The organism is Plantactinospora sp. B24E8 (assembly GCF_039871735.1).
Taxonomy (GTDB): Bacteria; Actinomycetota; Actinomycetes; order Mycobacteriales; family Micromonosporaceae; genus Plantactinospora.
The window spans coordinates 1-90,896 of the sequence record NZ_JBDPMH010000030.1 but is presented as its reverse complement, the minus strand read 5'-3'; the positions used below and the strand labels follow the sequence as shown (position 1 = coordinate 90,896).

Annotated in this window: 79 protein-coding genes, 5 tRNA genes and 1 pseudogene; 45 read left to right on the top strand and 40 right to left on the bottom strand. The window is 72.5% G+C overall.

What is annotated here, in order from left to right; translation table 11 throughout:
* Window positions 1–136 precede the first annotated feature (136 nt).
* Complete coding sequence (locus ABGB21_RS29215; RefSeq protein ID WP_347680501.1) at window positions 137–1,423, top strand: glycoside hydrolase domain-containing protein; 1,287 nt, start codon at window positions 137–139, stop codon at window positions 1,421–1,423.
* Window positions 1,424–1,508: 85 nt separating this feature from the next.
* On the opposite strand, the gene ABGB21_RS29210 is transcribed toward ABGB21_RS29215, so the two are convergent.
* Window positions 1,509–2,615 carry a citrate synthase 2 gene (locus ABGB21_RS29210; protein WP_347657534.1) on the bottom strand — a complete coding sequence of 369 codons (1,107 nt, stop codon included), beginning with the start codon at window positions 2,613–2,615 and terminating at the stop codon, window positions 1,509–1,511.
* 68 nt (window positions 2,616–2,683) lie between these two features.
* Between ABGB21_RS29210 and ABGB21_RS29205 the strand changes: the two genes are divergently transcribed.
* The 7 genes from ABGB21_RS29205 (at window position 2,684) to ABGB21_RS29175 (ending at window position 10,067) form a co-directional block, all read left to right on the top strand.
* Window positions 2,684–3,955 (top strand): citrate synthase, encoded by a 1,272-nt coding sequence (locus ABGB21_RS29205; RefSeq protein ID WP_347657535.1) that lies wholly within the window; start codon window positions 2,684–2,686, stop codon window positions 3,953–3,955.
* A 290-nt stretch (window positions 3,956–4,245) separates the two neighbouring features.
* Window positions 4,246–4,950 carry a glycerophosphodiester phosphodiesterase family protein gene (locus tag ABGB21_RS29200; protein WP_347680497.1) on the top strand — a complete coding sequence of 235 codons (705 nt, stop codon included), beginning with the start codon at window positions 4,246–4,248 and terminating at the stop codon, window positions 4,948–4,950.
* Window positions 4,951–4,969: 19 nt separating this feature from the next.
* On the top strand, window positions 4,970–6,037 hold the full coding sequence (locus tag ABGB21_RS29195; protein ID WP_347680495.1) for a sugar ABC transporter permease: 1,068 nt from the start codon (window positions 4,970–4,972) through the stop codon (window positions 6,035–6,037).
* Window positions 6,034–6,858, top strand: coding sequence for a carbohydrate ABC transporter permease (locus ABGB21_RS29190; RefSeq protein ID WP_347680493.1), 825 nt, complete (start codon window positions 6,034–6,036; stop codon window positions 6,856–6,858). Before ABGB21_RS29195 ends, ABGB21_RS29190 begins: the two co-directional genes overlap by 4 nt.
* Window positions 6,859–6,893: 35 nt before the next feature.
* Window positions 6,894–8,231 carry an ABC transporter substrate-binding protein gene (locus tag ABGB21_RS29185; RefSeq protein WP_347657539.1) on the top strand — a complete coding sequence of 446 codons (1,338 nt, stop codon included), beginning with the start codon at window positions 6,894–6,896 and terminating at the stop codon, window positions 8,229–8,231.
* Between the two features lie 31 nt (window positions 8,232–8,262).
* Window positions 8,263–8,901, top strand: a complete 639-nt coding sequence (locus ABGB21_RS29180) for a GNAT family N-acetyltransferase (RefSeq protein WP_347680491.1) — start codon at window positions 8,263–8,265, stop codon at window positions 8,899–8,901.
* 83 nt (window positions 8,902–8,984) lie between these two features.
* The gene (locus ABGB21_RS29175; protein ID WP_347680489.1) at window positions 8,985–10,067 is read left to right on the top strand and encodes a hypothetical protein; all 1,083 of its coding nucleotides are present in this window, start codon (window positions 8,985–8,987) and stop codon (window positions 10,065–10,067) included.
* Here ABGB21_RS29175 and ABGB21_RS29170 read toward each other — a convergent pair.
* Window positions 10,033–10,686: a M23 family metallopeptidase gene (locus tag ABGB21_RS29170; protein WP_347657542.1), complete on the bottom strand. Its 654-nt coding sequence runs from the start codon at window positions 10,684–10,686 to the stop codon at window positions 10,033–10,035. The genes ABGB21_RS29175 and ABGB21_RS29170 overlap by 35 nt on opposite strands.
* A gap of 72 nt (window positions 10,687–10,758) precedes the next feature.
* Window positions 10,759–11,220 (bottom strand): hypothetical protein, encoded by a 462-nt coding sequence (locus ABGB21_RS29165; RefSeq protein WP_347657543.1) that lies wholly within the window; start codon window positions 11,218–11,220, stop codon window positions 10,759–10,761.
* A 285-nt stretch (window positions 11,221–11,505) separates the two neighbouring features.
* Between ABGB21_RS29165 and ABGB21_RS29160 the strand changes: the two genes are divergently transcribed.
* Entirely contained in the window at window positions 11,506–12,420 is a 915-nt protein-coding gene (locus ABGB21_RS29160; protein ID WP_347657544.1) for a hypothetical protein, read from the top strand.
* A 421-nt stretch (window positions 12,421–12,841) separates the two neighbouring features.
* On the opposite strand, the gene ABGB21_RS29155 is transcribed toward ABGB21_RS29160, so the two are convergent.
* The gene (locus tag ABGB21_RS29155) at window positions 12,842–13,087 is read right to left on the bottom strand and encodes a hypothetical protein (protein WP_347657545.1); all 246 of its coding nucleotides are present in this window, start codon (window positions 13,085–13,087) and stop codon (window positions 12,842–12,844) included.
* Window positions 13,087–13,407, bottom strand: coding sequence for a DivIVA domain-containing protein (locus ABGB21_RS29150; RefSeq protein ID WP_347657546.1), 321 nt, complete (start codon window positions 13,405–13,407; stop codon window positions 13,087–13,089). The genes ABGB21_RS29155 and ABGB21_RS29150 overlap by 1 nt, the downstream gene beginning before the upstream one ends.
* 306 nt (window positions 13,408–13,713) lie before the next feature.
* Here ABGB21_RS29150 and ABGB21_RS29145 point away from each other — a divergent pair, with 306 nt between their 5' ends.
* On the top strand, window positions 13,714–14,604 hold the full coding sequence (locus ABGB21_RS29145; protein WP_347657547.1) for a helix-turn-helix transcriptional regulator: 891 nt from the start codon (window positions 13,714–13,716) through the stop codon (window positions 14,602–14,604).
* Window positions 14,597–14,800 (top strand): DUF397 domain-containing protein, encoded by a 204-nt coding sequence (locus tag ABGB21_RS29140; protein WP_347657548.1) that lies wholly within the window; start codon window positions 14,597–14,599, stop codon window positions 14,798–14,800. The genes ABGB21_RS29145 and ABGB21_RS29140 overlap by 8 nt, the downstream gene beginning before the upstream one ends.
* Window positions 14,801–14,893: 93 nt before the next feature.
* Here ABGB21_RS29140 and ABGB21_RS29135 read toward each other — a convergent pair whose 3' ends face one another.
* The 14 genes from ABGB21_RS29135 to ABGB21_RS29070 all read right to left on the bottom strand — a co-directional run bounded on the left by ABGB21_RS29135 (window position 14,894) and on the right by ABGB21_RS29070 (window position 34,544).
* Entirely contained in the window at window positions 14,894–16,456 is a 1,563-nt protein-coding gene (locus tag ABGB21_RS29135) for a glycosyltransferase family 39 protein (protein WP_347657549.1), read from the bottom strand.
* A gap of 282 nt (window positions 16,457–16,738) precedes the next feature.
* Window positions 16,739–19,084 (bottom strand): DUF6351 family protein, encoded by a 2,346-nt coding sequence (locus ABGB21_RS29130; protein WP_347657550.1) that lies wholly within the window; start codon window positions 19,082–19,084, stop codon window positions 16,739–16,741.
* A 296-nt stretch (window positions 19,085–19,380) separates the two neighbouring features.
* A complete protein-coding gene (locus tag ABGB21_RS29125; protein WP_347657553.1) occupies window positions 19,381–20,781 on the bottom strand; it encodes an FAD-dependent oxidoreductase in 1,401 nt (466 codons plus the stop codon).
* Window positions 20,782–20,895: 114 nt separating this feature from the next.
* Complete coding sequence (locus ABGB21_RS29120) at window positions 20,896–23,790, bottom strand: DUF5682 family protein (RefSeq protein WP_347680487.1); 2,895 nt, start codon at window positions 23,788–23,790, stop codon at window positions 20,896–20,898.
* Window positions 23,787–24,902 carry an AAA family ATPase gene (locus tag ABGB21_RS29115; RefSeq protein ID WP_347657555.1) on the bottom strand — a complete coding sequence of 372 codons (1,116 nt, stop codon included), beginning with the start codon at window positions 24,900–24,902 and terminating at the stop codon, window positions 23,787–23,789. Before ABGB21_RS29115 ends, ABGB21_RS29120 begins: the two co-directional genes overlap by 4 nt.
* A gap of 13 nt (window positions 24,903–24,915) precedes the next feature.
* The gene (locus ABGB21_RS29110; protein ID WP_347680485.1) at window positions 24,916–26,370 is read right to left on the bottom strand and encodes a VWA domain-containing protein; all 1,455 of its coding nucleotides are present in this window, start codon (window positions 26,368–26,370) and stop codon (window positions 24,916–24,918) included.
* Entirely contained in the window at window positions 26,367–27,776 is a 1,410-nt protein-coding gene (locus ABGB21_RS29105; RefSeq protein WP_347680483.1) for a hypothetical protein, read from the bottom strand. Before ABGB21_RS29105 ends, ABGB21_RS29110 begins: the two co-directional genes overlap by 4 nt.
* Window positions 27,776–28,243: a hypothetical protein gene (locus ABGB21_RS29100; protein WP_347657583.1), complete on the bottom strand. Its 468-nt coding sequence runs from the start codon at window positions 28,241–28,243 to the stop codon at window positions 27,776–27,778. The genes ABGB21_RS29105 and ABGB21_RS29100 overlap by 1 nt, the downstream gene beginning before the upstream one ends.
* Before the next feature lie 133 nt (window positions 28,244–28,376).
* Window positions 28,377–29,357 (bottom strand): nitroreductase, encoded by a 981-nt coding sequence (locus ABGB21_RS29095; RefSeq protein WP_347680481.1) that lies wholly within the window; start codon window positions 29,355–29,357, stop codon window positions 28,377–28,379.
* Window positions 29,358–30,431, bottom strand: a complete 1,074-nt coding sequence (locus ABGB21_RS29090; RefSeq protein WP_347680479.1) for a hypothetical protein — start codon at window positions 30,429–30,431, stop codon at window positions 29,358–29,360.
* Window positions 30,428–30,868 carry a DUF4188 domain-containing protein gene (locus ABGB21_RS29085; protein ID WP_347657560.1) on the bottom strand — a complete coding sequence of 147 codons (441 nt, stop codon included), beginning with the start codon at window positions 30,866–30,868 and terminating at the stop codon, window positions 30,428–30,430. The genes ABGB21_RS29090 and ABGB21_RS29085 overlap by 4 nt, the downstream gene beginning before the upstream one ends.
* Window positions 30,869–30,871: 3 nt before the next feature.
* Complete coding sequence (locus ABGB21_RS29080; protein WP_347657561.1) at window positions 30,872–32,458, bottom strand: phenylacetate--CoA ligase family protein; 1,587 nt, start codon at window positions 32,456–32,458, stop codon at window positions 30,872–30,874.
* A 197-nt stretch (window positions 32,459–32,655) separates the two neighbouring features.
* The gene (locus ABGB21_RS29075) at window positions 32,656–33,489 is read right to left on the bottom strand and encodes an ABC transporter permease (protein WP_347657562.1); all 834 of its coding nucleotides are present in this window, start codon (window positions 33,487–33,489) and stop codon (window positions 32,656–32,658) included.
* Entirely contained in the window at window positions 33,486–34,544 is a 1,059-nt protein-coding gene (locus ABGB21_RS29070) for an ATP-binding cassette domain-containing protein (RefSeq protein ID WP_347680477.1), read from the bottom strand. Before ABGB21_RS29070 ends, ABGB21_RS29075 begins: the two co-directional genes overlap by 4 nt.
* Window positions 34,545–34,643: 99 nt before the next feature.
* On the opposite strand from ABGB21_RS29070, the gene ABGB21_RS29065 reads away from it, so the two are divergent.
* The 4 genes from ABGB21_RS29065 to ABGB21_RS29050 all read left to right on the top strand — a co-directional run bounded on the left by ABGB21_RS29065 (window position 34,644) and on the right by ABGB21_RS29050 (window position 38,615).
* Entirely contained in the window at window positions 34,644–35,648 is a 1,005-nt protein-coding gene (locus ABGB21_RS29065; protein WP_347680475.1) for a YafY family protein, read from the top strand.
* Between the two features lie 104 nt (window positions 35,649–35,752).
* Window positions 35,753–36,184, top strand: a complete 432-nt coding sequence (locus tag ABGB21_RS29060) for a hypothetical protein (RefSeq protein WP_347657565.1) — start codon at window positions 35,753–35,755, stop codon at window positions 36,182–36,184.
* Between the two features lie 430 nt (window positions 36,185–36,614).
* Window positions 36,615–37,454, top strand: a complete 840-nt coding sequence (locus ABGB21_RS29055) for a class I SAM-dependent methyltransferase (RefSeq protein WP_347657566.1) — start codon at window positions 36,615–36,617, stop codon at window positions 37,452–37,454.
* Window positions 37,455–37,559: 105 nt separating this feature from the next.
* The gene (locus tag ABGB21_RS29050) at window positions 37,560–38,615 is read left to right on the top strand and encodes a hypothetical protein (RefSeq protein WP_347680473.1); all 1,056 of its coding nucleotides are present in this window, start codon (window positions 37,560–37,562) and stop codon (window positions 38,613–38,615) included.
* 76 nt (window positions 38,616–38,691) lie between these two features.
* Here the strand turns inward: ABGB21_RS29050 and ABGB21_RS29045 are convergent, their stop codons facing one another.
* From ABGB21_RS29045 to ABGB21_RS29030, 4 genes are all read right to left on the bottom strand, one after another.
* Window positions 38,692–39,642 (bottom strand): iron-siderophore ABC transporter substrate-binding protein, encoded by a 951-nt coding sequence (locus ABGB21_RS29045; protein WP_347657568.1) that lies wholly within the window; start codon window positions 39,640–39,642, stop codon window positions 38,692–38,694.
* Window positions 39,585–40,439: an ABC transporter ATP-binding protein gene (locus ABGB21_RS29040; RefSeq protein WP_347657569.1), complete on the bottom strand. Its 855-nt coding sequence runs from the start codon at window positions 40,437–40,439 to the stop codon at window positions 39,585–39,587. The genes ABGB21_RS29045 and ABGB21_RS29040 overlap by 58 nt, the downstream gene beginning before the upstream one ends.
* The gene (locus ABGB21_RS29035) at window positions 40,439–41,476 is read right to left on the bottom strand and encodes an iron ABC transporter permease (RefSeq protein WP_347657570.1); all 1,038 of its coding nucleotides are present in this window, start codon (window positions 41,474–41,476) and stop codon (window positions 40,439–40,441) included. The genes ABGB21_RS29040 and ABGB21_RS29035 overlap by 1 nt, the downstream gene beginning before the upstream one ends.
* Window positions 41,477–41,549: 73 nt before the next feature.
* Window positions 41,550–42,596, bottom strand: a complete 1,047-nt coding sequence (locus ABGB21_RS29030; RefSeq protein ID WP_347680471.1) for an iron ABC transporter permease — start codon at window positions 42,594–42,596, stop codon at window positions 41,550–41,552.
* 262 nt (window positions 42,597–42,858) lie between these two features.
* Between ABGB21_RS29030 and ABGB21_RS29025 the strand changes: the two genes are divergently transcribed.
* From ABGB21_RS29025 to eccCb, 5 genes are read left to right on the top strand one after another with little or no spacing between them, the layout of a single operon-like run.
* The gene (locus ABGB21_RS29025) at window positions 42,859–43,170 is read left to right on the top strand and encodes a CU044_2847 family protein (protein WP_347657572.1); all 312 of its coding nucleotides are present in this window, start codon (window positions 42,859–42,861) and stop codon (window positions 43,168–43,170) included.
* Entirely contained in the window at window positions 43,167–44,429 is a 1,263-nt protein-coding gene (locus ABGB21_RS29020; protein WP_347680469.1) for a serine protease, read from the top strand. The genes ABGB21_RS29025 and ABGB21_RS29020 overlap by 4 nt, the downstream gene beginning before the upstream one ends.
* Window positions 44,423–45,385 carry a MoxR family ATPase gene (locus tag ABGB21_RS29015; RefSeq protein WP_347680467.1) on the top strand — a complete coding sequence of 321 codons (963 nt, stop codon included), beginning with the start codon at window positions 44,423–44,425 and terminating at the stop codon, window positions 45,383–45,385. The genes ABGB21_RS29020 and ABGB21_RS29015 overlap by 7 nt, the downstream gene beginning before the upstream one ends.
* 56 nt (window positions 45,386–45,441) lie before the next feature.
* Window positions 45,442–46,599 carry a hypothetical protein gene (locus tag ABGB21_RS29010; RefSeq protein ID WP_347680465.1) on the top strand — a complete coding sequence of 386 codons (1,158 nt, stop codon included), beginning with the start codon at window positions 45,442–45,444 and terminating at the stop codon, window positions 46,597–46,599.
* Window positions 46,596–50,036, top strand: a complete 3,441-nt coding sequence (gene eccCb, locus ABGB21_RS29005) for a type VII secretion protein EccCb (RefSeq protein ID WP_347680463.1) — start codon at window positions 46,596–46,598, stop codon at window positions 50,034–50,036. Before ABGB21_RS29010 ends, eccCb begins: the two co-directional genes overlap by 4 nt.
* A 60-nt stretch (window positions 50,037–50,096) precedes the next feature.
* On the opposite strand, the gene ABGB21_RS29000 is transcribed toward eccCb, so the two are convergent.
* The 4 genes from ABGB21_RS29000 to ABGB21_RS28985 all read right to left on the bottom strand — a co-directional run bounded on the left by ABGB21_RS29000 (window position 50,097) and on the right by ABGB21_RS28985 (window position 55,973).
* Complete coding sequence (locus ABGB21_RS29000; protein WP_347657577.1) at window positions 50,097–52,007, bottom strand: glycerophosphodiester phosphodiesterase family protein; 1,911 nt, start codon at window positions 52,005–52,007, stop codon at window positions 50,097–50,099.
* A gap of 140 nt (window positions 52,008–52,147) precedes the next feature.
* Entirely contained in the window at window positions 52,148–53,254 is a 1,107-nt protein-coding gene (locus ABGB21_RS28995; RefSeq protein WP_347680461.1) for a hypothetical protein, read from the bottom strand.
* 247 nt (window positions 53,255–53,501) lie between these two features.
* Window positions 53,502–53,777, bottom strand: coding sequence for a DUF2625 family protein (locus ABGB21_RS28990; RefSeq protein ID WP_347657579.1), 276 nt, complete (start codon window positions 53,775–53,777; stop codon window positions 53,502–53,504).
* Window positions 53,778–53,885: 108 nt separating this feature from the next.
* A complete protein-coding gene (locus tag ABGB21_RS28985; protein ID WP_347657580.1) occupies window positions 53,886–55,973 on the bottom strand; it encodes a hypothetical protein in 2,088 nt (695 codons plus the stop codon).
* 298 nt (window positions 55,974–56,271) lie between these two features.
* Here ABGB21_RS28985 and ABGB21_RS28980 point away from each other — a divergent pair, with 298 nt between their 5' ends.
* Window positions 56,272–57,153 (top strand): helix-turn-helix transcriptional regulator, encoded by an 882-nt coding sequence (locus tag ABGB21_RS28980; RefSeq protein ID WP_347680459.1) that lies wholly within the window; start codon window positions 56,272–56,274, stop codon window positions 57,151–57,153.
* A complete protein-coding gene (locus tag ABGB21_RS28975; protein ID WP_347658174.1) occupies window positions 57,146–57,349 on the top strand; it encodes a DUF397 domain-containing protein in 204 nt (67 codons plus the stop codon). Before ABGB21_RS28980 ends, ABGB21_RS28975 begins: the two co-directional genes overlap by 8 nt.
* Before the next feature lie 330 nt (window positions 57,350–57,679).
* On the opposite strand, the gene ABGB21_RS28970 is transcribed toward ABGB21_RS28975, so the two are convergent.
* The 3 genes from ABGB21_RS28970 to ABGB21_RS28960 all read right to left on the bottom strand — a co-directional run bounded on the left by ABGB21_RS28970 (window position 57,680) and on the right by ABGB21_RS28960 (window position 60,746).
* Window positions 57,680–58,189: a hypothetical protein gene (locus tag ABGB21_RS28970; protein ID WP_347680457.1), complete on the bottom strand. Its 510-nt coding sequence runs from the start codon at window positions 58,187–58,189 to the stop codon at window positions 57,680–57,682.
* A 128-nt stretch (window positions 58,190–58,317) separates the two neighbouring features.
* Complete coding sequence (locus ABGB21_RS28965) at window positions 58,318–59,835, bottom strand: ABC transporter permease (protein WP_347680455.1); 1,518 nt, start codon at window positions 59,833–59,835, stop codon at window positions 58,318–58,320.
* The gene (locus ABGB21_RS28960) at window positions 59,832–60,746 is read right to left on the bottom strand and encodes an ATP-binding cassette domain-containing protein (protein WP_347658171.1); all 915 of its coding nucleotides are present in this window, start codon (window positions 60,744–60,746) and stop codon (window positions 59,832–59,834) included. The genes ABGB21_RS28965 and ABGB21_RS28960 overlap by 4 nt, the downstream gene beginning before the upstream one ends.
* A 110-nt stretch (window positions 60,747–60,856) precedes the next feature.
* Here ABGB21_RS28960 and ABGB21_RS28955 point away from each other — a divergent pair, with 110 nt between their 5' ends.
* Both ABGB21_RS28955 and ABGB21_RS28950 read left to right on the top strand, forming a co-directional pair.
* Window positions 60,857–62,179 (top strand): sensor domain-containing protein, encoded by a 1,323-nt coding sequence (locus ABGB21_RS28955; protein ID WP_347680453.1) that lies wholly within the window; start codon window positions 60,857–60,859, stop codon window positions 62,177–62,179.
* Entirely contained in the window at window positions 62,164–62,820 is a 657-nt protein-coding gene (locus ABGB21_RS28950) for a response regulator transcription factor (protein ID WP_347680452.1), read from the top strand. The genes ABGB21_RS28955 and ABGB21_RS28950 overlap by 16 nt, the downstream gene beginning before the upstream one ends.
* Window positions 62,821–62,831: 11 nt before the next feature.
* Here ABGB21_RS28950 and ABGB21_RS28945 read toward each other — a convergent pair whose 3' ends face one another.
* From ABGB21_RS28945 to ABGB21_RS28935, 3 genes are all read right to left on the bottom strand, one after another.
* Window positions 62,832–63,551 (bottom strand): hypothetical protein, encoded by a 720-nt coding sequence (locus tag ABGB21_RS28945; protein ID WP_347680450.1) that lies wholly within the window; start codon window positions 63,549–63,551, stop codon window positions 62,832–62,834.
* A gap of 182 nt (window positions 63,552–63,733) precedes the next feature.
* The gene (locus ABGB21_RS28940) at window positions 63,734–64,756 is read right to left on the bottom strand and encodes an ATP-binding protein (protein ID WP_347658166.1); all 1,023 of its coding nucleotides are present in this window, start codon (window positions 64,754–64,756) and stop codon (window positions 63,734–63,736) included.
* Window positions 64,749–65,492, bottom strand: coding sequence for a response regulator transcription factor (locus tag ABGB21_RS28935; protein ID WP_347658165.1), 744 nt, complete (start codon window positions 65,490–65,492; stop codon window positions 64,749–64,751). Before ABGB21_RS28935 ends, ABGB21_RS28940 begins: the two co-directional genes overlap by 8 nt.
* A 112-nt stretch (window positions 65,493–65,604) precedes the next feature.
* Here ABGB21_RS28935 and ABGB21_RS28930 point away from each other — a divergent pair, with 112 nt between their 5' ends.
* A complete protein-coding gene (locus tag ABGB21_RS28930) occupies window positions 65,605–66,678 on the top strand; it encodes an NAD-dependent epimerase/dehydratase family protein (RefSeq protein ID WP_347658164.1) in 1,074 nt (357 codons plus the stop codon).
* On the opposite strand, the gene ABGB21_RS28925 is transcribed toward ABGB21_RS28930, so the two are convergent.
* The gene (locus tag ABGB21_RS28925; RefSeq protein WP_347658163.1) at window positions 66,661–68,145 is read right to left on the bottom strand and encodes a hypothetical protein; all 1,485 of its coding nucleotides are present in this window, start codon (window positions 68,143–68,145) and stop codon (window positions 66,661–66,663) included. The genes ABGB21_RS28930 and ABGB21_RS28925 overlap by 18 nt on opposite strands.
* A gap of 149 nt (window positions 68,146–68,294) precedes the next feature.
* Here ABGB21_RS28925 and ABGB21_RS28920 point away from each other — a divergent pair, with 149 nt between their 5' ends.
* The 6 genes from ABGB21_RS28920 to ABGB21_RS28895 are packed head-to-tail and all read left to right on the top strand — an operon-like array spanning window position 68,295 to window position 72,881.
* Window positions 68,295–68,972, top strand: a complete 678-nt coding sequence (locus tag ABGB21_RS28920; RefSeq protein ID WP_347658162.1) for a glycosyltransferase family 2 protein — start codon at window positions 68,295–68,297, stop codon at window positions 68,970–68,972.
* Window positions 68,969–69,649: a DUF2064 domain-containing protein gene (locus ABGB21_RS28915; protein WP_347658161.1), complete on the top strand. Its 681-nt coding sequence runs from the start codon at window positions 68,969–68,971 to the stop codon at window positions 69,647–69,649. Before ABGB21_RS28920 ends, ABGB21_RS28915 begins: the two co-directional genes overlap by 4 nt.
* Entirely contained in the window at window positions 69,649–70,365 is a 717-nt protein-coding gene (locus ABGB21_RS28910; protein ID WP_347680499.1) for a methyltransferase domain-containing protein, read from the top strand. The genes ABGB21_RS28915 and ABGB21_RS28910 overlap by 1 nt, the downstream gene beginning before the upstream one ends.
* Window positions 70,362–71,543 carry a molybdopterin-dependent oxidoreductase gene (locus tag ABGB21_RS28905; protein ID WP_347680448.1) on the top strand — a complete coding sequence of 394 codons (1,182 nt, stop codon included), beginning with the start codon at window positions 70,362–70,364 and terminating at the stop codon, window positions 71,541–71,543. Before ABGB21_RS28910 ends, ABGB21_RS28905 begins: the two co-directional genes overlap by 4 nt.
* Entirely contained in the window at window positions 71,540–72,010 is a 471-nt protein-coding gene (locus ABGB21_RS28900) for a hypothetical protein (RefSeq protein WP_347680446.1), read from the top strand. Before ABGB21_RS28905 ends, ABGB21_RS28900 begins: the two co-directional genes overlap by 4 nt.
* 37 nt (window positions 72,011–72,047) lie before the next feature.
* Window positions 72,048–72,881: an S-methyl-5'-thioadenosine phosphorylase gene (locus ABGB21_RS28895; RefSeq protein WP_347680444.1), complete on the top strand. Its 834-nt coding sequence runs from the start codon at window positions 72,048–72,050 to the stop codon at window positions 72,879–72,881.
* 116 nt (window positions 72,882–72,997) lie between these two features.
* Here the strand turns inward: ABGB21_RS28895 and ABGB21_RS28890 are convergent, their stop codons facing one another.
* A complete protein-coding gene (locus tag ABGB21_RS28890; protein ID WP_347680442.1) occupies window positions 72,998–73,714 on the bottom strand; it encodes a TetR/AcrR family transcriptional regulator C-terminal domain-containing protein in 717 nt (238 codons plus the stop codon).
* Window positions 73,715–73,827: 113 nt separating this feature from the next.
* Here ABGB21_RS28890 and ABGB21_RS28885 point away from each other — a divergent pair, with 113 nt between their 5' ends.
* Together ABGB21_RS28885 and ABGB21_RS28880 are read left to right on the top strand one after the other, a co-directional pair.
* Entirely contained in the window at window positions 73,828–74,811 is a 984-nt protein-coding gene (locus ABGB21_RS28885) for an NAD(P)-dependent alcohol dehydrogenase (protein WP_347658156.1), read from the top strand.
* Window positions 74,812–75,351: 540 nt separating this feature from the next.
* Window positions 75,352–76,437: pseudogene (locus ABGB21_RS28880) on the top strand (ABC transporter ATP-binding protein); the annotation flags it as partial.
* A 329-nt stretch (window positions 76,438–76,766) separates the two neighbouring features.
* Here the strand turns inward: ABGB21_RS28880 and ABGB21_RS28875 are convergent.
* On the bottom strand, window positions 76,767–77,216 hold the full coding sequence (locus ABGB21_RS28875) for a S26 family signal peptidase (protein ID WP_347658155.1): 450 nt from the start codon (window positions 77,214–77,216) through the stop codon (window positions 76,767–76,769).
* Window positions 77,217–77,281: 65 nt separating this feature from the next.
* On the opposite strand from ABGB21_RS28875, the gene ABGB21_RS28870 reads away from it, so the two are divergent.
* Window positions 77,282–77,932: a MauE/DoxX family redox-associated membrane protein gene (locus ABGB21_RS28870; protein ID WP_347680440.1), complete on the top strand. Its 651-nt coding sequence runs from the start codon at window positions 77,282–77,284 to the stop codon at window positions 77,930–77,932.
* Window positions 77,933–78,002: 70 nt separating this feature from the next.
* On the opposite strand, the gene ABGB21_RS28865 is transcribed toward ABGB21_RS28870, so the two are convergent.
* Window positions 78,003–79,163 (bottom strand): alkaline phosphatase PhoX, encoded by a 1,161-nt coding sequence (locus tag ABGB21_RS28865; protein ID WP_347680438.1) that lies wholly within the window; start codon window positions 79,161–79,163, stop codon window positions 78,003–78,005.
* A 603-nt stretch (window positions 79,164–79,766) separates the two neighbouring features.
* Here ABGB21_RS28865 and ABGB21_RS28860 point away from each other — a divergent pair.
* From ABGB21_RS28860 to ABGB21_RS28830, 7 genes are all read left to right on the top strand, one after another.
* A tRNA-Met gene (locus tag ABGB21_RS28860) sits at window positions 79,767–79,838 on the top strand.
* Between the two features lies 1 nt (window position 79,839).
* Window positions 79,840–79,911 (top strand) — tRNA-Val (locus ABGB21_RS28855).
* Window positions 79,912–79,916: 5 nt separating this feature from the next.
* Window positions 79,917–79,990, top strand: a tRNA-Glu gene (locus ABGB21_RS28850).
* A 1-nt stretch (window position 79,991) separates the two neighbouring features.
* Window positions 79,992–80,064: transfer RNA gene (locus ABGB21_RS28845), tRNA-Asn, on the top strand.
* 45 nt (window positions 80,065–80,109) lie between these two features.
* Window positions 80,110–80,182: transfer RNA gene (locus tag ABGB21_RS28840), tRNA-Val, on the top strand.
* Window positions 80,183–80,517: 335 nt separating this feature from the next.
* On the top strand, window positions 80,518–81,399 hold the full coding sequence (locus ABGB21_RS28835) for a fructosamine kinase family protein (protein WP_347658152.1): 882 nt from the start codon (window positions 80,518–80,520) through the stop codon (window positions 81,397–81,399).
* Between the two features lie 128 nt (window positions 81,400–81,527).
* Window positions 81,528–83,492 (top strand): copper resistance CopC family protein, encoded by a 1,965-nt coding sequence (locus ABGB21_RS28830; protein WP_347658151.1) that lies wholly within the window; start codon window positions 81,528–81,530, stop codon window positions 83,490–83,492.
* A gap of 23 nt (window positions 83,493–83,515) precedes the next feature.
* Here the strand turns inward: ABGB21_RS28830 and ABGB21_RS28825 are convergent, their stop codons facing one another.
* Window positions 83,516–84,289 (bottom strand): STAS domain-containing protein, encoded by a 774-nt coding sequence (locus tag ABGB21_RS28825; RefSeq protein ID WP_347680436.1) that lies wholly within the window; start codon window positions 84,287–84,289, stop codon window positions 83,516–83,518.
* A gap of 113 nt (window positions 84,290–84,402) precedes the next feature.
* Complete coding sequence (locus ABGB21_RS28820; protein WP_347680434.1) at window positions 84,403–84,798, bottom strand: STAS domain-containing protein; 396 nt, start codon at window positions 84,796–84,798, stop codon at window positions 84,403–84,405.
* Window positions 84,799–84,967: 169 nt separating this feature from the next.
* On the opposite strand from ABGB21_RS28820, the gene ABGB21_RS28815 reads away from it, so the two are divergent.
* The 4 genes from ABGB21_RS28815 to ABGB21_RS28800 all read left to right on the top strand — a co-directional run bounded on the left by ABGB21_RS28815 (window position 84,968) and on the right by ABGB21_RS28800 (window position 89,731).
* Entirely contained in the window at window positions 84,968–85,642 is a 675-nt protein-coding gene (locus tag ABGB21_RS28815; RefSeq protein ID WP_347658148.1) for a response regulator transcription factor, read from the top strand.
* Entirely contained in the window at window positions 85,639–86,994 is a 1,356-nt protein-coding gene (locus ABGB21_RS28810; protein ID WP_347658147.1) for a HAMP domain-containing sensor histidine kinase, read from the top strand. The genes ABGB21_RS28815 and ABGB21_RS28810 overlap by 4 nt, the downstream gene beginning before the upstream one ends.
* On the top strand, window positions 86,991–87,650 hold the full coding sequence (locus tag ABGB21_RS28805; protein WP_347658146.1) for a GerMN domain-containing protein: 660 nt from the start codon (window positions 86,991–86,993) through the stop codon (window positions 87,648–87,650). Before ABGB21_RS28810 ends, ABGB21_RS28805 begins: the two co-directional genes overlap by 4 nt.
* 668 nt (window positions 87,651–88,318) lie before the next feature.
* Window positions 88,319–89,731 (top strand): MFS transporter, encoded by a 1,413-nt coding sequence (locus ABGB21_RS28800; RefSeq protein WP_347658145.1) that lies wholly within the window; start codon window positions 88,319–88,321, stop codon window positions 89,729–89,731.
* Between the two features lie 58 nt (window positions 89,732–89,789).
* Here ABGB21_RS28800 and ABGB21_RS28795 read toward each other — a convergent pair.
* On the bottom strand, window positions 89,790–90,896 hold a 1,107-nt coding region (locus tag ABGB21_RS28795; RefSeq protein ID WP_347658666.1), incomplete at its 5' end, for an alpha/beta fold hydrolase.

Genomic DNA, 90,896 nt, shown 5'->3' with positions numbered 1-90,896 from the left:
GACGCGGGCGGCGGCCGGGCCGTTTCCGTCCCCGTTGCCAACGACAGCTAGCGGCAACCGTCGATGCGTGATAGAAAGCTTCCAATCATCCGGTCCGTATGAAAATTACCTTCTGAGGGAGGCTCGGGTGAAAGGGATGATGGCAGCTCTGGCCGGCCTGGCGACCCTGCTCACCGGTTCGGCCGTGGCGACCGCCTCGCCGACGATCACCGACGGCACGCCCGCGACGCCGGTGGCCGCGACCGGCGTGGCAGCCGACGCATCCGGGGCGTCCGCCGCGGCGGTCGGCCCCCAGCCCGGCACCTTCGTCGGCCGGGGCTTCGACACCTGCGCCGCGCCCGCCCAGGCCACGATGAACGCCTGGCGGGCGAGTTCCCCGTACCGGGCGGTCGGCATCTACATCAGCGGTGCCAGCCGCTCGTGCGCCCAGCCGAACCTGACCGCGACCTGGGTCAGCAACCAGACCAGCAACGGCTGGCGCCTGATCCCGATCGAGCTCGACTACCAGGCCCCGTGCGGCACCCGGACACCGAAGATGTCCGGCGACCCGGCGGTGGCCCGCTCCCAGGGCACGAGCCGGGCGACCGCCGCGGTGAGTGCCGCCCAGGCGCTGGGCATTCCCGCCGGCAGCACGATCTACAACGACATCGAGCACTACCCGTCGAACGCGTCGTGTCGGGCCGCCGTGCTGTCGTACCTCTCCGGCTGGACGGAACGGCTGCACACCCTCGGCTACCTCTCGGGCATGTACTCCAGTGGCTCGTCCGGCGTGCAGGACCTGTGCGCCGCGTACCACGACCCGGCGTACACCCGGGTCGACCACCTCTGGTTCGCCTGGTGGAACGACGTGGCCGACCTGGACGCCGGCCCGTACTGCCCGGCGGAGTACTACGACGACCACCAGCGGCTGCACCAGTACGCCGGCGACGTCTACGAGACCTGGGGCGGGGTGCGGATGCGGATCGACCGCAACTACCTCGACGTCGCCCCCGGCACCGGCCAGCCACCGCCGACCTGGAGCAGCACCGTCGACAACACCACCGCCGGACGGTTCACCGCCAGTACGAACTGGGGTACCTCGACCTACTCCGACCAGCGCCACGGCGCCGACTACCGGTTCGCCGAGCCCGTCGCCGCCAGCGACGTCGCCTGGTTCCGGCTGGACATCCCGGAGACCGCCCGCTACGAGGTCTCGGTCTGGTACGCCGCGAACGCCGGCTACAACGACGCGACGCCGTACGTCGTCGCCACCACCACCGGCAACCAGACGGTACGGGTGGACCAGCGGACCGGTGGCGGACGCTGGGTCCCGCTCGGCGTCTTCACCCTGCCCGCCGGGGACGGTGACCGGGTCGGGGTGAGCCGGTGGACCACCGGCACCGGCTACGTCATCGCCGACGCGGTCCGGGTCACCCGGATCTGAGGCACCGGGGACGACCGCGGGTCCCGGCGACACCACGGCCGGCCGGGATCATCCGGGCCGGCCGTGGCGGCGGACCGGTGTCGGGTCAGCGGGCGGCCAGGACCCGGTCCCAGCCGGGCAGCTGCCCGGGCTCCCGGTCGGGCACCCCGACGTAGTCCGCCGACGGGCGGATGATCTTGCCAAGCCGCTTCTGTTCCAGGATGTGCGCGCTCCACCCGGCGGTCCGGGCGCAGGTGAACAGCGGGGTGAAGAGTTCCGCCGGCACCCCGGCGAAGTCCAGCACGACCGCGGCCCAGAACTCGACGTTGGTCTCCAGCACCCGGTCCGGCTTGCGCTCCCGCAGCTCGGCCAGCGCCGCCTCCTCCAAGGCGAGGGCCGCCTGGTAGCGGGGAGCGCCGAGCTCCCGGGCCGCCGTACGCAGGATGCGGGCCCGCGGATCCTCGGCGCGGTAGATCGGATGCCCGAAACCCATCAGCCGACGCCCGCTGTCCAGCACCTCCCGGACGTAACCGCGCGCGTCGCCACGCTTCTCCACCGCCTCGACCATGCCGAGCGCCCGGGCCGGGGCGCCGCCGTGCAGCGGGCCGGACATCGACGCGACGGCCGCGGAGAGGCAGGCCGCGACGTCCGCGCCGGTGCTGGCCACCACCCGGCCGGTGAACGTCGAGGCGTTCATCCCGTGCTCGGCCGCGCAGGTCCAGTACCGGTCGATCGCCTCGACCTGACGCGGGTCCGGTTCGCCCTGCCAACGAATCATGAAGCGTTCGGTGATGTTCCGGCCCTCGTCGATCAGCCGCTGCGGTACGGCGGGCAGCCGTGCCCCACGGGCGGCCTGGGCGACGAACGACAGCATCATCACCGAGGTCCGCGCCAGGTCCTCGCGGGCCTGCCCGTCACTGATGTCGATCAAGGGTCGCAGTCCCCAGTACGGCGACATCATCGCCGTCGCCGCCTGCACGTCCACCCGGATGTCACCGGAGTGCACCGGCACCGGGAACGGCTCGGCGGCGGGCAGGCCGTGGCGGAAGTCGCCGTCGACCAGCAGGCCCCACACGTCGGCGAAGCCGGCCCGGCCGATCAGGTCCTCCACGTTGACACCGCGGTAGCGCAGGAAGCCGCCGTCGCGGTCCGGTTCGGCGATCTCGGTGTCGAAGGCCACCACGCCGGCAAGTCCTGGGTTCACGTTCAGCATCGGCTCAATGTCCGGTCCCGGCGTCAACCCTGTCAACGTTGATTCAGTCAACATGGGATCATGGCCACATGACCGAGGACCGGCTGCTGACCACCGAGGAGGTCGCCCGCCGGCTGGGCGTGAAAAAGGAGACGGTGTACGCCTACGTCAGCCGTGGGCTGCTGGCCAGCCGACGCAACGGCGACGGCAAGGCGAGCCTCTTCGCCGAGTCGGACGTACTGGCCTTCGCGGCGGGGCGACGCCGGTCCCGGTCCGTTCCCGACGCCCCGGCGATCCACACCGGGATCACCCTGATCACCGACGACGCCCTGTTCTACCGGGGGCACGCCGTCGGAGTGCTGGCGCGTACCGAGTCGTTCGAGTCCGTCGTCACGCTGTTGTGGAGCGGCGAACTGCGACACGTTCCGCTGACCCCGGACGACGGGCTGCGCCGGCTCGCCACGGCGGTGACCGGGCCGCTGCCGCCGACCGCGCGGCTGGCCGACCGACTCCGACTCATCGTCGCGGCCGCCGGTGCGGCGGACCGGCTGCGGTTCGACACGACCGACGCGGCCGTCGTGTCGACCGGCCGGACGATGCTGGACACCATGGTCGCGGCCCTGCCGGTACGGGTGTCCGGGGCCGACCCGGCGACGCGGTTTCCGCTCGCCTGCGCGCTGTGGCGGCGGCTCAGCCCGGTCGAGCCGACCCCGGCGGGGGTCGCCGCGCTCAACGCCGCCCTTGTCGTGCTGGCCGACCACGACATCGCCGCCTCGACCCTCGCGGCGCGGGTGGCCGCGTCGACCCGGGCACACCCGTACGCGGTGGTCGGCGCCGGACTGGCCGCGATGGACGGGCCGCTGCACGGCGGGGCGAGCGGGCTGACCTACCGGATGCTGGCCGAGGCGGTCCGCTCCGGCGATCCGGTCGGCACGGTCTCCGACCGGCTGCGTGCCGAGGGCTGGGTCCCCGGCTTCGGGCATCCGCTGTATCCGGCGGGCGACCCCCGAGCGGCCATCCTGCTCGACCTTCTCCGGGCCACCCCGGACGTCGACAAGCATCGCGGGCCGACGCGGCCCCCGGGCGGGGATGACAGCGACCCGACCGGCGAGGTCGTCGCCGAGGTGGCCACGACGGTCACCCGTCGTTCCGGCAAGCTGCCCAACGTGGACTTCGCGGTCGCCGCGCTCGCGCTGCGGTACCGGATGGACCTGGACGCGGGCGAGGCGGTCTTCGCGGTCGCCCGGACGGCCGGTTGGCTCGCGCACGCCCTGGAGGAGTACACCGACCGCCCCAGCCGGTTCCGGCCCAGCGGTCGGTACGCCGGGCAGTTGCCGAGGGACGCCCGTCCGGGCGGATGACCGTGGCCCGGCCACCAGGGCCCGACGCGGCAGATTCTTAACGCCCGATGGCCGTTTCTTAACATCACGGTGCCATGACCGGTGGACCGCCCGCCGTCGCGTCGCACCCAGTGTCCGGCACACGCTCGGTACTCGCTCCACTTTCTCCTGCTCTACCGCCCGGCCGTAGCACTTGCCCCGTCAGTGTCGATCGTGTTAACTACCGGCTGTCTGTGTTAACTCCATCCGTGATAGCAACGGTTTCGGGCGTTAAAACGGCTCGACCGTCTCCGATCGCACGAGGAGGCGTTTTGTTCCTGACGATCGCGCACCGCGGGGACCCGCTCGCCCACCGCGAGAACACCATGCCCGCCTTCCGGTCGGCGGCGGCGAAGGGCGCGAACACCCTCGAGTTCGACCTGCGGCTCACCCGGGACGGACGGATCGCCCTACTGCACGACGCCCGGCTGGACCGGCTCTGGGGCGTACCGGCGGCGATCGCCGACCTGACCCTCGACGAGGTACGGGCCGCCGGCGCCGACGACCAGCAGGTGCCCACCCTGGACGAACTACTCGTCGCCTTTCCGGAGACGACGTTCCTGGTCGACCTGAAGACCGACGACGTGATCGAACCCGCGGTACGCGAACTACGCCGACACGGCGACGCCTTCGACCGGGCCATCTTCGTCGCGGCCCGGCAGGGCGGCCGGGAAGCCCTGGTCCGGCTGCGTACCGCCGAGCCCGACGCGCTGATCGGACTGGACTGGACCGAGCCGGTCCCGCCGTCGGAGGACCTGCTCGACGCGATGCGTCCGCAGTACTTCGGTCCGCGGTGGCGGGTCGCCGACGCCTGCGGGGTGCCCGCGATGCGGGAGCGCGGCTACCGGGTCTGGGTCGGCCCGCTCGCCGCCGAGGCGGACCTGGCCGCCGCGTACGCCTACGGCGTGGACGGCATCGTCAGCGACGACATCGACGCTCTGCTCCGGCTGGCCGCGCCCGTCGCGGCCGGCGAGTGAACCGACGGAGACCGGGGAGGTGACGGAGGTGCCAGCCAGCGAGGCGGTGCTGCCGGCCGACGACACCGCGCTGCCCCGCACCGGATCGGACAGTGCCGAATCGGACAGTGCCGGATCGGGCAGTGCCGGGACGGGCCGCGCCGGGACGGGCCGCGCCGGGACGGCGCCGGGCAACCCCCGCACCACACGCACCGGACGCCGCGCCCGACACCGTCGCCGGCTGCGGGAGTACGCCCTCTTCCTGGCCCTGGTGGCACCCAACTTCCTGCTGCTCGGCGTCTTCTCGTACTGGCCGGTCGTGTACAACGCCTACCTGAGCCTGACCGAGTGGGACATGATCGCGCCGGTCAAGCGCTTCGTCGGGCTGGACAACTACGTCGACCTCCTCACCGGCGGCGAGTTCCCCGGAGTGCTGCGCACCACGGCGTACTTCATGGTCGGGGTGGTCGGAGGCAGCCTGCTGCTCGGCCTGGCCGTGGCGGTCCTGCTCAACCAGCGGCTCCGCGGTCGGGGGCTGGTCCGGACGATGGTCTTCGCCCCGCACGTGCTCTCCGGCGCGGCGGTCGGACTCGCCTGGCTGTTCATCTTCGACCCCAACTACGGACTGTCCCGGTTCCTGTTCGAGCTGGTCGGGGCGGACTCACCCGCCTGGCTCACCGACTCGGACCGGGCCCTGCCGGCGATCATCGTCGTCTACCTGTGGAAGAATATCGGTTTCTGCGCCATCGTCTACCTCGCCGGTCTGCAGAACCTGCCGAAGGACCTGTACGAGTCGGCGGCGCTGGACGGTGCCGGCCCGTGGCGGGTGTTCCGCCGGATCACCCTGCCGCTGCTCTCCCCGGTGACGTTCTTCCTGACGGTGACCACGATCATCTCGTCGTTCCAGGCGTTCGACGTGATCGCGGTGATGACCGACGGTGGCCCGGGCGGGGCGACGACCATCCTCTCCTGGTACGTCTACGACAAGGGATTCAGCGACTTCCAGGCCGGCCCGGCCGCCTCCGGGGCGATGGTGATGTTCGCGATCCTGCTCGTGGTCACCCTGCTGCAGACCCGCTACCTCGAACGGAAGGTGCACTACCGGTGACCACTCGGCTGCGCCGGTTCGGCCTCCACCTCCTGCTCGCCCTGCTCGGCGTGCTCATGGTCGGGCCGCTGTACTGGCTGTTCACCTCCTCGTTGAAGCAGTCCGCCGACATCTACACGTTCCCGCCGGTCTGGTGGCCCGGCAGCCTGCGGTGGGACAACTATCCGGAGGCGTGGCGGGCCGCACCGTTCGCGGACTTCTTCGTCAACTCGGCGGTCACCACCGCCGCCGGCACCCTGCTCGAGGTGACCAACGCGGTCCTCACCGCGTACGCCTTCGTCTACCTGCGGTTCCCCGGCAAGCGGGTGCTGTTCGCGGTGCTGCTCAGCGCGCTGATGGTGCCCGGACACGTCACCCTGTTGGCCAACTACCTGACCGTCGCCGACCTGGGCTGGATCAACACCTACCAGGGCATCATCATCCCCGGCGCGGCCAGCGCGTTCGGTGCGTTCCTGCTGCGCCAGCACATGCTGACCATCCCCACCGAGATCGTCGAGGCGGCCCGGGCCGACGGCGCCGGCCACCTGCGGATCCTCTACCGGGTCGTCCTGCCGCTGTCCCGACCGATGCTGATCACCGTGACCATCGTGTCGCTGGTCGGCAAGTGGAACGACTTCATCTGGCCGCTCATCGTCACCAACACCGACACGATGCGGACCCTGCCGGTCGGCCTGCTGATGCTCAAACAGGCCGACGGGTACGTCAACTGGGGCGCGGTCATGGCCGCCACGGTGTTCGTCGTCCTACCCGTACTCGCCGTCTTCTTCGTCGCCCAACGACACATCGTCGCCGGCCTCACCCAGGGCGCGGTCAAGGGCTGACGTCCTGATCATGTCTTGAGCCCCCGGAGGAAACCATGTCCGTCCCCCTGTCCCGCCGTCGTCTGCTCGGCCTCGCCGGCGGCACCGCGCTCGCACTGACCCCGCTCGGCTGTGGCGGCGGTGGCGGCAGCGGCCAGTACAGCCAGCCGAAGGGCGACGTCCCGGCGCAGTACCGCAAACGGCAACGAGTGGTGATCTGGTACCCGTACACCGGTGTCACCGGCGAGGCGTTCAACCGACTCGTCGGCAGGTTCAACGAGTCCCAGCAGGACGTCTACCTGGAGGCACAGTTCCAGGGCACGTACGACGAGGTGGCCCAGAAGCTCGCCGCCGGTCTGCAGGCCCGACAGATCCCGGAACTGTGCATCTTCTCCGAGGTCTCCTGGCACCGGTTCCACCTCAACCAGACCCTGGAGCCGTTGACCGGCTACTTCACCGACGGTTTCTCCCCCACCGAGTACGTCGACTCGCTGATCAGCGAGGGCACGGTCCGGGGCGAGGTGTGGTGGGTGCCGTTCGGCCGCAGTACGCCGCTGTTCTACTACAACCGGGACATGTTCGCGAAGGCCGGACTGCCGGACCGGGGTCCGAAGACCTGGGACGAGCTGCGGGAGTGGGCGCCGGAGCTGCGGAAGCTGACCGTCGGGGGCCGGGCGCCCCGGCTGCACGCGTACCCCCGGGTCGACGGTGACTGGATGTTCCAGGGCGCGGTGTGGCAGTGGGGCGGCAACTACTCCCGGGGGATGGAGGTCGCGATCGACACCGGCGGGGCGGTCGAGGCCGGCGAGTGGCAGCGGCGGCTGATCCACCAGGACAGGCTCGCCTACCTGGCGGAGAGCCCCCGGGTCGACTTCACCAACCAGCTGATCGCGACGCTGCAGGAGTCCACCGGGGTGATGACGGCGCTGACCAGGGAGGCGAAGTTCTCCTTCGGCGCTGCGTTCCTGCCCGAGCAGAAGGCGTTCGGTTGCCCGACCGGTGGCGGCGGGCTGGCGATGCTGGCCGGCGCGCCGAAGGAGCGCAAGGAGGCCGCGTTCGCCTTCGTCCGGTTCGCCGCCCGACCGGAGAACGTCGCACAGTGGTCGATCGACACCGGCTACCTGCCGTCGACGAAGGCCGCCCAGCAGACTCCACAGCTACGGCAACTCTTCGCCGAACGGCCCGGCTACCGGGTCGCGGTGGAGCAGTTGCCGAAGACCCGGGCGCAGGACCAGGTACGACTGCTGGTGCCGAACGCGAACAAGGCGATCTACGGCGGGCTGCAGAAGATCTACGCCGACAACCAGCCGGCCCAGCAGGTCTTCACGGCGGTCGCCGAGGAGCTGCGCCGCAACGCCGAGAGTGTCCGGGACGCCGTCGCCCGGTACAGCTGACCGTCGTGTGTAGACGGTAAGCTGCCCGACCATGGGCGCCTCGGATCCGGGACCGACGCCACCCCCGGCACCCACCGCCGGGGCGGCCCCGCACGGCGCCGCCCCGCACGGCGCCGCGCCGGGCGGTCCGGGCACCCCGGCCGGCGCCGGGACCGGGGTACGGACCATCGACGGCGGGTCGGCGTGGGCGGTACGCGACCAGTTGGTCGAGACGTACCGGGCGGTGTTCTGCGCGCCGCCGTGGAACGAGCCGCCCGCCCGGGCCGTCCGGTTCGCCGAACTGCTGGCCCTCTGGGTGGAGCAGCCCGGCTTCACCGCCGTCCTGGCCGGGCAGGACAGCGCGCTCACCGGTTTCGCGCTCGGGCTCACCACGCCGGACCCGTTCCCCGACGACCGCGCCTACGGTCAGGTACGCCGCCTCCTGGGCCCGGCCGCCGAGGCGCTCTCCGGTGCACTCGAGGTCGCCGAACTGGCCGTACTCCCGTCGGCGCGGCGGGGCGGGCTCGGTCGCCGACTGCTCGACGCGTTGGTGGCGGACCACCCGGCCTGGCTGCTCACCGTCCCCGGGATCGCCGGCACCGCCGCGTTCTACGACGCCGTCGGCTGGTTGCGGCACGCCACCGGGTACGGCATCACCGTCTACACCAACCGTCCGCTGCCGGACCGGTGACGGCGACCCCGCGCGACCTTCCGCCGGGGTGGACGGCCGATTCCCGGTTGCCCCGGAGGTGACGCGGGTACCAGGCTGGACCGGTGGACCTTGCCTGCGACGAGTCCGGTTCGGAGGGCGAGCGGCTCGTCGGTGGCGTGACGGACGTGTTCGCGCACGCCAGCGTACGGCTGCCGACCGAGGTGGCGGCGGAGTGCGTTCAGGAACTGCGGCGACAGATCCGCTCCCCGGCGACCGAGTACAAGGCGAACCACCTGCTCCGGGAGAAGAACCGCCGAACCCTGGTCTGGCTGTTCGGGCCGTCGGGTCCGATCCTCGGGCAGGCCCGGGTCCACCTGACCGACAAGGAGTTCTTCGTCGTACGCCGGATTGTCGACCTGCTGGTCGACGACGCCGACCACGCCGCGAGCCTGGGGCTGTGCCAGGGCCGGGAGGCGTGGATCATGGCGGTGACGCTCTACCGGGAGGGCCGGCGCGGGTTCCCCCGCGACCGGTGGAACGGCTTCCTGGAGGCGTTCAACTATCTGCTGCGGCCGAGGAACCGTCGGGGCGTCTGGCTCTCGGTCGACGACTTCTACCAGGTGGTGAACGACCTGCGGGGCCGGTCGGCGGGGCCGGCCGAGGAGATCCTCGGGCTGCTGCCCAAGGCCCGGGCCCGGTTGGAGTCGGTGCTGGAGGGTCTGCTCGACCGACCGGGTAGCGCGCCGGCGCTGAACCCGATCATCCCGGCGATCGTGTCGGCCGTCGCCTACTGGGGTGCCGACGGTGTGCCGGTTTCGATCGTCCACGACATCCAGACGGCGTTGACCGCAGAGCACGTCGGGCAGCTCCGACAGCTGTTCGGCGGGCCGGGTTCCGGGCCGCTGACCGGCGGGCCGGGTCGGGCGCGGCTGTCCACCGTGCCCGGCCTGGCGCCGGCAGGTCGGCTGGCCGGGCTGACGTTTGTCGAGTCACACCTGGATCCCCGGGTGCAGGTCGCCGACTTCCTCGCCGGGACGGCCCGGCGGATCGCCTCGGACACGCTCAATCGTCGCGGCGATCCGGAGCTGGTCGGACTGCTGCGTCCGTACGTCGACCCGGCCTCGATCTGGGCGGACGAGCCGAGCTGGTCGGCGCTGGCGCCGGCCCCGGTCAGCCGGCCGGGCAGTTGTTGCTCTTGCGGGTGACCGTGTACTCACGGTCGTCGTGGGTGATACCGGACGGTTCGCCGTCGAAGTGGGCCTCCACCTTCTCCCAGCGCCGACGCTGCTCGTAGTGCAGGTGCGGAGCCCCGGAGTTGCCGGTGCTGCCGACCTTGCCGATCTGTTCGCCCTGCTCGACCCGCTGGCCGACCCGGACCAGCGGCGGTTCGAGCAGGTGCAGGTACTGCGTCTCCCACCGACCCCCGTGGTCGATCTTCACCCAGTAGCCACCGCCACGACCGCGCGGGCCCTCCGGGTTGTCGGGCGTACGGCCACCCAGCGAGCCGTTGATCCCCGCCACGGTGACCTCGCCGGCGTACGACGCGAGCACCGGCCGGCCCCACGCCTCGCCCCTGGTCGGGAACAGGTCGACGTCGTAGTCGTCGTGGCCCGGATAGGTGCCGAGCTGCCAGGTCTCACCGCAGGCGACGGGGAGTTGGAAGAGCGGACGTGGTCCGGCCGGGCGCAGCAGCTGCACCAGCACCACGGTGGCGGCGACAACCGCGAGCACGGCCACGGCCGCGACCACGACGAGCACGACGCGCACCGTACGGCTACGGACACGACGGCGGGGGCGGTGGCTGGTCGGGTGGCCGGTCGTCACCGCCCCGAGGATGGCAGACGAGCGCAAGATCCCCGCTGCCGGGTCCCACCCTGTCACCCGTCGTGGTGCCGACTACTCGCGTCGGGAGACGCCTTCGGACCGCATCCCGGTCTGCTCCTCCAGCGGGCTGCCCCGCAGGTCGTCGAGCCCGCTGTCGTCCGGGAACGGGTTACGGGCCGGCGCCGGGTCGGGCGGGGCGCCGCCAGGTCCGGCCTCCGGCACCCTGCTCGGTTCGACCGATCCGAAGCCGTGCCGACCGGACTCCGGTGACCACGGCAGCGGACCCTCCGGTGGCTCGCCGTCGACCCCCGGCATCCCGGCCCCCTCCGGTCCGGCCCGGCGTTCGCCGCGTCGGGCGGGCGGCAGGCCGGCCTGTTCGCTTCCCTCGTCCAGCGGCGAATCCTCACCGGCGCCCCAGGGCGGATCCCGGTCGACGGTTCCGCCGGTGGTCCCCCACGGGCGGACCGACTCCGGACCACGCTCCTGACCGACCGGGTTTCCCTCGCCGTCCATCCGACGTCCGCTCGCCCCCATCGCCCCCACCTCCGCGCCGAGTCGTCCGGGCCACCCGTCACCGGCCGCCCGGGTCGTCGGACGTCGTCCGTGATCCGTCCGTGCCGGTATCCGTTTCCCCCGCCATCCGCCGGCCATGCCCCGGCGGCGCGGCGAGGATCGGCCGGACGGACAGGGGGGCGTACGACCAAACGTCATGAGTCGGTTTCACGACAACACGTCGCGCAGGTTCCACCTACGCTTCGCCGGCCGGCGCACCCCGCGTCGGGAAACGACCAGAATCGGCCCGCCTCGGAGGTTCGACCCGTGTCCGTCCTGACCAGCGAGGTGAAGAACGCCCGGAGTCCGGTGACCCGGTGGCTACGGGCGACGTTCCCGCACCACCAGGACGTGCAGGCGGACTACCGGGAGGGGATCGGACCAGCCCGGGTGCTGCCGGCCTCGACGGTCGCGCTGGGCACGCAGGGCGCGGCCATCGACTGGTGGCTGCGGTTTCTGGTCGACCCGGCGCCGTCGGTGAGCCTGGCCGCGAAAGGCTTGCGGCTCCGCCGGGCACCCGGCCGCCGCGCCGGTGTCGAGCTGCTGCGGGAGTTGGGTGCGCTCGACGCGGCGGGCAATCCTGGCCCGGTCCAGCCGGCCTCGCTCGGCGACCGGTCCGACGAGTGGTGGGCCCGGGTGTCGTACGCGCTGGCGCTGCTGGTCGAGCTGTACCGGGCGGCCCGGATCGACGGCTCCCGATTGATGTCGCTCGACCCGGAGAGCCGGTCTGTGGATCTGCTCGCACTGGCCACCAACGACGAGGTCGCCGACCTGATCGCGATGCGGGACCTCGCGGTGGAGCGGCTGTTGCCGTCGTTGCCGGTCGGACAGGTGGTGACCGGGTCGACGTTCGACGGCAGTGCCGACCTCCACGCCGACGCCGACCTGATCGTCGGTGGCACGCTTGTGGACTTCAAGGCCACGCAGGGGAAGCGGCGTGCGGACGGCACCCGGTTCGCGGCCCTGGAGCGGCCGGAGCTGGACCAGTTGCTCGGGTACGTCCTGCTCGACTACTCCGATTCGTTCGCGTTGGACACGGTGGCGATCTACGCCGCCCGGTTCGGGGCGTACACGTCGTGGCCACTTGCCGACCTGTGCGCCGAGTTGGCCGGCCACCCGGTCGACCTGCCGACGCTGCGCAAGGAGTTCGCCGGGGTGCTCCGCGGTGGTTCAGGGACGTGACCCTTTGAGGCACCTGGTGTCGAGCGCATCGAAGAGGCGACGTGGAGTCATCTCGAACTCCCTCATCACGTCCTGAGTAACGCGAACCAATCCGGCGGCTGCGTGGTCCGGATCATTGACCAATTTTGAACCTCAACCGCGCGGCGCACCCGCCCCCACTTCCACCTCCGCCACCATGGACCAGAAGGGGAGGTGGAAAAGATCACGACCATCGGTTACGGCTGTTCCGCAGATACGGGTGCGGAACACGACCGCGACAGTCCGGGCATCGGAACCGGGCGCCGCACTGCGGACACCACCGCGACTTCACCTTGAACAGGAACAGACCGGCAGCGAAGCCGAACACCCCGACCACCACCAGCGTCAGCACCAGACGCACGGGCTCACTCCTCTGGTTTCACAGGCCAACAGGGGTGTCGGGTCAACGTCGGAGCCGGCGGGAACAGGGGCCGTCGTGGCCAACTCGCAGCAGACAGTCCCGACCGTCCGGCAGCGTCAGGTCGCAGAAGACCCGGTGTCGTACGCCGGGACCACCGTCCTCGGCGACGGTGGTGGCACGGGGGTCAACATGCGGCAGAAAACTCGTCGTCCGGGCGACCACTCGGGCCAACCGGATCGCGGTGTGCAGGTCGACGGCGGTGACCGGAAGCTGGATGACGTACCGCATCAGGGCCAGCCCCGCTCGCCGACCGTGCCGGCCTGCTCCGACTGCCACCGCCGCAACGCGTCCTTGATCCGCGCCGTCTCCTCCCGACTACGCGCCACCGCCTCGTACGCGGCGGCCAGGTCGTCGGCGACCTGGGCGAGGAAGGCCCGGACCTCGGCCTGGTCGAAGCCGCGCTGCCCGACCCGGGCGATCCGGAACCGTCGGTCCCGCACCTGCCACGGCCGCAGCGGCAGGTACGCCGCCGACCGGTAACGGCCACTGTCCCGCTGCTCTCTCGCCGGCCGCTTCGACCGACGGAAACCCGATAACCCGACCCGCACGACGAGCCCACCTCTCTTCGGGATTGGTAATGGCCGAGGCGACCCCACGGCGCGAATGGGGTATGCATCGGACACGACACAACGGACCAGAGCAGCGCGCTCCGGCCACTGAAAGACAACGCGTCAATTCGCCAAACACGCCCGTTCAGGGATCGACAACCGACTTCCTTCACGACATCCTGAGGGAGCCCCGAGCAAACCCGCAATGCCACGACGGAGAGAGCAGTTGACTTTCTTTCTCGCAACGGTCGCGTGTTGCAGGGGCAGGTCCCGGAGTGTTACCTGATGGAACTGGGGAGATCAAAAATGGCAGAAGAGATCGGCTCGACGGTGCCCCGGCGGCAGCTCGGCCGGCTGCTGCGGCAGTACCGCACCGAGGCCGGCGTCACGCTCGACGCCGCCGCCAACGCGCTCGAGTACAGCCGCCAGAAGGTGTGGCGGATCGAGAGTGGAGTGGGCGTGGTCCGGCTGCTCGACGTGAAGGCGATGTGCGAGCTGTACGGGGTCACCCCCGAGATGACCGAGGCGATCCGTGGCCTCGCCACCGAGACCAGGTCGAAGGGCTGGTGGCACGCGTACGGCGACGCCATCCCGAGCTGGTTCGAGATGTACGTCGGCCTGGAGACCACCGCCTCCCACCTGCGCCGATATGACGAGTCGCTGATTCCGGGCCTCTTCCAGACCTGGGATTACGCGCACGCGATCTACCGGCTCGACCGACCGTTCGCCAGCGAGGAGGAACTCGAACGCCTGGTCGAGGTCCGGATGCAGCGCCAGTCCCTGCTGACCCGCCGGCTGCCCAAGCCGCCGAGGCTGGACGCCGTCATCTCCGAGGCGGTCCTCCGCCGAACCCTCGGTGGATCGGATGTCATGACCGCCCAGCTCCAGCACCTGCGGGAGGTGGCCGAACTGCCGGACGTGTCGCTGCGGGTGTTGCCGCTGGCCGCCGGCCCGCATCCCGGGGCGGTGGCGGGGTCGTTTGTCATCCTCGACTTCCCGCCCGGCAACGGCGGCCGCAGCCTCCCGGAGCCGTCCGTCGCCTACACCGAATCACTCACCGGGGCCCTCTACCTCGACCGGCCGGAGGAACTGGCGGCCTACGTGAACGTGTGGAAGAGACTGACCGCGCTCGCGCTCGATGAGGGACAATCGACGAACTTGATCAGCACTATCATCAGTGAGGCCCGAGATGACTGACCTGACCGGCGCACGCTGGCGCACGAGCACACGCAGTGGCGGCAACGGCGGTGACTGCGTGGAGGTCGCCGACAACCTGTCCGGCGTCGTCGGGCTCCGCGACAGCAAGGACCCGACCGGTCCCGTCCTGCGTTTCGCCCCGGGCGCCTGGGCCGCCTTCGTGACCACCGTCAAGAGCAGCGCCCTTCGGCGTTGACCAACCGGGACCGGGTACGTCTCCCTGAACAGGAGGCGTACCCGGTCCCGGCCGGTCGGCGTGCTCTCACCACCCCGCCCCGGCACCAGCCGCTCAGTCGAAGTGTCGGATCCGGGGCCAGAGTTCGGCCCACGACATGGTCCGGTCCCGGCAGACGACGATCGGCACACCCTGCTCCTCGTTGTCGACGCCGACGCCGTTGTCGAGCCGTCCGGCCAACGCGCAGTCGCCGAAGAATCGGCCGAGCGCGGCCGCCTCCCCCACTCCGACGCCGATCAGCACCGTCGCGGACTCCGGCGGCGGCCCGTAACGCCCGAGTTCGTTGTGGCCGCTGAAGATCGGCGGCAGCCGGTCGGCACCGAGCCGGGTGAGCGCACCCGCCTCACCGTAGTTGGCGGTCAGCACCACCGCCCGGTCCCGCTCGGCGGGGGCGAGTCCGTCGTACGCCCGGACGACCTGGTCGACGTAGCGGGGCCAGCCGACGGAGTCGGCGGCGGTGATGTTCATGCCGGGGATCGGGGTCTCGCCCAGCGTGCCGACCGGCAGCAGCGGCAGGGCGATCACCGCACTCGCCACCGCGTTGAGGACGGCCGCCGTGGCGACCAGCCCGGTGCGCGCTCGACGCCGCCCCTGGGCACACCAGTCGACGGTGACCACGGATCCGGCCGCGAGCAGCGCCACCAGCAGCCCGTAGGTGTAGTACGGCTGGCCACCGGCGAGCAGCACGATGCCGCAGACCGTCAGGTAGGCGACGCCGACCGCCCGGACCCGACGCCACTGTGGGCGACGGAACAGGCCGACCAGTCCGGCGATCCAGATCGCGGCCAGCGGCGGGCCGACGAGGAGAAGCTGGAACGGCACGAAGCTGCTACGCGACTCGGCGCCCCGGTCGTCGGCGATCGCCCCGGCCATCTCCGCCTGGGGCAGGTCGTGACCGAGCTGGTAGACCAGGTTGGGCAGGCCGATGAGCAGGGCGATCCCCACCCCGGCCCAGAGTCGGCGGTCACGCAGCACCCGGCGCGGTCCGACGGTGAGCAGCCCGAGCCCGAGGCCGGCGAGCAGCAGCACCACCAGAAGTTTGTTGTAGAGGCTGACGCCGAGTACCGCGCCGGCGGCCAGCCACCAGCGTGGCTGGTCGCGTAGCAGTGCCCGGGTGACGCAGAGCAGCAGGGCGAGCCACACCACCAGGTCGAGGGTGGCGGTGAGCAGGACGTGCCCGAAGATGAGGGTGGCGGCGCCGGTGCCGGCACCGAACGCGGCCAGGGTCTGCGCGGCGGCCCGGCCGCCGAGTTCCCGGGCCAGGAGTGCGACGAGCAGCACCGCCGCCACCACGCAGAGGGTCGCCGGCAGCCGCAGCCCCCAGAGCGTCCCGCCGAACACGGTGTCGGCGAGCCGGGCCAGGGCCGGGGTCAGCGGCGGTTGGTCGGTGTAGCCCCAGGCCGGGCGGAGCATCAGGAAGTAGAGCTCGTCGCGGTGGTAGCCGTAGCCGCCGTTGGTGGCGAGCAGCAGCGCGGCGACGGCAACGGCTACGACACCGACCGGCCGCCAGGCGACCGGCGGCAACTCCGTTGCGGGGTTGTCGCCGGCTGGTGCTCCGGAACGAGTGGCTTCCGCTGTGGACGGTGGGCCGTCCGGGATGGTCTGTCGGGTCAGCATCGCGGAACTCCCTTCCCGGGGCGATGCGCCGGGCCTGGCGGATCCGACCGGCGGTGGACGCGACTGCTCCCGGACTACGGCCTCGTCGGATCGGTGTCCGGTCAGGACGGCCGTCGATACCTAACGGTTAGAGTTTAACCGTTAGGTATCGACTGTCAACGCACTCTTCGGGCGGACACGAACGCGCTGACGGCCACCGCGCGGCGACCGTCAGCGAGCCGCGACCGCCACCACGGCGGTGGCCGTCAGCCGACGGCGCTGCTCAGCACGGGCCGGCAGGGGTCAGCGGTAGTCGCAGACCCCGGTCGGGAAGATCCGCTCGAGACGCCGCCGCTCCGCGTCCGACGGCCGCCACGAGCCGTAGAGACCACGGGCGACCGCCGTCCGCACCGGCTGCCGGTCACAGGCGTAGACCCCGCCGGCGATCGGCCCGCCGGCAACCGTCCGGGACGTGCCGTGCAGCGGGAAGTACCGGGTGCAGGGACCGGCGGCACGCCGGTCGAGCACACCGTCCCAGACGTGGTCGCCCCGGGCGATCTCGGTGCCGTCGGTACGGAAACACCGGTCCACCGCGAGCGCCGGCTTGTTGCCGACCACCCCGAGCCACGGCCGGGTACGCAGGTTCGACATCCACTCGTCGATCACCGCCAACGCCTCCGGCGTCTGGTCGTACGCCTCGGTCGGGCGGGCGTCGGTGAACCAGATGACCTGGTTGCCGGCCCGCCCGTCGTGGTCGCGCATCCGCTGCCGGGAGACGAACGACTGGTGGGCGTTGTGCATGTCGAGCTGTCCCTCGAGGTAGTGCCGCCAGTCGACGATCGGGATGTCGATGTCACCGGTGAAGACGATCCCCGACTCGTACGCGGCCCGGATCGCCCGCCGGTCCCCGGTCGTACGCGGCGCCGGGGTGAGCCCGCCGTCCGGCGACAGCCGCATGTTCCGGGACGACCACGGGTCGAACTGGGCCGGATCGGCGCACGCCGTGGTCACGAACGGGCAGCCCTCCGACACCATCTCCGCCTGCGGGCGCCACGACCCGACCCGGGCGTTGAGGTCGAGGAACTCGGCCGGGGTGATCTTCCCCGAGGTCAGCGCCGAGAGGCCGTACTGGACGCCGACGTTGTCCCAGGTCGAGCGGGCGTACCCGGAGGCGTCGGTGCCGTAGACGTTGACCAGGTCGGCCCAGTGTGTCCACTGCACCGACGCGCTGACCCCGGGCGGATCCATCCGCTCCCACAGCGGGTCACCGGGGAACCAGCGCGGGTTCAGCGCCAGTGGGGTCAGACCACGCCAACCCTCGACACACTCGGTGGAGCCCGGCGCACCACCCCGGTACGGGTTCGGCACCGTCGCGCTGGCGTTCATGCCGATCAGCCAGCTCCGGTTCGCCCAGTCCCGCCACTTCGGGTTGGCCGCGTCGGTCACGTCCATGTAGTACTCGAGCAGCTCACAGTCTCCGACGTGGATGGTCTGGGTCGCCATGTCCGGGTACGAGTACTGCGGGACCGCCGCGTCGATGACCCGGGTGCCGTGGTTCTGCCCGTAGACGTACTGCTGGATGCCGCCGCCGGAGCCACCCACGCCGACGGTGTAGAGCGGCACCCCGTAGTTCTCGACGAAGTGCTCCTTGAGCATCAACGCCGTCTCGCCGCCGAGCACCAGGTTGTAGTGGGTCGCGGTCCGGGTGCCGGTCGAGTAGAGGACGGCGTAGCCCCGGGACAGGCCCTCGTGGTAGAGGTGGGCCCCCGGCAGCCGGCCCTGGTCGTGCCCGATCGCCACCCCACCGTCGAAGTGGTAGATCACCCGCCGGTTCCAGCCCTCGTCCAGCACGGCGATCGAGTAGACGAACCGGTTGATGGTGCCCCGCTCCCGGCGTACGACGTAGTCGACGGTCCGACCGTCCAGCGTCGTCGTGGTGGTGAGGTCGGCAGGTCGGGACCCGTCGGCGGGCATCGGCTTGAAGGTCCCGTCGGCGGCCCGGTAGAGCCGGTCGAGCACGGTCCGGGCGGCGCAGTCCCGACTCCAGCCCACCACGGCCCCGTCCGGGCCGGTCACCCGCATGCCCTGACCGTCGTGGTTGTCCACGATCGGCTGCCCGAGGCCGTTCTGCTCGGTCCGGCACAGGAACGGGTACTGCCGTGGGCCGGAGAAGATCGGCCCGTCATCCGGGTGGTTACGGACGACGAGCGTGGTTGGCCCGGCACCCCGCGCCGTGGCCCGCAGTACGTTCGACCCGGGGCGCAGCCCGTCGACGACCCCGCGCAGTTCCCGACCGTCGACCCCCAGGGACCGGGTGACGTCGACTCCGTTACGGGTGACCCGGACCGAGTCCGGGTCGACCCGGCCGCCGACCGGGATGCGCAGCAGGGCGTCCCCGCCGCTGACCTGGTCGGGGCGGCTGGAGAGCACCTCGATCCCGAGCCGGCCCGGTGTACCCCGGTCGTGGGCGGCGGCCGGCACGGTGGAGACGGTGAGTGCGGTGGCCAGAGTGAGGCCGACCAGGCCGAGGCGTCGACCCGGTAGGCCCCGGGGCGCGAACCATCGTCGGGACCCGGCGCCGGTGGCTCGGGAGGGCCCGGTGGCGTCGGTGCCGCGCCGACGGGCGGCGACGGGTCGGTCAGCGGCCATCGGGTGCCTCCCGGGGGTGGTGGGGATCCCGACGATGCCACGTGGACCGTCGACTTGTCGAGATCGACATCGATGTCGCGGGGCCGACGGGGTGTGTGGGCGGCGCCCCGCCGGTACGGAGCACGTCCAACCCGCCGGAACGGGGCGGACGGAACTTCCGGGCACAGCCACGCTTTCCGCCACGGGCGGCCTGTCTGCCCACCCCCAGGACCGCTCCCGCTCCAACACGGTCGGCCCGCCGCCGGCGCCGCGGCCACGTCGAACCGGGCGTGGATCAGCGTACGGTCCCGCCCCGGCTACGGGCTCGACGGGACCGGAGTGTTGCGCAGCAGGAAGGTGAGCCCCTCGGACGTCGTCGGATGGGCGAAGATCGCCTGACGCAGGCCCGTGTACGGCAGCCCGGCCACCATCGCCGTCTGTACGACGGCCATCGGTTCGCTGGCCTCGACCCCGAAGACGGTGAACCCGAGGATCCGGTCGCTGTCCACCGCGACCAGCATCTTCATGAACCCGCGCGGCTCCGACAGGGTCCTGGTCCGCAGTACCGCGGCCATCGGCATGGTGAGCAGGCGGTACCCGATGCCACGGCGCCGGGCCTCGGACTCGGTCAACCCGACGCGGGCCAGCTCCGGATCGGTGTACATGCAGTACGCGAGCAGGCGGTCCCTGGTGCTCCTGACGCCGCCCGACAGGTTGTCGTGCACCACCTGGAAGTCGTCGAAGGCCGCGTGGGTGAACTGCGGGCTTCCGGCGCACTCGCCGATGGCCCAGACGTTCTCCGCCGTGGTCGCCAGATGCTCGTCGACGGCGATGTAGCCCCGCTCGGTCAGCTCCACCCCGGCCACCTCCAGCCCGACACCGCTCGTGTTCGGCGTACGACCGGTGGCCACCAGCAGGTCCGTGCCCTCGACGACACCCGCACGGTCCCGCGACGCGGTGACGACCCGCACCCGCTCACCAGAGGTCCCCTCGACGCGCCGTACCTGGGTCGCGAGTTCGACGGTGATCCCCTCGTCGCGGAAGAGTTCGAGGAGCGCCGCTCCGACGTCCGGATCCTCGTTGCTGGCCAACCGCGGTCCGCGCTCGATCACGGTCACCTCGGCGCCGAGGCGGCGCATGGCCTGCGCCAGCTCCAGCCCGACGTAGCCGCCACCGAGGACGACCAGGTGCTCCGGCAGGCGGTCGAGGTCGAGCAGTTCGACGTGGGTCATCGGCCCGGCGGCGGCCAGCCCGGGTACGTCCGGCACGGTGGCCCGGGTCCCCAGGTTGAGGAACACCCGTTCGCCGCCGAGCCGGCGCGTACCGCCGCCGACCAACTCGACCTCGACGGTCCTCGCCCCGACGAAACGTGCCCCACCCATGATCAGCTCGGCGCCGCTGGCCCGGTAGCGGTCCAGGTGCAGCTGCCGCAGGCCGTCGACCATCGCCTGCTTCCTCGCCTGTACGCCTCTCATGTCCGTCCCGGCCGACCCGAGTTCCACGCCGAACTCGGCGGCCCTCCGGGTGAACGAACGGACCTTCGCCGAGTGGATGATGTTCTTGCTCGGCAGACACGCGATGTTCGGGCAGGCTCCCCCGATCAGGTCACGTTCGACCACGGCGGTGCGATGGCCCTCGCCGGCCATCGTCCAGGCGAGGTACTTGCCGGCCTCACCACTGCCGACGACGAGGATGTCGACGTTCTCGGTCCGAGACATGAACCCGACTCCTCCGACGGCTGGCGGCGCGGCCGGCCTCAAAATATCAGGATGTAACCCCCCATATCCGTGAGATCAGGCACCCTACTTCGACGTCGTCGGACGGCGGCCCGGCTACCGGTCGAGCAGCGCCGCCACCGCGACACCGGTGCTGTCGTACCGCCGCACGAGCGTGCCCACCGCCCCGCTCCGGCCGTCCACCACCTGCGACGTCACCGGCCGCCAGCCGACGTCTCCGCAGCCGAGCAGCTCCGCGACCGCGTCGGTGGTCACCGGCTGGCCGGACAGCAGGGCCACGATCCCGCTGTCGACGGCCGCCGCGCCGACCCCCGACCCGTCCGACGCCGGGTCGGGCACCGGCCCGGCCGCCCACGGTGGCACCCAGCTGTCCACCGCGGCCAGCGTCGCCGGAAACGTCCGGCCCGCCTCGCGGACCAGCATCGGGACAAACTCCGGCGACTCCTTGCGCAGCGTCGTGATCAGGGTCGGTAGCCAGGGCAGCAGGACCGGGTCGGGCAGCCGGGCGAAGGCCTCGGACAGCACCTCGACCACAAACCCGGTCAGGGCCGGCACCGGCTCCAACGCCTGCACGAACCCGCTCAGGTACTGCGGGAACGCCGGCACCACCAGCGGATTCGCCAACAGGTCGGCAGACCGGGACCGCAGCTCGTCCCGGGACAGCAGGCCGAGCTGGAACCGGGCGGCCCAGAGCAGCGCCACCTTCGCCGGCGTCTCGGGATGGGACTGCCGGACCGCCAACTCCAGCTGGGCACGGTCGCAGCCGAGCGCCAGCGCCAGGCTCTCCATCGAGAAGAGGAAGCCGAGCATCGCGGCGACCTGCCGCACCCCGCTCTCCTCCGCCACGAACGCGGTCGGCAGCAGCGTGCAGTAGTGGGCGTAGCCGGCGGTCACGAACGTCTCGCACCAGGCCGGCAGCTCCGGCCCGGCGGCCCGGTAGTAGGCGAGCAGGCGCCGGATCCGGCGCAGCACCTCGGGAGCGTCGTCGACGGTCCGTTCGGCGGCGAGCAGTTCCACCGCCCGGTTGCCGAGCTCGTCGACCAGCCGGCGGGCGTTCAGGAACAGGATCGCGTCCTCGACCGCCGCGAGGGCAGCCGCCGCCGTCGCGTCCGGCGCCCAGGCCGCCCGCCGCAGCCGCTGCTCCAGCACCTGCTCGACGGTGACACCCTCGTACCCCAGCTCGATGATGGCCCGCTGGTCCCGGCCGAGCGCCAGATCCCAGCTCTCCTGGATCGACCGCTCGCCGAGCCGCCGCTCCCCCATGATCGGTCGGACGACACCCGCCGGCAGCAGCCGACGCAGCACCCACAACAGGTCCGAGCAGGGCACCAGCTCCGGCTGCCTGGTCAGGTCGAGCAGCGTGCGCTGCACGGTACGCCGGTCCGGGGCGACGCCGAGCGGCGCGAGCCGGTCGAAGACGTCCCGGGCCAGCGGCGGCAGGGCGTCGTAGCCGACCTGACCGATCCGGTCACCGCCGAGCAGGATCTCGCAGAGCCGGCGGACGTCCCGCCGCCCCGGCACCACGTCCTTCTCGATGCAGGTGACCACGGCGTCGGCGAAGTCGTACGGGGTGGGTCGGGCCCGGCCGCGCATCCCGGCCAGCAGGATCGACGTCTCGAAGACGGCGATCGCGTCCGCGGTGCTCGCCAGGTAGCCGTTACGGCGGGCCAGCCGGACGATCTCCACACACCAGCCGAGCAGTTCCGCCTCGTCGAGGTCGTCCAGCACCGGTGGCCGAGACAGGAACCCGGTCAACCGGTCCCCCGTCGGCGCCACCTCCGCCGACGGGCCGGACGCGGTCCGCGGCGGTTTCGGTTTCGCCCGCTTCCGGCCCGTCTGCTGCCCCGCCAACCGGTACGGGGTCACGCCACCCCGGGTCACCGCCTTGGCCCAGGTCGCCTGGGCGATCGACACCGAGCCGGCCGCCAGCCCGAACTGCGCCTCGATCGCCGAGTGGCTGGACGGGATCAGCCCGTACCGCCACCGGGTCCGCGTCCGCGGGCTGATCGGCCAGTCCGGGGTGCCGGGCACCGACCCGAACTCGGCGACCGGGCTGGCGGCGTGGAACGCCCCGCAGACGTAGAGGCAGCGCGACCGGTCGATCCCGGAGGCGGCGAGATGCTCCCGCATCCGGGTCCACATGTACCGCTCCCGGTCGGCGTCCCGGTCGGTGTCGGCACCGTCCGGCCGCAACCGCCGGAACAGGCTGCCGATCATCACCATGACCTGCCGGTACGTGTCGTAGTCGGCGCCGGTCAGCGGCTGCTCGACGTACTGGTCCCACCACTCGGACCAGTGCCGCACCTTGCCGTGGTGCAGCAGGTACGACCGCAGTTCGGCGAACCGGGGCCGCAGGTCACCGATGCCGAGCCCGACCGCCTCGCCGTGCAGTGCCGCGCTCTCGTCCGCCGGGGCGGCCTCGGACGCCCCGGACCCGCCACCGTCGCCGTCCGGCGCGCCCCCGTTGTCGGCAGGCGTGCCCGGTTCGGCGGGCAGCCACTGGAAGACGTGGTCCGCCGACCGGTCCACCAGCACCAACTCGACCCCCGGGGTCTCCAGGGCGTACGCGATCGCCTGGTACTCGGCGGACGCCTCGGTGATCGGTGCCACGACACTGAGCGGCCCCCACGCGGACGGGAACCCGTCCAACTCGGACGCGAACGCCTGCAGCGCCACCGGGAGCCGGCAGTTGCGCAGTTCCTCCAGCATCGGCCGCAGGTCCTCGCACATCTCGAGGTAGATCACCTCGGGCTGTTTCTCCCGCAGCCGGCGGGCCATCGCCAGCGCCGACGCCGGCGAGTGGTGGCACACCGGGAAGATCTCCAGCTCCTCGGCGAACGCCCGGTCGACGTCGTCCACCATCCCGGTCAGGATCTCGGCGTACGCCCCCGGCCCGTCCGCGAAGGTCGCGGCGGCGTCCCGCAACTGCTCCCGCAGCGGCGTGAACGGGGTCCCGGTCGTGGCCGCCTCGGTCGTCACCGCGTCGCTCACGACAGGGTCTCGATCGCCTGCCGACCGCCCTCGAGGAACTCCGGCCACGGACCACCCTCGGCCTTGCTACGCGGCTCGACCACACCGTGCCAGTACTTGTTGAGGATCGCCAGATCCTCCGGGCTGCGCCGGGCCAGCGAACCGACGAGCGAACCGGCCAGTGTCGCGGCCCGCAGGGTCCGGTCGCCGAAGAACTGACTGTGCAGGATCGCGTCCTCCAGCACACCGATCTGTTCGGCGGTGGAGAGCGCCGACTCCAGCTTCTCGTCGTCGCTGCCCGCCGAGGCCGCCGCCGCCCGCAGGTCGGCAAAGCTCTGCAGCAGGATGTCCAGCAGCGTCGGCGGCACGTCCAGCTCGATCCGGTGCCGACGCAGCAGCTCGGTGGTCCGGAACCGGACGATCTCCGCCTCGCTGCGCTTGTTCGTCACCACCGGGATCCGGACGAAGTTGAACCGCCGCTTCAACGCCGAGGAGAGGTCGTTCACCCCCCGGTCCCGGCTGTTGGCGGTCGCGATGATCGAGAAGCCGGGCTGGGCGAAGACGATGTTGTCGTCGTCGAGCTCCGGAATGGAGACGTACTTCTCGGACAGGATCGAGATCAGCGCGTCCTGGACGTCGCTGGTCGCCCGGGTCAGCTCCTCGAACCGGCCGACCACCCCACGTTCCATCGCGGTCATGATCGGCGACGGGATCATCGACTCCCGGGACTGGCCCCGGGCGATCACCATCGAGACGTTCCAGGAGTACTTGATGTGGTCCTCGGTGGTGCCGGCGGTCCCCTGGACCACCAGCGTCGAGTTGCGGCAGATCGCCGCGGCGAGCAGCTCGGCGAGCCAGCTCTTGCCGGTGCCCGGGTCGCCGATCAGCAGCAGACCCCGGTCCGAGGCGAGGGTCACGATGCTGCGCTCGACGAAGCTCCGGTCCCCGAACCACTTCTGGGCGATCGGCCGGTCGAGCCCGTCGGCCCGCTCCGAACCGAGGACGAACAACCGCACCATCCGCGGGCTGAGCCGCCAGGAGAACGGCTTCGGACCATCGTCGACCGACTCCAGCCAGTCGAGTTCCTCGGCGTACTTCACCTCGGCGGGAGCACGCAGCATGTCGTTGGTCATCGGGATCTTTCTCCTAGCTGAGGAAACTCTTGAGTTCGAAGACGAGCTTGCGGATGTGTCCGGAGAGCACCGGAGTGCCGAGATCCTTGAACCGCTGGCGGAACCACGGGTTGACGCTCTGCTGGCCGCCGCTGCTCACCGAGCCGACCGGGATGACCCGGACCCCGGACCGGTGCGCGGCCTCCAGACCGTCGAAGACCCCCTGCGGATTCGACTCGTAGTAGTCGGAGATCCAGACCAGCACGGTGTTCTTCGGTTCGGCGATCTTCGGCCGGACCAGGTTCAGTGCCGCCGTCCCGTCCGTACCGCCACCCAATTGGGTACGCAGCAGCACCTCGAACGGGTCGTGCACCCACGGGGTCAGGTCCAGCGCCCGGGTGTCGTACGCGACCAGGTGCACGTCCACCTTCGGCAGACCGGCGAAGATCGAGGCGAGGATGGTGCAGTTCACCATCGCGTCGACCATCGACCCCGACTGGTCCACCACCACGATCAGCCGGGCCGGGGTGGTCCGCCGGGCGGTGTGCCGGTAGTAGAGCCGGTCCACGTAGAGTCGCTGGTCCTCCGGGCTCCAGTTGGTCAGGTTCTTCCAGATGGTCCGGTCGAGGTCGAGGTTGCGGAACACCCGCTTCGGCGGCACCGAGCGGTCGAGCACACCGACACTCGTCTTCTCCACCTGGGTACGCAGCACCTCCGCGACCTCGTCGACGAACCGCCGGATCAGCGCCTTGGCGTTGGCCAGCGCCACCCCCGACAGGTTCGCCTTGTCCCGCAGCAACTGCTCGATCAGCGACATGCTCGGCGTCAACTGCCGGGCCAGCGCCGGGTCGGCGAGCACCTCCCGCAGCCGCATCCGCGAGACGAGGTCACCCTCCAGCCCGGCCAGCACCCCACCCAGCTCACTGGCGGTGGGCCGGCCCCGCAGCTGTCCCGGCTCACACCCGAGCGCCCGCTCGAACCAGCCCGCGTCAGCCTGCCAGCGGGCCAACTGGCCGGCGGTCACGTTGCCCGAGCCGGTCGCGAAGACGTTCAGCAGCAGCTTCGACACCAGGGCGGCCCGCCGGACCTCGACGGCACCGTCCCGCTCCCCCGTCTCCGAAGCGACCGGCGGCGCGGCACTCCCGTCACCAGCCGGCGGCACGGCACTGCCGTCAGCCGGCACGGCACTCCCGTCAGCGGGCTGTGTCGCCATCAGGCCCCGGAACTCGGCGGCGAGTTCGGGGAACCGCTGCACGACCGTGTCCACCGACACCGTCGGATCCAACAACGCCGCCGGCAGACCCAGGTCGTCGACGATCGCCACGCTCGCCGACTCCAGCGACGGCTGCTCCTGCGGCTCGAAGAGGCGAGCCAGCAGCCGCCAGTAGAGCACCTGCCGCCGGTTGGCGTCACCGTCGTGTGCCCACGCACCGTCGCCAGAAAACTGGTCGGTGACCGGGCCGCTGGTCTGATCCTTCCGCTCGTTCATCGGCGCAGCAACCGTCCGGCCCGCTCCCGCAGCACGGCGACCGCGTCACCGGCCCGCGCCTCGGCCTTCGCCACCTTCGGATCGGTGGGACCGAGCGCCCAGTCCCCGGTGTGCACCGCCGCGGCCCCCCGCCTACCGCCGGTCTGCACCGCGAACGGTTGCAGCATCCAGCGGCCGTCCTCCCAGCGGACGAGTCCGAGGCAGGCCGACGACCCGAGCACCAACTCCGGGGTGAGCGGACCGCAGCTCGGCAGCCGGGCCACGTCCACCGGCAGCGCGGAGCCGTCCAACTCGAGGACCAGCTCGCCGTCGTCGCGCCGGCCGGCCCGGTAGCCCTCCAGCAGCACCGGTTCGGCGATCCGGACCGGATGCCGGTCCAGCGGCGGCACCGGCGGGGCCGCCGCCTCGGCGAGCCGCAACCGGGCGGTGGCGAACGGGTCGACGACCTCGCCCGGCCGGGCCTGCCCGTCCCGCCACAGCAGATCACCGCCGGGCAGCAGCGGCAGGTCCGTCACCTCCAGGGCACGACGCTCGGCCAACGCGCCGAGCAACACCGGGCAGCTCCGCAACAGCCGCCACACCGCCGGCCCGACGATCGTCTCCACCTTCGCCGCCGACACACTCGTCCGGACCAGTCGTGGCTGCGCCCCGGCCGCCTCCAGCACCCCGTGGACCTGCACCTGCACCGCCGTACCGTGCTCGTGCACGTCCACGCCGAGCACCAGGAGCCGACCCGAGACCGTCACCGCGGCCGCGCCGTCCGGGCTGCCGGCGGCATGACTGAGCAGCAGGGCCCGCGACCACAGGTCAGCCCAGCGCCGGACCGGCACCCGACCCGCCGCGCCCACCGGACACGTCGCCCCGAGCTCGGCCGCCAACCCGTCGAGCAGCACCGCCAGCCGCCGCAGCTCCGGCACGCCCAGCAGGGTTTCGACGGTCCGGGCCGCCGACGCCACCACCTCGTGGTCGACCCCCTGCCACCCGGCGATCGCCAGCTCCCGCAGCCAGGCCCGGGAACCGGCGAGCACCGTGTCCGGCACCGGATCCCCGGTGCCGCCGACGCCCGGCACCCAGTCGGCCCGCGACCGGCCGAGCGCGCCGTCCAACCGGGCCGACAGCGCATCGTGCACCGCGCCGAGCAGGGCCGTCCGGGCGCCCGCGAACGCGGTCAGGTGCTCGTCGGCGATCGAACCGGCGTTGACCTTCTCCACCGCCTCCCGTACCCGGTCCGCGAGCGGGGTCACGGCCACCGCGGCCGTCAGCGCGGACAACCCGGCCCGCTGCTCCCCGGTCAGCCGGGCCAGCCCGGGAACGAGTGTGTTGTCGAAACCGGTGACCAGGTCGAGGGTCTCCGGAACACCGGGCTCGACCCCGTCGAGCAGCCCGGCGAGCTGTGTCGGGCGCATCAGCGGGCCGCTCCCGTCGCCGGGAACCAGTGCAGCTCGACGACCGGCTCGGTACTCTCCGGCACCTCCAGATAGGTCAGATGCCGCAGAAAACGGCTGAACACCACCGCCGCCGGCACCGACTCCTGGCCGCCGCGCAGCCGGGCCACCAGCTCCGACCCCGACGACACCCCGCCGCCGACGTCGACCCGCAGGTAGCGGGCGACCCGGTCGACGCCGTACTGCAGCACGGCCTCGTCGGCCAACGCGTGCAGGTGCTTGCAGGGCGTACCGCGCAGCCCACCGCAGGGCCGGTTGTTGTTGGTGCTGCAGTGGTAGGTGTGGGAGCCGGCGGAGAACGACGAGACGTACACCCGCTCGATGTCCGACCCGCTCGACACCACCCCCTGCAGCCGCCCCTCCGCCAACTCGACAAACGGCACCTTCGCCAGCTTCCGGGGGCGAACCGGCGGCAGCACCCGCACCACGCTCCGCCGTTCCCACCCGTCTCCGACCGCGTCCACGATCCGTCCTCCCGTCCGATGCCCGGAGAACATAGACCGCGCGGACGACATTTTCCGGACCCCGCCCGGCGCGGCGCAGACCGTGCGGGAACCGGCGTCAGGAGTCGGTTGGTCCGGAGTGGACAGCCGGGACACGGCGGGCCGACCGGGCCGCCGGACCGTCCGGGTGGCCGACCCGGGCGACGTGCAGCAGCCGGTCCGACGCGACCCCCAGCAGTCCGGCGAGCCCGGCCCGGGCCGCCGGGGCGTCGACCAGCTGACTCGACGGATGCAACGCCGCCCCGGCCACCTGCAGGGTGAGCCAGACCCGCAGCAGCACCCGACCGAACGTCACGACGGCCGCCGGCTCCGCCTCCGCCGGCCCGACCAGGACCAGCAGGTCACCGCCGAGACCGGCCGGACTGCCGGCCGTCGCCAACAGCCGGGGCAGCCCGACCGGTCGCAGCACCAAATAACCCGCCAACGCCGCCCGCAGCCCGGACGCCTCCACCCGGGACAGCCCCAGACAGCGGTCGGTGAGCCCGTCGGCGTGGTAACCCGGATGGGTCGGGGTGAGCCGCAGCCACGACCGCAGTTCGGCGACCACCGCCGGATCGGCGTACAGGTGCCGGTCCGCGACCCGGTACAGCCGCGCCAGCCGGTCCACGCCCGGCACCACCCGGACCTCGCCGCCGGCCCGCCGGGCGACCGCGTCGACCGCCGCGACCACCTCCGCCGACAGGCCGGACCGGTAGCGGCCCCGATGCGTACGGCGGTCCCGCACGTGCCCGGCCCGGAACGGAGTGTCGTAGCGGTCCCGAGCCGGCCGCAGCCACCCCACCCGCCGCTCGCCGAGGTCGTGGTCCGGTACGAACACCGCCCCCAGCCCGGCGTCGGCGGCGACGACCAGACAGGTCTCGACAAACGCCCCCAGCGACAGCCACAGATCCCGACCCGTCGGGTCGCCCGCCGGCAGGGCATCGGCCGGATCCCAGCCGACCCGGACCGCCCCGTCCTGGTACCGCAGCCGCCAGGGCTGGGTGTTGTGTGCGCTCGGCGCCCGCCAGCAGAGCGCCTCCAGATCGCGGAACGCCTCCACCTACACCATCCGCTCGTAGAAGGTGTACCCGTGCAGCGGACGGCCGCCCATCGCCCGGAACTGCGCCGCCGACGCCGGATTGTCCCGGCCGACGTACGTGCTGCGCAGCGTCGTGTAGCCGCCGGCGGCAAGGTTGCGGTGCAGCTGCGCGGAGAGCAGCCGCTGGTAGCCGCACCCCTGGTACTCCGGCAGCACACCCTTGACGATCAGCACCGCCTCCCGCCGGTACCGTCGACGGGTCGCCAACAGCCGGAGCTGGTTCACCCGGCCGAGATCACCCCGGACCCGGACCACGAACTCGCTGATGTCCGGCAGACACAACACGAACGCCACCGGCCGGCCCGCCCGGGTCAGATAGAGCAGCAGCGACTCGTCGAGCAGGTACGCCAGCCCGTCGGTCTGCCGGCGCAATTGGGCGGCCGAGATCCGGGTGTAGTAGCCGAGCTGCGCGAACGACGCGTTGAGCAGCTCCCGGAGCAGGTCGAGTTGGCTGTCCAGCCGGCGGACGTCGCCCCGGTGCACCCGCAGGCCGTCGGGCAGCGGTTCCGGCGGGGGCGACGGACCGACCGGGCAGATCCAGGTGTCCGACTCGAACCGCCGGCCGAAGCCGTACGCCTCGTACGCGGCCACGTACCTCGGCGGGTTGTAGGCGCTGTCCAGGAAGCCCCGGTCGGCGTACCCGGAGGTGATCACCCCGCCGGCCTGGTTCGGCAGCAGCGCCACCGGCCCGAAGAGGCACTCCCGGTCACCGGCCGCCCGGGCGGTCGCAGTCATCGCCGCGAAGAGCGGCTCCGCCGCCGACCCGGTGAACTCGGTCAGCCCGAACAACTGGCACCGCCGGCCGAGTTTCACGTCGAAGTCGGCGTCGGTGTGCAGCGTGGTACGTGCCACCACCTCCCCGGTGCCGCCGTCGCGAAGGACGTACATCGGCACGCCGGCCCGCCACCAGCGCCAAATCTGCTGCCGCGGGGTCGGTACGAAGCGCGGCTCGTCGGCGTACACCCGGTCGGTGAGGCCGAGGAACTCCCGCAGGCCGCGCCGGTCGACGACGCGTTCCAGCCCGGTCCGGCTCACCGCCGCACCGCCGGGCCGGTGGCTTCGCCGCCGACCGGGGTGAAGGTCGGGATGTGCGCCATCTCGGTCGACTCGGCCCGCCACACCCCGTTGGTGTAGCCGTCCGGGTCGGCGGTGTAGAGCCTGATGTAGCCACCGGTCGCGTGCCGGGTCCCGTCGGTCACCCACACCATCAGCCGACGGTGGTGGCGGGACCGGGCGAACCGCAGCATCGCGTCGCGGTCGGCGAAGAAGGCGATCGTGCCGAGGGTGAACGGGAACTCCCAGTACACGGTGTGCCAGCGGTATCCGGACATCCGTTTCAGGTCCCGGACCATCCGGATCCAGACCGGCCAGAGCCGCAGGATCGCCAGCGGCCCCCGGTACCGGGTCGCGCCGACGAACATCGCGCCGGCCCGGGCCGGCGCCGGCGCGCGGGAGAAGTCGCGGGTACGCATCGCTCACCCCACCAGGTAGACGTTCTTGATCTTCTGCTCTCCGGCGAACGGGCCGGTTCCCGCCGCGTGCAGCGCGATCCGCAGGTCGGCGGCGGCCGGATCCTCGGCCAGCGACTGGGCGAAGTCGCGGGAGACCGTGGCGAGGTGTCGGACCACCCCGTCGCGGCAGGCCTCGACCAGCGCCGTCCGGACCGCCTCCGGCAGCTCCCGACGCAGCTCCAGGTGGATCACCGGCCGAATCTCCAGCGCCGCGTCCTCGGCCAGGTCCAGGCAGAACCGGCTGATCTGCCCGGCGTACGGGTTCCCGGTGTAGAGGCCGTACTCGACGTCCTGCGGGTAGAGGTTGGCGCCGAGGTAGGAGACGGTCGAGTCGCGTCGTCCGAACAGGAACAGCAGCGGCAGGGTCATCCGTTCGGCGGCCAGCGCCCGCCGCCCCTCGCCCCACCGCGCCGGTTCGCTCCGGACCAGGTCCACCACCTTCCGGTACGACCACAACACCGCCTCGTCACCGACGTTGTACCGCAGCCGGGGCTGGAGTACGTCCAGGTCGGCGACGGTGCAGAGCAGTTCCCGTCGCTCGTTCGTCTCGAGGTAGGTGACCAGCGGGTTGTACTGGAAGATCATCGGCAGCCGCTGCTCGTCCGCGCCGAGCAGTGCCGCCCGCAGCGCCGGGTCGGTACGCAGCCGCCGACGCAGCCAGACGGTGAACGCGGTCTCCGCCCCGAGGCCGATGGTCAGGTCCGAGGCGCCGTACGCCGACCGGACCTTGTGGAAGCGCTCCTCCAGGTACGCCCGCAGCGCCTCGGTCATCCCCTCTCCCCCGCAGCTGGCGAAGATGCGGTACCGCGCCCAGGGGAAGCCGTCGGCGTCCAGCCGGTCCCGCAGGTGCTTGAGGAACGGCGGGTACGCCGTCACCAGGTAGTCGAAGTCGGGGCCGAACTCGCGCAGGGTGTCGACGATCTTGCCCAGGTCGGGGCCGGTGTTCTTCACGACCGCGATCCGGGACATCGCGTTGCCGGTGGTCGTACCGGTCGCCCAGGCGCCCATCGAGTAGGCGTTGATGACAAACCGCCGACGGCTCGGGAAGACCAGGCTGGTGTAGCCGGCGATGTCCCGGTGCACCGCCCGCAGTTCGCGTTCGCCGCGCGGCCAGTTGAACGGCCGGCCGGACGAACCGGCGGACTCGTCCACCACCACACCCCGGGCCGGTAGCCGGCCGCCCCAGCACCGGCTGGCGGCGTCGCGGCCGAGCACGTAGCTCTCCTTGCCGGTCTCCGGATAGTCGGCCAGGCGTCGGCGTTTCCCCGCCCCGGTCGGGTGGTCGCGGAGGAGGTCGCGGTACGCCGGGACGTGTCGCACGGCCAGGGCGCAGACCCGCCGGGCGTTGGCCTTCGCGAAGCCGTCGAGCACCGGGCGGTGTCCGGCGGCGCTCCACCGCCAGAGCACCGGGTGGCTACGCAGCAGGCGGAACACCATGGTCGACAGTCGCCCGGCAACCATCGGCCGGAACCGGCGCCGGTCCCGGCGGTCGTCGGCTGTCGACCGTTCGACTGTGGACGGAGCGGTCCGGCGCGGCAGCGTCTCGGTCATGTCAGTGATCCTCGCCAGCGTCCGGCCGTCGGGCCTGAGTCGCGGCGCGGGATCCCGCTGAGTATCCGTGCTCAGTGGACCGGGTTTGACCATCCGCGCCGAGTGGGCCGACCCATGGTGGGTCGGCCCACTCGCTCTATAGCATCCTAGGACAATAGGTTGTATCGCATCCGGTCGGTCCGGACGACCGGGTGGACTCAGCCGGCGCTGCGGGCCATCGCCCGTACCCCGACGGTCAGGCCGAGCACGGCGGTGATCAGGGCCGCCACCCATCCCCACAGGACGGTGCCGGAACCGAGCTGGCCGGCGAAGAGCGCCCGCTCCGCGTCGACCAGGTAGGCGAGCGGATTGAACCGGGCCGCCACCCGCATCCAGCCGGGCCCGGTCTCCAGCGGCAGCAGCATGCCGGAGAGCAGCATCAGCGGGAAGATCAGGGTCTGCTGGACCACCCAGAACATCCACTCCTGCCTGCGTACCGCGATCGCCAGCGCGTAGCTGAAGGCGCCGAGCCCGACCCCGAAAAGCGCGAGCAGGGCCAGCCCGACCAGCGCGCCCACCGGATACAGCCGGAAGCCGAACGGCAGCATCACCAGTACGATGATCACCGCCTGCCCGGCCAGCGGCACCATCTCCTTGAGCGCCCGCCCGACCAGCAACGACGACCGGGACAGCGGCGTGACCAGCATCCGTTCGTGCGCGCCGGTCTGGAACTCGAACAGCAGGTTGGACCCGGTGGCCGAGGTGCCGAACAGCGCCGTCATGACCAGGATCGCCGGAACGAACCACTGCCAGACCCCACCCGACCCGAACGCCGCGCCGGCCTGGCCGCCGAGCGAGCCGACCAGCAGCGGCCCGAAGAGGGCGAGGAAGACGATCGGTTGCACCATGCCGAAGACCACCGAGAACGGGTCGTGCAGCAGCGGGCGCAGCTCCCGGGCCAGCACGATGCCGACGTCCCGGACCAGGTCGCGCGGTCCCGGCCGCCTCGACAGCACGACCGCCGGCCGGTCGGTGACGGGGATCGTGGTCATGCGGCAGCCGCCTTCCGGGTCTGCGGGTCCGTGGCACCGCCGCCGGGCTCCCCCTCGCGGAGGCTGCGGCCGGTCAGGGCGAGGAACACGTCGTCGAGAGTCGGCTGGTGCAGCAGCGCGGTGCCGACCGGTACGTCGGCGGCGACCGCGGCGCGCAGCAGCTCGGGGAGCGCGGCGGGCCCGTTGCCCACGTGCGCCTCGACCCGGTCCCCGTCGACCACCACGTCCCGGGCACCCGGCAACCGTTCGACGAGCCCGGCGAGCCGGGCGGCGGCGTCCGCCCGATCGGCAGGTCCCGTCCCGCAGTCGGAGTCCGGTCGAACGGCCGACCCCGGACCGGCGATGGTCAGGACGATCCGGTCCCCCGCGAGTTTCGCCTTCAGCGCCGCGGCCGAGTCGTCGGCGATGATCTCGCCGTGGTCGACGATCACCACCCGCTCCGCCATCGAGTCGGCCTCGTCCAGGTAGTGCGTGGTCAGCACGATCGTCATGTCGGCCGCCGAGCGCATCCGCAGCACGTGGTCCCACAGGTTCGCCCGGTTCTGCGGGTCGAGCCCGGTCGAGGGTTCGTCGAGGAAGAGCAGCGGAGGGCGGTGCACCAGGCCCATCGCCACGTCCAACCGTCGCCGCTGCCCGCCGGAGAGGTCGGCGACCTTGCGGGTGGCCAGGTCGGTGAGGTCGAGGGCGTCGAGCAGCTCGTCGGCCCGCCGCCGCGCGTCCCGGCGGTCCAGGCCGTAGATGCGGCCCTGGGTGGCCAGCTCGTCCCGGACCCGCTGTGCGTGTCCGGCGCCGTTGCCCTGGCCGACGTACCCGATCCGGCGCCGGACCTGGCCGGGTTCGCGTACCACGTCGTGTCCGGCAACGGTGGCGGTGCCCGAGGTCGGGGCGATCAGGGTGGTCAGCATCCGCATGGTGGTCGTCTTGCCGGCACCGTTCGGACCGAGTACGGCGACCAGCTCACCGGAATCGACGTGCAGCGCGATCCCCCGTACGGCGTGCACGGTCTGGCCGCGTCCCAGCGCAAAATCCCTGGTCAGGGCGTGAGTGTGGATCATCCGTCCACCTCGCGCCGGAGGTGTCTCCGTGAGGTCATGGCAGCACGCTAGGCATGACTGCGGTCAGTTCCTGACCGGAATTCCGGGCAGGATGGCGGCATGGCGAACACCAGCTCGCGCACCCTTCAACTGCTCTCCCTGCTGCAGACCCACCGCTACTGGCCGGGCGGCGAACTGGCGGACCGGCTCGGTGTCTCGGTACGCACCCTGCGGCGTGACGTGGACCGGCTCCGCGAACTCGGCTACCCGGTACGGGCGCACCGGGGCGTGGACGGCGGCTACCAACTGGCCCCGGGGGCCGCGCTGCCGCCGCTCGTGGTCGACGACGAGGAGGCGGTCGCCCTCGCGGTCGGGTTACAGACCGCCGCCCAGGGTGCGGTGGCCGGCATCGCGGAGGCGTCGATCCGGGCCTTCGCCAAGGTCGTACAGGTGATGCCGACGCGGCTGCGACACCGGGTCGACGCGCTGCGCGCGGTGACCGTACCGGCGGTCTGGGGCGGCGGCGGACCGACCGTCGAGGCGACCGCCCTCACCGCCGTCGCCCAGGCCTGCCGGGACAGCGAACGACTCCGGTTCGGCTACACCGCCCGGGCAGGTGAGCGGACCGACCGGCAGGTCGAGCCGCACCGGCTGGTCGCCCTCGGCCGGCGGTGGTACCTGGTCGGTTTCGACCTCGACCGGCAGGGCTGGCGCAGCTTCCGGCTGGACCGGCTCGCCGACCCACGCGGCACCGGTGCCCGGTTCCGGCCCCGGGAACTGCCGGCTGAGGACGCCGCCGCGTTCGTCCGGGCCGGCATCGAGAACATTCCGGGGCCGTACCAGATCGAGGTGCTGGTGCACGCGCCGGCGGACCGGGTCCGGGCCGAGGTCGACCGGTGGGGCACCGTCGACGAGGTCGGCCCGGGGCGGTGCCGGCTGCGGATGTCGGTGGAGAGCCTGGACTGGCCGATCATGGCGCTGGGCGCGCTCGGTGCGGAGTTCGAGGTGGTCTCGCCGCCCGAACTCACCGCCCAGATCGGGGAGTGGGCCGACCGGTTCCACCGCGCCGCCACCGAGGACCGGTCGGGCCCGGAGCCGGGCCAGGAGGGGACGACAACGGGTTGACCGGCGGTGGGGGCCGGATCCGGGCGGAATCCGGGGGCTGGCACCGCTTCCGGCTCGCACCGGTTGTGCGATCCGGCGCTGGTCAGCATCGATAACCTTCGGTCATGTCCGGCTCATCCGACACCCACGACCCGACCGGCCTCGACGACGTGGAACGCCGCCTGCGCGCCATCCGCGACAATCCCGAGAAGTCGACGACCCTGCGTGCGTTGGCGCAGTACCAACTCGAACGTATCGCGGCGCTCCGGGCCGAGGGACCCGCAGCTACTGTGGACGGAGCGCCGACGGTGACGGTGGAGCGGCTGGGACCGTTCCGGTTCTCCGCCATCCCGGGCACCACCATCGTCGGCATCGAAATCGACCGGGGCGGCTCGGTCCCGCTGGTCACGGTCGTCTCCGGCGACGAGATCCGGCTGCTGATGCCGTTGTTCGTACACATCCGGGCACATCTTGACCGGGACGAGCCGATCCGGATCGACATCCGCGAGGCGTTCCTGAACCTGATCGGCCACGACCCGTTCCACGACCAGGTGTGACCGCTCCGGCCACCGCCCCGGCCGGTACGGCACGACCGGTCAGCGACGGCATGCTCATCGGTCGACGGTCGGACGACGAGATCGCCGTCAGGGACGGCCGCCATCAACTCCTCAGGCCCCAGGATCGACGGCAACAGGGCCGAACACGCCGGGTAGGTGAAACCGTTCCCGACCCCGATCAGCAGCGCCACCACCGCCAGCAGCCACAGGCTCAGCCAGTCCCCCACCGCCAGCAGCCAACCCTCGGCGCCCTCCCCCGTGGTGCCGCGAATGCCCGTGCCCCTCCGCTCGCGACCGTCGGGATGTCATGCGGTGCCGACACGACGGGACGGTTCCCGCCATCGGCAGGACACCACCCACCCCGCCAGCCGGGTCGGGTGCACCGCGCCGCGTGCTGGACCGACCGGCGACGGTGTGGCTGGATGGAACGATGAGCCACGATTTCGACAGCACCACCCGGGAGCGGATGGCCCGGATCGCGGCGAACTGGGACGAGCGGACCCCGATCCACGCCGCCAGCCGCTTCTACGACGTCGGCGGGCGCGACCCCGACGACTGGTTCGCCGACCACGAGTGGGACGACCTCGGCGAACTCACCGGACGCGACGTACTCCACCTGCAGTGCCACCTCGGGACCGAGACCGTGGCGTTCGCCCGGCGCGGCGCCCGTACCGTCGGTCTCGACATCTCCGGCGCCGCCGTGGCCGAGGCCCGACGGATCGCCGCCGACGCCGGTCTGGAGATCGAGTACGTCGAGGCGAACGTCTACGACGCGGCGGCAGCGCTGGCCGGCCGACGGTTCGACGTGGTCTACACCGGCAAGGGTGCCCTCTGCTACCTGCCCGACCTGGAGCGCTGGGCCCGGGTGGTCGCCGGACTGCTCCGCCCCGGCGGCCGGGTGTACGTCGTGGAGTTCCACCCGGTGCTGACCTCGCTCGGCCTGGTCCCCGCCGGACCCGACGACCGTGGCCTGCTGCTGCGCAACGACTACCTCGGCGGCCGGGGCGCGATCGAACTCGACGCGACGCACACCTACACCGACGGGCCGGCGCTGCGGGAGGCCACCGTCAGCTACGAGTGGGCGCACGGAATCGGCGAGGTGGTCACCGCGCTGACCGGGGCCGGGATCACCGTGCGGCGGCTGCGGGAGAGTGACGAGATCCCGTGGCCGCGCTGGCCGCACATGGTCCGCACGGATCGGGGCTGGTGGCGGCTGCCGGCGGACGCACCCCGGATCCCGCTGCTCTACGCGCTGCTCGGCACCACCTGATCCGTCGGCCGGCGGCAACCCACCCGTCGTCCGGCGGACACGCGCCATCCGCCGTCGATCACGTAGATTCCCTCCGATCTATCCATTTCGGACGTGGGAGCACACATGCTCGACGGAGGAAGGAAAGCCGGGCGAACCCTGGCGGCGGTCCTGACGGCGGCGCTGGTGGCGGTGGGACTCGCGGCACCGGCACCGGCGGGCGCGGCGGTCAGCCGGTCCCAACTGGCGCTGCGCTGGGCGCCGATCCACTACCAGGACGTCGACGCAACCGGGGCGCACGCCCTCGGCGGCAGGTCCGACTACCTCACCCGGGTCGACTTCGACGGCGACCTCAACGGGCGCAACAACTGGGACAACGCGGCCCGCAGCGACGCCTCGTTCGCGGCGGCCGTGTACTACTCGGTGCTGGAGACCAGCACCCACTGGTACATCACGTACCTGTTCTTCCATCCCCGGGACTGGATCGACCACCCGTTCTTCGAGACCGAACACGAGAACGACGGCGAGGGCGTGCTGCTCGCGATCGAACGGGACGGCTCCGACTACGGCACGCTGCGCGGCGCGGTCACCGTGGCGCACAGCGACTTCTATTCGTACGCCCCGGCCGGCAGCACCTGGTCGAACGGGCGGGAGAACATCGACGGCACGCTGCAACTGCAGCGCTCGCCGCACGACGACCTCCTGCACCCGGTCACCGCGCAGGAGCGCGGCGGGCACGGGCTGAAGGCGTACCCGCAGTACAGCATCGACGGCGACGGCATCGTCTACTACCCCTCGACGGTCGCCGAGACACCGAGCGACGGCAACGACCGGGATGTGCGCTACGAGCTGATCGACATCTTCGCCGCCGGCGGCCTCTGGGCCGAGCGGAACAACCCGGACCTCTTCGCCGGCCTCGGCACGTTCGCCGGCGACACCTCCGGCGACTGCGGCGTCGGGACCTACTCCTGCTCGACCAACTCGGCGAACGCGCCGTGGGGTTGGGACGACCGCGACGACCTGCCCGGCCGGGGTGAGATCGCCACCGACCCGGCGAAGCTCTCGGTCGAGTACTTCACGGTGCCGGGCAACCTGTCCCGGTCGTACACCTACAACCCGTACGCCAGCGAGGCGGCGGCGTTGAAGGAGGCGGCCCGGACCGCCCCGCCGGTCGTCGACTGACCGAACTGACGGAAACGGCCCCCGGTCACCGGAGTTCGGTGGCCGGGGGCCGGCACGTTCGTCGGATCGCCCCGGGTCAGGCGGCGGGGACGTACTTCTCGATGTCGTCGAGGATCTTGCCGGCGGCGGTGACCCCGATGCCGAGCATCCAGGTCTCGTCGGCGACCACGTACGACTTGCCGGCCTTGACCGCCGACAGGTTCTTCCAGAGGCTGCCGCCGGTCACCTTGCTCTGCTCCGCCTCGGCCTTGGCGCCGAACGCGGTCACGAAGATGACGTCGCCGTCGACCTCGGAGATCCGCTCCGGGCTGACCGCGTCGAACCGCTTGTCCTCCTTGCTCGCCAGCAGCTGCCGCTCGGGGCGGCCCAGCCCGACGTCACCGAGCACGATGCCGCAGAACGACTCCGGGCCGTACACCCGGATCTCGGTCGGCCGGAACCGGACCACGGAGATCTTCCGCTGCCCCGGGTTGCCGATTGTCGCCCCGAGGTCCTTGGCCCGCTTCTCGTAGCCGGCGAGCAGGTCCTTGGCCTCCTGCGCCCTGCCGAGCGCGTCCCCGTCGAGCAGGAAGTTCTCCTTCCAGGTGATGCCGACGCGCTCGGTGAAGACGGTCGGCGCGATCGCCGACAGCTCGTCGTAGAACTTCTCCTGGCGGAACTTGCTGCCCAGGATCAGGTCCGGCTTCAGTGCGGTGATCGCCTCCAGGTCGGGCTCGGTGAGCAGGCCGACCGGCTTGATCGAGGCGACCTTGTCGGCGCCGAAGTAGGTGGGGAAGCCCTCGCTGTCGCTGGCCTTCGCCGCGCCGACCGGGATCACGCCGAGCGACAACGCCGTGTCGATCTTGTCGGTGTCCAGCACCACCACCCGCTGCGGGTGGGCCGGCACCTGCGTGGTGCCCATCGCGTGGGTGACGGGCCGGGTCTCACCCCCGGCGGTCTCCCCGCCGACCGGATCGCTGCTGCATCCGGTCAGGCCGCCGGCACCGAGGGCGGCGACGGCGAGAAGGGTGACGACTCTGCGGCGCATGGGGAACCTTTCGTGAGGGAGGGAGAGGTGAGTGACGGGACGACCAGTGGCGCCCCGGTCACCGGGCAGGGCACGACAACACAGTCGAGCCCGAAGACGTCGCGGACCAGGTCCACGGTGAGGATCTCGCGGGGCGGCCCGGCGGCGACCACCGCGCCGGCCCGCATCGCGATCAGGTGGTCGGCGTACCGGGCCGCCTGGTTGAGGTCGTGCAGGACGGCGACCACGGTGCGGTTGCGCTCGACCCGCAACCGGTGCAGCAGGTCGAGGACCTCCACCTGGTGGGCCAGGTCGAGGAAGGTGGTCGGCTCGTCGAGCAGCAACGCCTCGGTGTCCTGGGCCAGGGTCATCGCGATCCAGACCCGCTGCCGCTGCCCGCCGGAGAGGGTGTCCACCGCCCGGTCGGCCAACGAGTCGACGTCGGCGAGCACCATCGCCTCGCGGACCGCCGCCTCGTCCTCCGGCGACCACTGCCGCCACCACCGCTGGTACGGCTGCCGGCCCCGGCCGACCAGGTCGGCGACGGTGACCCCCTCGGGAACCAGCGGACTCTGCGGCAGTACGCCGAGCCGGCGGGCCACCGCCCGGGTCGGCAGGTCCCGGATCGCCGCACCGTCCAGCAGCACCGTTCCCCGACGTGGGGTGAGCAGCCGGGCCATGGTCCGCAGCAGGGTCGACTTGCCGCAGGCGTTCGGCCCGACGATGACGGTGAACGCGTCGGCGGGCAGGTCCACGTCGAGCCCGTCGATGACGGTCCGGTCGTCGTAGCCGACGGCGAGATCGCGGGTGGAGAGCATCAGGAGACCTTCCGTCGACCGCGGAGCAGCAGGTAGATCAGGTAGGGCCCGCCGAACGCGGCGGTCAGCACCCCGGCGGGCAGCTGGGTGGGGGCGAAGAGCCGCCGGCCGGCCAGGTCGGCGAGGACCACCAGGACCGCGCCGACCAGCGCGGCGCAGAGCAGCGGCGGCCGTTCGGCCCGGACCAGCCGGCGGGCCACCTGCGGGGCGACCAGGGCGACGAAGTCCACCGCGCCGACCTGGGCGGTGACCATCGCGGCGGCGAGGACGCCGGTGGTGGCCAGTCCCACCCGGCGGGCCACCGGACGCAGTCCGACGCCCCGGGCGGTGTCGTCGTCGAGCGCGCTGCCGTTCAGTGCCCAGCCGGCCCAGAGCAGCACCGGGAGCAGCACCAGCAGGGTCAGCCCGAGGTACCCCGCCTCCCGCCAGCCCTTGCCGGCCAGGGTGCCGACCAGCCAGAGCTGGGCCCGGATGCCGTCGACCGGGTCCGCGGAGAGCATCACCACCTCGGTCAGCGCCCGCAGCGCCACCGCGACCGCCACCCCGGCGAGCACGAACCGGTGCGCGGCCAGCCCGTGCCGCAGCCCCAGCAGCAGCACCACGACCGCGGCCGCCAGCCCGCCGGCGAGCGCGGCCGGGGCGATCAGCGACGCGGCGGCCCCACCGGTCAGCGCGACGGTGGCGGCCAGACCGGCGCCCTGGGTGATCCCGACGACGTCCGGGCTGGCCAGCGGGTTGCGGGCGACGGTCTGGATCAGGGTGCCGGCGATGCCGAAGACCGCGCCGACCGCCGCCGCCAGCACCAGCCGGGGCAACCGCAGATCGAGGACGACCAGGTCGTACGGGGTGCCGGCGCCGGTGAGCGAGCGGAGTACGTCGCCCGGGGCGACGTACGGGGTGCCGAGCGAGAGACTGAGCACCCCGACGGCGGCGAGCAGCAGGGCCAGGATCCCGCCGACCACGATCGGCCGGTGCCGGACGACCAGCCGGACCGGGCCCAGCCGGACCAGCGTCCGCCCCACGGGTAGCACGGTCATGCCGTCTCCTCGCTGCGCTCGGCGTCGTCATGACCTGGGTGACTGTGTTGGCTGATGACCTCGCTTCGCTCGGTCATGCGGTCACGACCTTGGCGCGGCGGACCAGGACGACCAGCAGTGGCGCGCCGAGCAGCGCGGTGACGATCCCGGCCGGCACCTCCCCCGGCGGCACCACCAGCCGGCCGACGATGTCGGCGGCGAGCAGCAGGATCGGCCCGAGCAGCGCGGCGACCGCGAGGGTCCACCGGTGGTCGGCGCCGACCATGGCCCGGGCCAGGTGCGGTACGGCGAGGCCGATGAACGCGATCGGCCCGGCGGCCGCGACGGCCGCGCCGATCAGCAGGACCGCACCGACCCCGCCGGCGAGCCGGACCAGCCCCACGCGGTGACCGAGTCCCCTGGCCACGTCGTCGCCGAGGGCGAGCGCGTCGAGGCCCCGGGCGGCGAACGCGGCGAGCAGCACGCCGACCAGGACAAACGGTGCGACCTGGGCGGCGACCGCAGCGTCGCGTCCGGTCAGCCCGCCGACCACCCAGAACCGGTAGTCCTCGAAGGTCCGGGCGTCGACGGTGAGCAGGGCGATCACCATCGCGCCGAGGCTGGCGTCGAGCGCGACCCCGACCAGGGCCAGGGTCACCGGGCTGGCGCCCTCCCGGGCCCGGTTCGCGATGCCGAAGACGAGCAGGCCGGCGAGGAGGGCTCCGACGACCCCGAACCAGACGTACCCGGCGAGGGTGCCGACGCCGAAGACCGAGATCGCGACGACCACGCCCAGCGAGGCGCCGGCGCTGACCCCGAGGATCCGCGGCTCGGCGAGCGGGTTGCGGGTCAACGCCTGCAGCAGCACCCCGGCGAGGGCGAGCGCGGGTCCGACGGTGAGGCCGAGCAGCGTACGCGGCACCCGCAGTTCCCGGACGATGATGCTGGCCTCGCCGCCGTCCGGCGCGACCAGGGCGTGCCACACCTGACCGGGGCTGAGCGGTCGGCTGCCGAGCGCGAGGCTCGCCAGCACCACCACCAGCAGCAGCACGGCCGCGGCGGCGGTGACCGCGACACGGCGGCCACCCCTGCGGCCGGACCGGGTCCCGGGCTCGGTGGCCCGGTCCGCAACGATCGTCACGACGTTTCCTCGTACCCCTCGAATTAGGTTCGGCTAACCTTACGATCTCCGGGTCGCCGGACCTATCCGGGATGACCCATCTCACCGCGACACCCCGCGACGACCACCGCAAACGCGGTACGTCCGGCGGTCGTACCCGGCCGATCGGCTCACCGACGCCGGAACCGTTTGTCGACGTTCCGTCGTCGCCGGCACCTACCGTCCCAATCGTGTCTTGGGTACGGTTACCGCTGCTGTCGTGATCCGCGGAGGGAGCCGTTCGATGTCGGAGCCGGACGTGCCCGAGTCCGTGGTGGTTCAGGTCGTCGACGTCGAACAGGGCCGGGAGATCTCCTGGGGCAGCGGTGTCGTGGAGAAACTGCGCGACCGGGTCGGCGACATCCAGAACGCGATCGTCGCCGCCGCCCGGGCGATCGACCTGAACCCCGACCGGCTGCCGTCCCGGCAGAACTGGCAGGTCGACGAGATCTCCGCGACGTTCGGCGTCACGCTCACCACCGAGGCCGGCGTGATCCTGTCCCGGGCCGGCACCGAGGCCACCTTCGAGGTCACCGTCACGCTGCGCCGGAAATGATCGACGGACGGATCGTCACCACCGGCGGCAAGGACCTGGGCAGCGGATTCTGTCTGACTGACCGGATCGTCGCCACCGCGGCGCACGTCGTCCGGGACCGGGCCGCCACGGACCTGGCGTTCGTCACCTCCTCCGGGATCCGGGTGCCGGTCGAGGCGGTCGACTCCGACCCGACAATCGACTGTGCGCTGCTGCGGGTCGCCGAGTCGCTGGCCGTGGTGCCGCCGCTCGCCCACGCCACCCTGAGCGCGCAGTGGCGGGTCACCGCCCGACCACAGGGGGCCGCGGTCCAGCTCACCGGCGCGGTCTCGGCAACGGACCACCTGGTGGTCAACGCCGGCGGCCACGAGATGACGGTGCTGCAGCTGCGGGTCGTCGAGGAACTACGGGACTACGGCGGCTACTCCGGAAGCGCGGTCACCGTCGACAACGCGGTCGTCGGGCTGCTCGTGGAGCAGGTGCCGGAGCGGGCCAGCTACTCCGGGATGCGCCGGCTGGCCGCGAACGTGCTGTACGCCGTACCGGTGGACCGGATGGTGGCCCGGTTCCGGCTCGGACTGCGCATCGCCCGGCCGGCCCCGGTCTCGCCCGTCCAGCAGCTGCTCGACACCGCCTACTTCGACCTGGACCGGTTGAAGACGGCGATCCTGGAGGCGAAGTCGGCCGCCGACGGTCGGCTGCTCGCCTTCGGCGTCGACTGCGACGAGATGCTGGTCGTGGCGAACCTCTGCGCCTGGCTGCCGCCGTACGTCGGGGAGATCGCCCAGAAGGGGGTACTGACCCTGCGGCCGGAGACGTTCTCCCTCGACACCACCGTCAACTACGTCACCCGCTACCGGTCCGACCTGGACCGGGTGAACGTGGTCTGCCCGGTGCTGGTGGACGGGGTGCCCGGCCACCTGGTCGCCGAGTTCTGGGCGCGGGTCCGGGACGCGTACCGACGGACGCCCCACTGGCTGGTGCTGTTCCTCGTCGGCACCCCGGCCGGCGGCTACCCGGACACCGTCACCGTGCTGCCCCGGCCCGCCTTCGGAGCCCGGGACGTGGCCACCTGGGCGTCCCACGTCACCGCGTTCCGCCGCTGGCCGTCGTCACTGGCCGAGGCGTGGAGCCGGGCGATCTGCGCCCAGGCCACCGTGGACGACGCCCTCGACACCCGGATCACGTACGAGGTCCTGGAGCACTTCATCGAACGGGTCCGCCGGGAACCGGCGCAGCTGCGCGACTACCTCGAGGAGCTGGAGGCGGAAGGATGCTGACCCGACACACCGTCGACACGTCGGTGCGGTTCGACCGGCTGGCCGAGCTACCGGAGCGGCGTGCCGTCGAGGCCGTCGACGTCGAGCCGCTGCCGGCGGGCGATCCGCCGACCGTGCTGGTGCCGCGGGAGCCCTACCTGGCCGGCGCCGACGTCGAGGAGGCGGTCAACCTCGCGATCGCGCTGGGCCGGCCACTGCTGCTGCAGGGTGACCCGGGCGTCGGCAAGACCCGGCTGGCGTACGCGGTCGCGTACGCCCTCGGGCTGCCGTTGGAGCAGGCGTACGTCAAGTCGACCAGCCGGGCCCAGGACCTGCTCTACAGCTACGACGCGGTCCGGCGGCTGTACGACGCGCAGACCGGTCGACGGCTGCGCGGCAACCCCGCCGACGACGTCAACCGGTACGTCCGGCTCGGACCGCTCGGCCGGGCCATCGCCCGGGCCGGGTACGGGCGCCGCTCTGTCCTACTGCTCGACGAGATCGACAAGGCGGACATCGACTTCCCGAACGACCTGCTCCGCGAACTCGACCAGTTGCGGTTCGACGTGGCCGAGGTGCCGGGGCTGCGGTACGCGGTACCGCCGGACCGGCCCGACCTGCGGCCGATCGTCTTCGTCACCAACAACGAGGAGAAGGCGCTGCCCGCCGCGTTCCTGCGCCGGTGTGTCTTCCACTACCTGGAGTTCCCCAGCTCGGTCGAGGAACTCGACCGCATCCTGGCGGCGCACGGGATCGCCCAGGGCGCGCTGCGTACCGAGGCCCTGCGGACGCTGCTCCGGCTGCGGGAACTCGACCTGACAAAAAAGCCCGGCCTGAGCGAGCTGCTGGACTGGGTCGGCTACCTGCAGGCGGTCGGCGCCCCCGCCGAGTCCGTCGGACGGCTGCCGTACCCGGGCGCCCTGGTCAAGCACCACGGCGACCGGGCCCGGGTGGCGGACTGGTTGAACCCACGGTGACGGCGCCGGACGGCGGCGGGCCGGGCCGCGATGACGGCCCAGCGGCGCCGCGTTGGGTGCCCGAGCTGCTCGGCCAGCTCCGTCGGCGTGGACTTCCACTCGGGGTCGACGACGCGCTCGCGCTGCGGCAGGCGCTCGCCGCCGGATTCGGCTGGTCGTCGACGTCCGCGCTGCTGCGGCTCTGCGTCGCGCTCTGGGCGAAGTCGGCCGCGGAGGAGACCCAGATCCGGGCGGCGTTCGCCCGGCTCGACCTTCCGGAGTGGACCGTCGATTCCGCTCCGGACCGCACGGTCGCCCCCGTCGTCCCAGATCCGGCGGAGCCGCCGACCACCCTGGCCGATCCGCCGGATCCGACGCCGGAACGGTCGCCGGAATCTCCGGCCCCGCCGCCCCGGCTCACCCCGCAGCCGCCGGGCCTCTCGCTGCCTCCGCTGCACACCGGCCGGTACGACCGGTCGCTGGTACTCGCCCCGCACTACCCGGTCACCGGGCGCCAGGTAGCCCAGGTCTGGCGTGGGCTGCGCCGCCCCACCCGGTACGGCCCGGCGGTCGAACTCGACGTACCGGCGACCCTGGACCGCTTCGCCGGCACCGGCCTGCCCACCCCGCCGGTACTGATCCCTCGACGGCGTAACTCCACCCGACTGCTGCTGCTGATCGACCGGCAGGGGTCGATGACCCCGTTCCACGACTACGTCGACCACGTACGGCGGTCGATCGCGGACGCCGGACGGCTCGATTCGCTGCTCGTCGGCTACTTCCACAACACCGCCGGCCGCAGCCCGGACCAGCACCTGCTCACCGAACTGCCGGACCCGTTCGCCCCGGCCATCGACCCGGTGCTGCGGCTCGTCCCGCCACTGCCCGAGGGCCGGGTGTACGACGATCCGGACCTGACCCGCCCCCGGCAGCTGACCGAGCTGCGCGACGCGGCGGGGCGCAACGCCGACGCGGTGGTGGTCGGCGACGCCGGGGCGGCCCGGGGCGGGTTCAGCAGTGGTCGACTGCTGGACACGGTGGTGTTTGTCAAGGCGCTGCTGACCACGGTCCGTACCGTCGTCTGGCTCAACCCGGTGCCGCCGGCGCGCTGGCGACGGACCACGGCGGAACAGGTCGCCCGGCACGTGCCGATGTTCCCACTGACCCGCGACGGCATGTACCGGGCGGTCGACGTGCTGCGCGGCCGCCCCGCGACCCTGGAACGGGCGTTGTGACCGACTGGACCCGTGGCTCACCGGTGGCCGACCGGCTGGCAGCGGCCCGGCGGCACCTGCCGCCCGGCTCCCTGGAACTCGCCTGTCACGCGGCGGTACCGGTCGCCGTGGACGCCGGATTCCTCAACCTGCTACGGGTCAACTTCTTCCTCGACCCGCCGATCGTGCTGCCGTACGAGGCCGAGGCCGCGCTCCTGCTCTCGCCGCTGTGTCGGGAACTGGGCGAGGGTCTCTACGAGGTCGATCCGCTGCTGCGTCCCGCGCTGCTGGCCAGCCTGGTGGCCCGGTTCGGCCCCGACCGGGTGGCCCGGGTCGCGTTGCTGCTGGAGCGGTACTCCGAGCAGACCCCGGCCTGGCAGGCACTGCCCGAACTGGACCACGCCCAGCGGCTGACCGCGCTCAGCCACCTCGCCCCGGGCGCGGCGGCCGACTGGCTCGACCGGGCCCGGGCGGTCGTCGGCGGCGGGCCGAACCCGCTGACCCGGGAGTGGTTCGTGGCGATGCAGGCCCGGTTGCGCGACCAGTCGACGGCGGAGGACAGCCTCGGCAGCTGGCAACGGACCGCGCTCGCCGAACTGGCCGACCGCCCCGACGACGTCGCCGTGGTCCGCCGGCTCGGCGAACTCGCCCTGCTGCCGGGCAGCGATCTGGCGGCGATCGCGAAGGCCCTGGTCCGGTCGGCGCGGAGCACGGGCCCCGCCGCCGACACGGCGCGGGCGGTCCTCGACTCCCTGGTCCACCTGGTCGAGCCGCCGGCCCCGGACGACGATCCCGCCACCGTCGACGAGGCCCGGGCCGTCGTCTCGCTGACCGCCCTGTTCGGTCTGCGCCACCCCGACGACTTCGACCCACGCGAATACTGGGCATCCAGCTCTTACCGCAACCAACTGCTCAAGGTGCCGATCGGCGTCGGTGACGACGGCCGCCCCGTGGACCTCGACCTGAAGGAGGCCGCGCAGCTCGGGATGGGGCCGCACGGGCTCTGTGTCGGTGCCACCGGCTCCGGCAAGTCCGAGCTGCTGCGCACCGTGGTGCTCAGTCTCGCGATGGCCCACCCGCCCGAACTGCTGACCTTTCTGCTGGTCGATTACCGGGGCGGCGCCACCTTCGCCGGACTGGACGGCCTGCCGCACACCGCTGCGGTGATCTCGAACCTCGACGACGAGAACGGCCTGGTCGACCGGCTTCAGCACGCACTCCAGGGCGAGCTGCGACGGCGTCAGGACCTGCTCCGGGATGCCGGCCAGTGGGCGAGCATCTCCGAGTACAACGCCGTCCGGTACTCCGACCAGTCGCCGCTTCCGCACCTGGTGGTGGTGATCGACGAGTTCACCGAACTGGTCACCGCCGAGCCGTCCTTCCTGGAGCTGCTCGTCCGGATCGGCCGGCTCGGCCGGGCGCTCGGCGTCCACCTGCTGCTCGCCTCCCAGCGGCTCCAGGAGGGCCGGCTGCACGGCCTGGAGGCGTACCTGTCGTACCGGCTGGGGCTGCGCACCTTCAGCGAGGAGGAGAGCCGGGCGGTGCTCGGGGTGCCGGACGCCTACCACCTGCCGCGGTTGCCCGGCTTCGGGTATCTGAAGGTCGACACCACGGTCTTCCAGCGCTTCCGCGCAGCCTACGTTTCCGGCCCGTACCGGCCGGGGTGGTTGTCCCGGCCCGGCTGGGACGGTGCCCTGGCGGAACAGCCGGGGCCGGAGCAGAGTCGGATGTCGCTGCTCGACATGCTGGTGTCCCGGATGCGCGGACTCGGTGGGGCGTACCAGATCTGGCTGCCGCCGCTGCCCCGGGCGCTGCCGTTGGGCGTGGTGCTCGGGCCGATGGGGGTCGAGCCCGGGCGTGGCCTCACCGTCGCCGAGCCCGAACGGCGCGGCCTGCTGCGGGTGCCGGTCGGACTGCTGGACGACCCCGAGGGGCACCGCCAGGGTCCGTTTGTCGTGGATCTCGCGGCGGACGACGGGCACCTCGCCGTGCTTGGCGGTCCCGGTACCGGCAAGGTCCGGTTGCTGCGAACGTTGCTCATCGGGGCGGCGCTGACCCACACCCCAGGGGAGCTCGCCTTCTACTGCGTCGACCTCGGCAGCCGCAACGCGCTGCAGGTCCTGGCCGGGCTGCCGCACGTCGGTGCGGTGGCCGGACGCTCCGAGCCGGACCGGGTACGCCGGGTGGTGCGGTACGTCAGCACGCTGCTGGAGCGACGGCGACGTCTCCTCGCGGACAAGGGCGTCACCTCGGTCGACGAGCTGCGCCGGCGGCACCGGGAGGGCATGCTGCCCGACCTGCCGGCCGCCGACATCGTCCTGGTCGTCTACGACTATCCGACCCTGAGCAGGGACTACGAGGACCTCACCGACGTGGTGCAGGAGGTCGCCGCCGAGGGGTCGGGCTACGGCGTACACGTGGTGGTGACCGCCGGACGCTGGGCGGAGCTGCGGTCGAGGCTGCGGGCGGTGGTCAACTCGGCAATTGAGTTCCGGCTCGGTGATCCGGCCGAGTCGACGATCGACCGGCGGGCGAACGCGAACCTGCCGTACGACATCCCAGGCCGTGCTCTGGTCGACGAGGGCTTGACCGCGCAGGTCGCGCTTCCCCAGCTCCACGACAGCGGCGACATCCACACCTCGGAACGCGGCCTGGCGCAGCTGGTCGACCAGGTGGCCACGGCCTGGCCCGGTCCACGGGTACCGGTCGTCCGGATGCTGCCCACGATGGTCGACTACGCGGAACTGGCGACTTCCGCCCCCACCGGTGGCCGGATCCGGCTCGGGTTGGAGGAGACCGACCTCGACCCGGTGCTGCTCGACCTGTTCGGCGCCGACCAGCACCTGCTGGCCTTCGGCGAGCAGGGCAGCGGCAAGACGTCGCTGCTGCGGCTCCTGGTCCGGGACCTGACCGCGCAGTACCACCACAAGCAGGTGCGCTTCGCGGTGGTCGACCCGCGCCGCTCGCTGCGCGACGTGGTGCCGGAGCCCTACCTCCTGGACTACGCCGGTACCGCCGGCAGTGCCGAGAGCCTGATGCGGAGCATCGCCGGCGCGATGGAGAACCGGCTACCGTCCAAGGACGTCACCGCCGAACAGTTGCGCGACCGCTCCTGGTGGCAGGGACCGGAACTCGTCGTGCTCTGCGACGACTACGACGCGCTCGGCAGCATCGTGTCGTCGCCGCTCAGCCCGCTGCGGGAACTCCTGCCGCACTCCCACGACCTCGGCCTGCACCTGGTGGTGGCCCGGCACAGCGGCGGCGCCGGCCGGGCGGTCTACGAACCGGTGCCGAACCGGATGCGGGAACTCGGCTGCGCCGGCCTGCTCCTCTCCGGTGACCGGGAGGAGGGCGCGATCTGGCCCGGGGCCCGCTTCTCCCGGCAACCGCCCGGTCGGGGGCGGCTGGTCCGGCGGACCCAGCCACCCACGCTGGTCCAGGTCGCCTACGCCGGGTGACCCCGCCGGCCGTACGGTCGACGGGGTCACCCGGGTTGCCGCGCCGAATGCCGGTGGCGGCTACTTCCGGGCGAGGGTACGGGCGTCGGCCGCGATGACCCGGGCCACCTCGGCCGGGATCTGCTTCCCGGCCTCCCGGTCGGCGTACGTCGCCAGCTCGGCGTACCTGCCGTCGCCGAGCTTCTTCGTCATCCAGGCGACCGCCTTCGGGTCGGCGCCCGAGGTGAGCACGAGGTAGCCGAGCCCGGCCTGGCTCGCGGTGACGGTGAAGGTGCCGGTCGTCGAGACGGTGCCGGTCGGGCCGGTCGCGGTGGCGACCAGGGTGTGCGGGCCGGCGCCGAGGGTGGCCAGGTGAAGCCGCTGTCCCACGGTGACCGGAGCGCCGTCCAGGGTGAGGGTGACACTCTCCGCCCCGGTGCTGGCGACCGCGAGCACCGGCGACTGGGCCCGGTCGAGGCGGGCGTCCGGGGCTGGCGAGGTGATGGTGACGGTGGCCGCGGCGGGCTGCGGGCGCTGCAGCAGGGCGGCGTTCCAGCCGGCCAGTTCGGCCGGGCGGTTGGTGATGATGGCGTCCGCGCCGGCCTCCTCGAGCCGCTGCCACTGGCCGGCCGAGTCCATGGTCCAGGCCATCACCGCGACGCCGGCCCGGTGCAGGTCGTCGATCACCGACGGGCGGGCGAGCAGGGCGTCGCCGTTCGGGTTGTACGCGGTCAGCCCCAACTCCTTCGCCAGCGCCACCGGGTCGGCGTCGAGGCTGCTGCGCAGCAGACCGAGCGGCAGCTCCGGAGCCAGTTCGCGGGTGAACCGCAGGGCGTCCACCTCGAAGCTCTGCACGAAGACCCGGTCGGTCATCCGCTCGTCCCGGATCACCTGGACGATCCTCGCCACCTCGTCGCGGGTGTGCCGGCCCTTGATCTCCAGCAGCAGGTTGCCGCCCCGGGTACGCAGGTCGGCCAACTGCTCGGCGAGGGTGGGGATCCGCGCGCCGGTGTACTGCGGGGCGAACCACGACCCGGCGTCGAGGGCCATGAGCTGCGCCGAGGTCAGGTCCCGGATGTTGCCGGTCCCGTCGGTGGTCCGGTCGACGGTGCCGTCGTGCAGGATGAACGGCACGCCGTCCTTACTGGGCTGGACGTCGTTCTCGATCCAGTCGGCGCCGGCCCGGCGGGCGATCTCCTGGGAGACCAGGGTGTTCTCGGGGGCGGCCGACGAGGCGCCCCGGTGGGCGATGACGGTGAACGGGCTGCCCTGCGGACGCAGGTAGCCGTTCGGCGGCAGTTCGGTGACGGTGACGTCGTCGAAGGAGACGGTCGCGCCGTTGACGAAGAGGCCGAGGCCGCCGTCGGTCGACCGCTGCAGGCTGCTGGTGCGCAGCCGTTCGGTCCCGTCGAAGAACCACCGGGCCTGGTTGCCGTGCACCTCGACGGCGACCCTGATGTCCCGCCCGGTGTCCGCCGCGTACGGGGCCGAGCCGGTGTTGGTCACGTTCCAGGCGTTGGCGGTGGTGCGCTGGGCGAACTCCAGGCCGTTGCTGGCGGTGCTGCCGCTGCGCATGGTGGCGATCCACCACGGTGTCGCGCCGTCGGCCGGGACGTCGAGGCCGAGCGCTGCCCAGCGGGTCGCCGCCTGGACGGACTCGAAGCGGACGGTGGCCTCGAACCGGAAGTCGTCGAGGTGCCCGCCGAAGGTCAGCTTGTTGTTGGCGCTGGAGCTGGCCGACGTGCCGTACAGCCGTCCGTTCTCGACCTTCCAGGTGCCGTCGACGACCCGCCAGCCGGTGGGCAGCCGTCCGGCCGAGAAGTCCTCGGCGACCACCACGTCGCTGGGCTCCGCGTCCGCCGGCGGCGCGCTGCCGACGACCAGCGCGGTGGCCGGCACCGCGAGCGCGGCCAGCGCGGCGGCGACCCGGGTCCGGGTGCCGAACCGGCCGGCCAGGCGACCGCGGGTTGCTGGTGCAGGTGTGACAGTCATGCGCCGGACGGTAGAGCAGGCCCGGGACGCCATGATCAACAAAACGTGACCGGGAACCGAACGGGTGCTTTCGGCACGGTCGCGGCGCCCGTGTCGCCCCGGGGCGGGTGCCCGAGCCCGGGGCGACACGGATCACCAGGTCAGGACACGTACCGGGTGAAGTGCAGCGAGAACGACCGCAGGGTCCCCGAGCCGCCGGGGATCGCGTCCGACACGAAGAACGTCCACCTGCCGTCGGCCGGGGACGCCAGCAGCGGGGCGAGCGGCTCGATCGGCCGCCAGCTGCCGGTGAACGGCGCCTGGCTGAAGGTGGCCGAGGTGATTCGGGTGCCCGCATTGTCGTCGAAGACCACCTGGCACAGGTTCTTCCCGGAGCCGCCGATGCCCAGGAAGAGCAGGGCGGTCGCACCGTCCGGCGCGGTGAGGCTGCCGAACAGGTCGTAGACGTAGCCGTGGCTGATCCCGGCGGTCGTCGACTCCGGGTCGGCGGAGCACTCCGTACCGTCGACCGAGAAGGTCATGCCGGCGGCGAACCCGACATCGGAGACGTCGACCGTGGCCGAGACCCCCTCCTGGCTGCCGTCCGGAATCGGCAACGCCGGGCCGTCGTAGCTGAAGGTCCGGGCCGAGTCCGACGGCTGGCCGGTCGCCACCGACGGCCGCCCGGTCGTCGGCGACAGCGCACCGGCGAAGGTGACCTTGGCGTTGAGCATCACCGGTCGACCCACCGGGTAGTCCTTCGCCAGGGTCACGGTGAAGTCCTTCGACTTGCCGGCGCCGGCCGCGATCGCGCCGTACGGGCGGGACGCGGTCACCGTCACCCGGGGGTCGTCGCTGCTCAGCGTGACGCTGACGCCGGTGGCCCTGGCGTCGCCGACGTTGACCGCCGGCAGCGACACCATGGCCCGCTCCCCCGCCTCCAGGTACTGGTCACCGTCGCCCCGGGTCGGGGTGACGGTCGGCTCGCCGGTCCGCACCAGCGGCTGCGGCGTCGCCCCGGTCTGCTTCAGCAGCAGGTCGGCCCGGATGACACCGTGTCCGGAGCGGGCGTCGGGCCCGGCCGGTCCGAGGTCGAGGGCGGTACGGGTCATCGCCGTCCGCAGCTCGGCGTTGGTCAGTCCCGGGTTGCCGGAGAGGACGAGGGCGGCGGCGTGCGGCGCCGCGGTCGCCGCGGAACCGGTGACGAGGACGCCCGCGGCGAGCAGGGTCACCGCCCGCCGTACGCGACGCCAACCAGAAAAGTTCATCGAGCCTCTTCCACGATGTGCCAAGTGGCCGGGCAGCGCGTACGCCGGGGTGCCGCCGACCCGGCGGCGATCCGCCCCCGGCCGGGCCGGGGATGCCCACGGCGACGCTAAGCCACTTCGATCTTGGTTGTCGAGGCAGGTTCACCGGCAGTTTCCCGGGCCGACCGGTGGCGTTGGTCCTCAGTGGAAGCCGAGCTGCCGTGCCGTGTCCTGGTGCACCGAGACCAGCTCGGCGAGCGGGATCGGCTTACGGGACACCGCCGAGAGGTCCTTGCCCTCCCTGGTCCAGGGCGGCGGCCACGTCCGGCAACCCGTCGTGCCCGCCGCCGAGCACCCGGAGCCAGCCGTGGTCGACCAGCAGCCCGCCACGGTTGGCGACCACCGCGCCGAGCCACGACCTGGTGGTGATCCCCAGCGCGCCCAGGCAGGCCACGGACCGCTCGGGGTCGGCCGCCAGCACCTTGACCGGGTACGGCGCCGCCGCCACCATCGCCAGGATTTCGGTCCATGTCGACTCTTCCACCGGCTCGGCCTTCCAGGGCCGCCGACCGCGCCAGGGTCGCGGCCCGCCGCACGGCCGGCAGCGGGGGGTTTCGGCACCGACCTGGCGCGCGGGATGCCGGGCCCACGGTCAGTGCGGTGCCAGTCCGAGTACGTCGAGCGCACCGGGCAGGTCGGTGGCGGTGACCAGATGGCGGAGGTTTCCCCGCTCACGAAGGTCGACCCGGCAGCCGGTGGCCCAGAAGCGCGTGGTCACCCACTGTCCGGGGTGCTCGGCGCCGAGCCGACGCAGCATCGGTTCCGGGTCGGCGGCCGGTGCCGAGGGCGGCGCCTGCGGCACCCCGATCGGTTGGGTGGGATCGTCCGGCACCGCCTCGGCCAGCACGCTCTCCAGGTAGTCGAGGGCGTAGGCGATCGCCCCGGTCAGGGTGGGCCGATCCGTCGGCGTCACCTCGTCAGCCGTCCACACCGGAGTTCCGGTGTTGATGTCGACGTACCAGGAGACACCCCGGACTCGCAGGGGGTCGCCGGCGTGGTGCCGGTTGTCGCAGACCGAGACGTCGACCGTCAGGCCGAGGCCGAGGACGAGCCGGATCACCTGGGCCAGCGGCGGCACCTCGGGTGGGGCGGCCAGCACGATCAGCCGGCCGCCGGGTCGCCCCCGGCCGACGTGGGCGAGGTGCTGGGTCAGCGGGTCGACGTCGGTGACGTGCAGGGTCACGTACCCGTCGCGCAGGCCCTGGCCGACCGACCAGCCGCCGTCGGCCTCGGTGAGGTCGTCCGGGCGTACGCCGAGGGTTGTGGCGTGGGCGCCGAGCCGGAAGCGCTCGGGTAGCTGGACCACCGGTTTGCCGCCGGGCTGGGTCGCGACCAGCGGCGCGGGCGCGGCGTCGCCGGCCCGCCAGTTGAGGTGTACGACGCGGTGGTCGAGGTCGGTGATGGTGACGACCAGACCCTGGTAGATGCGGTGGCTCTCCAGGCAGGTGTGGCAGGTCGAGACGCCGGCGCGCAGTCCGGTACCGCCGCATCTGGCACAGTCGGGGTCGGCCGCGGGGGCGCCGACGGTGCAGAGGCAGGGCCGCAGTCCGCTCGCCGGGTCGCAGGCCGGGCACGGGGTGTGGCCGATCGGGTCGCCGAGCCAGGCCGGGTCCGGTGGTTCCCAGCCGCGCCGCAACACGTCGGTGCGGCGTCGCAGCAGTTGGCCGGTGTCCCGTTCGACAAGCCGTTCGGTCTGGCCGGCGAGCCGCAGGCTGCTGTACCACCACTGCCCGTCCCGCCAGATCGCGCAGGCGCCGGGCAGCGGTTCGCCGGTACGCAGGTCGGTGCAGTCGGCGATCACCCGGCGTTCGACCTGGTCGAGGTCCCGGGCGGGTGGCGCGGGGTCGGGGGCCGGGGCGCCGGTCGGGAGGAGGTACCGGGCGGGCGCGGCGAGGCCGCGCGCCGAGAGGCCGGAGATCGCGGACGTCACGGTGACGGTGTCGAGGGCCTCGGGCAGGCTGTACGCGGTCCCGCGCCGGTTCGCCGGGACCGCCGCCCCGGGTACGTCGTAGCGGATGTCCCAGAGCAGGTCGTCGCCGTGCAGTCGGCGGGCCTCCAGCACCAGGTCGAGCCGGAGCCGGTCGGCGAGGGCGCGGAGCCGGCCGAGCCGCTGCTCGGGGCTGACCGGCGGCGGCGCGTCATTCCGGCCGAGGAACACCTGCCAGCTCTCGCCGGAGGTCCGGGCGATCGCCGTCGTCTCCAGCGCCAGCCGTTCGTCGTCGGGCAGCTCGGGGCTCCACTCGCGGGGCAGCCACACGTCCGACTCGCCACCGGACCGCCCGTAGCCGTCCGACCAGGTGGCCGCGCCGACGGTCGCGGCCAGCCCGTCGACCAGCGGCTTCAGCGGCAGGTGCCAGCCGCCGTCCGGTGCGGGCCGGGGCGGCACGGTGCCCGGTTCGACGCTGACCGAGGCGACCGCGCCGGTGTCCACGTTGGCCACCGTCAGCACGAGCTGCGCGCGCCGCCGGCCGTGCTGTCCGCATCGCTGGCAGGGGTACGCGACCCGGCCGACGCCGTGACACAGCCGGCAGTCCCGGTACGGCTCTCGGGGCGCCGGTTCCTCGGTGACCAGGACCCGGTCGCCGTATCCGAGGCAGACACAGGCACCGAGGCTGAAGGTCAGCCCGTCGCAGCTCGGGCAGGTGGTGACCACGGCCCGACCGGTCGCCGGCCCGGTCACCGCCGCCCACCCAGAAGCTGTCCGTCGTGAACGGATTGGTGACCGGGTCGGTTACCACAGACATTTTGTGACACGGCACAGCATCCTTTCGCCGAGGATTGTTGATCAGCGCGGCGACTTCGGTCGAGAACTGTGTGGACGGTCGCCTCTTGAGCCATCTTGTAACGTGTAGCAGGAGGGCGGCAACGAATTCCCGCAGCAAGTCGCCCTCGTCTATTGACTTATTTATGTGGAACAGATAGACGTTTCAGCGGAGGCAGCCGGATGTTGCACAATCGAACACGCGGGGAGTGATCAGATGACCGAGGAGATGGGCTCGACCGTGCCCCGCCGGCAGCTCGGCCGCAGCCTCAAGGAGCTACGCACCGAGGCCGGGGTGACCCTGGACGCGGCGGCCGAGGCGCTGGAGTGCAGTCGACAGAAGGTCTGGCGGATCGAGAGTGGACTCGGCGCGGTCCGCTCGCTCGACGTCAAGGCCATGTGCGTGCTCTACGACGTCAACCCGGCCCTGGAAACCGCCCTGATCGGGCTGGCCAGCCAGACCAAGGCCAAGGGCTGGTGGCACGCGTACGGTGACGCCATCCCCGAGTGGTTCGAGCTGTACGTCGGCCTCGAATCCGCCGCCTCGCGACTGCGCTTCTTCTATGACGCGATGGTGCCTGGTCTACTGCAGACCAGCGACTACGCCCGAGCTGTTTACGATCATCGGATTGAGGTGAGCTACGAGGAGCGCGAACGACTGGTTGAGCTTCGGCTGCAACGGCAGTCCCTGCTGACCCGGCGGCTGCCACCCGCGCCCAGGCTCGAGGTTGTCATCCACGAGGCGGCCCTGCTGCGGATCGTCGGCAGCCGCGCGGTCATGGCCGACCAGCTTCGCCACCTGACGGAGGTGGGCACCCTACCCAACATCTCGATCCGGGTACTGCCGCTGTCCGCAGGCCTGCATTACGGCGCGGTCGCCGGCACGTTCGTCATGCTCAACTTCCCAGCCGGCAACCGGAGCACCCCGGAGCCGCCCATCATCTACTGCGAGTCCCTGACCGGCGCACTCTACCTCGATCGACCGAGCGAACTGGCCGCCTACGAAACGGTCTGGGCTGGGCTGAACAGGCTGGCCTTGAGTGAGGGACAATCGAGGCACATGATCGAAAAGATCGTTGGGGAGGTCCATCATGGTTAACCTGGCCGGCGCCCGGTGGCGCACGAGCACCCGCAGCGGCGACAACGGCGGCGAGTGTGTCGAGGTCGCCGACAACCTGACCGACGTCGTCGCCGTCCGCGACAGCAAGGACCAGACCGGACCGGTCCTCGCCTTCTCGCCGTACGCCTGGTCCGCCTTCGTCGCCGGAGTCAAGACCGCCACCCTCACCCGCTGAACGACCCGCTCCAACCGATGCCCCCGGCCTTCGGCCGGGGGCATCCGCCGTTCCCTCCACGCCGCGGCGCAACGCCCAACCCCGCCTTTCCAGCCCGCGCTGTCGACTTCGGGGCTGCGACCAATTGGCCACACCCCATAAGGCCCGGCCATCAACCAGACGTGGCGCCAACTCGGGGGTCAGGCAGTGACGATCAATGAGGTGGTGGAGGAGAGGTCCGTTCATCCGCTGGCCCCGGCGAGCCGGCCGAACAGATCGACCGGGGAAAACGCGACGGCGCCGCCCTCGCGGGCGGCGCCGTCAGAAATTGGACTCGTCGGCGGGTTGCCGTCAGAAGTTGACCGTGACACCGGCCGTCTTGCAGGCGGCGGTGATCTCCGAACCGGCCTTCTCGAAGGCCGGGTTCTCGGCGGCGGTCATCGGGTCGGCGGCCGACGCGGCCTTCGACGCCTCCGCCCCGAACCCCTTGAGGGCGGCGACGACCTTGCTGTCGGCCCCACCGGAGGCGGCCAACGTCTCCAGTTCCTTGCTCAGATCGGTCAGGACCTTCTTGAGCTCGGCCGAGTCCGGCTCGTTGCCGGAGGTGAAGGCGGCGACGAAGGCGTCCATCATCTCCTCGCCGGCCTTTTTCACGGACTCGCAGAGTTCCTTGTCGCCGGTGGCGGCGCCCGCCGGAGCCGACGCCGGAGCCGAGGAGGCGGGCGCGGACGCGGAGGGAGCGGCGGCGGAGGTCGACGGCGTGGAGCCGGCGGTGTTCTCGGGCTCCTCCCCACCACAGGCGGAAAGGGTTATCAGGGAGGCACAGATCAATGCCGTAACGGTGACGCGAAGACGGTTCACGGACCGTGACGTTAGCCGATCCCCGCGACCCTGATCAACTCGATACCCGTCGATGCGACCGCCGCCGAGGTCCGCCCGTCCGTCGGCGGGACACGTGATCCGTCGCCGGGGCACGCCATCCCGAAGCGTCACCGTCGGGCGTGCCGGACCCCGGACACCACGACGGCCACCGCGAGCAGCATCGCACCCGCCCCGGCCACCAGGCCCGGTACCGGGCCGCCCCGGAGCACACCCAGATAGTCCAGCGGCGCCGCGTCGTTCACGACCAGATACCACAGCGGTACGTAGAGGGCCTGGAACAGCCGCTGGGTCCGCCCGACCACGCCGAGTGCGAGGGCCAGCGAGGCGATGAACACGGCACCGGCGACCCAGGCGACCAGGCCCCCGGCGTCGCCGGTCACCAGCATCCGGACCGTCGGACCTGCTCCCACCAGCGCGGCGATCGCGATCCCGGCCGCCCACTCGGCCAGCAGCCGACGGCGTGCCGCCGGGTAGGCGCCCAGCAGCCCCGACGTGTTGTTCTCCACCGGCTGGGTGCCCAGCCGCGACCAGACCAGCACCGGCCAGATGCCGGCCAGCAGCAGCCCCATGGCGGGCGGTGCCGCCAACCCCACGACAACCAGGACCACGGTGCCGAACCACCACCAGCGACCGACACCCTGGACGAGGATCCGCAGTTCACCGGCGAAGAGCCGGACCGCCGGGCTGCCCCGCCGGACCGCGGTCCTCGGCAACCCCGGGTAGGCCACCGTCGGCGCGAACGGCGGCACGGCGTCGGCCGGGGCCGGTGTCCCGGTAGCCCGGGCGGTGTCGAAACGGTGGAACCACAACGCCGGCAGCGCCGCCACCGCGAGGGCGACCAGGACGATGCCGAGTCGTTCCGTCACCAGACCGGCACCCAGGTCCAGGCCCGACCAGTCGAACGTCCGGAGTGGCTGCTCGACGTTCATCAGACCGAGGCCGAATTCGGCGCCGGACACCGCGACGCCCCGGGCCGCCAGGTCGGCGCGTGCCGAGTCCGCGATGTACCCCATCCCGAGGCCGCCGAGCAGGGCACCGGACGCCTGACTGACGATCGCCAGCACCATCCAGACGAAAAACCAGGTGACGTTGCCGAGCCCGCCGGACAGCGGTCGTACCGCGTCGAAGAGCAGTGCGGCCGCCGCGGTGAGCGCCAACACCGGCAGGGTGATGAGCACAAACGGCGCCAGCAGGTCGACCGGGTCCACCGTCCGGGACTCCCCGCGCGCCAACTGCATCACCAGGGCGGTCACAGCGAGCACTCCGGTCATCGAGGCGAACACCAGCAGGTTGCTGGTGAACTTGCCCAGCAGGTAGGCGACCCGACTGACCGGGGTGGCGGCCAGCACCTGGCCGACGCCGGTCCGCTCGTCCCGCCGGATCGTCCCCCGTACGACGTAGAAGCCGCCGAACATGAGCCACACGGCGCCGGCGAGCGCGGTCACCGCACCGACGTAGGCGCTGTCGTAGACACCCCGGTAGCCGGCCAGGTCCAGGATCACCCAACGGGCGTCCGCGGCGGGCGCGGCCAGGTAGCCCAGGCCGACGGCGGCGAGCAGGGTCACCGCGTACGCCGGGCGGCGTACCCGGTCCCGGAAGTCCGCGAGCGCCAGCCCGGCGATCACCGCGACCCGCCCGTGGTCTGCGGCACGGGCGCGCCGGCGGCCCGGATCACCGCGAGGTACGCGTCCTCGAGGTCCGGCGGGACCGGCCGGGCGGCCGGCGCGGGTGGCACCGGCGCCAGCAGCCGCACCCGTACGCCGGTGGCGCCGCGCACGATCCGGCTGACCGTGTGCCGTTCCTGGAGCCGGCCCGTCTCCGCCGGGTCGACGGTCAGCTCCCAGACCTGGCCGTCCACGTCCCGGAGCAGCTCCTCCGGGGTGCCCCGACGAAGCAGGCGGCCACCGGCGACGATCGCGATGTCGCTCGCCACCGACTCCACGTCGGAGACGATGTGGGTGGAGAGCAGCACGACCCGGTCGGCCGCCAGGTCGCTGAGCAGGTTACGGAACCGGACCCGTTCCTCCGGGTCGAGGCCGGCGGTCGGCTCGTCGACGATCAGCACCTCCGGGTCGCCGAGCAGCGCCTGGGCGATGCCGACCCGGCGGAGCATGCCGCCGGAGTACTTCCCGAGCGGTCGTCTGCCGGCCGAGGTCAGGTTGACCAGCTCCAGCAGTTCGCCGATCCGGCCCCGGGCGGATCGCGCCGACAGGCCCTTGGCCGCCGCCAGGTAGGAGAGGAACTCGGGTGCGGTCAGGTTGGGGTAGACCCCGAAGTCCTGCGGCAGGTAGCCGAGGACCCCACGGAGCGCGTCGGGTCGGGCGACCACGTCGGTGCCCGCGTACCGGACGTGTCCCCGGGTCGGCCGGGTGACCGTGGCGGCGATCCGCATCAGGGACGACTTGCCGGCGCCGTTGGGGCCGAGCAGTCCCAGCAGGCCGGGACCGAGCCGCAGGGTCAGTCCGTCCACGGCGACCTTGCCGCCCCGGTACACCTTGCGGATGTCGAGGAGTTCGAGCGTGGGTCTCGTATTCACCGTCGCAGCACACCACCGGGGCCCGGTGCCGGGCACTACGACTGGGCCCCGACTTCGAGGTATGGCTAGGCATACCCGCTCGACCGGCACACCCGGCTACCGTGAGGGGCGTGCCCGGCCCACCTCCGCAGACGCCGTTGGCGGCGCTCGCCCAGCGTCGCTTCCTGCTCTCCGGCTGGCCGTGGCGTTCCGCCGGATATGTCCTGAGCACCGCGCCGGTCGCGCTCGCCGCCGGGGTGCCGCTCGGCCTGCTCGCCCTGCCCTGGCTCGTCGTCCTGGCGGCGCTGGCCGACGGCGACCGGCCGTTCGGCGCGCTCGCCGCCCTGCTGGTCCTCGCGCCGCTGCTCGTCCTGGTCTTCGGCCCGGCGGTGGCGCTGCCGCTGGCCGCCCTGGAACGGTGGCGGCTGCGTCTGGTCGACACCCGGCCGCTGCGGTCCGGGCACCGCCGGCCGCCCGCCCCCGGGCTGTGGCCGTGGCTACGGACCCGCTACACCGACGCGGCGACCTGGCGCGACCTCGGCTACGCGGCGCTGCTGGTGACCGTCGTGCCGGTACTCCACCTGGTGGCGCTCACCGGCGTGCTGCTGATCGGCGTCATGGCCACCAGCCCGCTGCTGGTCGCCGACGGCACGGTGTCGCTGGGCGTCAACCAGGCGTCCACGGTGGCCGAGGCGGTGCCGTACGCGGTGGCGGGCGTGCTGCTGCTGCCGGCCGTGCCGTACCTGCTGGCCGCGGCGGCCGGTGTGCACGGCGCGCTGGCCCGGGCCCTGCTCGACGACAGCACCGGTGACCTGCTCCGCGCCGAACTGGTGGAGGTCGCCCGGTCCCGGGCCCGGCTGGTCGACGCGTTCGAGGCCGAACGCCGGCGCATCGAACGCGACCTGCACGACGGGGCCCAGCAGCGCCTGGTCAACCTGACCATCCAGCTCGGGCTGGCCCGGCTGGACCTGCCGGCCGGCACCCCGGCGGCGACCGCCCTGGCCCGGGCGCACGAACAGGCCAAGCAGATCATGGCCGAGTTGCGCGAGCTGATCCACGGCATCCGCCCGCAACTGCTGACCGACCGGGGGCTGCCGGCCGCGCTCGACGAGCTCGCCGACCGCGCCCCGGTCCCGGTCACCGTCCGCACCGACCTGCCGGACCGGCCGCCGGGACATCTGGAGGACATCGCGTACTTCGTGGTCGCCGAGGCGCTCGCCAACGTCGCCAAACACAGTACGGCGACCCGCGCCACCGTGGACGTACACGAACGGGCCGGCGTGCTCGCCGTGGAGGTGACCGACGACGGTCGGGGTGGCGCGGACCCGGCACGCGGCACCGGGCTGACCGGCCTCGCGGACCGGATCGCGGTGGTCGACGGCCGGCTGCTGCTGTCCAGTCCGGGCGGCGGCCCGACCGTGCTGCGGGTGGAGCTGCCGTGCCCGTCCGGGTAGTCCTCGCCGAGGACGGCGTGCTGTTGCGGGAAGGGCTCGCCGGGCTACTCGACCGGTTCGGTTTCGCGGTCGTCGCCGCCGTGGGCGACGCCGACGCGCTCGTCGCCGCCGTCGGCGAACACCGACCGGACCTGGTGGTCACCGACATCCGGATGCCACCGGGCTACACCGACGAGGGGCTGCGGGCGGCGGTACGCCTGCGTCGCGACCACCCCGGGCTCGCCGTCGTCGCGCTCAGCCAGTACGTGGCCCGTAGTTACGCCGCCGACCTGCTCAACTCCGACGGCGGCCGGCGGGTCGGCTACCTGCTGAAGGACCGGATCGCCGACATCGAGGACTTCGTCGAGGCGCTGCGCCATATCGTCGCCGGCGGCACCGTCATCGACCCGCACGTGGTACGCCAACTGCTGCACCGCCGCCGTGACCCGCTGGCCCAACTCTCCGCCCGCGAACTCCAGGTGCTCGGGCTGATCGCGGAGGGCCACTCCAACGCCGCGATCGCCCGCAGGTTGGTCGTCTCGGAGGCCGCGATCGGCAAACACGTCGGCAACATCCTCGCCAAGCTCGACCTCCCGCCGACCGACGACACGAACCGTCGGGTCCTCGCCGTGCTGGCGTACCTGCGCCGCACCGAACCGTGACCAACCGGCCGTCAGCTGGCCGGGCCGCCGGGCCTCGGCTCACCGGGCAGCGGCTCCGCGGGCAGTTGTTCGCTGGTGAGGGGCCCGGCGGGCGGCGCCTCGCCCGCCAGCGGTTCGCGGGGCAGTGGCGTTGTCGGCGGCACGGCGGCCGGCGGGCCCGGCCGGGAGGCCGAGACGATCAACGTGACAAGACCGCCCAGCACGCTGAGGACCAGCGCCATCCCGGCCACCAGCACGTCGACCAGGGCCGCCGTCCGCCAGCTCAGGCTCATGGTCAGCGCGCCGCTCACTGCGGGTCCGACCAGGAGGGCGGCGCCGCACGCGAGGCCGAGCACCAGCCGGGCCGGGGACCGCCCACGGCCCATCTGACCGGAGAGCGCGAGGGTGACACCGACCACGGTGCCGGCGCCCAGCCCGAGCAGCAGCCGCCCCACCGCCGCCCCCACCGACGACGGCGCGAGACCGACCACCAGGCTCCCGAGGAGCATGAGCACCAGCGCCGGCGCCGCGGTGGCGGTGGGCCACCGCCGGCCGAGCAGGTGACCGGGCACGACCAGGGCCGCCGTTGCCAGCACGTACGGTACGACGAAGGTCAGTACGAAGGCGGCGGTGGTCAGTCCGAGGTCACGTCGGTACGCGTCGCCCAGCGGCCCGACGGGCACGGTGAGCAGCCCTGCGGCGAGCAGTGCGCCGAGCGCCGGGCCGGGAAGCGACCAGATCGGACGAACCACCGGTGGTCGGTCCGGCACGGGATGTCCAGGCGAAATCACCCGGCGAGTGTATGCACCAGCCCTCCGCCAGCCAAGAGGATCGTCGTGGCGCCGGGGCAGTCGGATCCGGACAGCGCGGACCCGGCGCTCCAGCTCGGCCGCCCAACCGGACGAAACCGGCGGAGCCGGACCGGGCGACGGGATCAGGCCGCCGACAACTGGACGACGAACCGGCAGCCGTCGGCGGTGTTCTGCACGTCGACCCGACCGCCGTGCGCCTCGACCAAGCCGTGCACGATGGCCAGGCCGAGACCGCCCGAAGCGCCGGCGCCACCGTTGGCCTGTCGCGGCGTACGCGCCGGCTCGCCCCGGAACGCCACCTCGAAGAGTCGGGGCAGGTCGGCGTCGGGGATCCCGCCACAGGTGTCGGAGACGGCGAGCCAGGCCCGGTCGTGCTCCCGACCCGCCTCGATCCGGACCGTACCGTCCTCCGGGGTGTACCGGACCGCGTTCAGCAGCAGATTCGCGACCACCCGGGCCAACTCCGGCTCGCTGGCCGCCACCGTCGGCCAGCCCGACTCGGCGGCCACCAGCCGGATCCGCCGTACGGCAGCCAGCGGCGCGGTGCTGGCCAGGGCGTCCGAGACGATCTCCCCGAGCGGGACCGCGGTCAACGAGAGCTGGAGCGCCCCGGCGTTGATCCGGGAGAGCTCGAACAGGTCGTCGACGAGCCGCGCCATCCGATCCGTCTCGGTCCGGATCCGCCGGTGGTACTCACCGACCGTCTCCGGCGTGTCGACGATCCCGTCCTCCAGCGCCTCCGCCATCGCCCGCAGTCCGGCCAGCGGCGTCCGCAGGTCGTGGGAGACCCAGGCGACAAGATCCCGGCGGCCCTTCTCCAGCCGCCGTTCCCGCTCCCGGGCCTGGTCCGCCCAGACCGCCGCGGTGGCCAGTCGCCGCCCGAACCACCACCCGATCGCGAGGCTGACGGTCGCGGCCGCCGCGACGGTGATCAGCACGACCTCCAGGTCGTGCGGGGAGAGGAACATCGCCTCGGCGACCGTGCCCACCCCGACGGCGACCGCGACCACGGTCACCGTGAGCAGTACGCAGAGGTGCACCGTGATCGAGCTGTGCCGGAGCAGTCGCAACAGCAGCGCGCCGACCAGGCCCACCACGAGGGCGGCACCGAGGGCGAGGGCGAAGATCAGCGCCAGGTCACGCATCGGTCGGCTCGTACCGGTACCCGACGCCCCAGGCGGTCACGATCCGCCGTGGGGCGGCCGGATCCGCCTCGATCTTCTCCCGAAGCCGCCGTACGTGCACCGTCACCGTGGACTGGTCGCCGAAGCTCCAGCCCCAGACCCGGTCCAGCAGCTCGGCCCGGCTGAACACCCGGGAGGGATGCCGCATCAGGTAGGTGAGCAGGTCGAACTCCCTGAGCGTCAGGGCCAGCTCCACTCCGTCCAGGTGTGCCGTCCGGGGGCCGGTCCGCACCACCAGACCGCCGTCGCGCAGCACCTCCGGCTGGTCGGCGGCCCGCGCGCCGGCGGAGCGCCGGAGCACCGAGCCGACCCGCAGCACCAGTTCTCGGGGGGAGAACGGCTTGGTCAGGTAGTCGTCGGCGCCAAGTTGCAGGCCGAGGATCCGGTCGGCCTCGTCACCGAGGGCGGTCAACATGATGATCGGGACCCCGTCCGGTCGGGCCCGCAGCTCACGACAGACCTCCAGGCCGCTCAGGCCGGGCAGCATCAGGTCGAGCACGACGAGGTCGGGAGCCTGCCGGGTGGCGGCCGTCAGTGCAGCGAGCCCGTCCCCGACGTGGCTCACCTGGTAGCCGGCGTGATCCAGGTAACGGCAGACCACGTCGCTGACCGTCCGGTCGTCGTCGACCACGAGTACCCGCTGTCCTGCTCGGCGGGCGGTGACCGCGCCCTCCCCGCCGCCGCTGCTCACAACCATCGGCCCAGCGTAGCCACGCCTCGACGGAGCACCCGACGAGAAGACCTTGCGGAGTCCTTACGGCTGGACGCGCGGGCGGACAGCGATGTCGGGTCGCTCCTACCGTCGGCGCATGCGGATTCTCGTCACCGGCGCCGCCGGGTTCATCGGATCACACGTCGCCGACCTGCTCGCCGACGAGGGACACGAGGTCGTCGCGGTGGACGCGCTGCTGCCCGAGGCACACGGCGGGACCCCGCCGCACTGGGCCGGACGCCATCGGCTGGTCACCGGCGCGGTGCAGGACGTCAACCTGCTCACCGACCTGCTCCGTGGGGTGGACGCGGTCTGTCACCAGGCGGCGATGGTCGGACACGGGCTGGACCCCTCGGACGCGCCCCGGTACGCCGACCACAACGACCTCGGTACGGCGTCGCTGCTGGCCGCGATGCACGCCACCGGGGTACGCCAACTGGTGCTGGCCAGCTCGATGGTGGTCTACGGCGAGGGACGCTACCGCTGCCCCGAGCACGGGGTGGTCCGCCCGGCGGGTCGGCGGACGGCGGACCTGACCGCGGGGCGGTACGAGCCGTCGTGTCCGGTCTGCGGGGCCGATCTGCGGTCGGAGTTGGTGCCCGAGGACGCGCCGCTGGAGCCACGGAGCACGTACGCCGCCACGAAGTTGGCGCAGGAGCACCTGGCGGCGGCGTGGGCCCGGCAGACCGGCGGCAGGGTATGGGCCCTGCGCTACCACAACGTGTACGGGCCGAGGATGCCGCGCGACACCCCGTACGCCGGCGTCGCCTCGATCTTCCGCTCGGCGCTGGCCGCCGGTACGGCGCCACGGGTGTTCGAGGACGGGCGGCAGCGGCGCGACTTCGTACACGTCACCGACGTGGCGCGGGCCAACCTGCTGGCGTTGACCACCACACCGCCGGACGAGGGGCTGGTGCCGGTGAACGTCTGCTCCGGTGAGCCGCACACCGTCGGTGAGCTGGCGGCGGAACTGGCAGCGGCGCTGGGGGGCCCGGCACCGCTGGTGGTCGGCGGCGGACGCGCGGCCGACGTGCGGCACGTCGTCGCCGACCCGGCCCGCGCGGCACGGTTGCTCGGCTTCACCGCGCGTACCGGCTTCGCCGAGGGCGTCGCCGCGTTCGCCACCGCACCGCTGCGGGCCCCGGCTGCGTTCTCAGGAGACCGTCAGTAGGAGGTGGTTGACGGCGAGGGCAGTGGCCGCCTGCACGGCCAGCCACCCTCGCCGTTGACCACCGGGCAGGTGCGCCACGGCGACCAGCAGCCAGACCCCGAACGGAAGCCAGATCCGCTCGACCTCGGCCTTGCTCAGCGCGGAGAGGTCCGCCACGACCACCACCACCGCCGCCGCGAGTGGCAGCGCCACCGCCGGTCGGGCGAGCGCTTCCCGCCAGGCCGACATCCGCCGTCGCGGCCCGCCCGGCGGTGTTGTCGGTCGCGGCCCGGCCGACGGCGGCACAGCGGACGCCGGAACGGTGGACGCTGGAACGGTGGACGCTGGAACGGTGGACGCCGGTGTTGGCGGCGACGGGACGGCGGCGCTCCGGCGGGGCAGCGCGGCGCGCACCGTCCGGCGCAGCGCCGGACCGAGCACGGGTCCGGCCGAGAGCAGCAGGGCCGCCAGGTTCGCCCAGACCCAGTAGCCGTACGGCCGCTCGGCCGCCCACCCCTGGTAGTAGCGGCGGACAACCAGGTGGTAACCGTCGAGCCACCAGAAACCGGCGAGGGTGAAGGCCGCCACGACCACCGCGACCGCCGCACCGGCGACCACCAGCACCCCGGTCCGGTCCCGCCCGCGCAGCACGACCACGGTCAGCGCCAGCACGCCGACCAGCACGAACCCGTACGACAGGTGGAGCGCGAAACCCAGCAGCAGTCCGCCGGCCGCGGCACCCCACCGACCGCCGACCGTCAACATCGCCAGCCCGGCCGCGACCACGGCGGCGAAGATGCCGTCCGCGGAGGCGCCGATCCAGACCGCGCCGGGGAAGAGCACGAGGAAGGGCCACCCGGCCCGGGCCGCGTCCTCGGCCCCGAGCGCCCGGAGCGTCACCGGCACCGACACGGCCACCGTCGCGCCGACCACCACGCAGGCAAGCCCGGCGGCGGTGCCTCCGCCGAGCCCGATCCGGTCCAGCCAGACGAAGATCAGCAGGGCACCCGGCGGATGTCCGGCGGTGTGGGTGGACCAGGAGTTCGGCTGGAAGTCGAGGATCCGGGCGCTGAACCCGGCCAGCATCGCACCGATGTCGGTGACCCCGGGCACCTCGTGGAGGTACTCCGCCTGCGGGGTCAGTCTGCGGGTCAGACCGGTGGACCAGCCGTCGACCAGGGCGAGCGAGAGGATCCAGGCGAGCGCGCCGAGGTAGCCGGTGACGAGCAGCCGGGGCCACGAGGCCCGGGCCGCCCAGGCCGGCCCCCTGACCACCACCAACCCGGCGAGCAGCAACGCGGCCGGGGTGCCCCAGCCGAGGTGCGGATGCCAGGTCGCGTAGAGCGGCGCGGCGTCCGCGTACAGGCGTACGCCCTGTCGGTTGAGGACCACGCCGACGACGACCGCGGCGGCGAGCAGCGCCACCTCGACCATCACGGTGAGCAGATCGGCACGCCGGTGTCGTACCGGCCGGGTCACGGTGGTCATGGTGTCGGGCGACGTTACGGGCGGTCGCCGGCCGGTGTGAAGGCATCCGGCCCCGACGTCAGCGGTTCGTAAGAAGTGCCTGCGGCGTAAGGGTTCCGTAAGGCCGCCGAGCAGCCGTTGCGGCGCTCCGGCGACCTAGCGTCGTCGCCATGCAGACGACGATCGACGTGGTGCTGCCGTGCCTGGACGAGGCCGCCGCACTGCCCGGGGTGCTGACCCGGCTTCCCGCCGGCTACCGGGCCATCCTGGTCGACAACGGCTCCACCGACGGCTCACCGGAGATCGCGGCCGCCCACGGCGCGCAGGTCGTGCACGAGTCCCGACGCGGCTACGGCGCCGCCGTCCACACCGGACTGCTCGCGGCGGACGCGGAGCTGGTCTGCGTACTCGACGCGGACGGCTCGTTCGACCCACGGATGCTGCCGGCGCTCGTCGCCCCGGTGCGCGGCGGACGGGCGGACCTCGTCGCCGGCCGCCGCCGGCCGGTCTCGGCGCGGGCCTGGCCGTGGCACGCCCGGGCCGGCAACGCGCTGGTCGCCGCCCTGCTGCGCCGCCGGGGCGTGCCGGTGTACGACATCAGCCCGGTCCGGGTCGCCCGACGGGACGCGTTGTTGGCGCTCGGGATCGTCGACCGCGCCTTCGGCTACCCGCTGGAGCTGCTGCTCCGGGCAGCCGCGGCCGGTTGGCGGATCACCGAACTGGACGTGCCGTACGCCCCCCGGACCGCCGGCACCACCTCGAAGGTCTCCGGCTCGGTCCGGGGCACCCTGCGCGCCACCCGCGACTTCGGCGCGGTGCTGCGCAACGGCGTGGGAGCGGCCCGGTGAACGTCCTGCTCGTGGTGGCGAAGGCACCCGTCGCCGGGCAGGCCAAGACCCGGCTCTGTCCCCCGCTGACGCCCGGACAGGCGGCCGGGATCGCGGCGGCGGCCCTGCTCGACACCGTCGCGGCGGTACGCGCCACCCCCGCCACGATCCCGGTGCTCGCCGCCACCGGGCGGTTCGCCGACGCGGAACGGGCGTCGGAACTGACCGCCGCGCTGGCCGGCTGGCACCTGCTGCCGCAACGTGGTGGCACCTTCGGCGACCGGCTCGCCAACGCGTACGCCGACACCGCGCACGCCTTCCCGGGCCGGCCGGTGCTGCAGATCGGCATGGACACCCCGCAACTGAATCCGGACCTGCTCGACTCCGCGCTGGACCTGCTCACCGGGTACGACGCGGTGCTCGGCCCGGCGGTCGACGGCGGCTGGTGGGCGCTCGGGCTGCGGGATCCCGGTCACGCGACGGCGCTGCGTGAGGTCCGGATGTCCACCGGCGACACCGGCCGGCACACCCGGGCGGCGCTGCGGCGTCGCGGGCTGTGCCCGGCGCCCCTGCCGGTCCTGCGTGACGTCGACGACTGGCCGGCCGCGCTCGCGGTCGCGGACGAGGTGCCCGACGGCCGGTTCGCCCTTGCGGTACGGGCGTCGGCCGCCGCCCTGCTGGCCGGAGGACAACGATGATCAGCATCCGGTCGACCGACCCGGTCGACCTGCCGGTGGACCCGGCGCAGCGGCGGCCCGACGGCTTCGACGTTCCGCTCGGCGCCGCCCCGGCCGGACCCGACCCGGTCGGCCCGGGACACTGGCTCGTGCAGACGGACGGGCAGGTGGCGCCGCTGCCGGTGTGGCGCTGGCACGGCGCCCCGGAGCCCGCCGTCGAACCGGTCGTGTCCCGCTGCACCGGGCCGACGATCGACCTGGGCTGTGGCCCCGGTCGGCTGGCCGCCGCGCTCGCCCGGCGTGGCGCGGTGGCGTTGGGCGTGGACATCTCCGCCGAGGCGGTCCGGCTGGCCCGGCTCCGTGGGGTGTCGGCGCTGCGGCGCGACCTGTTCGACCCGCTGCCCGGGGAGGGACGGTGGGCGCACGCCCTGCTCATCGACGGCAACATCGGCATCGGCGGTGATCCCGTCCGGCTGCTCCGTCGCTGCGGTGCGCTGCTCCGCGCCGGCGGCACCGTACTGGTCGAGCTGGATCCGCCGGGCACCGGGCTCTGGCGGGGACAGGCGCACGTCGCCTCCGACGTACCCGGTCAGGACGGACCGCACACCGGGCCGGTCTTCCACTGGGCCCGGCTCGGGGTGGAGGCGGTGGACGCGGTCGCGGCCGGCGCCGGGCTGCGTGTCGTCGAGACGTTCCGCTCCGGTTCCCGTCGCTTCGCCGAGCTGGTGCGCGGATGATCCGGCTCCCACGCGTACCCGTACCCGAGGACTTCACCGCACCGGCGCACTCACCACGGGTGGCGGCCCGGCTCGGGCTCTGGCTCGGCATCGCCTTCGGACTCTGCTTCGTCACCGGGCTGCTCAGCCACAACATCCAGCATCCGCCGGGTTGGTTCGACTGGCCGACCCGCCCGGTCAACCTGTACCGGATCACCCAGGGCACGCACGTGCTCTCCGGGATCGCCGCCGTGCCGCTGCTGCTGGCGAAACTCTGGAGCGTCTATCCGCGACTGTTCGTCCGTCCACCGCTGCGCCGGCCGGTCCGGCTGGTCGGACACGGGCTCGAACGGATCTCCATCCTGGTGCTGGTCTGCGCGGCCTTCTTCGAGCTGGTCACCGGGATCTTCAACGTGGCGCAGTCGTACCCGTGGCGGTTCTTCTTCCCGGCCGCGCACCACGCGGTGGCCTGGCTGGCGGTCGGCGCGCTGCTGGTGCACGTCGCGGTGAAACTGCCGGTCGCCCGGGCGGTGTGGCGACGGGGCGGCCGACGACCGGCCGGTCCGGACGGCGAGCCGGGTCCGGCGGCAGGCGACGGCGAGCCGGACCCGGCCGCGTCCGGGCGGCGCGCGTTCCTGCGTACGTCGGCCGGCGCCGCCGGGGTCGCCGTGCTGGCCACCGCCGGCGTCACCGTGCCGGCGCTGCGGCGGATCTCCCCACTGGCCTGGCGCTCCGCCACCGGTCCGCAGGGGGTACCGGTCAACCGCACCTCGGCGGCGGCCGGCATCGTGGTCCCGGCCGACTGGCGGCTCGAGGTCGTCTGGCCGGGTGGCCGGCGCACCCTGTCGCTGGCCGACCTGGCGGCGCTGCCGCAGCGCACCGCCGACCTTCCGATCGCCTGTGTCGAGGGCTGGAGCGCGTCCGCGAACTGGACCGGGGTATCCGTCGTCGACCTGCTCACCCACTCCGGGGCGCCGACCGGCCACCCGGTACGGGTCTCGTCGCTCGAGGCCGCCGGCCTCTACTCGGCGAGCACCCTGCCGGCCCGGCACGCCACCGACCCGTTGACGCTGCTCGCGCTCCGGATCAACGGCGAGGTGCTGCATCCCGACCACGGTTACCCCTGCCGGATCATCGCGCCGAGCCGCCCCGGTGTGCTCCAGACGAAGTGGGTGGCCCGACTGGAGGTGCTCGGATGAGGACGACCCGGGTCCTGCTGTTCGTCCTCGGCGTCGCGGCGGTGGCGTACGGGGGATGGTCGCTGCGGCCGGAGTTCGGGTCGGCCCTGCCGTGGCTGGTCGCCGGGCCGCTGCTGCACGACGTGCTGGTGGCCCCGCTGGTCGGCCTGGTCGGGCTGGCCCTGGCCCGGCTGGTCCCCCACCGGAGACGCCGGCGCTGGATCACCGCCGGTCTGGTGGCCAGCGCGACGCTGCTGCTCGTCGCCGTACCGCTGCTCTGGCGGCCGGCCGCCGCGCCGCCCAACCCGGGTCTGCAGGACCGCGACTACCTGGCCGGGCTCACCGTCTGGCTGACCCTGCTCTGGGTCGTGGTGGCCGTCGCCCTGCTCGCCGGGCCCCGCCTCCGACGCGCCGTGCCGGGTCGGGTCCGGCATGCCGTGCCGGGTCGCCTCCGGCGTGCCGTGCGGGATCGCACCCGGCGCGGCTGACACCCCCGCCCCCACCCCTTCTATCCGTGGAGAAGACGTGACGCACCACGCGCAGATCGGCGTCATCGGCGGCTCTGGCCTGTACGAGTTCCTCGACGACGTCGTCGAGGTGCGGGTCGACACCCCGTACGGGCAGCCCAGCGACGCGCTCGCCGTCGGCGAGGTGGCCGGTCGTCGGGTGGCGTTCCTGCCCCGGCACGGTCGTGGTCACCGGGTGCCGCCGCACCGGATCAACCACCGGGCGAATCTCTGGGCGCTGCGCGCGGTCGGGGTACGCCGGATACTTGCCCCGGGGGCCGTCGGCGGGCTGCGGCCCGGATACGGGCCCGGCACCCTCGTCGTACCGGATCAGCTCGTCGACCGGACCAGTGGACGGGTCCAGACCTACTACGACGGGCGGCGACGGCCGGACGGCCAGGTGCCCGGCGTCGTCCACGTCCCGTTCGCCGACCCGTACTGTCCGGTCGGACGGGCGACGGTGCTCGACGTCGCCCGCGCCGGCGGCTGGCAGCCGGTCGACGGCGGCACGATGGTGGTCGTCGAGGGGCCGAGGTTCTCGACCCGGGCCGAATCCCGGTGGTACGCCGCGCAGGGCTGGTCCGTGGTCGGGATGACCGGGCATCCCGAGGCGGTGCTGGCCCGGGAGTTGGCGCTCTGCTACACCGCCGTCTCGCTCGTCACCGACCTCGACTCCGGGGTCGAGGTCGGTGACGGGGTGACCCAGGAAGAGGTGTTCGCGGTGTTCGGGCGCAGCGTCACCCGCCTGCGGGAACTGCTCGTGGACGTGGTGACGGCGTTGCCGGACGGGCCGCGGGACTGCCTGTGCAGCCACGCTCTGGACGGCGTACGCACCGGCATCACGCTGCCCTGACGTCGGACCCCGGCCGTGTTCCGGGCCGCACGCACGTCGGACCCGGCCGGGCCGCGGTCGGCCGTACCCCGGAACCCGGAGGCGGGTCGGGCCGGCCGGGCCGTGGACCGGCCGGCTCAGTGGAATCGGTGGGCCGACGTCCAGCCCTGCTGCCGTAGCCGGTCGAGGCCGTCGAGCAGCAGGTCCAACGCGAACTCGAACTCGAACTGGTCGTCGCAGCCCTGTCCCACGACGGACCCGTCGTCGTGGGACGCGGCGGTGGCGATCTCCGCGAGGTGCGGGAACCGGGCCGCGACCTCCGGTGGGAGGGGCGCGGGCGGCTCCGGTTCGGTCACGCCGGACCGGCCGGCGCGGCGGGAGGCGTCGAACAGTTCCTGGCTGAAGCCGAGGATCCGGCTGCCCATCGCGTGCATCACGTGGTGGGCCAGGTCGGCGGAGAAACCGCCGGCCCGCAACGCCCCGACCATCGAGTCGAGGTAGCCGAGGATGGCCGGGGTCGCCATGTTCCGTGACTCGATCGCCAGCGCCGCCCACGGGTGGCGCCGCAGCATCTGCCGTGCCGAGAGGATGCGGGCGCGGACCGCGGGTTTCCAGTCGGCGTCGGGAAGCAGCGGGTCGATCTCCCCGACCACCACGTCGATCATGCCGTCGAGCAGTTCGTCCTTGTTGGCCACGTGCTTGTAGAGGGCCATCGGTACGACGCCCAGGTCCTGGGCGAGGTTGCGCATGCTCAGCGACTCGATCCCGGCGCCGTCGGCGAGCACGACGGCGGCACGCAGGATGCGGTCCCTGCTCAGCGGCGTCCGGCGCAGCGTTCCAGCCTGCTCAGCCATCTCGTTCCTCGTCTTTCCGGGTGCCTGGAAACCATAACCGCATTGACAGGTGTACGGCGTACACCTATCGTGACTGACGTGAGGTGTACGCCGTACACCTAAGGGAGGACACAATGAAGGCGATCGTCCAGGACCGGTACGGCCCGACGGAGACACTCACCCTCGCGGACGTCGACACCCCGGTGCCGGCCGCCGACGAGGTGCGGGTACGGGTCGAGGCCGCCGCGCTCAACGCGTACGACTGGCACGCCATGCGGGGCGACCCCCGGATCGCGCGGTTGGCGATGGGCCGGTCCCGACCCCGCGCCCGCATCCGTGGCCGGGACTTCGCCGGCCGGGTGGAGGCCGTCGGCGCCGACGTCCGACAGGTGCGCCCGGGCGATGCCGTCTTCGGCGACCTCGGCGACGCCAACGGCGCCTTCGCCGAGTACGTCTGCGTGCCCGAGAGCCTGGTCGCGCCGAAGCCGGCGAACCTGACGTCGCAGCAGGCGGCGGCCCTGCCGCTGGCCGGGGTCACCGCGCTGATGGGACTGTGCGACGTCGGCCGGGTCCAGCCGGGTCACTCCGTGCTGGTCAACGGCGCCTCCGGCGGTGTCGGCACCCTCGCCGTCCAACTGGCCACGGCGCTCGGCGCCACCGTGACCGGAGTGTGCAGCACCCGCAACGTCGACCTGGTCCGTTCCCTCGGCGCCGACCACGTCGTGGACTACACCCGCGACGACTTCACCCGCCACGCCCGCCGCCACGACGTCGTCCTCGACCTGGTCGGCAACCGCTCGCTCACCGCGCTCCGGCGGGCGCTGTCCCCGACCGGGACACTGATCCTCTCCGGCGGCGGTGTCTACCGCGGCGGCAGTCTCCTCGGACCGGTCCGGCTCATCGCACGCGGACGACTGTTGGCGCCCTTCGTCCGACAGCGCATCGCCATCCTCGAGACGGCACCCAGCCGGCGGCACCTCGACACGCTCCGCGCCCACGCCGAAGACGGTCGCCTCACCCCGGTCATCGACCGGACCTACCCGCTGCACGAGGTGCCCCGGGCCATCCGGTACCTCGAAGAGGAACACGCCCGGGCGAAGGTCGTCATCACCATCTGACCGCCGGCTGTACCGGCGCTGTAGCCACTCCTGTAGGTGGCGTCCATAGCCTCGCGCCATGATCGGCATCGCCCGGGCCGGCCGGGCCGTCACGGTGGTCTGGCGGGCCGGCCGCGCCAACTGACGGCGTACGTGCTCCTCGCGCCGATCGCGGGGGCGCTCCCGGTGCTGGCGGCCTGGCTCACCAAACTTGTCCTCGACCGGGTCACCAACCCCTCCGGCGGGGCGCTCCTCGAGGTGGCGACCGCGCTGGCGGCGGTCTCGGTCGGTCTGGCCCTGGTCCCGCACCTGACGAACTACCTGCGGGCGGACCTCGGCCGCGCGGCCGCCCTCGTCGCGCTCGACCAGCTGTACGCCGCGACCGATCGCCTCCACGGCCTACGCCGGCTGGAGGAGCCGGCGTTCCAGGACACGCTCCGGCTCGCCGAGCAGGCCGGGCGGGACGGACCCGGCCGCTGCGTCGACGGCCTGCTCGGCCTGGTGCAGGGCGGGGTGCTGCTGACCGGTTTCCTCGGCACGCTGGTGGTGATCAGCCCGGTGATGGCCGTGCTGGTCGCCGCCGGTGGGGTACCCGTACTCGTCGCCGAACTGCGGCTGAGTCGGCGGCGGGCGAACCTGCTGTGGGAGATCGGGCCGGGCGAGCGCCGGGAGATGTTCTACGCCGGCCTGCTGACCAGCCTGTCGGCGGCCAAGGAGATACGTCTGCTGGGCCTGGGTGGGCTGTTCCGCCGCCGGATGCTCGCCGAGTTGGGCGCGGCCAGCGCCGCCCGCCGAAGCCACGACCGCCGGGAGGTCCGGGTCCAGGCACTGCTCGCGGTACTGGGCGCGGCGCTGTCCGGGGGCGGCCTGGTGTGGGCCGTCGCGACCGCGCGCTCCGGCGGACTCACCGTGGGCGACGTGGCCGTGTTCATCGCCGCCGTCGCCGGGGTGCAGAGCAGCCTGACCACCCTGATCGACCATGTCGCCGGCATCCACCAGGCGATGCTGCTGCTCGGGCACTACGAGCAGGTCGTCGACTGCCCACCGGACCTGCCGGAACCGGCCCGGCCGCGACCGGTTCCCCCGTTGCGGCGGGGCATCGAGTTCCGCGACGTCTGGTTCCGCTACGGTCCGGACCACCCGTGGGTGTTGCGGGGCGTGGACCTGTTCATCCCGTCCGGACAGGCGGTAGCCCTGGTCGGCCACAACGGCGCCGGCAAGAGCACGCTTGTCAAGCTGCTGTGCCGGTTCTACGACCCGACCCGGGGCGCGATCCGGTGGGACGGCGTCGACCTGCGTGAACTGTCCGTGCCCGAGCTACGGGCCCGGATCGGCGCGGTGTTCCAGGACTACATGACCTACGACCTGACGGCGGCGGAGAACATCTGGCTCGGCGACGTCGACCCGGCCGGCCCGGACCACGTACGCGTCGAGGACGGCGCCCGGATCGCCGACGCCGCCCGCCGGGCCGGCATCCACGAGACCCTCGAGTCGCTGCCCCGGGGGTACGCGACCATGCTCTCCCGGGTGTTCGAACTGGACGGCGACCCGGCGGACACCGGGGTGCTGCTCTCCGGCGGGCAGTGGCAGCGGGTGGCGATCGCCCGGTCCGTCCTGCCCGAGGCACGGGACCTGCTCATCCTCGACGAGCCGAGTGCCGGCCTGGACGCCGAGGCCGAACGGGACATCCAGCTCCGGCTGCGCCGGTACCGGGCCGGCCGGACCAGTGTGCTGATCTCCCACCGGTTGGGGACCCTCCGGGACGCCGACCTGATCGTGGCGCTGTCCGGTGGCCGGGTTGTCGAGGCGGGCCGGCACGAGGAGCTGCTGGCAGCCGACGGCACGTACGCCACGCTGTTCCGGACCCAGGCGGCGGGCTACGTCCCCGGGGCGTCCGGTACGGCCGAGGAACCGGGCGCCTCCGACAGGTCGACACCGACGGCCGGGTGCCCGGGGTCAGCAACAACGCCGCCCAGCTATCCGGCCTGCTGCCGGGACGTGACGTCGTGTCCGCCGGGCGATGACCGGGCGGCCCGCAGTCGGCGCAGGACCACGCCCCGCACCAGCTCCGGCGCGAGGGCACCGAAGGCCCGTGAGTCGAGGCTGTGCCGTGGCGCGTCGCCGAGGACGTAGACCTGCCCGTCCGGCAGCGCCGAGACCCGTTTGACCAACAGCTGGGTGGGGGCGTCGCCGTCGCCCGCGGTGATCCGGATGCCGGGCGGCGGCAGACAGACGACAACGGCGCCGACCCGTAACCGGCGCCGGAATCCCCGCCGGAGCACCAGGAGCTGGTCCCCCTCCTGGTAGGTCGGGGTCATGCTGTCCCCGTTCACCCCGACGACCTGGAGAACGGCACGGGCGACCAGCACGGCGATCCCGAGCGCCACGATCGCGCCGGCGACGATCAGCAGAGTGGGTTCGGGCACGGCGTCACGGTAACCGAGCACCGGGGCATCGGATAACGGCGGACGTCGGCCGGAGATGGGAGAACATGTCGTACGTGCTGTGGTTCAGCCGGTGTCTGCTGGCCCTGGTCTTCCTGGCGTCGGCCGCCGGCAAGCTGACCGGACGGCACGCGTTCCGGGCGTTCGCCGACTCGCTGCGGACGATGGACCTGCTGCCGGCGCGGCTGGTCGTTCCGGTGGCCGGGGCGGTGGTGGCGGCCGAGACGGCGGTGCCCCCGCTGCTGCTGGTTCCGCTGCTGCCGGTGCCACCGCCCGGCGCCGCGACGGCCTCGGCCGGATCCCCCGTGACCGGGGTCGGACCCGCGCTGAGCACGGTCGGATTCGCCCTGGCGGCAGCCCTGTTGCTGGGGTTCACGGTGACGGTCGCGACGGTACTGCGTCGTGGCACCTCGGCATCCTGCCGCTGCTTCGGGGAGGCCACGACGGCCCCGTTCGGCCGGCACCATCTCGTCCGCAACGTCGTACTGACCGTGATCGCCGGGACCGGCGGGTACGCCGCACTCGTGGACCCCGGCGCGACGGCCGGAGCCGCCGTGGTGTCGGTACCGCTGGCCGTGCTGGGCGCGCTCGTCGTGGTCCGCCTCGACGACCTCGTCGCCTTGTTCCGGCCCGCCGTCCCGTCGATGGGCGTGACCCGTCGGGGTACCACCCCACGGGGCGGCGGGCCGGGCGGTTGAGCCTCGTGCGACTTCCGGGCCGGCTGGCGTGGGGGCGGACCCGACCGCGACCCGGTGGCGTACGGCGGGGTCAGGTGCGGAACGGCCCGGTGACGCAGTACGTGATGCCGCCGGAGGAGGAGCCCGAGGTGCCGCGCTGGGAGGAGAAGTACAGCCGGTTGCCGACCGGGGTGAAGGCGGGACCGCAGATCTCCGACGAGCTCTGACCGGTGATCCGGAGAAACACCGAGATCCGGCCGTCCGGTGTGATCACGCAGATCTCCATGTTGCCGCCGTCCTCGGCGACGTAGAGGTCGCCGAAGCTGGAACCGGTGATGTTGTCGACGCCGGTCAGCGGTGCCGGGCCGGGGTTGACCAGGTTGTCGTCGTAGGCGAGCTCGTAGGTGTTGGTGGTGAGGTTGAGCTGCCAGATCCGGTTGTCACCCTTGGTGGTGAACCACACCCGGTCGTCGGAGTAGTGGCAGCCCTCGCCGCCGTTGAACGACTTGGCGCCGGAGACCTGCGACCGGGTCGCGGTCGGCGAGCCGTCCGGGTCGGGCACGGTGGCCCAGCTGAACGAGCCGGAGGTACCGCTTCCGGCGACCATCACCTGCAGGGTGCCGGTGGAGAGGTCACCCCAGGTGTTCGGCACGAAGCGGTAGAACTTGCCGTTGGTCTCGTCCTCGGTGAGGTAGATGACCCGCCGGTCCGGGTCGGCCGCCGCGGCCTCGTGCTTGAACCGGCCCATCGCCGGGCGGACGACCGCGGTGCCGCCGAGCGGGTACGTCTCCCACACCCGGCCGAGGCTGACCTCCTCGCAGGACAACCAGGTGTTCCACGGCGTCCGGCCGCCCGCACAGTTGTTGTTGGTGCCGGAGAGGATCCGGGACGCACCGGTGACGGTCCCGTTGGCGTCGAAGACGATCCGGGACGCACCGCCGCCGGAGCCGGCGCTGGTCTCCGAGTTGGAGACGTAGACCCAGCCGCTGCCGTTGGCGAACACCGCCCCGCCGTCGGGCGCGTTGTGCCAGGTGTACGAGGTGCCGGGGACGACCTGCCCGGAGCGGGCGACGATCTGGCTGGTGAAGCCGGCCGGAAGTTGGATGCCGTGGCTGTTGGCCGGCTGCAGTGGACCGTACGGGCCGGGTGCGTTCTGCGCCGGTGCGGCGTACGCCGCCGACCAGGCGGTGAACGGCAACGCCACCGCGCCGGCCCCGAGCACCGTCGCGCGCAGCATGTTTCGTCGATCCATCGTGGACCTCCTTTGTGGGGGGGTCCGGGCACCGTATCGATCCGTGCTGTCCAGTGGTCGGGGGATTCGTGAACGGCTGTTGTCGATGGACCGACGAACAGGTCCGACCCGGCCGCGTCCGGAGGGCCGGGCCGGGCCGACGTCGGGGCCGACGCCGGTGCCGGTGCCGACGGGCGGATCAGCCCCCGCCACCTCTGAGACCCGCACGGCGAACGCCTCACGAGGCCGACCGACGGCGCCCGGACCCGGTGACGACCTCGTCCCCGTCGCCGAGAACGAGTCGCCGCACGTCCGCGACCGACCGGGGAGGTGGCCCACGCGGGCCCGGAAATACCGTTGCCGCGCGGGCGCCGGGCATTTACTGTCGACGACAAGCAAGCGCTCGAAGGAGATCACCGGCAATGGTATGGAAAGCCAACCTCGAAGCACGGCGGTGTACCTCGCCGCACGAGGCCGGCATGCCCCACACCGGGTCGGTCTCCTACGGGAATGGCAACGAGAAGCAGGGCAGGCGGCCCGGATAGTCTCCAACGCGAGACGCGGAGCCGCCCACCCGGACAGGGATCGAGCGGCTTTTCTGTTGTTTTGCACCAGACACACAGGGGCGTAGCTCAGTTCGGTCAGAGCGCCGGTCTCATAATCCGGAGATCGCCGGTTCAAATCCGGCTCCCGCCACGTCCTGGTAGCTCAGTGGGAGAGCATCGGCTCGACAGGCCGAGGGTCGGAGGTTCGAATCCTCCTCGGGACACACACCGCGCGTTCGGTTATGGGTAGGCCCTGGGTCTTTCAAGCCCATGAAGCGGGTTCGAGTCCCGCACGCGCGACCATTCCCACGTCGCCCAACCGGTAGGGCAGACGGCTGTTAACCGTCAAGGTGCTGGTTCGAGTCCAGCCGTGGGAGCTGGTGACGGGGCGGTGCGCGTTCGCCCGCACACGTCTCCGCCTCGCCCGGGTAGCTCAGCGGGAGCAGCGCATCGTGCACACCGAGGAGGTCCCTGGTTCGACCCCAGGCACGGGCACGGTGGCGGTGGCTCGGTCTGGTCAGAGCGCCGGGTTATGGTCCCGGATGTCGCCGGTTCGAATCCCGGTGCGGCCTCGAGTGCCATCCACTGTGGACCTCATCTCCACCCGGTCCGGTGCCGCTGCCGCTGCCGCTGCCGGAAGACGGTACGCTCCGGCCACCGACAGGAGGGCCCGGGTCGACGAAGGGGGAAAGCGTGCGAGCCGACGGCACACTCCCGGGAGGTCGCCAGGCGCCGCCCGGCGGTGCGACCGTCCGGACCCGGCCGGGGCCGGGCATCGCACCACGCGGAGTCACGCGGGCAGACACCCGGGTACGGCGAGGCCACCGCTGATGGCTTCGGCCACGTTTCTCCTGGAGCGCCTGGTCCGGTCCGGCATCCGCGACGTCGTCACGGTGGAACCGGCGACAGGCGGGCTCGCGGCAGTCGCGGGCACGGCCACCCGCCGGGACGCACCCCCGGTGTTCGTCAAGGCCTTCGTCGACGCGCCGGCCGACGACGTCTTCGTCGCGGAGGCCGAAGGGCTGGCCGCCCTACGCGAACTCGGCGGAGTGGCGACACCCGAGGTGATCCTGGCGGACCGGGAACTTCTCGTCCTGTCTGTGCTGCGGCCGAGGCCCCGCAGCGGGACCTTCTGGGAACAGTTCGCGCACACACTCGCCCGCCTGCACCTGGAGACGACCCATTCCCGATTCGGCTGGCACCGCGACAACTGGCTGGGCCGCCGTCGCCAGGTCAACACGTGGAACGACGACGGTTTCGTGTTCTTCGCCCAGCACCGGCTGCTCCGCTGGCTCGGGCAGCCCCGCGTCGACGCGGCCCTCGACCAGGGCGACCGGGCGGCGCTGGAGCGGCTGTGCCACCGGCTGCCCGAACTGCTGCCGGACCGGCCGGCCTGCCTGACACACGGCGACCTCTGGGCGCAGAACGTCCTGGCCACACCGGACGGGCGACCCGCGCTGATCGACCCGGCCGTCTCCTACCAGTGGGCCGAGGTGGACCTCGCCCACCTGTGGACCACCGCGCCCCCGCCCGAGGCGGACCGGTTCTTCGCGGTCTACGCGGAGCTGACCTCGCTCGATGCCGACTGGCGGGCCCGCATGCCGATCCTCCAGCTCCGGCAGCACCTCGCCGTACTGGCCCAGTTCGACGACGACTGGGGAGCGGCGGACCAGATCCGGGCCACGCTCGCCCCGTTCCGGACCCGTACCTGACCGGCAGTCCGACCGACGGCGGCCCGCGCGCTCACCACAGCGCCCCACCGCCTCACCGTGGCCGACGCCAGCGCCCATCAGTTGGCCACCTCTTGTGAAGTTCCGATCACTGTTGTGATCATGTGTCAATGCGTGTCCGGCTGCTGTCCGCCCGTCGTCCACTCGCCGGGCTGCTGGCCCTCGCCCTGACGGCGGCAGCCGCGGTGCTGCTGACGCCCGCGCCACCGGCGGCGGCCCACGGCACCCTGGCAATGTCCAACCCGGCCGAGGGGGCCAGCGTCTCCACCCCGCTGTCCGAGGTCGAGCTGTACTTCACGGAACGGCCCGCGTCGTACGCGTACTTCACGGTGACCGGACCGGACGGCGGACGTCTCGACGGGAGCTGGCGACACGGCGAGCCGAAGCAACTGGCCAAGCCGGTGACGGAGTACCTGCTGGTGGACGGCAAATTCGAGCCACAGCACTACACGGTCGGCTTCCCGGCGGTGGTCCTGGTGACACACTGGCCGGCGGCCGGCCAGTACACCGTCAACTATTTCACCGTCGCCTCGGACGGGGACACGGTGCGAGGGACCCTACGGTTCCGCTACACCGGACCGGGCGGCGAGGTGCCGCAGGGCTGGTCCCCGCCGACGAACCAGCCGGCACCGGAGCTGCTGGCGGCAGCCGAGGGGCACGGCCAACCGGCGACCGGGCAGACCGGGGACGCCGTCGTGCCGGCTTCGACACCCCCGGCCGTACCACCGGCCGCCGTTGGCGGCGGAGACGACGGGTTCGACTGGCCGCTGGCGGCCGCCTGGTTGGTGGCGCTCGTCGCGGTCGCCGCCGCGTTCGTCGGCTGGCGGCGGTGGGGTGCCCCGGCCACCGGGCGTGCCGGCGGTGTCCGGCCGTCGCGTTCCGGTTCCGGCGGGAGGTCGCGGCCCGGCCGTCGCGGCCCGGCGGGTTCCGGTGGTGTCCCACGCTCGGGTGGTGCCGGCACCCGTACGGTGCCGAAAACAACCGCGAAGCTGGTCACCCCGGCCGCCGGAAAGGTCAACCCGGCTGCAAAGCCGGTCACCCCGGCCGCTGAGCCGGTCACCGGAAAGGTCACCCCGGCCCCGGGAAAGACGCCCACGACGTCGACCGGCACGACCGGAGTGGCGGACCGGGACCCGCCGGTCCGCCGGGGCGTCACCGCTGGCGGTACCAACCGGACCGTTGTTGTCGCCGGTCTGCTGGTCCTGGCCCTGGTCGGCGGGTTCGGACTGGGTCGTACCACGGCGGGAGAGGCACGCCCGGCACCGACCGCGCCGACCGGCGATCCGGGACCGGTCGCGCTGCCGGGCCAGCACGCGCACGCCCCCGGCACCGGCGCGCACAGCCATCCCGGCGAGGGCCCGGCCGAGGCCGGCGGGCTGGCGGTCAGCGACGCGGGCTACACCCTCGAACCCGGACGGCGGTCCCAGGAGGCCGGACGGGCCGCCGACTACACGTTCTGGATCATCGGTCCGGACCGGCAGCCGGCCACCCGGTACGCGGTCGTACACGACAAGCCGCTGCACCTGGTCGTCGTCCGACGTGACCTGACCGGCTTCCAGCACGTGCATCCGGAGATGGCTCCCGACGGCCGCTGGACGGTCTCCCTCGACCTGCCCGAACCCGGTGCCTACCGGGTGTACGCCGACTTCACGGTGATCACCCCGGACGGCACCAACCTGCCGCTCGTCCTCGGCGTCGACCACCAGGCACCCGGCGCGGCCCGCCCGGCCGACCTGCCCGCGCCGCAGACCCAGGCGACCACCGGCCCGTACGTCGTGACGGTGGACGGTGCCCCGCAACTCGGCGTCTCCACTCCCCTGCTGTTCCGGATCAGCCGAGACGGCACCCCCGTCACCGACCAGCTCCAGCGCCACCTCGGCGCATACGGGCACCTGGTCGTGATCCGCGAGGGTGACCTCGGCTACGTGCACGTACACCCGGAACCGGAACTTTCCGGCGGAGCAGTCAGCTTCTGGCTCACCGCGCCCAGCGTCGGGCGCTACCGCGCCTTCCTCGAGTTCCGGTCGGACGACACGGTACGCACGGCCGAGTTCACGTTCGTCCTCACCGGATGAGTTCCCGAGCCGATGCCGGCCAGCTACACCCCCGACGACGGCGACGGTACGCATCCGCCGGTCGGTGGCCGGGGACGACAGGGCTGGTCAGCCTCCGTACCGGGGACACAGACCGCCGGGTGGCTGGCGGTCGGCGCCCGGGCGCCCGGGGGCCGGGTGGGTTGACCGCGAGGCAGCCCGCCGGAGTCGGCGTAAGTGCCGAAGGCCCCGCCGAGGCCCATGGTGTGCAGCACGGCCACCAGATACCACGACGGCGCGGCGAGACAGAGTGTGACACCACCACGGTCGAGCGCCCGGTGGGCCCGGACCAGCGCGCCCAGACCAGCCGAGTCGATCAACCCGACGTCGGCCAGGTCGAGGACAACCCGGGAGCACACCGCACCGACCGTCACCAGAGCCTGCCGCAGTATCTCGGCGATCCGCACGTCCAGGTCGACGGCGAGCCTCACCACCGCCATACCGTCGCGACACTCGACCCGGAGCACCCGGCCGTGGGCGCGCTCGCTGCCGCCACCCCGGCCAGCCCCGGCCGCGACAGCACCTGGCCCGTACCCGACGACCCGACCGGACTCGACGACGGAACCGGTCGCGACGATCCGGACGGCCCGGCCCGCCGTACAGCTCGAACATTCGTGCGGTCCGGCGGCGAACGGTGAACCGGCCCAGCCGTCCTCGGTGAGCACCGGCCACACGAGCCGCGGATCCAGGTTGCCCCCGTCCTGGCCCGGAGCAGTCCGACCACAGTGGTCGCAGACCAGCACCGGTGGCTGGTTGTCGGGGCCAGGTACGACCGTCATATCGCACTCCCCGGCGGAAGGGGCCCGGTGCATGGCAGGACCGGCTCGAACCGATACCGGCCCTGCCATGCACCTCATGGGGGCGAGCAATGCCTGATGGGCGGTGGGTACGGCTAGCCGGGTGGTCGGGCCGTGCCGATGACCCGGACCGGATCCGGGTCCGGGGTCCGGGCGTCGGACTCGATCTGGAAAACCTGGTCGACGCGGGCGATCTCGAACAGCCGGCGGAGTCGTGCCGACGGGGCCCGCAGTTCCAACCTGCCGCCGGCCCGGCGACTACGCCGGTGCAGGTCGAGCAGCAACCCGATTCCGGCGGCGTCGGCGTAGTGGCAGTCCGTCACGTCGAGCACGATCCGGGCGGGTCGCTGCTCGAGCGCCCGGTCGAACATCGGACCCACCCGGGGCACCACGGCCTGGTCGAGCCGACCGGCGACGGTCAACTCGACCGTCGAGGCGTTCACGGCGTCGCTCCGGACACCGTTAATCGCCCCGTGGGTGAACTCGGACACCGTATCTCCTCCCCCGTCGTCGGTTGGAGAACAGCCTGCCGGGCGGGTTCTGCGACGCCTCGACGGACCTGTGACAGTTCCATGACAACCCGGCCCTCGCCGGGCGCCTCGACACCGAGCCGGCAGCGGCGATTTTCCCGGTCAGGGTGTCGGCACGCATGATGGCGGGATGACAGGTGTGCTGGTGATCGAGGACGACGACCGCATCCGGCTGTCACTGGTGCTCGCGCTCCAGGACGAGGGCTACACCGTCCGTGGCACGGCGACGGCGGAGGAGGGCATCCTCGAGCAGCGCCGCCACCCGGCGGAGACGGTCCTGGTCGACCTGATGCTGCCGGGGGTCGACGGCTACGAGTGCATCCGGGAGCTACGGCGTACCGACGGTGTCCCGATCGTGGTGGTCAGCGCCCGGGACGACACCCACGACATCGTCGCGGCGTTGGAGGCGGGCGCCGACGACTACCTGGTGAAACCGGTGGCGATCAAGGAACTGTCGGCCCGGTTGCGGGCGTTGCGCCGCAGGTCACGGGCGACCCTGGCACCGGTGCCGGCGCTGACCTTCGGCGAGTTGGAGGTGGTGCCCGAAGCCGGCGAGGTACGGCTGCGCGGGCAACCCGTACCGGTGACCCGCACCGAGTTCCGGCTGCTCTGCGAACTCGCCCACCACGCCGGCCGGGTGCTCAGCCGCCAGCAACTCCTCGAGCGGGTCTGGGACTACGCCGTCGGAGACGAGCGCCTGGTCGACGTTCACGTGGGCCGGTTACGACAGAAGATCGAGGTGGACTCCGCCGCTCCCCGGTACCTGGTCACCGTCCGCGGTCTGGGCTACCGGCTCCAGCGATGAACCGGGCCGGGCTGCGTACCCGGGTGACCGTCGGATTCGCCGCCGGCGCGTTGCTCCTGTCGACAACGATGGCCCTGGTCTCGTACCAGATCACCCGGTCCTCGCTGCTCGAGGACCGGGAGCGCAACGCGGTGCGGGCGGCATACCTGGAGGCGGCGGTGATCCGGACCCGTCTCGGCACGGACCGGCCGGACGTCGGCGAGACGCTCCGATCGCTGGACACCGGCCAGACCCGACGCACCGTGCTACGTCGCAACGGCATCTGGTACGCCCGCAACGCGGACGCCGGCATCACCGAGGCGATCCCGCAGGCCCTGCAGGACGTCGTGGCCGGGGGAAGGCCGGCCAAACAACGGGTACGGGCCGAGGGACAGCCCGCCGTCGTGGTCGGGGTGCCCTTGTCCCGATCGACCGCCTTCTACCATATCGACTACCTGAAGGAACTGGATCACACGCTGCGGGTCCTGGGGCTGGTGCTGACCCTGGTCGCCATCATCACGGCCGCCGCCGGTGCCGGTCTCGGTTGGTACGCGACCCGGTACACCCTGCGGCCGATCAGGTCGGTGGCCGACGCCGCCCGTGAGATCACCAACGGCGACCTCACCGCCCGGCTCGACGCGGCGGCCGAACCGGACCTCGCCCAGCTCACCAGCTCGTTCAACGACATGGTCGACCAGCTCTCCCGGCGGATCGAGCGGGACCGCCGGTTCGCCGCCGACGTCAGCCACGAACTGCGTTCGCCGCTGCAGACGCTGGCCGCCGCGGCGAGCGTGCTCACCCGGCACCGCGACGACCTCGACGAGCGCACCCGCACCGCCGCCGGCCTGGTCGCCGACGAGGTCGCCCGGTTCCAGCAGCTCGTGAACGACCTGCTCGAACTGGCTCGCAGTGACCAGCCCGCCGACCGCCGCGCGGTCGACGTCAGCCGTCTCGTCCGACAGGTGTGCCGCTCGCGGCATCTGCCGGAGAGTCTTCTCGAACCCGGCGGAGAGCGGGAGCAGCCCTGGGTCGTTGACCGGCGACGGATCGAACAGGTTCTGGGCAACCTGCTGGACAACGCCAGCGCGCACGGGGGCGGGCCGTCGGCGGTCCGGCTCGGCAGGGTCGACGGGCGCTACTACATCGAGGTCGACGACGAGGGTCCCGGCGTACGGGCCGACCAGCAACAGGTGATCTTCGACCGCTTCGTCCGTGGCGGAACCGCCGGGGCCCGGGGTGACGGCGGTGGGACCGGTCTCGGTCTTGCGATCGTGGCCCAGCACGCCGCGGCGCACGGCGGGCACGTCGAGGTACGGGACCGACCGGGCGGAGGGGCCCGTTTCCGGGTCGAGCTGCCGGAGGTCGCCGGATGAGTCGTCTCCGCCCGACGTCGGCCCCCACCGGCCGCCGCACCGGACCAGGTTCCCTCGGCCGGGCCGGTCGCACACTCCTCGCCGGGGTCGTCCGCCGGGCCGGTCGCACACTCCTCGCCGGGGTTGTGCTCCTCGCCGGTTGTGGTGTGCCGGTCGAGACGTCACCCCGGCCGGTCGACCCGCCTCCCGGGGCGGTCCAGGCGACCCCCTCCCCCACACCGTTGCCGACCCGGCCCGGTTCCGTCGCCCAGCGGCTCTACCTCGTCCGCGACAGCCTGCTCGTGCCGGTGGTCCGTCGGGTACCCGTACCGCTGTCCGCCGCCGCGTTGCTCGACCTGCTGCTGGCCGGCCCGGACGACACCGAACAGCGCGCCGGGCTGACCAGCGCGCTGACTGGGCCGGACAGCGTCCTCGGGCTGCACGTGGTCAACGGCGAGGCGATGGTCGACATCGGCGAAGGGTTGTCCGGCACCGGACGCAACGACGAGATCCTGGCCTTCGGGCAGGTCGTCCGTACCCTGACCACGCATCCCGACGTCGACCGGGTCACGTTCCGGCACGACGGCGACGCGGTCGGCATCCCCCGTGCCGACGGTTCGCTGTCGCGTACCCCGCTGACCGACGCGGACTACGCGGACCTGCTAGCCCCCCGATGATCGCGGCCGGAGGCCGGCCGGGTCGGCCACGACCGCGGTCCTCGCGCGGATTCCGGGAAGCGCGGTGGCCGTCGTCGCGCGGCCACGACCGCGGTCCTCGCGCGGATTCCGGGAAGCGCGGTGGCCGTCGTCGCGTCGGACGGCAACCGTCGGCCGGCGCGGCACGGCACGGCACGGCGACCACAGTCGACCTCGACGGGCCGCCGATACGGCAGGCCCGTCGGCTCGCCGCTGACTCCGCCACCACGACGCCGGACGGACACACCGTGGACACGCAGGCCCGCGATCAGCCGTGTTCCGGCGGTGCCGGCGGCCCCTCGGGCGCTCCTCTCACGCCACCAACGACCCCGGATCCGTATTCAGCCCGGTCGACGTACGGCGAGCGCGCCGGTCGCGAGCACCCCCGGCGAAGCCGACCACAGAACGGGGCTACCTCTACCGAGAGCCAAAGGTAAGCTACTGTCTGGCGCGGTCGATCGGCTGGTATGACGTCTGTCCCTGCCCGTCGACGTCTCTCCCGCGGAGTCCGGCCACGCAGCCGTACCACCGGACATCTTCCCGGAACGCCTTCCGCCGCACCACATGTCCACGTCGCAGGCCAACTCGGACCATCGGCGCCGTCACACCGAGGTCCGGCGTGTCGATCGATCGCCCCCGGAGGTTGACCCTTGACCATCAAAGACGCGGCCCAGCCCTCGGCGGACCCTGCCGCCAAGCCGCCCTCGCTCTGGCACAACACCGACTTCACCAAATTCTGGTTCGGTGAGACCGTGTCACTGGTCGGCGCCCAGATAACGGCGCTCGCGCTGCCGTTGACCGCGGTGCTGGTGCTCGAGGCCGGCCCGGAACAGCTGGGCTTGCTCCGGTTCGTCCAATTCGTTCCGTTCCTCTTCCTCGCCCTGCTGCTCGGTGTCTGGGTCGACCGGCGCCGCCGCCGACCGATCATGATCGCGACCAACCTGATCCGGGCCGGTCTGATCCTGCTGATCCCGGCCTTCGCCGCCACCGACATGCTCAGCATGCCGGTGCTCTTCGTGGTTGCCCTGCTGATCGGCGTCTGCACGGTCCTCTTCGACGTCTCCTGGATGTCGTACGTACCGTCGCTGGTCAAGAAGGAACACCTGGTGGAAGCGAACGGTCGGGTCGGGGCAAGCTACTCCGCCGCCGAACTCGGCGGACCGGGCCTCGCCGGGGTGCTGATCCAGATCCTGACCGCGCCCGTGGTGCTGATCATCGACGCCGTCACGTACCTGGTCTCCGCCGTGTCCCTGATGATGATCAAGAGCGTCGAACCGGAGCCGGTCACACCGACCACCAAGCGGCACCTCGGCGAGGAGGTGCTCGAGGGCCTGAGGTTTGTCGTCGGCAACCCCTACCTGCGGGTGATCGCCACGATCGGCTCGGCCTACAACTTCTGCTACATGTTCATCGAGGCGGTCTTCCTGATCTACGCGGTGCGGACGCTGAACTTCGGCGCCGGGATGATCGGTGTGGTGCTCTCGCTCAGCGCGATCGGCGGCCTGATCGGATCGGTCATCGCGGGTCCGCTGACCCGCCGACTGCCGATCGGGCGGGTGTACCTCGTCTCCGTGATCGTCGGGTACTGCGGCCCGCTGCTCATCCCGGCCGCGTCCGGCCCGGACCTCGTCGAGGCACTGATGATCTGCGGGGCGTTCTTCTTCATGCGACTCGGTATCGGCGTGGCGAACGTCGTCGCGATCAGCCTGCGGCAGACCGTCACGCCGAACCGACTGCTGGGCCGGATGACGGCGGCGATGCGTACCTTGATGTACGGACTCGGCACCGTCGGCGCACTGGTCGGCGGCTTCCTCGCCGGTGTGATCGGGCTGCGGGGCGCGTTGTGGGTGGCGGCTGTCGGCGCCGTCCTGGCCGTACTGCCGTTGCTGCTGTCGAACATCCCGGCGCTGCGCGAGGTACCGCCGTCGCCGGACGACGACTCCGAGCAGGTCGCGACGGCGCCGGCCGCGGAGGCCGAGACGGTCGTCGCCGCAGCACCGGGCGCCGCGACGGTGGACGAGGGCCGGCCCGACGAGACGACCGGCGAGCCCCGCAGGGACTGACGCCGACGTGCCCGGGCGGGGACGTGACCCCGTCCCCGCCCGGGCACGTCGTCCGGTGTCAGTGGCCGGCGTCGCCGATGCCGCGACGGGCGCGAGCAGCGTCCAGTTCCCGTCGGATCTCGGCGGCCAGGACGGGCAGGTTCTCCGTGCTCCACATCGTGTAGTGGTCGCCGGGAACCTCCCGGGTCGGTACCTCCGGAAGGAACCGCTCCCAGCCACGATCCTGATCCGAGTCGACGGCGTTGATCAGATGTACCGGCACCGGCGGCACCCGGTCCGGTAGGTAACGGTAGTTCGCCCGTACGTTCGCGCTGAACACCCGGTAGCGACGCAGCAGGTCGTCGCGGACGTCGGCGGGAACGAGCCCGGCGCCGGTCAGCGCGTCGAGGAGCTCGTCCAGCAGTATGTCGGGATCGACTCCCGGGTGCAGGAAATCCAGGTCCGGCATCGGCCGGCCCACGATGCCGGCGAGGTCCACCGCCCACTGCCGCATGGTCCCGATCGTGTCCGGCGGCTCCGATCCGGTGGGCACCGGGGAGTCCAGCAGCAGGACCAGGTCGACCCTGGCCCCGGCGTCGGTGAGGATCCGGGCCATCTCGAACGCCACCAGCCCTCCCATGGACCACCCGGAGAGCAGGTAGGGCCCGTTGGGACGGGTCCGGCGCACCGCCTGGACGTAACGCTCGGCGAGGTCGACCACCCGGTCGAGCGGCACCACGTCCTCCTCCAGGCCCGGTGCCTCCAACCCGTACACGGACTGGTCCGGGCCGAGTTGTCGGGCGAGTGCGGCGTAGGAGTAGGCCGAGCCGGAGACGGCGTGCACGATGAACAACGGCGGCTGGGTGCCCGCCACCTCCTGTAGCGGCACCACCGGGGACCAGTCCGGGCTGGGGGCGGCGGCCAGTCCTCCGGCGCCGACCCCGCCGCCCGCCTGGTCGACCAGTCGGCCCAGGGCCAGCACCGTCGGGGCCGCGTAGAACTGGCGCAGGGTCACCGTCGTCCGGAGTCGCTGTACGACCAGGCTGGTCACCTGAGCTGCCTGGAGGGAGTTGCCGCCGAGGTCGAAGAAGTTGTCGTCGGTGCTGATCGGGTTGGTGGTGGTCAGGATGGTGGTGAAGATGTCGGTGATCTGTTGTTCGGTCGGGGTCGTGGGTGGGGTGACGGT

Bases quoted from the DNA above. Each gene is read 5' to 3' on its own strand.
- ABGB21_RS29215 (WP_347680501.1), top strand. From the start codon at position 137: ATGATGGCAGCTCTGGCCGGCCTGGCGACCCTGCTCACCGGTTCGGCC.
- ABGB21_RS29210 (WP_347657534.1), bottom strand. From the start codon at position 2,615: ATGCTGAACGTGAACCCAGGACTTGCCGGCGTGGTGGCCTTCGACACC.
- ABGB21_RS29205 (WP_347657535.1), top strand. From the start codon at position 2,684: ATGACCGAGGACCGGCTGCTGACCACCGAGGAGGTCGCCCGCCGGCTG.
- ABGB21_RS29185 (WP_347657539.1), top strand. From the start codon at position 6,894: ATGTCCGTCCCCCTGTCCCGCCGTCGTCTGCTCGGCCTCGCCGGCGGC.
- ABGB21_RS29180 (WP_347680491.1), top strand. From the start codon at position 8,263: ATGGGCGCCTCGGATCCGGGACCGACGCCACCCCCGGCACCCACCGCC.
- ABGB21_RS29165 (WP_347657543.1), bottom strand. From the start codon at position 11,220: ATGGGGGCGAGCGGACGTCGGATGGACGGCGAGGGAAACCCGGTCGGT.
- ABGB21_RS29155 (WP_347657545.1), bottom strand. From the start codon at position 13,087: ATGCGGTACGTCATCCAGCTTCCGGTCACCGCCGTCGACCTGCACACC.
- ABGB21_RS29145 (WP_347657547.1), top strand. From the start codon at position 13,714: ATGGCAGAAGAGATCGGCTCGACGGTGCCCCGGCGGCAGCTCGGCCGG.
- ABGB21_RS29140 (WP_347657548.1), top strand. From the start codon at position 14,597: ATGACTGACCTGACCGGCGCACGCTGGCGCACGAGCACACGCAGTGGC.
- ABGB21_RS29135 (WP_347657549.1), bottom strand. From the start codon at position 16,456: ATGCTGACCCGACAGACCATCCCGGACGGCCCACCGTCCACAGCGGAA.
- ABGB21_RS29130 (WP_347657550.1), bottom strand. From the start codon at position 19,084: ATGGCCGCTGACCGACCCGTCGCCGCCCGTCGGCGCGGCACCGACGCC.
- ABGB21_RS29125 (WP_347657553.1), bottom strand. From the start codon at position 20,781: ATGTCTCGGACCGAGAACGTCGACATCCTCGTCGTCGGCAGTGGTGAG.
- ABGB21_RS29115 (WP_347657555.1), bottom strand. From the start codon at position 24,902: ATGACCAACGACATGCTGCGTGCTCCCGCCGAGGTGAAGTACGCCGAG.
- ABGB21_RS29110 (WP_347680485.1), bottom strand. From the start codon at position 26,370: ATGAACGAGCGGAAGGATCAGACCAGCGGCCCGGTCACCGACCAGTTT.
- ABGB21_RS29105 (WP_347680483.1), bottom strand. From the start codon at position 27,776: ATGCGCCCGACACAGCTCGCCGGGCTGCTCGACGGGGTCGAGCCCGGT.
- ABGB21_RS29085 (WP_347657560.1), bottom strand. From the start codon at position 30,868: ATGCGTACCCGCGACTTCTCCCGCGCGCCGGCGCCGGCCCGGGCCGGC.
- ABGB21_RS29080 (WP_347657561.1), bottom strand. From the start codon at position 32,458: ATGACCGAGACGCTGCCGCGCCGGACCGCTCCGTCCACAGTCGAACGG.
- ABGB21_RS29075 (WP_347657562.1), bottom strand. From the start codon at position 33,489: ATGACCACGATCCCCGTCACCGACCGGCCGGCGGTCGTGCTGTCGAGG.
- ABGB21_RS29070 (WP_347680477.1), bottom strand. From the start codon at position 34,544: ATGATCCACACTCACGCCCTGACCAGGGATTTTGCGCTGGGACGCGGC.
- ABGB21_RS29065 (WP_347680475.1), top strand. From the start codon at position 34,644: ATGGCGAACACCAGCTCGCGCACCCTTCAACTGCTCTCCCTGCTGCAG.
- ABGB21_RS29060 (WP_347657565.1), top strand. From the start codon at position 35,753: ATGTCCGGCTCATCCGACACCCACGACCCGACCGGCCTCGACGACGTG.
- ABGB21_RS29055 (WP_347657566.1), top strand. From the start codon at position 36,615: ATGAGCCACGATTTCGACAGCACCACCCGGGAGCGGATGGCCCGGATC.
- ABGB21_RS29050 (WP_347680473.1), top strand. From the start codon at position 37,560: ATGCTCGACGGAGGAAGGAAAGCCGGGCGAACCCTGGCGGCGGTCCTG.
- ABGB21_RS29045 (WP_347657568.1), bottom strand. From the start codon at position 39,642: ATGCGCCGCAGAGTCGTCACCCTTCTCGCCGTCGCCGCCCTCGGTGCC.
- ABGB21_RS29040 (WP_347657569.1), bottom strand. From the start codon at position 40,439: ATGCTCTCCACCCGCGATCTCGCCGTCGGCTACGACGACCGGACCGTC.
- ABGB21_RS29035 (WP_347657570.1), bottom strand. From the start codon at position 41,476: ATGACCGTGCTACCCGTGGGGCGGACGCTGGTCCGGCTGGGCCCGGTC.
- ABGB21_RS29025 (WP_347657572.1), top strand. From the start codon at position 42,859: ATGTCGGAGCCGGACGTGCCCGAGTCCGTGGTGGTTCAGGTCGTCGAC.
- ABGB21_RS29020 (WP_347680469.1), top strand. From the start codon at position 43,167: ATGATCGACGGACGGATCGTCACCACCGGCGGCAAGGACCTGGGCAGC.
- ABGB21_RS29015 (WP_347680467.1), top strand. From the start codon at position 44,423: ATGCTGACCCGACACACCGTCGACACGTCGGTGCGGTTCGACCGGCTG.
- ABGB21_RS29000 (WP_347657577.1), bottom strand. From the start codon at position 52,007: ATGACTGTCACACCTGCACCAGCAACCCGCGGTCGCCTGGCCGGCCGG.
- ABGB21_RS28995 (WP_347680461.1), bottom strand. From the start codon at position 53,254: ATGAACTTTTCTGGTTGGCGTCGCGTACGGCGGGCGGTGACCCTGCTC.
- ABGB21_RS28980 (WP_347680459.1), top strand. From the start codon at position 56,272: ATGACCGAGGAGATGGGCTCGACCGTGCCCCGCCGGCAGCTCGGCCGC.
- ABGB21_RS28975 (WP_347658174.1), top strand. From the start codon at position 57,146: ATGGTTAACCTGGCCGGCGCCCGGTGGCGCACGAGCACCCGCAGCGGC.
- ABGB21_RS28940 (WP_347658166.1), bottom strand. From the start codon at position 64,756: ATGCGTGACCTGGCGCTGATCTTCGCCCTCGCCCTCGGTGCCGCCCTC.
- ABGB21_RS28935 (WP_347658165.1), bottom strand. From the start codon at position 65,492: ATGGTTGTGAGCAGCGGCGGCGGGGAGGGCGCGGTCACCGCCCGCCGA.
- ABGB21_RS28930 (WP_347658164.1), top strand. From the start codon at position 65,605: ATGCGGATTCTCGTCACCGGCGCCGCCGGGTTCATCGGATCACACGTC.
- ABGB21_RS28925 (WP_347658163.1), bottom strand. From the start codon at position 68,145: ATGACCACCGTGACCCGGCCGGTACGACACCGGCGTGCCGATCTGCTC.
- ABGB21_RS28920 (WP_347658162.1), top strand. From the start codon at position 68,295: ATGCAGACGACGATCGACGTGGTGCTGCCGTGCCTGGACGAGGCCGCC.
- ABGB21_RS28905 (WP_347680448.1), top strand. From the start codon at position 70,362: ATGATCCGGCTCCCACGCGTACCCGTACCCGAGGACTTCACCGCACCG.
- ABGB21_RS28900 (WP_347680446.1), top strand. From the start codon at position 71,540: ATGAGGACGACCCGGGTCCTGCTGTTCGTCCTCGGCGTCGCGGCGGTG.
- ABGB21_RS28890 (WP_347680442.1), bottom strand. From the start codon at position 73,714: ATGGCTGAGCAGGCTGGAACGCTGCGCCGGACGCCGCTGAGCAGGGAC.
- ABGB21_RS28885 (WP_347658156.1), top strand. From the start codon at position 73,828: ATGAAGGCGATCGTCCAGGACCGGTACGGCCCGACGGAGACACTCACC.
- ABGB21_RS28870 (WP_347680440.1), top strand. From the start codon at position 77,282: ATGTCGTACGTGCTGTGGTTCAGCCGGTGTCTGCTGGCCCTGGTCTTC.
- ABGB21_RS28865 (WP_347680438.1), bottom strand. From the start codon at position 79,163: ATGGATCGACGAAACATGCTGCGCGCGACGGTGCTCGGGGCCGGCGCG.
- ABGB21_RS28835 (WP_347658152.1), top strand. From the start codon at position 80,518: ATGGCTTCGGCCACGTTTCTCCTGGAGCGCCTGGTCCGGTCCGGCATC.
- ABGB21_RS28830 (WP_347658151.1), top strand. From the start codon at position 81,528: ATGCGTGTCCGGCTGCTGTCCGCCCGTCGTCCACTCGCCGGGCTGCTG.
- ABGB21_RS28825 (WP_347680436.1), bottom strand. From the start codon at position 84,289: ATGACGGTCGTACCTGGCCCCGACAACCAGCCACCGGTGCTGGTCTGC.
- ABGB21_RS28815 (WP_347658148.1), top strand. From the start codon at position 84,968: ATGACAGGTGTGCTGGTGATCGAGGACGACGACCGCATCCGGCTGTCA.
- ABGB21_RS28810 (WP_347658147.1), top strand. From the start codon at position 85,639: ATGAACCGGGCCGGGCTGCGTACCCGGGTGACCGTCGGATTCGCCGCC.
- ABGB21_RS28805 (WP_347658146.1), top strand. From the start codon at position 86,991: ATGAGTCGTCTCCGCCCGACGTCGGCCCCCACCGGCCGCCGCACCGGA.